87 protein-coding genes, 1 tRNA gene and 2 other RNA genes (1 of these 90 running past the window's edge) are annotated in these 115343 nt (G+C 39.0%); 57 read left to right on the forward strand and 33 right to left on the reverse strand.

Annotated elements, in window-relative coordinates:
- The 9 genes from AC2SLN_RS02585 to AC2SLN_RS02625 form a co-directional block, all read left to right on the forward strand.
- Positions 1–461 carry the 3' portion of an HAD family hydrolase gene (locus AC2SLN_RS02585; RefSeq protein WP_486548724.1) on the forward strand. The gene continues 256 nt to the left of window position 1, outside the view, so the window shows 461 of its 717 coding nt (coding positions 257–717); its start codon lies beyond the left edge, outside the window; its stop codon occupies positions 459–461.
- A 184-nt stretch (positions 462–645) separates the two neighbouring features.
- Positions 646–1741 (forward strand): peptide chain release factor 2 gene (gene prfB / locus AC2SLN_RS02590; RefSeq protein WP_486530044.1). Its coding sequence is split into 2 segments (ribosomal slippage): positions 646–717 and positions 719–1741, totalling 1095 coding nucleotides; the frame shifts between segments, so codons are not numbered across the junction.
- A 289-nt stretch (positions 1742–2030) separates the two neighbouring features.
- Complete coding sequence (locus AC2SLN_RS02595) at positions 2031–2210, forward strand: IS110 family transposase (RefSeq protein WP_486548723.1); 180 nt, start codon at positions 2031–2033, stop codon at positions 2208–2210.
- A gap of 13 nt (positions 2211–2223) precedes the next feature.
- Positions 2224–2577: an IS110 family transposase gene (locus AC2SLN_RS02600; protein WP_486548722.1), complete on the forward strand. Its 354-nt coding sequence runs from the start codon at positions 2224–2226 to the stop codon at positions 2575–2577.
- Complete coding sequence (locus AC2SLN_RS02605; protein WP_495057379.1) at positions 2574–2984, forward strand: transposase; 411 nt, start codon at positions 2574–2576, stop codon at positions 2982–2984. The genes AC2SLN_RS02600 and AC2SLN_RS02605 overlap by 4 nt, the downstream gene beginning before the upstream one ends.
- Positions 2985–3468: 484 nt before the next feature.
- The gene (gene scpC / locus AC2SLN_RS02610) at positions 3469–4995 is read left to right on the forward strand and encodes a succinyl-CoA:acetate CoA-transferase ScpC (RefSeq protein ID WP_486548721.1); all 1527 of its coding nucleotides are present in this window, start codon (positions 3469–3471) and stop codon (positions 4993–4995) included.
- Between the two features lie 242 nt (positions 4996–5237).
- A complete protein-coding gene (arfB, locus tag AC2SLN_RS02615; protein ID WP_486548720.1) occupies positions 5238–5651 on the forward strand; it encodes an alternative ribosome rescue aminoacyl-tRNA hydrolase ArfB in 414 nt (137 codons plus the stop codon).
- A gap of 318 nt (positions 5652–5969) precedes the next feature.
- Positions 5970–6392: a tetratricopeptide repeat protein gene (locus tag AC2SLN_RS02620; RefSeq protein WP_486548719.1), complete on the forward strand. Its 423-nt coding sequence runs from the start codon at positions 5970–5972 to the stop codon at positions 6390–6392.
- Between the two features lie 284 nt (positions 6393–6676).
- Positions 6677–7264: a YhgN family NAAT transporter gene (locus tag AC2SLN_RS02625; RefSeq protein ID WP_486530039.1), complete on the forward strand. Its 588-nt coding sequence runs from the start codon at positions 6677–6679 to the stop codon at positions 7262–7264.
- Positions 7265–7522: 258 nt separating this feature from the next.
- On the opposite strand, the gene hutI is transcribed toward AC2SLN_RS02625, so the two are convergent.
- The 4 genes from hutI to hutU form a co-directional block, all read right to left on the reverse strand.
- Positions 7523–8893 carry an imidazolonepropionase gene (gene hutI / locus AC2SLN_RS02630; protein ID WP_486548718.1) on the reverse strand — a complete coding sequence of 457 codons (1371 nt, stop codon included), beginning with the start codon at positions 8891–8893 and terminating at the stop codon, positions 7523–7525.
- 286 nt (positions 8894–9179) lie between these two features.
- Positions 9180–10316, reverse strand: coding sequence for a formimidoylglutamase (hutG, locus tag AC2SLN_RS02635; protein ID WP_486548717.1), 1137 nt, complete (start codon positions 10314–10316; stop codon positions 9180–9182).
- 27 nt (positions 10317–10343) lie between these two features.
- On the reverse strand, positions 10344–11912 hold the full coding sequence (gene hutH, locus AC2SLN_RS02640) for a histidine ammonia-lyase (RefSeq protein WP_486548782.1): 1569 nt from the start codon (positions 11910–11912) through the stop codon (positions 10344–10346).
- 224 nt (positions 11913–12136) lie between these two features.
- A complete protein-coding gene (gene hutU / locus AC2SLN_RS02645) occupies positions 12137–13858 on the reverse strand; it encodes a urocanate hydratase (RefSeq protein WP_486548716.1) in 1722 nt (573 codons plus the stop codon).
- Between the two features lie 321 nt (positions 13859–14179).
- Here hutU and AC2SLN_RS02650 point away from each other — a divergent pair, with 321 nt between their 5' ends.
- Positions 14180–14980 (forward strand): UTRA domain-containing protein, encoded by an 801-nt coding sequence (locus tag AC2SLN_RS02650; protein WP_486548715.1) that lies wholly within the window; start codon positions 14180–14182, stop codon positions 14978–14980.
- A gap of 288 nt (positions 14981–15268) precedes the next feature.
- Positions 15269–15706, forward strand: a complete 438-nt coding sequence (locus AC2SLN_RS02655) for an ArsR/SmtB family transcription factor (protein WP_486548714.1) — start codon at positions 15269–15271, stop codon at positions 15704–15706.
- Positions 15707–16364: 658 nt separating this feature from the next.
- Here AC2SLN_RS02655 and AC2SLN_RS02660 read toward each other — a convergent pair.
- Together AC2SLN_RS02660 and AC2SLN_RS02665 are read right to left on the reverse strand one after the other, a co-directional pair.
- Positions 16365–17153 carry an MBL fold metallo-hydrolase gene (locus AC2SLN_RS02660; RefSeq protein ID WP_486548713.1) on the reverse strand — a complete coding sequence of 263 codons (789 nt, stop codon included), beginning with the start codon at positions 17151–17153 and terminating at the stop codon, positions 16365–16367.
- A gap of 27 nt (positions 17154–17180) precedes the next feature.
- Complete coding sequence (locus tag AC2SLN_RS02665; RefSeq protein WP_486548712.1) at positions 17181–17675, reverse strand: arsenate reductase ArsC; 495 nt, start codon at positions 17673–17675, stop codon at positions 17181–17183.
- Between the two features lie 142 nt (positions 17676–17817).
- Here AC2SLN_RS02665 and ppnP point away from each other — a divergent pair, with 142 nt between their 5' ends.
- From ppnP to AC2SLN_RS02720, 11 genes are all read left to right on the forward strand, one after another.
- Positions 17818–18102: a pyrimidine/purine nucleoside phosphorylase gene (ppnP, locus tag AC2SLN_RS02670; protein WP_486530031.1), complete on the forward strand. Its 285-nt coding sequence runs from the start codon at positions 17818–17820 to the stop codon at positions 18100–18102.
- Positions 18103–18572: 470 nt separating this feature from the next.
- The gene (locus AC2SLN_RS02675; RefSeq protein ID WP_486548711.1) at positions 18573–20252 is read left to right on the forward strand and encodes an AMP-binding protein; all 1680 of its coding nucleotides are present in this window, start codon (positions 18573–18575) and stop codon (positions 20250–20252) included.
- A gap of 131 nt (positions 20253–20383) precedes the next feature.
- Positions 20384–21160, forward strand: a complete 777-nt coding sequence (locus AC2SLN_RS02680; RefSeq protein ID WP_486530029.1) for an SDR family NAD(P)-dependent oxidoreductase — start codon at positions 20384–20386, stop codon at positions 21158–21160.
- Between the two features lie 457 nt (positions 21161–21617).
- Complete coding sequence (locus tag AC2SLN_RS02685; RefSeq protein ID WP_486548710.1) at positions 21618–23510, forward strand: phospholipase D-like domain-containing protein; 1893 nt, start codon at positions 21618–21620, stop codon at positions 23508–23510.
- Positions 23511–23638: 128 nt separating this feature from the next.
- Positions 23639–25450, forward strand: coding sequence for a tetratricopeptide repeat protein (locus AC2SLN_RS02690; RefSeq protein ID WP_486548709.1), 1812 nt, complete (start codon positions 23639–23641; stop codon positions 25448–25450).
- 196 nt (positions 25451–25646) lie between these two features.
- Positions 25647–27401, forward strand: a complete 1755-nt coding sequence (locus AC2SLN_RS02695; RefSeq protein WP_486548708.1) for a 3-deoxy-D-manno-octulosonic acid transferase — start codon at positions 25647–25649, stop codon at positions 27399–27401.
- A complete protein-coding gene (locus AC2SLN_RS02700) occupies positions 27401–28153 on the forward strand; it encodes a 16S rRNA (uracil(1498)-N(3))-methyltransferase (RefSeq protein WP_486548707.1) in 753 nt (250 codons plus the stop codon). Before AC2SLN_RS02695 ends, AC2SLN_RS02700 begins: the two co-directional genes overlap by 1 nt.
- A 162-nt stretch (positions 28154–28315) precedes the next feature.
- Positions 28316–29629 carry an ABC transporter substrate-binding protein gene (locus AC2SLN_RS02705; protein ID WP_486548706.1) on the forward strand — a complete coding sequence of 438 codons (1314 nt, stop codon included), beginning with the start codon at positions 28316–28318 and terminating at the stop codon, positions 29627–29629.
- A 257-nt stretch (positions 29630–29886) separates the two neighbouring features.
- A complete protein-coding gene (locus AC2SLN_RS02710; protein ID WP_486548705.1) occupies positions 29887–31041 on the forward strand; it encodes an extracellular solute-binding protein in 1155 nt (384 codons plus the stop codon).
- 231 nt (positions 31042–31272) lie between these two features.
- The gene (locus AC2SLN_RS02715; RefSeq protein WP_486548704.1) at positions 31273–32760 is read left to right on the forward strand and encodes an ABC transporter permease; all 1488 of its coding nucleotides are present in this window, start codon (positions 31273–31275) and stop codon (positions 32758–32760) included.
- 274 nt (positions 32761–33034) lie between these two features.
- Positions 33035–34249, forward strand: a complete 1215-nt coding sequence (locus tag AC2SLN_RS02720; protein WP_486548703.1) for an ABC transporter ATP-binding protein — start codon at positions 33035–33037, stop codon at positions 34247–34249.
- A gap of 322 nt (positions 34250–34571) precedes the next feature.
- Here AC2SLN_RS02720 and AC2SLN_RS02725 read toward each other — a convergent pair whose 3' ends face one another.
- The gene (locus tag AC2SLN_RS02725; protein WP_486548702.1) at positions 34572–35384 is read right to left on the reverse strand and encodes a methyltransferase domain-containing protein; all 813 of its coding nucleotides are present in this window, start codon (positions 35382–35384) and stop codon (positions 34572–34574) included.
- A 356-nt stretch (positions 35385–35740) separates the two neighbouring features.
- On the opposite strand from AC2SLN_RS02725, the gene gyrA reads away from it, so the two are divergent.
- The 5 genes from gyrA (at position 35741) to AC2SLN_RS02750 (ending at position 44792) form a co-directional block, all read left to right on the forward strand.
- On the forward strand, positions 35741–38518 hold the full coding sequence (gyrA, locus tag AC2SLN_RS02730) for a DNA gyrase subunit A (protein WP_486548701.1): 2778 nt from the start codon (positions 35741–35743) through the stop codon (positions 38516–38518).
- Positions 38519–38662: 144 nt separating this feature from the next.
- The gene (locus AC2SLN_RS02735) at positions 38663–39361 is read left to right on the forward strand and encodes a glutathione S-transferase (protein ID WP_486548700.1); all 699 of its coding nucleotides are present in this window, start codon (positions 38663–38665) and stop codon (positions 39359–39361) included.
- Entirely contained in the window at positions 39351–39572 is a 222-nt protein-coding gene (locus AC2SLN_RS02740; RefSeq protein WP_486548699.1) for a hypothetical protein, read from the forward strand. The genes AC2SLN_RS02735 and AC2SLN_RS02740 overlap by 11 nt, the downstream gene beginning before the upstream one ends.
- Positions 39573–40229: 657 nt before the next feature.
- On the forward strand, positions 40230–42818 hold the full coding sequence (gene clpB / locus AC2SLN_RS02745) for an ATP-dependent chaperone ClpB (RefSeq protein WP_486548698.1): 2589 nt from the start codon (positions 40230–40232) through the stop codon (positions 42816–42818).
- A 345-nt stretch (positions 42819–43163) separates the two neighbouring features.
- On the forward strand, positions 43164–44792 hold the full coding sequence (locus tag AC2SLN_RS02750; protein WP_486548697.1) for a BCCT family transporter: 1629 nt from the start codon (positions 43164–43166) through the stop codon (positions 44790–44792).
- A 228-nt stretch (positions 44793–45020) separates the two neighbouring features.
- Here the strand turns inward: AC2SLN_RS02750 and AC2SLN_RS02755 are convergent, their stop codons facing one another.
- The 6 genes from AC2SLN_RS02755 to AC2SLN_RS02780 form a co-directional block, all read right to left on the reverse strand.
- Positions 45021–45800 (reverse strand): hypothetical protein, encoded by a 780-nt coding sequence (locus tag AC2SLN_RS02755; protein ID WP_486548696.1) that lies wholly within the window; start codon positions 45798–45800, stop codon positions 45021–45023.
- Positions 45801–46072: 272 nt separating this feature from the next.
- A complete protein-coding gene (locus AC2SLN_RS02760) occupies positions 46073–46912 on the reverse strand; it encodes a MipA/OmpV family protein (RefSeq protein ID WP_486548695.1) in 840 nt (279 codons plus the stop codon).
- Between the two features lie 130 nt (positions 46913–47042).
- A complete protein-coding gene (locus AC2SLN_RS02765) occupies positions 47043–47789 on the reverse strand; it encodes a rhomboid family intramembrane serine protease (protein ID WP_486548694.1) in 747 nt (248 codons plus the stop codon).
- 550 nt (positions 47790–48339) lie between these two features.
- Positions 48340–49551, reverse strand: a complete 1212-nt coding sequence (locus AC2SLN_RS02770) for an alpha-hydroxy acid oxidase (protein WP_486548693.1) — start codon at positions 49549–49551, stop codon at positions 48340–48342.
- Positions 49552–50127: 576 nt separating this feature from the next.
- Positions 50128–51897 (reverse strand): L-lactate permease, encoded by a 1770-nt coding sequence (locus AC2SLN_RS02775; RefSeq protein ID WP_486548692.1) that lies wholly within the window; start codon positions 51895–51897, stop codon positions 50128–50130.
- Positions 51898–52197: 300 nt separating this feature from the next.
- Positions 52198–52521 carry a glutaredoxin family protein gene (locus AC2SLN_RS02780; protein ID WP_486548691.1) on the reverse strand — a complete coding sequence of 108 codons (324 nt, stop codon included), beginning with the start codon at positions 52519–52521 and terminating at the stop codon, positions 52198–52200.
- A 366-nt stretch (positions 52522–52887) separates the two neighbouring features.
- Here AC2SLN_RS02780 and mtgA point away from each other — a divergent pair, with 366 nt between their 5' ends.
- The 4 genes from mtgA (at position 52888) to AC2SLN_RS02800 (ending at position 57389) form a co-directional block, all read left to right on the forward strand.
- Positions 52888–53565: a monofunctional biosynthetic peptidoglycan transglycosylase gene (mtgA, locus tag AC2SLN_RS02785; protein ID WP_486548690.1), complete on the forward strand. Its 678-nt coding sequence runs from the start codon at positions 52888–52890 to the stop codon at positions 53563–53565.
- Positions 53566–54099: 534 nt separating this feature from the next.
- Positions 54100–56214: a polyphosphate kinase 1 gene (gene ppk1 / locus AC2SLN_RS02790; protein ID WP_486548781.1), complete on the forward strand. Its 2115-nt coding sequence runs from the start codon at positions 54100–54102 to the stop codon at positions 56212–56214.
- Between the two features lie 412 nt (positions 56215–56626).
- Positions 56627–56851 (forward strand): hypothetical protein, encoded by a 225-nt coding sequence (locus AC2SLN_RS02795; protein ID WP_486548689.1) that lies wholly within the window; start codon positions 56627–56629, stop codon positions 56849–56851.
- Positions 56852–57032: 181 nt separating this feature from the next.
- Complete coding sequence (locus AC2SLN_RS02800) at positions 57033–57389, forward strand: hypothetical protein (protein WP_486548688.1); 357 nt, start codon at positions 57033–57035, stop codon at positions 57387–57389.
- 152 nt (positions 57390–57541) lie between these two features.
- Here AC2SLN_RS02800 and AC2SLN_RS02805 read toward each other — a convergent pair whose 3' ends face one another.
- The gene (locus AC2SLN_RS02805; protein ID WP_486548780.1) at positions 57542–58297 is read right to left on the reverse strand and encodes a MiaE family protein; all 756 of its coding nucleotides are present in this window, start codon (positions 58295–58297) and stop codon (positions 57542–57544) included.
- Between the two features lie 588 nt (positions 58298–58885).
- Here AC2SLN_RS02805 and AC2SLN_RS02810 point away from each other — a divergent pair.
- The 12 genes from AC2SLN_RS02810 (at position 58886) to ispD (ending at position 75003) form a co-directional block, all read left to right on the forward strand.
- Positions 58886–61072, forward strand: a complete 2187-nt coding sequence (locus tag AC2SLN_RS02810; RefSeq protein ID WP_486548687.1) for a malate synthase G — start codon at positions 58886–58888, stop codon at positions 61070–61072.
- Positions 61073–61503: 431 nt separating this feature from the next.
- Positions 61504–62478: a porin gene (locus AC2SLN_RS02815; RefSeq protein ID WP_486548686.1), complete on the forward strand. Its 975-nt coding sequence runs from the start codon at positions 61504–61506 to the stop codon at positions 62476–62478.
- Positions 62479–62922: 444 nt separating this feature from the next.
- Positions 62923–63936 (forward strand): porin, encoded by a 1014-nt coding sequence (locus tag AC2SLN_RS02820; RefSeq protein WP_486548685.1) that lies wholly within the window; start codon positions 62923–62925, stop codon positions 63934–63936.
- A gap of 177 nt (positions 63937–64113) precedes the next feature.
- Positions 64114–65745, forward strand: a complete 1632-nt coding sequence (gene pyrG, locus AC2SLN_RS02825) for a CTP synthase (RefSeq protein WP_486548684.1) — start codon at positions 64114–64116, stop codon at positions 65743–65745.
- A 293-nt stretch (positions 65746–66038) separates the two neighbouring features.
- Entirely contained in the window at positions 66039–66899 is an 861-nt protein-coding gene (kdsA, locus tag AC2SLN_RS02830; RefSeq protein ID WP_486548683.1) for a 3-deoxy-8-phosphooctulonate synthase, read from the forward strand.
- A gap of 125 nt (positions 66900–67024) precedes the next feature.
- Entirely contained in the window at positions 67025–67276 is a 252-nt protein-coding gene (locus AC2SLN_RS02835; protein WP_486548682.1) for a heavy-metal-associated domain-containing protein, read from the forward strand.
- A 129-nt stretch (positions 67277–67405) separates the two neighbouring features.
- Complete coding sequence (locus AC2SLN_RS02840) at positions 67406–67630, forward strand: heavy-metal-associated domain-containing protein (protein ID WP_486548681.1); 225 nt, start codon at positions 67406–67408, stop codon at positions 67628–67630.
- 345 nt (positions 67631–67975) lie between these two features.
- A complete protein-coding gene (locus AC2SLN_RS02845) occupies positions 67976–70285 on the forward strand; it encodes a heavy metal translocating P-type ATPase (protein ID WP_486548680.1) in 2310 nt (769 codons plus the stop codon).
- A gap of 285 nt (positions 70286–70570) precedes the next feature.
- Positions 70571–71887 carry a phosphopyruvate hydratase gene (gene eno, locus AC2SLN_RS02850; protein WP_486548679.1) on the forward strand — a complete coding sequence of 439 codons (1317 nt, stop codon included), beginning with the start codon at positions 70571–70573 and terminating at the stop codon, positions 71885–71887.
- 358 nt (positions 71888–72245) lie between these two features.
- Entirely contained in the window at positions 72246–72599 is a 354-nt protein-coding gene (locus AC2SLN_RS02855; RefSeq protein ID WP_486548678.1) for an FtsB family cell division protein, read from the forward strand.
- 303 nt (positions 72600–72902) lie between these two features.
- Positions 72903–74018, forward strand: a complete 1116-nt coding sequence (locus AC2SLN_RS02860) for an ISAs1 family transposase (protein WP_486548677.1) — start codon at positions 72903–72905, stop codon at positions 74016–74018.
- A 199-nt stretch (positions 74019–74217) separates the two neighbouring features.
- On the forward strand, positions 74218–75003 hold the full coding sequence (gene ispD, locus AC2SLN_RS02865; protein ID WP_486548676.1) for a 2-C-methyl-D-erythritol 4-phosphate cytidylyltransferase: 786 nt from the start codon (positions 74218–74220) through the stop codon (positions 75001–75003).
- A gap of 299 nt (positions 75004–75302) precedes the next feature.
- Here ispD and AC2SLN_RS02870 read toward each other — a convergent pair.
- The 3 genes from AC2SLN_RS02870 to pyrC all read right to left on the reverse strand — a co-directional run bounded on the left by AC2SLN_RS02870 (position 75303) and on the right by pyrC (position 78026).
- Positions 75303–75378 (reverse strand) — tRNA-Glu (locus tag AC2SLN_RS02870).
- Positions 75379–75955: 577 nt separating this feature from the next.
- Positions 75956–76594 carry a ribonuclease T gene (gene rnt / locus AC2SLN_RS02875; RefSeq protein WP_486548779.1) on the reverse strand — a complete coding sequence of 213 codons (639 nt, stop codon included), beginning with the start codon at positions 76592–76594 and terminating at the stop codon, positions 75956–75958.
- Between the two features lie 322 nt (positions 76595–76916).
- Positions 76917–78026: a dihydroorotase gene (pyrC, locus tag AC2SLN_RS02880; RefSeq protein WP_486548675.1), complete on the reverse strand. Its 1110-nt coding sequence runs from the start codon at positions 78024–78026 to the stop codon at positions 76917–76919.
- A 420-nt stretch (positions 78027–78446) separates the two neighbouring features.
- Here pyrC and AC2SLN_RS02885 point away from each other — a divergent pair, with 420 nt between their 5' ends.
- The gene (locus tag AC2SLN_RS02885) at positions 78447–79685 is read left to right on the forward strand and encodes an argininosuccinate synthase (protein ID WP_486548674.1); all 1239 of its coding nucleotides are present in this window, start codon (positions 78447–78449) and stop codon (positions 79683–79685) included.
- Positions 79686–79778: 93 nt separating this feature from the next.
- On the opposite strand, the gene accC is transcribed toward AC2SLN_RS02885, so the two are convergent.
- The 4 genes from accC to AC2SLN_RS02905 all read right to left on the reverse strand — a co-directional run bounded on the left by accC (position 79779) and on the right by AC2SLN_RS02905 (position 84371).
- The gene (gene accC, locus AC2SLN_RS02890; RefSeq protein ID WP_486548673.1) at positions 79779–81128 is read right to left on the reverse strand and encodes an acetyl-CoA carboxylase biotin carboxylase subunit; all 1350 of its coding nucleotides are present in this window, start codon (positions 81126–81128) and stop codon (positions 79779–79781) included.
- Positions 81129–81143: 15 nt separating this feature from the next.
- Positions 81144–81563 carry an acetyl-CoA carboxylase biotin carboxyl carrier protein gene (accB, locus tag AC2SLN_RS02895; RefSeq protein WP_486548672.1) on the reverse strand — a complete coding sequence of 140 codons (420 nt, stop codon included), beginning with the start codon at positions 81561–81563 and terminating at the stop codon, positions 81144–81146.
- A gap of 171 nt (positions 81564–81734) precedes the next feature.
- A complete protein-coding gene (locus tag AC2SLN_RS02900; protein WP_486548671.1) occupies positions 81735–83096 on the reverse strand; it encodes an MATE family efflux transporter in 1362 nt (453 codons plus the stop codon).
- 240 nt (positions 83097–83336) lie between these two features.
- Positions 83337–84371 carry a hypothetical protein gene (locus AC2SLN_RS02905; protein ID WP_486548670.1) on the reverse strand — a complete coding sequence of 345 codons (1035 nt, stop codon included), beginning with the start codon at positions 84369–84371 and terminating at the stop codon, positions 83337–83339.
- A gap of 412 nt (positions 84372–84783) precedes the next feature.
- Between AC2SLN_RS02905 and hemW the strand changes: the two genes are divergently transcribed.
- From hemW to AC2SLN_RS02925, 4 genes are all read left to right on the forward strand, one after another.
- Positions 84784–86043, forward strand: a complete 1260-nt coding sequence (gene hemW / locus AC2SLN_RS02910; protein WP_486548669.1) for a radical SAM family heme chaperone HemW — start codon at positions 84784–84786, stop codon at positions 86041–86043.
- A gap of 32 nt (positions 86044–86075) precedes the next feature.
- Positions 86076–87668, forward strand: coding sequence for a glycerol kinase GlpK (gene glpK, locus AC2SLN_RS02915; RefSeq protein ID WP_486548668.1), 1593 nt, complete (start codon positions 86076–86078; stop codon positions 87666–87668).
- Between the two features lie 187 nt (positions 87669–87855).
- Positions 87856–88875, forward strand: a complete 1020-nt coding sequence (locus AC2SLN_RS02920) for an endonuclease/exonuclease/phosphatase family protein (RefSeq protein ID WP_486548667.1) — start codon at positions 87856–87858, stop codon at positions 88873–88875.
- Positions 88876–89041: 166 nt separating this feature from the next.
- The gene (locus tag AC2SLN_RS02925; protein WP_486548666.1) at positions 89042–89737 is read left to right on the forward strand and encodes a TetR/AcrR family transcriptional regulator; all 696 of its coding nucleotides are present in this window, start codon (positions 89042–89044) and stop codon (positions 89735–89737) included.
- Positions 89738–89830: 93 nt separating this feature from the next.
- On the opposite strand, the gene AC2SLN_RS02930 is transcribed toward AC2SLN_RS02925, so the two are convergent.
- Positions 89831–91822 (reverse strand): TonB-dependent receptor plug domain-containing protein, encoded by a 1992-nt coding sequence (locus tag AC2SLN_RS02930; RefSeq protein WP_486548665.1) that lies wholly within the window; start codon positions 91820–91822, stop codon positions 89831–89833.
- Between the two features lie 464 nt (positions 91823–92286).
- On the opposite strand from AC2SLN_RS02930, the gene AC2SLN_RS02935 reads away from it, so the two are divergent.
- Positions 92287–94032 (forward strand): mechanosensitive ion channel family protein, encoded by a 1746-nt coding sequence (locus AC2SLN_RS02935; RefSeq protein ID WP_486548664.1) that lies wholly within the window; start codon positions 92287–92289, stop codon positions 94030–94032.
- Positions 94033–94275: 243 nt separating this feature from the next.
- Here the strand turns inward: AC2SLN_RS02935 and AC2SLN_RS02940 are convergent, their stop codons facing one another.
- From AC2SLN_RS02940 to AC2SLN_RS02955, 4 genes are all read right to left on the reverse strand, one after another.
- Positions 94276–95004 carry a Smr/MutS family protein gene (locus AC2SLN_RS02940; protein WP_486548663.1) on the reverse strand — a complete coding sequence of 243 codons (729 nt, stop codon included), beginning with the start codon at positions 95002–95004 and terminating at the stop codon, positions 94276–94278.
- Between the two features lie 313 nt (positions 95005–95317).
- Positions 95318–96190, reverse strand: coding sequence for an indole-3-glycerol phosphate synthase TrpC (gene trpC / locus AC2SLN_RS02945; RefSeq protein ID WP_486548662.1), 873 nt, complete (start codon positions 96188–96190; stop codon positions 95318–95320).
- Between the two features lie 70 nt (positions 96191–96260).
- On the reverse strand, positions 96261–97391 hold the full coding sequence (trpD, locus tag AC2SLN_RS02950) for an anthranilate phosphoribosyltransferase (protein WP_486548661.1): 1131 nt from the start codon (positions 97389–97391) through the stop codon (positions 96261–96263).
- A 291-nt stretch (positions 97392–97682) separates the two neighbouring features.
- Positions 97683–98294, reverse strand: a complete 612-nt coding sequence (locus AC2SLN_RS02955; protein WP_486548660.1) for an anthranilate synthase component II — start codon at positions 98292–98294, stop codon at positions 97683–97685.
- 643 nt (positions 98295–98937) lie between these two features.
- Here AC2SLN_RS02955 and glnA point away from each other — a divergent pair.
- On the forward strand, positions 98938–100347 hold the full coding sequence (gene glnA, locus AC2SLN_RS02960) for a type I glutamate--ammonia ligase (RefSeq protein ID WP_486529976.1): 1410 nt from the start codon (positions 98938–98940) through the stop codon (positions 100345–100347).
- A 284-nt stretch (positions 100348–100631) separates the two neighbouring features.
- The gene (locus AC2SLN_RS02965) at positions 100632–101297 is read left to right on the forward strand and encodes a hypothetical protein (RefSeq protein ID WP_486548659.1); all 666 of its coding nucleotides are present in this window, start codon (positions 100632–100634) and stop codon (positions 101295–101297) included.
- Positions 101298–101632: 335 nt separating this feature from the next.
- On the opposite strand, the gene AC2SLN_RS02970 is transcribed toward AC2SLN_RS02965, so the two are convergent.
- Entirely contained in the window at positions 101633–102358 is a 726-nt protein-coding gene (locus AC2SLN_RS02970) for an SIMPL domain-containing protein (RefSeq protein WP_486548658.1), read from the reverse strand.
- 299 nt (positions 102359–102657) lie between these two features.
- On the opposite strand from AC2SLN_RS02970, the gene ffs reads away from it, so the two are divergent.
- Positions 102658–102754: signal recognition particle sRNA small type (ffs, locus tag AC2SLN_RS02975), an RNA gene on the forward strand.
- A 474-nt stretch (positions 102755–103228) separates the two neighbouring features.
- Entirely contained in the window at positions 103229–103678 is a 450-nt protein-coding gene (locus AC2SLN_RS02980; protein ID WP_486548657.1) for a hypothetical protein, read from the forward strand.
- 191 nt (positions 103679–103869) lie between these two features.
- Here the strand turns inward: AC2SLN_RS02980 and ssrA are convergent.
- The 4 genes from ssrA to rpsF form a co-directional block, all read right to left on the reverse strand.
- Positions 103870–104228, reverse strand: a transfer-messenger RNA (tmRNA) gene (gene ssrA / locus AC2SLN_RS02985).
- Positions 104229–104461: 233 nt separating this feature from the next.
- A complete protein-coding gene (gene rplI, locus AC2SLN_RS02990) occupies positions 104462–104968 on the reverse strand; it encodes a 50S ribosomal protein L9 (protein WP_486548656.1) in 507 nt (168 codons plus the stop codon).
- Between the two features lie 19 nt (positions 104969–104987).
- Complete coding sequence (gene rpsR, locus AC2SLN_RS02995) at positions 104988–105215, reverse strand: 30S ribosomal protein S18 (protein WP_486529971.1); 228 nt, start codon at positions 105213–105215, stop codon at positions 104988–104990.
- A 26-nt stretch (positions 105216–105241) separates the two neighbouring features.
- Complete coding sequence (gene rpsF / locus AC2SLN_RS03000; RefSeq protein WP_486529970.1) at positions 105242–105643, reverse strand: 30S ribosomal protein S6; 402 nt, start codon at positions 105641–105643, stop codon at positions 105242–105244.
- A 406-nt stretch (positions 105644–106049) separates the two neighbouring features.
- Here rpsF and AC2SLN_RS03005 point away from each other — a divergent pair, with 406 nt between their 5' ends.
- The 4 genes from AC2SLN_RS03005 (at position 106050) to AC2SLN_RS03020 (ending at position 112748) form a co-directional block, all read left to right on the forward strand.
- Complete coding sequence (locus AC2SLN_RS03005; RefSeq protein ID WP_486548655.1) at positions 106050–106748, forward strand: Rossmann-fold NAD(P)-binding domain-containing protein; 699 nt, start codon at positions 106050–106052, stop codon at positions 106746–106748.
- Positions 106749–106884: 136 nt separating this feature from the next.
- Entirely contained in the window at positions 106885–107400 is a 516-nt protein-coding gene (gene rraA / locus AC2SLN_RS03010; protein WP_486530173.1) for a ribonuclease E activity regulator RraA, read from the forward strand.
- Between the two features lie 408 nt (positions 107401–107808).
- Complete coding sequence (mfd, locus tag AC2SLN_RS03015; RefSeq protein WP_486548654.1) at positions 107809–111567, forward strand: transcription-repair coupling factor; 3759 nt, start codon at positions 107809–107811, stop codon at positions 111565–111567.
- A 746-nt stretch (positions 111568–112313) separates the two neighbouring features.
- Positions 112314–112748 carry an HIT domain-containing protein gene (locus AC2SLN_RS03020; RefSeq protein ID WP_486548653.1) on the forward strand — a complete coding sequence of 145 codons (435 nt, stop codon included), beginning with the start codon at positions 112314–112316 and terminating at the stop codon, positions 112746–112748.
- Between the two features lie 162 nt (positions 112749–112910).
- Here the strand turns inward: AC2SLN_RS03020 and fdx are convergent, their stop codons facing one another.
- Together fdx and hscA are read right to left on the reverse strand one after the other, a co-directional pair.
- On the reverse strand, positions 112911–113249 hold the full coding sequence (gene fdx / locus AC2SLN_RS03025; RefSeq protein ID WP_486548652.1) for an ISC system 2Fe-2S type ferredoxin: 339 nt from the start codon (positions 113247–113249) through the stop codon (positions 112911–112913).
- A gap of 83 nt (positions 113250–113332) precedes the next feature.
- The gene (hscA, locus tag AC2SLN_RS03030; protein ID WP_486548651.1) at positions 113333–115282 is read right to left on the reverse strand and encodes a Fe-S protein assembly chaperone HscA; all 1950 of its coding nucleotides are present in this window, start codon (positions 115280–115282) and stop codon (positions 113333–113335) included.
- Positions 115283–115343: the final 61 nt, after the last annotated feature.

Raw genomic sequence — 115343 nt, forward strand, 5'->3', positions numbered from 1 at the left:
AGATACGTGAGGCATATATTAAAAGCGAGATTGAACCGCATATTCGTCCAAAAGCCATAGAGGCCATTCAGCTGCATATTAAAGCCGGCCATGATGTGGTCATTATATCTGCGACAAACAACTTTGTGGTTAATGCCATAGCAGAACATTTCGGTATTCACGAGACCAACGTTTTAGCCACACCGCTTGAAATAAAAGACAATCGTTATACAGGAAAGCTAACTGATAAGCCAAACTTTCAAGAGGGTAAATTATATCATCTTAAAAAATGGCTTGATGGCCAACAACAGAAGGGTATTACCTACAGTAAAACCTATGCGTATTCAGATTCAAAAAATGACTTGCCACTATTAGAGTGGGCTGACAGACCAGTTGCTGTGACCCCAGATGATGTGTTACATGCTCATGCATTGGCGCATCGTTGGGCAGTGGAAGACTGGTCAATTGAAACCAGTAGCTAATAGCTAATAAACCTATCGTCGATTCGTTAATGGTAGTGTATTAGCGTTAGCTTGTTAGTAGCACTAGCCTGTTGGCATGATAAGTTTAGTTGAGTTATACATAGTGCTCGTTTTTTCTTAAGTGCTTATTATTACTATCTAATGAATCATCCTTTTAACCTTCTCTTAACCTTTTGGAAAATATATGGAAATTAACCAGTATCAAGAAACCATTAAAGACTTAATGAACCGCTCAAATGACTTAAGGGGGTATCTTTGACTTTGACTCTAAAGTTGAGCGCTTAGAAGAAGTTAACCTTGAAATGGAAAGTCCAGAGCTTTGGAATGACCCTGAACGAGCGACCAAAATTAGTAAAGAAAAGAGTCAGCTAGACGGGGTAATTACCACTATTACCAGCTTAGAGGCAACGCTCGAAGATGCAAAAGCCATGTTAGAGTTGGCTGTAGAAGCGGATGACGAGAGTTTGCTAGGTGACGTACACCATGAACTAGAGACTGCACAAAGTCAGGTAGACGACTTAGAGTTCAAACGTATGTTTAATGGCGAGATGGATGGTAATAATTGCTATGTCGATATTCAATCAGGCAGCGGCGGTACAGAGGCGCAAGATTGGGCAGAAATGCTACTGCGCATGTACACCCGCTGGTGTGACTCACATGGCTTTAAGGTAGACATCATCGAAGTGTCAGCAGGTAGTGTCGCGGGCGTTAAATCCGCTTCATTTAAAGTAAGTGGAGATTATGCATTCGGTTGGCTACGCACTGAGACAGGGGTGCATCGTCTGGTGCGAAAATCCCCTTTCGATAGTAACAATGGGCGTCATACCTCGTTTGCATCAGTGTTTGTGTCGCCTGAAATTGATGATGATATTGACATTGATATCAACCCAGCTGATCTGCGTATTGATACCTATCGATCTAGTGGTGCTGGTGGTCAGCACGTCAACACCACTGACTCTGCGGTAAGGATAACCCATGAGCCAACCAATACTGTAGTGACTTGCCAGAATGAGCGCAGTCAGCACGGTAACAAAGCCACAGCGATGAAGATGCTGCGGGCCAAGCTGTATGAGCTTGAGATGCAAAAACGTATGGAGAAACAGCAAGCGGTTGAGGACAATAAGTCCGACGTGGGTTGGGGTAGTCAGATTCGCTCCTATGTACTCGACGACTCACGCATTAAAGATTTGCGTACCGGCGTTGAGACCTTTAATACGGGCGCAGTACTAGATGGTGATTTAGACCAGTTTATTGAGGCAAGCTTGAAAGCTGGGCTTTAATTAAGCTTATAAGACGACCAGTCTGGAGGGATAATTTCACTCATAGCCTATCAATCTATAAATTAACTTTAAAGTGTATAGCCAAACCCGCTTGTATGTTAAAAAAACCATAGATAAGAGTTAACCATAGCTATGGTAGCAGGTAGAGTGAGCTAGTGATCCCGCTATAGCCAAAGAGCTCGACGCAAAGATAAAGCCCTCTACCTGTATTTCTTTAGATTGAATGGTATCAAAGTGCCTTAGAAATTAAAACTAAGAGACACTGTATTCACAAGGGAAATGCAAAGAAATGACCTATCAAGTATACGTTGGAATTGACATATCCAAAGCTAAATTTGACGCAACATGGCTAAACAGAGACGGTAAAAAGGTTAAAAACAAAGCCCACAGCAAAACCTTTACTAATGACGAAAAAGGCTTTGCAATCTTTACCAAATGGCTAGCAAAGCACAAACAAGAAACCGGATGAGTATCTTATCGTCATGGAAGCCACAGGCATATACTATGAGAACCTAGCCTATGATTTACATAGTAAAGGCTACACAGTAGCCGTTATTAATCCGGCATATGCCAAACAATTTGCAGGTGCCATTGGCAGTCATCATAAAACCGACAAACAAGACGCGTACGTACTCGCGCAATACGCCTATACAAGACACCCTAAAGCATGGGAGCCAGAACCTGAGCACGTCAGAAAGCTCAAGTATCTGCTAGACCGTTTAGACACGCTCAAGGCGGATAAAAAGCGAGAAAGCAACCGTCTAGAAAAAGTTGAATCTAGAAAAAGCTATGACAACGATATCGCCCAATCTATAAAACAAGTGATAAACACATAGATAATCATCCTGACTTAAAGTCAGTCTATGACAACCTAGTTAGCATTCCAAGCATAGGTAAGACAGTCGCACCGAATGTATTGTCGTTACTCCTATCTAAAGACTTTAAGGATGCTTCGCAATGTGCCTCATTTGTTGGATTAACCCCTATACATATACAGTCAGGAATCTTTAAAGGAAGAAGCCGTATTAGTAAAAAAGGGGATGGCAACCTACGGTCGAAGTTGTTTATGTGTGCTTTATCTGCAATTAGTTGCAATCCTGATGTTAAGCAACTATACGAGCGACTGCTGAAGAGAGGAAAATGCAAAAAAGTGGCTTTGATAGCAGGTATGAGAAAGTTATTACAGATTTGCTATGGTGTGATAAAGCACCAAAGCAAATACAAACCTCAAGTTGCTATTTAATAGTAATTTGAGTTGACATATAAGATGGTATCTTTACGCTACTATCTTGGTTGGTACTGCGGCGTGCGCTAATGATACGTGTCGTTCCTGCTTCACGATAACGCCACTTATCAAGCGCACGCACCGCAGTACTGCACCAAGTATATCCGCTTCAATCTGGGCTAAACCGCTCTACCTTACAAATTAAGCTATCATGCAGGCGATAGTTCAAGCAATAATAGTTCAAGCAATTGTTTGCGATCAGCTTTAGAGTAAAGAAACGTTTACAAGGAGATATAAATTGTAGAATAAAGGATGTAGTCAACTCTTATAAAGTGAATGGCTTATAACTATCCCACAAGTGATTAATTGGCTTAGTTTGCTTGTATTTTATAAGAAAATTGTTCATCATAATATATTGAAACTTTGATCTCGGTTCGTTTCAACATTCCTTCATTTTGTTGAAGGCAAATCTTAATATGGAAGTTACTAGGGAAAATACTGTATGAATTCAATTAACCATGAAGAGCGTGTACAACACGAAGGCTTGCGTTCGAAGATCATGACCGCAGAGCAAGCAGCAGAATTTGTCCAAAACGGCATGACCTTGGGTGTGGCAGGCTTTACCGGTGCAGGCTACCCAAAATTCGTTCCTAATGCCATTGCTGAACGTGCTAAAGCTGCACACTCTCGTGGCGAAGAGTTCGGAATTGGCATGTTAACTGGCGCATCAACCGCTCATGACTGTGATGGTGTTTTAGCTGAGGCTAACTGTGTCACTTTCCGTGCGCCATTCCAATCTGACCCAGTGATGCGTAATAACATCAACTCAGGTAACACCCATTACGTTGATATGCATTTATCGCATTTTGAGCAGCAAGTTCGATTTGGCTTTTATGGTGATATGGATATCGCCTTAATTGAAGCGACTGCAATCACGCCTGAAGGTAAAATAGTTCCCTCAATGGGTATTGGCACCAACAATCAGTGGATAAAATCGGCCAAAAAAGTAATTATTGAAGTCAATGTGCGCCAAAGTATGATGCTTGAAGGTATGCACGATATTTACTCAGACATTGGCGAACCACCCCATCGTAAACCAATTCCTATTGTCCACCCAGATGATCGCATTGGTACGCCTTATTTAGAATGTGACCTTGATAAAATTGTTGGGATTGTTATTACTGACGCTCCTGATCGTAATAGCAAATTCGCTGATCCAGACGAAAACTCAAAGCGTATTGCAGCACAAATCATTGACTTCTTAGATCATGAAGTCAAACAAGGTCGCCTACCCAAAAATCTACTGCCTCTACAATCTGGCGTTGGTAACGTTGCAAATGCAGTATTAATGGGTCTGCAAGATAGCCCATTTGAAGATTTAGCTGGCTATACCGAAGTATTGCAAGATGGCATGCTTGATCTTGTACTAAGCGGCAAAATGAAGTCAGCTTCTGCAACGGCTTTGTCATTTAGCCCAGATGCATTGCAACGCTTTAATGACAATATTGAACTTTTGCGTGAAAAAATCATGTTGCGCCCCCAAGAGTATACCAATCACCCAGAGGTCATTCGTCGCCTTGGTATTATCGCTATGAATGCAATGATAGAAGCGGATATCTACGGTAATGTGAACTCAACTCACATTATGGGTACCAAAATGATGAATGGTATCGGTGGTTCAGGCGACTTTACTCGCAACTCGCATTTTTCATTCTTTGTCAGCCCATCAACCGCTAAAAACGGAGCTATCTCTGCAATTGTGCCAATGGTATCTCACCATGACCATACCGAGCATGACGTTATGTTCTTGGTTACTGAGCAAGGGTTTGCTGATCTGCGTGGTAAGTCGCCACGTCAACGTGCAAAACTCATTATCGATAACTGCGCCCACCCAGATTATCGCCCAATGTTACAAGACTACTATGCACGCGCTGAAAAAGCAGGCTCACTGCATACACCGCACTTGTTAACCGAAGCGTTATCATGGCATCAACGTTTTGTTGAAACCGGCGATATGCGTGTTAAGTAAGACTGATTATTGATCTAAATTGTAGATTCATTAAAATTCGCTCAATAACGTTAAAGCCCTTTATCAGCATTTTGATAAGGGGCTTTTTATTGGGCGCGTATCTTAGTGCGTATCTAATGGCTTTTCTTTATTATTACTTTAAAGTAGCCGGCTAAACATTAAATATTTCTCAGAGTTTCGAAGATCAGGTAATAAGCGTACAATCAGTTTTAATTTAAAATGCAAAAAAGTTAATAATCTCTATGATTTTCATCAGTAATACAGTCAGTCTCAAAGATAGTGATGTTGAGATTAGTGCTATACGTGCTCAAGGGGCAGGCGGGCAGAATGTTAATAAAGTAGCTTCTGCTATTCATCTACGTTTTGATATCAATGCGTCAAGCTTGAGCGATACCCAAAAGCAGCAACTATTAAACACTAAAGATAATCGTATCAATAAACATGGCGTACTCATTATCAAAGCGCAGCAGTTTCGTACTCAGGAGCGTAACAAAATTGATGCCATGGAGCGCTTAAGACAATTTATTGTGACTGCTACCCATATCAATAAAACCAGACGTCCTACCAAACCCAGTAGAAATGCAAAACGTAAACGGGTAGATAAAAAAGTACAGCGAGGTAGCACAAAGGCTTTAAGGGGCAAGATTGATTATTAGGTGGTTTTAATACCAGGCCACGACCTAGTGTATAATTGTTTATTAAAGTTTTCTCATGAAAGTTTTCTCATGAAAGCGATAGCGCTTTTAACACATGAGCCAACATGAGTTTGAACGAATTAACACTATACGTCATGCACCTAATATTCAAACATATTCAAACTTCTGTCGATCCTTCAAACTTGTCGTAAACACAATTTAAACCACCCTTTAACAGACTAATAAATAAAATCTTAAAACTGTACTTATTTAACCACCATAATCTTTAATGTCTATAATCTTTAACCACTACAATCCTGCACGTCATAAGGCGAACAAATGATAAATACCAAACTATACAGATCTATCTATGTATTGGCAGAAAAGCTATTAGAAGCGGATAGCAAAGGCAATCAAGCAGAGTTTGATGCGTTATATTCTCAGCTTCAAGCTGTTTGTGCTGACAATGAATCTAATGGCAAAGATCATCCTGAACAATGGGAAACACTGGCGGATTTTACTGCAGATTTAGAGGAAGCTTTGGTCATCTATGCTAAGGCAATGGAAAAAGCGAAGGCGATTAATTCTAAAGACCATATGGCATCCATTGCATTTTCAATGGCTGAATTACAACTTGAGCTGGGCCAGAAAGACGCTGCTATCGAAAGCTTGAAGTTTGCAAAAGTAAGCGCCAATAAAATTGAAGATAAAGAATTTAAAGTTGAGATTGATCAATTGCTTGAAAAGCTATTGGTGAACTAGATATAGCCGGCGAACTTATAAAGAGTTACGGTGTTAATCTCGTTAAGCCTACGCCAGTAGTACTTGCACTCGATTGCCTTGTAACTACTTTAAAGTTCTTTGACTATAGACAAACAAAGTAAAATAAATGCCGTTATTAGAAAGATTTGAGACCTTAAGTAAATTATATAAGCGAGGTACGCATAACGCTGTTAAAATAAGTCCTTTTGTTTACCAATAGAGCAGCTATAGGGCATAAGCTACATCTATTTGCTTAAACGCTATTGATTTGAGGCCAAGAACGTATGGAGATTTTTGCAGCAGCACTTACCCTATTTCTAATTATGGATCCACTGGGTAATATTCCTATCTTTTTGACTGTTTTAGAAAAAGTCCCTGAAAATAGACGCAAGCCTATTATTATCAGAGAGCTACTGATTGCGCTTGGATTAATGGTTTTATTTTTATTTGCGGGTGGCAGCATACTGCATACGTTAGGGCTAAGTACTGAGGCGGTCGCTATAGGCGGTGGTTTGGTAATGATGATTATTGCCATTCGCATGATTTTTCCTCAGCCTGGTGGTATTATGAGTGATGATAATATCGATGGAGAACCCTTTATTGTGCCCCTCGCCATACCTTTGATTGCTGGGCCATCTATATTAGCTACGCTGATTTTATTAACCGAAAAAAATCCTGAAAGTATTTTTAAGTCACTGCTAGCGTTGCTGCTTGCTTGGGGTGTTTCAGCTGTAATTTTGTTTTTCTCTACGAAACTTTATAAAATTCTGGGTCATCGTGGTCTAAAAGCAATTGAGCGTTTAATGGGTATGATACTTATCTCTATTGCTGTACAAATGCTGTTAAATGGATTTACCTCCTATTTGGCTTAACTTTTAAATGAGTCGCTTAGCTCTTGCTATTATCACTTAGCCCTTCCTACTATCATAAGTTGAGAAGCCTCCTAGTTTAGGTCTTTCTTATGTTCTAACTGTTGTAAATACAGGTTCTTAATTAGCCCTTACGCTATGCTGTATTCATTTAACACGCATAAGTATTTACATTTTATATTTGTTAGATATTATATAAGCCTGATAATAGTATTGCTAACTAAGCCTCTTTAATCCATAACATGTCAATGAGGTTGCGCCCTAATCCTTCCATTGACCATTAACCATAACTCGGTTAATGGGATTCAGTCCCATCTGATATGCTAAGTCTGCTGGGCGGGCAATATCCCATAAGCTTAGATCAGCATCCATACCTACTTCAATACGTCCTTTATTAACCAAACCTAACGCTTTAGCGGCATGAATGGTTATACCTGCTAACGCTTGCTCTGGGGTCAAACCGAACAGTGTACAACCCATGTTCAGAACCATTAAGATTGATGTGAGTGGCGAGGTGCCGGGATTGCAGTCAGTTGATAAGGCGATGGCAACATTATGCTGATATAAGGCTTCCATTGGGGGTAACTTGGTTTCTTTCAGCGTGTAAAATGCGCCAGGTAACAAGACAGCGACAACATCATGCTGTGCCATTAGTTGTACATTTTTCTCTGATAAAAATTCAAGGTGGTCTGAGGACAGCCCATTGTATTGTGCCACCAAACCACTGCCATCCATGTCGCTTAGTTGCTCAGCATGAAGCTTAACCGGTAGTCCTAGTGCTTTAGCAGTATCAAATACTTTGGCCATTTGTACTTTACTAAACCCAATATTTTCACAAAAGCCATCCACCGCATCAATTAATCCTTCATCCTTTAATATTGCCATCCATGCGCAGACCTCATCGATATAGGCATCGGCACCGCTAGGCTGATTTTTGTACTCGTTAGGTACAGCATGCGCCGCAAGATAGGTGGTTTTTACCGTAATCCCATAGTCTTGGCCAAGTTTACGAGCCACTTGTAACATTTTACGTTCCGTCTCTAAGTTGAGACCATAACCGGATTTAATCTCAATGCAAGTCACGCCCTCAGCAAGCAATGCTTGCAGGCGACGCTCAGTCTGTGCATACAGCTCGTCAAAACTGGCCGCTCGGGTTGCCGTCACAGTAGATACGATACCGCCACCATTATCAGCAATCTCTTTATAGCTGATACCCTGCAAGCGGGCTTCAAACTCGTTACTACGATTACCTGCATAGACTAAATGAGTGTGGCAATCAATGAGTCCGGGGGTAATCCAGTAACCATTAGCATTAACAATTTTATTTTCAAGAGTCTTGTTATTAATAGCCGTGTCGTTATCAACCTTGTTAATCGCTTGCTGGTATGAACGGCTGTCAAGAGCGACCTGATTGTTACCTATCCAACTAATTTTACCGTCTTTAATAGCGATGGCAGCATTAAGGATTTGACCATAGGGGCGGTGGTGTTTAGCGTTTTTATTGTCTAATACCCCAGCTCCTGACAAAGCTCTATCAAACCCATACTGTTTAGAGAACGTCGCTATATTGGCATGTAGGATAAGGGTGTCAAATTCTTCAGGAAAGGGCAGGGTGGTTGCAGTAGCTGTCATGGAATACTCCAGTATTTAAGATGAACGCCTTACTCTTACTTCGTTATAAATCTTTGTAAACTGCGGCCTTAGCCTACGCCAAAAGGTAAGAGCGGCGTATGGATGCAGATTTTCTTATACCAAATCTGAAAATTAAGATAACGGAACAAATAAGTGCAAACACGACAAGTCGTACGTTAAGCGAATTTGACAAAGGGAATTTGACAAATCTAGTTTCTGTTTCAGAAAAGGTATTACTTTTAACGTATCACTAACTTACCAATAGTGAACATGATTAACATGATACCTAATCTAACAATAAATAATGTTCAACCATCAGTGCCAGCAGACGGGCAGCAACTTTACTGCTAAGTCCATCAATATCATAGGTGGGGTTAATTTCAGCGATATCTGCCACCTTAACTTTGCCACTAGCAAAGATATGCCCGAGACAGCGCTCAACAAAATCTACACTCATCCCCTTAGCCGCAGGGGCACTAACGCCGGGTACACAACTGGCAGAGAAGCCATCCATATCGATTGTCAGATAGAGTATATCTATATTGCTGATAAACTTGTCTAACTGTTGTTCAATGGCAGTCCAAGGCTGGCGAGAGCAGTCATCATCACTAATAATCATTACCCCAAGCTCACTCGCTCTGTCAAAAAGGGCAGCCGTATTAGAAAACTGACTGATACCAATGGCACAGTAATGAAAAGTTCGATGGTGGGTGTGATTGTAAGGTTGGATGTGTTCTGCTATTTGTCGAAACGGGGTACCAGAAGTTCCGCTAGGAGCTTGGCGCAAGTCTAAATGGGCATCAAAATTAATAATACCAATTTTAGGTGGACTAGATGGACGACGTACTTGTGAAGTAGACTCTGGTATCGTTTTATTTACAGCATGCCAAAGTCCTAGATAGCTCGCATAGGCAATGGCATGACCACCGCCTAATCCAATGACAAAACCACCTTCGCCAATAACTTTGGTAACTTGTTCGCTGTATTTTGCTTGAGTTTGTTCTAAAATTTCAGGCACTAAGGTGTCATTGTCATGACAAACGATATCGCCAACATCAGCTAATAATGATTTGCGAGTGTCAGTATCATATTTATCTTGTAGTGCACGGCTAATTGGTAGCTTGGCAAATGCGTGACGAATGGCCTGAGGGGCATCCTTGGCACCCACTCGGCCGAGATTACGCCGTACCCCTTGGTCACACGCAAAGCCAATAATGGAGATTCTTGCGGGGGCAGTGTTTACAGTAGCGTCTTGAACAACCTGATACCAATAACAGGCACGCTCTGACTCATACGGCTCATTACGCCCTGTCCATAGAGTGGCATTAAATGGAGTATGGTCTACGCCTATGCCTTTTATTAAGTTTAAGTCTATGCACTTTTGCTTGCCGTGTAATAGACTATCAGATGATTTAAGCGACATTACTGATTCCTCTCAAACGGTATCAAATTAATCATGTAAAAACCAGTCAGCACGTAAGTCGGCCCAATGCGTATTCAACTCACCGGATAATACCAGCTGTTTTGCTGCTTCAATATCAGGTGCAAGGTAGCGATCCTTATCATAAAACGTTACTTTATTTCGTAAGCGTTGATGCACCACGGACAACGCTTTAGAGGTGTGCATCCCTTTCTGAAAATCAATACCTTGACCTGCGCATAATAGCTCAATACCTACGATGGTAGCGGTGTTTTGTATCATGTCATACAGTCGGCGCCCAGCAAAAGTGGCCATAGAGACATGGTCTTCTTGGTTGGCTGAGGTAGGAATACTGTCTACACTGGCAGGATGGGCAATGGATTTATTTTCAGAGGCTAACGCGGCAGCGGTAACATGCGCAATCATAAAGCCCGAATTCACACCGGGGTTTTCTACTAAGAAAGGGGGTAGTCCACCATTTAAAGTCGCATCAATGAGTAAGGCCACACGCCGCTCAGACATCGAACCAATCTCGCTAATAGCTAGCGCTAATGTATCGGCTGCAAAGGCAACGGGCTCAGCATGAAAGTTACCGCCCGAGATGGCGACTGGATCATTATGACCATTATCGTTATTTTGAAAAATGAGTGGATTGTCAGTGACAGCATTGGCTTCAATCAATAACGTATTACCGGCGTGATTGATGATATCTAAGCAAGCTCCGACAACCTGTGGCTGACAGCGTAGGCAATAAGGGTCCTGAACCCGATCATCATCTTCGGCATGCGAGGCTCGAATTTTACTACCCTCAATAAGTCTGCGGTGTGCTTTTGCAATTTGAATTTGACCATGATGCCCTCGAACGTCATGAATACGGGCATCAAATGGTGCGTCAGAACCACGAGCTGCATCGACTGATAGAGCGCCTACTGCGGTTGCAGAAGCCACTAAATCACGAGCATGGAAGTAGCCGCGCAGGGTAAGTGCAGTGGATACTTGAGTACCGTTTATCAGTGCCAAACCTTCTTTTGCAGCTAAGGTTAATGGCTCAAGGCCAGCTTGTTGCAAAGCCTCGCTGGCTGGCATTTCTTGACCATTAACATACGCTGTACCTTGTCCCAGCATGGTTAAGGTCATGTGTGATAATGGTGCTAGGTCTCCTGATGCACCCACTGAGCCTTTGGCAGGAATATGCGGAATAATATTATGGTTAATTAAGCCAATTAAGCCATCCACAACGTCACGGCGCACGCCAGAAAACCCTTGTGCAAGACTGGCAACTTTCATAACCATAATAAGACGAACCACGCCGTCATCAAGACGCTCACCAGTACCTACTGAATGTGACACAATGAGATTGTATTGCAGCAGCCCCAATTGATCATCGCTAATTCGGGTTTTTGCTAATAGGCCGAAGCCTGTATTGATACCGTATGCACTTTTATCTTCGGCGATAATTTGCTGCACTAATGCCTGCGATGCGTCAATGTCATTATAAGCTTCGGGAACTAGGCTAACGTTGACGGGCATGTCATGAATTTGGCGCAACTGTTTGAATGTCAGTAGGCGGGGCTGAATCACTATATTAGTGTTTGTCATATTATTCATAGTATCGCTCATTTTACTATCCTAGTTATAGTGTTGTTTTATAAACTTAACTTAGACATGGTTAGTTATTGTCTTATTGTCGCAACGGGTCATTATTTACCAATCGTCTGAATGATTGTGCAAAATGATTTTTAAATGATGGTCAATCACCGCCCATCTAAATTTTGCCTAAGTTCTAATATATTTAAATTCTGTGATAGCGCATAAAATAGCCGTTATTTAACCATCGGCAAATTAAGTCCATATTCTTTAGCCGTTTTAATGGCTAGCTCGTAGCCTGCATCGGCATGACGCATCACTCCTGAGCCGCAGTCATTGACCAACACTCGGGTAAGACGTTTGGCAGCTGCCTCGGTACCATCGGCCACAATTACCATGCCAGAATGCTGCGAATAACCCATACCGACACCGCCGCCATGATGTAGCGATACCCACGTCGCACCGCCCGCTACATTGAGCATGGCGTTGAGTAGTGCCCAGTCCGATACCGCATCAGTGCCATCTTTCATACTTTCAGTTTCACGGTTAGGGCTGGCGACAGAGCCAGTGTCCAAATGGTCACGTCCTATCACAATAGGTCCTTTTAACTCGCCATTTTTGACCATTTCATTAAAGGCAAGCCCTGCTTTATCCCGCTCACCTAGTCCAAGCCAACATATACGGGCAGGCAAGCCTTGGAACTTAATACGCTCATTTGCCATATCTAGCCAACGATGCACATGCTCATTTTCTGGAAACAACTCTTTGATTTTGGCATCAGTTTTATAAATATCTTCAGGGTCACCTGATAACGTAACCCAGCGAAAAGGGCCTTTCCCTTGACAAAATAGCGGACGAATATAGGCGGGTACAAAGCCGGGGAAATTAAAGGCATCTGTAACGCCTGTGTCATAGGCTACTTGACGGATATTATTACCATAATCGGTTGCTGGTACGCCCATGTCTTGAAAATCTAAAATAGCTTGCACGTGGACGGCACAGGAGTGAGCGGCGTCTTTAACCAGTTTTTCGTGTTTGCTTGAATCTTCTTGCGCTACTTTCCATTCATCAACCGTCCAGCGAATAGGCAGGTAACCGTTAATGAGGTCATGCGCTGAGGTTTGATCGGTCACGAAGTCTGGCTTAATGTCACCTGCTTTCGCCCGCTTCACAATTTCAGGTAGTATCTCGGCAGCATTACCGAGTAGGGCAATCGAGATGGCATCACCTGCTACTGTATGCTGTTTAATCAGCGCATACGCTTCATCTAAGTCCTTGGCCTGAACATCGACATAGCCGGTGCGCAATCGAAAGTCGATACTGCTTTGCTGGCATTCGATATTAAGAGAAACTGCACCAGCAAAGGTCGCTGCTAAAGGTTGAGCGCCGCCCATGCCACCAAGGCCTGCGGTTAATATCCAGCGACCCTTCCAATTATCGGTACTGGCGGGGGCATCTCCGCTGCCATAATGCTGACGACCTGCTTCTACAAATGTCTCATATGTGCCTTGTACGATGCCTTGAGTACCAATATAGATCCAGCTACCTGCCGTCATTTGTCCATACATAAATAAGTCTTTACGATCCAGCTCGTTAAAGTGCTCCCACGTTGCCCATTTTGGCACTAAGTTTGAGTTGGCAATTAATACGCGCGGCGCATCTTCATGCGTTTGGAATACACCGACCGGTTTGCCTGATTGCACCAATAACGTTTGGTCATCCTCAAGCTGCTTTAGCGATTCCAAAATTTGGTCATAACTTTCCCAATTACGAGCGGCTCGGCCAATACCCCCGTACACCACTAAGCTTTTGGGGTTTTCGGCCACATCAGGATGCAAGTTGTTTTGCAACATTCTAAAAGGTGCTTCAGTTAACCAGCTTTTACACGATAAGGTAGAACCAGTGGGTGAAGCGATTTCACGGCTTTCGTCTCGACGGGTAAATTTAGAATTAGTCATCAATAATCCTTTATAGGCGGGGTGTGTTTAGAGAGAAAAATAGTTAATTTAAGTTGTATATACAAATTATCAAGAATAAAAAAATCATGCAAGCATTTTCTAGTTTTTTAATTACCCTTTATAATAAAATGCAAGAATATGCCGCATTAAAGATGGCAGTTTAATGACAGAGTTTCGATTAATACTATACAATAGTGCGATATAGGACATTTTGATTCTAAATTCATAAACCTTGTTTTAATCTGGGTAATAAATTAATTCATTAGTGGTAAAGCGTTTAATGTGCAACAGAGCCTAACCACAAATAATAAGCTTTAACTCATGTCGACGAATAAAAAAATATCTAAGCGTAGTAAACCTGCTTATCAGCGTATTAAAGAGAGTATTTTAAAAAATATTCATTCCGGTAAATGGCAAGCTGGGGCAGTGATACCAACTGAAAATGCTTTAGCACTTCAGTTTGGTGTGTCACGCATGACGGTAAACCGAGCCCTTAAAGAGCTGAGTGAAGATCAAGTATTGCAACGTCGGCAGGGCTCAGGGACTTTTGTTGCCCAACAGCAATATAATAATACGATAGTTGAGGTAAGAAATATTGCTGCTGATATAAAAGCAGATAAGAAACAGTACAAAGCAAAAGTTATCGTTCATCGGAGTTTATTACCCACTGATATATCGCCAAATGTGTTATCTCGATTTATTAAACCCATGCTTGATGATAATAATCAAAATAAAGTCGGGCGCCGAGCGCAGGCCTCTAAACTAAGTACTAAACATGAGCCTAAAAATATTGTTGAAGTAAAAATTATACATTTTGCCGATGGCGCTCCTATCCAGTTCGAAGAGCGATGGGTAGATGCTGATTTAGTACCAGAATTTATTCATCAAGACTTTACTGTGACAAATACTAGTGATTATCTTATTGCAAAAGCGCCCCTTGAAGGCGGCAGTTATAGTATTAGAGCGGTTGCAGCACCCAAAGAGGTGGCCGAGGCATTACAGATTAATGATGGGGAGTGTGCTTTATTGATTAGCCGCCAAACCTATTCTTCAGGAAAAGTGGTTACGTTCGTTAAAATGTGGCATGCAGGGAGCCGCTATCAGTTCTCAGGGACTCTGTGAGGCAGGGTTTTAGGGTTTGGTTACTGACAATAAATTTTATTGATGCGTCATTAAGTTTTACTAGTTTAATTTTGTCTGCTGATGTTAATTAAGCCAATCAGTAAGAACATCGGATTAAGTAAACATATATAAAAATACTATGTAAATAAATATAATAAAAATATCTATACTAACTCAGTAAACTACTGAGTCGTGGTTAAAGAGTACTAAGGATGGTTAAGACTAAATCTTAGCAAAGCTAAGCGTCAGATAAACGAAAAAGAAAAAAGGTAAGTTGGAGAGTTATACATGATTAGGGATAGAGTTTTAGATGCGACAGAGTGTGAAGACCTTAATAGTCTTATGAGTATACAAGACAATGCTCAAGACAATGCTCAAGAGAATGTCCAAGACAAAGTCAGAGAGCATATTGAATTCATGGATAAAGATACTATTAGGGAGTCCGCTACTCAAGCATCCTTATTGCTTAAGTCATTATCTCATCCAGATCGACTATTACTGCTATGTCAGCTGGTACAAGGGGAAGCCTGCGTTCAAGATATAGAAAAAATGACAGGCATCAAGCAGCCAAGCTTATCACAGCAGTTAGGTGTACTGCGTGAAAATGAGCTGGTTTCTACGCGGCGTGTTGGCAGACAAATTTATTACCGTATTGCCAGTGATGATGCAATGGCAGTAATGCAGGTTCTGTTTGAACGTTTTTGTGATCAACACAATAAAATTTAGCCCCTGTAATTTCTTAGCTGATATTTGATGAGTTAAATTGATTCCAGACATTTAACTTGTTGGTTTTAGAACCTGTATTCACAGCCTAAAATTGGTTATTTTCGCCTAAAAAAAGCCACTACTTCGTTATAAGTAGGATTAAATAGAATGACTATTCAACCCGAGTTTTTAACTTAATAGTGCCTCGTATTGACTCATTTTATTGTAAAACATCCTAACTTTAGCTTATGAATATAGGTTCTTATAACGTTTCTCGACTGCTTATAGTGTTTCATTTTGAGCTTATAGCGCTTTCGTTACATGACTTTGGCTCGTTAACGGGTCTGTCTATTAATAGACCTTTGAGCCAGCAGCAGGTTAAATACTTTTACCAACCCTGAGTCTCTATCTTATCTCCCAAATATCTAATGAAGATGACCCTGCACCAGCGGTGGTAAATGCCTTTTCAAGATAGCTGGATTCGGTTATATTCATCATCACTATGTTGGTAGGCTAAGTTATCGATGCTAATAAGTGACCCATACTAAGATAATGGACAGATAGCGTTAGAAACGTTGTTAAATAGCCATGAAATTATTTGACAGATGAGGGATGAGGTAAGTGGTCGTAATTAACACTCAGTAGTATTTATGATCATGACCCTGTTAACGTTATTAAATTAAGTGGGCTCGCTATGGTCATCAACGCTTTGTTTTGTCTGAAACCACCAAAACAACTTGTGATTGATTGAACTTTTAAAAGTTTTGGGCACCTTAGGCGTCCGCTTTATCAGATCATCAAAAACCTCAGGCTCAATATAATGAGCCCCACCATGTGCCATCATGACCTGTTTAGGATTAAGGGCTTTAACCTTAGCAAGCGAGGACTGATAAACGCGTGGAATATAAATGGGAATCGGCGTTACGTATTTGTGACGCAGCTTAATAATCAAATCTGCAGTATAAATTTGACCAGTATCAGGATGGTAGATAGATAAATCCCTATCGGTATGTCCTGGCGTTTCAAACACCTGCCAATCATCAAAGTACGGCAGAGTATCACCATCGATAACTGTCACATCAGGGGTTAGATAACGAGGATAACCCAGATATTTAATTTGTTTGTTTAAACGTGTGGCTACATAGTGAGCCATTAATATATCGACACCCTGCATGATGCGCCCATTCACTCCTCTATACCACTGGGTATTTTTTCTCGAAGACACTATCAGACATCGCGTGGCTTTTTTAAAAGCTATCGCACCGCCAGCATGATCAGGGTGCATATGGGTAACGACGACGACTTTAAGATCAGTTATTGGGCGTTTTAACGTCTGTTTTATATAACCGAGTACCATGGGTACATCTGATCGGCAGCAGCCATCAAGCAGTAGCAATTTATCATCGTAAACTGCCAGATATATGGTTTGAATATGCCCTTCAAGCTGTACGATATCTTGCAAAATCATAAGCACTTATATCCTTAGAGTGTGTATCTAGTTATGAGGATCATGAAAATGTGCAAGACGTTCAAGTTTCTCATCTGGTAACATCATAAACATTCTGATGCGCTGAGATATTTCCAGTTGCACACGCATCAGCGCTTCACGCTCAGTTTCTTCATTGATGCCTAGAGTACTTGGATCGTTAAAGTGCCAATGGGCGGTAATAGTATCACTACTAAATTCATCCCAAATATTTAACTTGGCTTCTTGTTCACTACTGGTACATAAGGTAAACACAAAATCTAAACTTGGCGCATCATCCTCTAAAAATACCCTGTAATGCTTTGGTATTAAATAATCAGTGGCAAACCCTTCTTGTTGTAATAGCTTTATGGCAATAGGATTTGGTTCAGCAGCAGGGCTTATACCTGCACTATATGACTGAAAACGGCCTTTACCATATTTATTTAGCATAGCTTCAGCCATCAAGCTACGGGCAGAGTTTTCTTGGCAAAGAAATAATACAGTATAAGTGGGCGCGTTCAATTTAGACTCCAAGTGAGGAATATAAGGTAAGGGAATTAGCAATTAACTTATTATAAAGGCTATCTAGTATAATGGATTACTGAAGCGGTTAATATTGCAATTAACATGGCTCGACTATAATTTACTATCTTAAGGATTTTTCATGCCGACGATTAACCAATATTTTGATAATAAAGTGACCTCAATTGCCTTTCAAACTGCGACTTTGCCTGCTACTGTAGGGGTTATGGAGGTTGGAGAGTACGAGTTTAGTACTAGCAAATTTGAAACCATGACTGTTGTGAGCGGGGCGTTAATCGTAAAACTGCCAAATTCTGATGAATGGCGAACTTTTGATGAAAATCAGAGCTTTACCATTGAGGCTAATCAAAAATTTAAGGTTAAGGTCGAGGTTGAGACGGCTTATCTATGCACTTATGGTAAATAGCTTAACTGTGTCTGTCTTTAAATTTTTACTTCTATAAAGTGTCAGCAAACTCAAATTTTGCTGTTTACAATCATTTTAATTGTTTTAGTGATACGTTATGTATTGAAATAAGTATAAAAATGCGGTATTAATATAGGGCTATGCTGTATAGAAAACATTTATAGCAAATATTTATAGACACTGCTGAGAGCTAAATACTGCTGAGCGGCAAATGGCAAATATAGTAAAGCAAAGTACTACTTTGTCTGTCCGCAAGGTAGAGCGGTAACCGAGTGTAGGGTCAGGACTATTTTATAACGCTACTGCGTTGAGTAATGTCTATTTAGCGTGGCTAAACCAGACACTCTTCGGCTCAGGTTTACCAAAGCGCCGTCTAAAAAATAAGCACTGTCAGTGTCATATATGTTTTCTATACAGCCCCTAGACTCTCATAAATCTAATGATCCAAACAAGCTAAAGGAATAGCTAATATGACTAACCCTGTTTTATCCACTGAGCCAGTTCTGCCTTACGCTCAGTATTACAATGATTTTAATCAGCAGTCTTTATTAAAAGAGATATTTAATGACCACCTTGATGATATGAGTAATGCTTATGTTGCCTGTTGTGGTCGTCATGTACGTCATGGTCTTGGCGATAAAACTGCTTTAGTACATGAAGATACTAAGGGCGTTCAAACGCGTCTAACCTTCAAAGAGCTGGCAGAAAAAAGTGGTCAAGTTGCCAATCAGCTTAAGGCATATGGCGTTGGTCGTGGTGATAGAGTAGCGACAATGCTGCCACGCACCCCTGAGTTGTTAATTGTCGTGCTCGCTACATGGCGTATTGGCGCGATTTATCAGCCTTTATTTACCGCATTTGGTGTGGAGTCCATTGAATATCGTTTAGAGAAAGCCCATACCAAAGTTGTGTTCACTAACCCAGATAATCGTCATAAATTCGAAGAAATTGCCAATTTACCAAAAATGGTATTGGTTACCAAAGAGAGTGATGCTGTCACAGAATCTGATACAGGACATCGTTATAATGACGATGATTTTAATGCTGCATTTAGTCAGCCGACTGACTTTGACCCTGTTAAATTAACCCCGGATGACGCCTTTTTGCAAATGTTCACCTCTGGGACAGTAGGTAAGTCCAAAGGCGTTAGCGTCCCCTTATCTGCATTGCCTGCTTTCTATTTATATATGCGTTATGCCATTGATTTACGTGATTCTGATAACTATTGGAACATGGCAGATCCTGGCTGGGCTTATGGGCTATATTACGGAGTGACTGGCCCGTTGTTGATGGGTATGACAACTTATTTTAATGAGGCAGGTTTCGATGCTCAAAATACGCTAGATTTTATGCTGCGTCATAACATTACTAACCTAGCGTCATCGCCAACAGCGTTTAGAATGATGAAGTCCAGTGGTGTGTTTGAAGGCGTGGCGGATAAGCTGTCCTTACGAGTGGCTAACTCTGCTGGGGAAACTTTGAATACAGAGGTCGTTGGCTGGGTCACAGATCATCTGGGTTGTAAAGTTTGTGATCAATATGGACAAACCGAAACAGGCATGACGTGCTGTGCGCATCATGCGTTAAAACACGAAGTGCCGACAGGGTCTATGGGTAAACCTTTACCGGGCCACACTTTAGTTGTACTTAATGATGATATGAAAGAAGTCGATGATGGTATTCAAGGTCAACTTGCCATTGTGGTCAGTCAATCACCCGCTTTTTATTTTAAAGGCTATAGCTGGAATGAAAAAAATGCCTTCCATGAGGATTACTATTTAACGGGCGATATCGTAGAGAGACACGAGGATGGTACATTCTGGTTCTCAGGACGTGATGATGATATTATTATTACTGCAGGTTATCGTGTTGGACCAACCGATGTTGAAAATTGCGTTATGGAACATGAGGCAGTTGCAGAATCCGCAGCTATTGGCATACCGGATGAAGAACGTGGCAATATTATCAAGTCATTTGTCGTGCTAAAAGCAGGGTATGACGGTACGGATGAACTTGCGAAAGAAATAAAAACGCTGGTTCATCAACGCCTGTCAGCACATGCATTTCCACGCCAAATTGAGTTTGTTGAGTCCCTACCCAAAACCCCAAGTGGTAAAACCCAACGCTTTTTGTTACGTCGACATCATTAGTACTTTGATAAGATAGCGCTAATAAACCGTGATAATCATACTTTAGCTACTTTTTGTTAAATTAATGAATGTAACTTATAGACTGATATCTAACCAGACCAATCAAAAACTTTAAAATATAAGGACTTACCATGCAAATCAAATCAAAAACTTTTTTAGTAACGGGTGGCGCATCAGGCTTGGGTGAAGCAACGACACGCCATTTAGTGGAAAATGGTGCCAATGTTATTATTGCGGATTTAAATAATGAGGCAGGAGAGGCACTGGTTGAAGAGTTAGGCAGTAGCGCCCGATTTGTACGTTGTGATGTGACCAGTGGAGATGACGTTCAGTCAGCCGTAGCGTTAGCAGAGACTGAGTTTGAAAGTCTGGATGGTTGTGTTAATTGTGCAGGTATTGCTTTGGTACAGAAGCTATTAGACCGTGACAACAATCCTGCGGATCTTGATGACTTTAATAAAGGTATTCAAGTTAACTTGGTAGGCAGTTTTAATGTGGCACGTTTGGTTGCCGCTAGTATTGCAAAGCGTGTTGCTGCGGCTGGCGGCCCAAACAATGAAGATCAAGGTATTATCATTAATACAGCTTCAATTGCTGCCTATGATGGTCAGGTTGGGCAAGGCAGCTATGCGTCCTCTAAAGCAGGCGTGGTTGGGTTAACGCTACCACTTGCCAGAGAGCTAACCCGTCATGGTATTCGGGTTATGACCATCGCCCCAGGGGTGTTTGGTACGCCAATGATGAAAAGTATTCCTGAAAAAGCGCGTGTCGAGCTTGAGGCCAGCGTACCGTATCCCAAACGTTTGGGTCAACCTAAAGAGTACGCTAAGCTAGTTGGTCATATTATTGAGAATGCCTATTTAAATGGTGAAGTTATTCGCATCGATGGTGCCATCAGAATGATTTAAAGATTGAGTATTTTGCTTAAATATTTAGCAAGAAAAACTAATTTTAAAAGCGTTGTACTTAATGTGTATAACGCTTTTTTATTGAAGCCAAAATTATTTGAGTTCAGTGCTTTAGTCAAAGAATTTTAACATCGATACAAGGCAATCAACGGATAGTACGATAGGCTAAGCGAGGTTAAGGCCGTAGTGAGTGATAAGTTTGCCGACTCGATAACCCTTTCAATTACTTACTCTAACATCATGATATATTTTAAAGTCTATGTGATCCATAAGTGGTAAGTTACTGTAAATAAGGACATATTCTAATATATTTTTAATATCTTTCTAATATTTTTCTAATATCTTCGATGCAAGGTCTTAGGATATCCATCCTATTAATACATTTATACAGTCAGTAATAGTATTTTGGCTGACAAACAAGTAACCTAGCATTGAATGTCACGATTTGAATGAGCATATGTTATTTACTCAAAACAATCCTCCATATCTATCTGTAAGCTTGTTAAATGATATAGACGTCATCCACTATGCAGAGAGTGCTGGGCACTGGATACAGGACATCTCATTGCAAGACTGGGCATGGGTAGGCGTATTGATTCACTTTACCCTGACCCTCTTTATTATCGTGCGTATTATAAGTACGCAGCGCAATACGGGTGTGGCTATTGCGTGGATTGTATTGCTGTTTGTTATCCCAGTTGCCAGTATCATTGCTTATTTGTTGGTGGGCGAGCCCTACCTAGGTAGAAGTTATAAAGCACGTAATATACAAGCGCAACATCTGCTCAGTAAAATGAACAATCCAGATGAGTCGCAAGCCAATAAAATTAGCGAAATGTTACCAGAAAGATATCAAGGTGTTAGCCGGATTGGCATTCTAGATACGGGCTTCAAAGTATATAATAACCATACAATGCAGCTGTTAACCTCTGCTGAATGTACCTTTGATTATTTAATTCAAGATATTAATAATGCGCAGTCATTAATCTTGATGGAGTTTTATATCATCTTTCCTAAAGGGAGAGTTCAAGACGTCTTTACGGCTTTATTAAATGCCGCTAATCGTGGCGTTGAATGTCAAATATTAGCGGATAGTGTGGGTAGCTTCAGTTTTTTTACAGATGATTGGTTTGAAGTGCTAACCGAAGCAGGTGTGGTCATTCATCAATCGCTACCTGTAGGGCTTTTTAAAACATTATTTAAACGTAGTGATTTACGTAATCATCGAAAAATCGTGGTTATTGATGAATATATTGGTTATACCGGAAGTTTTAATTTAGTGGATTCGCAATTTTTTAAGCAGGATCAAGGTGTAGGGCAATGGATTGATCTTGTTATACGTATAAAAACCGATCAACCTTTTAGCGTGGTAAGTGCGTTAACGGCAGTTTGTGTGACCGATATCAGTGCTGAAAGCAGCAGTAATCTCATTGTACTGGGCCAACGTATTGATGAGCGCATTAATAATTACACCCGTAAGTTATTGTCCCGTTCAAAACCGACCATTAACGATCTAAACGATAGAGCACCTGTTGCTTTGAAGCAAAAAATATCGAATGTTTATATTAGCGATGAATATGGTCGAAAGTTACGCCAGCATGAGTCTTTAGAAAGCTCTGAACATAGCAATACGCTTATGGGTGAGGTAAGTCAAGACGCGTTTAAATCGGCACTCCAGACAAGTATAAAAAGTACCCAATCTATAGAATCTATAGATTATCCTATTACTAATCCAGATAATCACATACGTTGTGCATCGGCAACACATACTTTTGAGATAGATAACTTGCCAAAAGTGAATGACGTTATCGCACAGTTGATTCCGTCAGCACCGCGCCTAACTGGACACGTTATATATAATACCTTGCTCACGGTATTGCACCGTGCCAATTGGCGAATTCAAATTACCACGCCTTATTTTGTTCCTGATGAGGCATTACTATCTGCCTTGACCACAGCAGCTAAGCGAGGGGTTGAAGTCACACTTATTATCCCTAAAAAAGTGGACTCTTTTCTCGTGCAGCATGCCTCACAGGCCTCTTATTCGATATTGATGGAATCTGGGGTCAAAATCGGATTATTTACCGGTGGTTTGTTGCATGCTAAAACGGTCGTAATAGATGAAGACTATTGTTTATTTGGCACCGTCAATATGGATATGCGCAGTTTTTATCTTAATATGGAAATTAGTTTGGCGATTTACACCCCTGAGGTAGTGGCGCAAGTTTTGGCTTGTCATGATGCCTATATCGCCGAATGTGAATGGATTGATGCTGAAGAATGGAGTAAGCGATCAGGATATTTAAAACTTTTTGATAATAGTATTCGACTCTTTAGTCCATTATTATAACTAAGCCATTGGGCTATATCGTACGCGCATTATATTGTTTATAGATGGTTATTATTTATAGACAATTATTGTTTATAGACGATTATTATTTATAGTAATTACTAATACCAGATATTCAAGAGTTGATTATGCATAACAAATCTACCGATGGCTCAAAGACAGGCGTTTCCAACTCATTCGACAATGAGTTTGGGGAAGGCGTCTTAGTGCAAGACCAATCAAGGCAAAGAGAGTCAGGGCAAAGAGAGCCAGGGCAAAGAGAGTCAGGGCAAAGAGAGTCAGGGCAAAGCTTGCAAAAAAGTCCACTGGATTATATCGCTGACGCTTATTGGCAAGATTTCATCAATCAGCATCCGATAGATAGTGGCGTGGCATTTGAATATGAATTGAGGTCATGTAACCTTGATGGCAGTATGGACAGTCTAAAGCGTATTGACGCTTTACTAGAAGAGATTCAGTTTCATAATAAAAAACGTCCTGACTTTTTTATGCAAGACTCACGCAGCCACAATTTGGTTCTATTTATTGGTTTTTACATGGGTAGAATACTCACAGAAGCTTGGCAGACAACGGGCAGGTGGGTAGGTCAAGCAGAGTTGCTGAGTCGATATCCATCACTTAATATCCATCCCAATAATCCATTTCATTTCATGGCACTCAGTTATAGCACTGACACGAATCTTGAACAGCTGTTTTTTGTATTGGAACCTATAGCGGTTAAACTGTTTGGTAAAAAATTAAAAATGCCCCCTGTGCTAGGCCAATCCATTGCTTTGAGTCTTTATGAGGCGGTAAATACACGGCTGCCAGCTTCACTTCAAGAAATCAGTAAAGAGAAAAATAATAATAACATTTCTGCTGAAGTATTAACGACAACAGAGCATGGCATCATTTCTGAGTCAGCAATGCAAACTTCAACTCAACAAGACAATATTGTAAACCTTCAAGTAAACGAATCGTTAACCAATGACACTATTAATCAGACTACTAATCACACGACTAATCACAAGACTAATCAGACTACTAATCACACGACGCATCAGTCTGTCACCCAATCATCACAACTAACTATAAAGAACAGTTTAGAAGGCAGTATACAAAGCCAGAATATAAGGGGTCAGCATCCCAAATTTGTAACTGGCAAGCCACATTATTCTAATGAGCAAACGCTCAAGTCTGAAGGGCATAATGCACAGCTACTTAGCGAGACTTTAACGTTAAAACAAGACGGTGCTGTTGCTGCTGATCAGACAGAGGCAGCTTATGAGGCTTTAGGTAGCGATAGCTTGAATAAAATTGCTAAGAAACGCCATACTGCTGATTTGCGACCATCAACTACCACACGCTCCATACCTCCTGCACATGCTACGCAAGATGATTTTAAAGCACTAAAATACGAGCTTGAGGTAATCGAAGCTTCGCAAAATAATGTCGAGGCAAAATACACGGCCATGTACTGCGAGGCGATAAGGGCTTTAGCTGCGGTTACGACTCAAGGTAATACAAGCAAAACAAACGTTATGCCGGCGCTGCAAGATGCAGTTGCGGCATTACAAAGTGCGGCTAACGCTGGGCATACCAGTGCCATGCTTAGTTTGGCTATCCAGTATTTTCAAGGCGAGGGGGTAGATAAAGATGAGCAAAAAGGATTTGAATTGGTACAACGGGCAGCAAATGCTGGAGACATACGTGCTCAGAGACAGTTAAGCCGTCTTTATTATCAAGGTTTAGGTTGTATGCAAAATATTGCAATGGGCAAGCAGTGGTTAGAGCTGGCGGCAGAAAATGGACATCCTGAGGCTACTAAGCTGTTGGAAGATTTGCAGACAACACAACTGTTGATTGCAGAGAAAAACAATACCGAAAAAATGGATAAACGTTACCTTATAATGGTTGTGGGTGCGGTTATAGTATGTTTGGTTATTGCTTTGCTGCTGTAGGTTTGGCTATCAGCAGACGCTAAATATAATCCGATAAGCTGTCTGTTTATTTAAACTTAATTTAAGCAGTTTGTTGACTTATAACCAATGAAAGTACGAATAGCTTGCTACTTTAAACAGGGTTAATAGGTTAAAATAGCCAATCACAATTTTCTTTTAACGTTTCATTCTCTACACCTATCTATTTGGGTCATATATGCCTGACCAACCTAATAATAACCGATTAAAGCCTACTGAAGCCCCAGTGACAGGAGCACTAACAAACGTACTTGATGCGAATCAGGTGTTTGAATTAGGGTTTGAGCACGTTAAGCCTGTGCCTTGGTATTATAAGGTGCTGATTAAACTGCTAAAGCCTGTTTATCATGTTGCTTTATGGCGTCGTTATAAAAATGCAGCTAAGCAAGGTTTACCTATGGCAAACTATGCCGAAGAGATAGATGCTCGCTTTGGTCATGATTATCCAAATCCTCCAAAAAACTTGCCCTACAACCCGGTTACACCGTCTACATATGACACAAGCACTAGGCTTGAGACGACGCTTGACACAAGCCCTTATGGTATTCATATAGGTAATATGGGATCTGAGAAAACGAGTTTGGAGGATGCAATCTATGCAAATGCCCCTTGCATTTGGTGTCATGCGGTATCACTTGGCGAAACAAATACCATTGCACCCATGCTTAAAGTATTTTTACAAAAAGGGGCGGCTGTTTGGTTAACCAATACCACCCAAACAGGCTTTAAACGTGCTCAAACGTTATTTTCTGAGGCTATAGCATCGAAACAGTTGGTACATACTTTTGTACCAGTTGATGACGTCACTGTGGTTAACAAGTTTTTGAAAGTTGCTCAGCCCGATCTAGCGATGTTTGTGGAAACAGAGCTGTGGGCGACGACTTTAGAGTTATTAACTCGATCGTCTATTCCTTCTGTATTAGTGAATGGTAGATTATCGCAGAAGTCATTTGAACGTTATCAGAAGTTTGCGGCAGTGAGTCATAGTATGATGCAAAATCTTAGCATGATTATCGCACAAGACATGCTGTCTGCTAAGCGCTTTATAGAACTTGGTGCTGACGCTAAGAAAGTTAAAATTGCTGATTCGTTAAAGTGGTCGACAGGGGCTCCTATACCTCATGAACTACTTGGACAAACTGAACCGTCTGAAAATGACAGTCTGACACATATGGACTCGTTATTGGCTAAATTTGTTGATAATAAGCACATATTTTCCAGACCTATATGGGTAGCTGGGAGTACACATGAGGGCGAAGAAGATAGAGTGATCAAAGCGCATCAACAGTTATTACAACAAGGTAAACTAAACAATGCGTTATTAATTATAGTGCCACGTCATCCAGAACGCTTTGACGCTGTGGCAGAGCTAATTAAAAGCTCAGGTTTAACCTATCATAGACGCAGCTATCATGAGCAGATCAGCGATGAAACCCAAGTATATTTAGCGGACACAATGGGGGAGCTTAAGTCATGTTATGCATTATCTGATGTGGCTTTTATTGGGGGTTCTTTGGTCAATATCGGGGGGCATAACCCTGTTGAAGCAGCAAGCTTAGCCAAACCAATTATTATGGGTGAATACACCCAGTCTTGTGATGAGGTTGTAGAGGCGTTAAGTGATGTTGGCGCCTTAAGAGTGGTCGGATCAGGAAACAATGTTGATACGGTTATTTCTGAATTAGCCGCATTGGTAATTGATTGGCTGTTAAATCCCGAAAAAGCTTATCAAGCAGGCGAAAAAGGCCAAGCGTTGGTGTTTCATAAAAGCACAGCAATGCAAAAGCAACTCCAGCTCGTTGAAAGTGTACTTTTAGCCAAATTGTCACAGTCATCAAACTCGTCTAGCTTATTAGACTCATCAAACCGATCAAGTGCATCGAGCCCTACTCAGGTATTTAACAATAAAGATAATCAGGCAGAAAAAAGTTAATGAACTGTATTCTACTGCCTTCACTAGCCACTCATTGTACTGAGTATATTTTAGATAATCAAAATCAAATTGAGCACATAACCCAGGTTTTGAATCTAACCATTGGCGACACGTTAAAAGTCGGGATTATGTCAGGTAATATCGGCACAGCACGTATTGCTAATATGATTACCAATGTTTCTTCATGCCCGCAAAAGCATAAAAATAAAATAGATCAGATTGCATTGGTTGATATTCAGTGTGATAGGGCGCCACCGGCAAAGCTTGATTTGACAATTGTGCTTGCACTGCCCAGACCAAAAGTACTGCGCCGTCTTATTATGGACATGACAGCTGTTGGTGTGGCCCATATTATATTGGTCAACAGCTATCGGACTGACAAAAGCTACTGGCAAAGCCCGTTACTTGCTAGGCTTGATGAGTTTGTAGTTGAAGGGCTGCAACAAGGGGTGGATACTATCCCTCCTAAACTCTCTCTACGAAAGCGATTTAGGCCATTTGTGGAAGATGAGTTGAGAGTGTTAACTCAGCACAAACGAGCGGTTGTTGCACACCCCTATGCGCAAAATACTTTTAATGCTTATCAGACCGAAAATGGCTTACCACAAATACTTTGTATTGGTGCTGAGGGAGGGTGGATAAACTTTGAGGTCGATTTACTTTGCAGAAATAGTTGCGAGGCCGTTAATATGGGCAATCGTATCTTGCGCACCGAAGCAGTAGTTAATGCCTTATGTGGCCGTTATTTGTAACCGTTTCATTTACTAGTATACAGGTACAAAATATACAGGTGCAAGCAACGGTATAAATATACTGACAGCGATAGAAATATATAAACAACTCAATGGATCATTTATAGTGTCTCTTAATCCCGTTTTCTTTACGTATAAAACTCATTATCTCTAGGTTTTCTCATGGGTCACTCTCTTAATACTTTCATAAAGCCAATCGCCTATGCCACTATCATCAGTGTTTTTGTAGTGGGATGTGATAGCGTAGAGCGTCGCTCCCATGAAGATGTGGTGGATACTGCTGATTTGGTAAGCCCTAAGGTGCAACCTGATGTAAAAATTGGTACTGATATGGATGTGACATTATTAAGCCCTGTTAGTAAGGCCTACACGGAGCTTACTGGTGTTAATATAGAGTGGGTACCGATTAATGCATCAGATATTACTCAAACTAACCTCTTTCAAACTGACGTGTCTGGCAGGCAACCGCCTAATAACTCTAACAGACCAGATGCTTCTGTAATAGGGGGTACCGAGAGTCGTTTACCTGAAAATACGGATAATAGCCCCTTAAATAACGATAACGCTACCCCTATTAAAGACAATATTAACGCCAGCACTAAAAGCCCAACCCCAGTTAATACAAAGGATAGCACCAACCATAATCTTGATAACCGACCCGCCGATTTGCCTAAAGATATTGATATGCTGCTGATGCACAGTGCTTATAGCATGGGTGCAGCGAGTAAATCGAAGCGGCTACAGCCTATTGGTTCGGAGGTTTTAATTCAGTCTGTTCCAAGTCAATATCAGGATCCAAATGGACAGTGGTTTGGGTTAACTAAGTATGCACGCACTTTAGTGTTTAATAAAAATAAGGTTAATGAACCTGAGCTTCATAACTATGCAGGACTTGGCGCATCTAAATGGGCAGGTAGATTGTGTATGACCGCACTAGAGAATCCAGAGAATCAGGCTATTGCAAAAATGATGATGTTATTTAGAGGCAGAGAGAATGCCGAAAAATTTGTTACTGCATGGCAGTTGAACATGGGTAAACCAATAGCAAATGATGAACAGATTATCCATGAAATTGAGCAAGGGAGGTGTGATGTGGGTGTCATTGATAGTGATGTATTTTGGCGGCATGCAAAAACAAATCCATCTACACCGATAAGATTGATGTGGACGAATCAAATTAATCGTGGTGCGATGACAAATACAATAACGGCAGGCTTAACAAAAGAAGGGACTGATGTAGGCTTGGCACTTAAGTTTATCGAGTGGTTAATGAGTGATAAAGGCCAAGCACTTCTCGCATTTCACACCAGCACATTCCCAATAGTGGCTATAAAAGATGCCACAGTCAATATGGATGCGATACGTCCCGATTGGACTACGTTTGATGAAGATACTCGAAGCCTTGCAGATATTATGGCAGATAATAATATTGTGCTACCTCAAGCTGAAATAGATTTAGAGGGATTAGTGGATTAGATAGGAAACATTTTTTAAAGAAGCATAAATTGAGCTGAACCAGTTGCTTAATTGAATCATATTTAGCCTGTATCACATATCATTTATTATCAATAACGCTTAGGTATTTTACTGACTCATATAAGGGAGGTATTAAGTTTGTTATCAATTGTTATTGATAATTATTACTATTTGTATTAATATCCTCCTATCATATCAATATTAGTATTTAAACCATCTAATTTTATTAATTAAGTCGACAGTTTTAAGAGGGATTTATGGGTATTTTGCAACGTTCAGTAAGCCGATCAACACACATTTTGAGTGCACGCACCTTATTAAGTGTTGGTATTTTAAGTAGCTTTACCGTTTTAAGTGGTTGTAGCAAAACAGAAGACCCAGTGGAACATTCAGAGATTACCACTGAAGAACAAAGCGCCCATGAAGCTAAAGCGCATTCACCCGATCATGATACTACTGCCTCAACTGACGTAGTAACAATCTATTCATCTCGTAATGAGCAGTTAATACAGCCGTTACTGGATAAGTTTACCGCAGAAACTGGCACACCAGTTGAATTAGTTACAGATAAAACTGGCCCATTAATGGCACGTTTAGAAGCGGAAAGTAAAAATACACCTGCTGATATACTGTTAACTGTTGATGCAGGTAACTTATGGCAAGCTGGCGAGCAAGGTTTGCTTCAGCCACTAAAGTCAGAATTAGTCAATAAAAACGTACCTAATAAATACCGCTCATCTGATGATTTGTGGACGGGCTTATCGCTGCGTGCACGTACTATTTTTTATGACCCAGCTAAAGTAAATGAAAGTGATTTATCAACTTATGCAGATTTGGCCGATCCAAAGTGGAAAGGTAAGCTTTGCCTTCGCACTTCTAAAAAAGTTTATAATCAATCATTAGTTGCTAGTATGATTGAGCACTACGGTGCAGAGAAGACAGAAGAGATCGTTAAAGGTTGGGTTGCTAACCTAGCGGCACCTGTATTTAGTAATGATACAAAAATGCTAGAAGCTATTGCTTCTGGTCAGTGCGAAGTAGGGGTTGCAAACAGCTATTATTATGGACGTATTTTGGAAGAAAATCCTGATTTCCCAGTTAAAATTTTCTGGGCCAACCAAGGTACAGGCAGTGAAGCAACGGGTACTCATGTAAACGTATCAGGTGCTGGTATTGTTAAAAACTCTGATAATGTCAAAGGGGCCCGTCAGTTAATCGAGTGGTTATCTTCGGATACTGCTCAGGGCGAATATGCAAGTAGTGATAAAGAATTCCCTGTAAAACAAGGTGTTGATAAGTCTGAAATGCTTAACTCATGGGGCGAATTTAAACAAGATGACATTAATGTGACTGTATTTGGTAAACGTCAATCCGAAGCGGTTCAATTAATGGATCGTGCTGGTTATGAGTAAATAATATATGAGTAAGTAATATTATTTATATAGTCACTTTGATTTAGATAAAACAAGCGGTTTACCGCTTGTTTTATCATTATGTATTATTTGATTACTCCCTAAACTGCAAGCGCATTTATGAGATTAAACGTATCTAATCGTGAATTAGTAGCGAAATCGGTCCTTGGACTTATTTCGCTTTTTATGTTGATACCAATTTTTATTGTAATGCGCTCATGGTTTGAGCCCATGGCAGATATATGGGATCACTTGTTAAGTTATGTATTACCACAGGTATTAAAGAACACCGCATTAATATTAGGCTTAGTTACTGTTATTGCAGGTAGCCTGGGGACTTATTTAGCATGGCTAACAAGCATGTACCGTTTCACGGGGCAAAAGTTTTTTGTGTGGGCGCTCATGCTGCCATTTGCTATCCCAGCTTATGTATTAGCATTTGTTAGCATGGGTATGTTTGATTACAGTGGCATTGTTCAGACGACCCTAAGAGATATGGGGGTTAGTGGGTCATTCACACACATTAGAAGTGTGTGGGGAGCAGGAGTTATTTTATCTCTGGTATTTTATCCTTACGTCTACTTACTGGCGCGGCAGGCATTCTTATCACAAGGTCAGAGAGCGTTAGAGGCAGGGCAAATGCTTGGACTATCGCGCCGCGGTGCTTTTTTTAAGGTAGCTTTGCCGCAAGCTATGCCATGGATAGTTGGTGGATTACTCTTAACTTGGATGGAAACCCTTGCAGACTTTGGGGCAGTGTCAGTTTTCAACTTGGATACCTTTACAACAGTAATTTACAAAGCTTGGTTTGGCTTCTTTAGCTTAACTACTGCCGCTCAACTTGCTGCTTTATTGATTACCACTGTTTTTATTGTTTTATTGTTAGAACGGTATTGGCAAAAAAGACGCAGCTATTTACCCAGTAATGGACAACGTCAACGTGAAACTTTGACAGGTTTCAGAAATATTTGGGCGTTGGTTTTCTGTGGCTGTGTATTTTTTGTAGCATTTGCTTTGCCCATGATTCAGCTCATAATATGGGTGATAAAAAACTATCATATTGATTTGAATGCACGATATTTTGGTTTCGTCGTTAATACGGTGTTGATTGCTATATCTACGGCCACTGTAATTGCTACCTTAGCCTTGTTGGTTGCTTGGTTGCTTAGACAATTTCCCGGCCGTAGCAATCAACTCTTGGTGTCTTTGGCAAATCTAGGTTATGCCGTACCGGGTACAGTATTGGCAGTAGGTGTGTTTATCCCAATCGCTTGGTTAGATAATACGCTGATTGCGAATGGCGTGGTTAAATCGCAAGTGCTAAGTGGCAGTATTATTGTAATGCTATTGGCACTGGCAACACGTTTTATGGCTGTTGGCTTCCAGCCAATTGATCGTCAACTTAACCGTTTGACCCCTTCTCAGGAACAAGCCGCTCGTCTACTAACCCCAAACCGTTGGCAGCGCTGGCGACATGTTTACTTACCTGTTATTAGTCCAGGTGCCTTTACGGCTCTAATAATGGTATTTGTTGAAGTAACAAAAGAGATGCCCATTACTTTAATGACTAGGCGCCAAGGGTGGGATACTCTAGCCGTACGAATATTTGAAATGACCTCGGAAGGTATGTATGAAAGGGCAGCACTTCCCAGTTTAACCATTGTATTGGTGGGGTTGCTTCCGGTTATATTGCTTATTCGGCAATCTGATAAAATCTAATTTATTTAATGATTTACCGCTATCATGTTGCATAAGAGGATCATTAATTTAATTTTTCTACTCAGGTTTTTGAAAAATATGTCAGTATAGGGTATTTAACATTTTTTAAAACGCACTCTTTAAAACGCACTCTTTAATGCATTTAGTTATTTTAATGTACTTAGTTATTAGATGCATATAATCCTTAATACGATTGCCAATAGACTCATCAAGTCAATGTTGCTGTCACAAAACGTTTCATAATAGCTAAAAAAAGATGAATGGTGAAATCTCTATGCAAGTAAGCTCAACTTTAAATAGTGATAACGCAAGTGGCATGGCGAACTCCCCGACTAGCCAGCCCTATTTTAGTTTAGAGGATATAAGCGTAAGCTTTGGCTCTACGGATGTTGTGAAATCGCTGTCTATGACATTGCAAAAGGGAGAGATTGGCTGCTTACTTGGGTTTAGTGGCTGCGGAAAAACCACAGCACTTAGGGCGATTGCTGGGCTTGAAACTCCTACACAAGGTGTTGTTGAGCTAAATAGTAAAACCTTGACAAAGGTTCAAAATAATAAAGTGCTTACGCAAATTGTGCCTGCTAAACGTGGGATGGGTATGGTATTTCAAGACTATGCACTATTTAGCCATCTAAACGTTAGTGAAAATATTGGGTTTGGATTGCATCGTTGGCGTAAGTCGGATCGGCAAGATCGAATCAGTGAAATGCTTGAACTAGTTGAATTGAAAGAACATGCCAATAAGCGTATTAATGAGCTATCAGGGGGGCAACAGCAGCGTATTGCATTGGCACGGGCGCTTGCCCCCAAGCCTGAGTTGTTACTCTTAGATGAGCCATTCTCAAACCTAGATATGATGCTAAGAGAATCTTTAGCGGCTAAGGTACGAGAGATTTTAAAGCAAACCCATACCACTGCTATTTTGGTTACTCATGATCAGCAAGAGGCTTTTGCAATCGCTGATAAAGTCGGGGTAATGCATCAGGGAAAAATGGCGCAATGGGCAACACCAGATGAGTTATATCATGAGCCAAATAGTCCTTTTATTGCTGAGTTTGTAGGCGAAGGTGCGATGATTGATGGCATTATTGAACAAGGGGTAATCAAAACTGCGCTTGGAGATATAAAGCGCTATCCTGAGCCTATTCATGCCAACAATCAGGCGCTGGATTATGATACCTATTTTCATCAAGGCGAGGTGTGCGAATACGATTATCCCAATGGCACTAGAATTAAAGTATTGATACGACCCGATGATATCGTGCATGATGATGATAGTGATAATAGAGCCATAGTGACAGGTCGTGTATTCCGTGGGGCCAACTTTCTGTATCGTTTACAGTTAGATAATGGTGAAGAGGTGCTCTCACTTGTTTCAAGCCATCATGACCATCCGGTTGGCTCCTCAATTGGTTTTCAGCCACTTTTAGCGCATGTGGTGTTATTTCAAGGCGATGGTGTGGATATAACAACTTGGAATCGTATTTAAACCAGTTAATGATAAAAGTAAGCTTGGGTGTCAATAAAACGGATAAAAAAAGGGTTTAGTTGATGGCTAAGCTAAATTTCTGGTTTTTTTAACCTGTATTCACAACCTATAGTTGCTTTTTGCGCCTAAAATAAGCTAACTACTTGGTTAGAGTTAAGATTAAATAGAATACTATTCAACCCGAGCTTTTCACTTAATCTTGCCTTGTATTGACTCATTTTATTCTAAAAACCTCCTAACTTTAGCTTATGACTTTAGTTTATGACTACAGGTTCTTAGATGTTTATTTGCTATTAGATTAATTCTAGGAAAAAGTATCAGATCAGCTCGGATTACTTGCTGCTAATATATGTAAATAGCGTCCTAGCCATTTATAAGGGGCTTGTGTTGAATATTTAAGCTCCATCTCAATGACTGCTTCTGGATTGGTGTGACCCCCTCGTTTGAGTGTGGCATAGTCATGAAACACGCGAAGCCCAGTGACCTGATTTATCTCAAATCCTTCATCTATGAGCCACTCCCGAGCATCTTCATAACTGACGGGATTATTAGGCGTTAAGCTCTTTATATTATCAGACTTAAATTCAGGATTATTTAGCAGGTTAAAATTGCCCATAATCAAGTTGCGATAGACAAAGCTGGCAGGGTTATAAAAACATAAAGACAGCACCCCGTGCTGAGCCAACCATTGGCTAAAAAAAGACATGATATCTTTAGGGTGTCCTAGCCATTCTAATAAGGCATGGCATAAAATGAGATCATATTTACTATCCTTATTATCACTACTAACGAGTGTGCTATCTAGTGTTTGATAAGGGCCGCTTATCCAATGTATTCTATCTTTAATACTTAATCTATCGGCTGTCATTTTGGCTTGGGCGAGCATATTTATTGAGATGTCATTGATTGTAACGTCATGACCTTGTTTCGCTAGGCTCAGCGATATCTGTGCCAATCCAGCACCAATATCTAATATTCTAAGTGGTCGATCAAGCTTTTGAGATAAGTCATCCACTACCTGTTTAAGATCTCTTCTTAGAACAGCTAATCGTATCTCTCCTTTGAACCCGCCATATACCTTCTTGGCAAAGTGTTCGGTAATGGGGTCAAAATTCCGATCTTCATTAAAATCCATGGCGTTTCACTCATAAAGGCTAAGATAAGTCGCATCTTATGTTGACTATGAATAGCCAGAGCTGACTATAAATAGCGCTGATGCTAAAGTTATAAACTCTGAGTATAGACCACTTGCTATTAATTTGAAGATAACGATGGATATTTTTTAGATTGTCTTATTTGGCTTTTCAGCAATACCCTATAAGTAAACCCCAGTCAAAGTCCCGCAAAAGATGAAATTATGGTAAAATGTCCTTCTTAATAATCGTGTTAATTCTGCTATAAAAATTTAAAAAATCGTTTGCAGTTAGCCGCTCTATAATCTTGAAGTGTTTCAAGTTTTTTTGGCTAACCTGTTCACATGGAGAGATATGTATGAGTGATTCGGTCAGTCCTATTGCCATCGTAGATGAGATGAAGCAATCCTACCTTGATTATGCGATGAGCGTTATTGTATCTCGAGCGCTACCTGATGTACGAGACGGGCTGAAACCAGTGCATCGCCGTATTATGTATGCCATGCACCAACTGTCAAACGACTACAATAAACCCTATAAAAAGTCTGCTCGTGTGGTCGGTGACGTCATTGGTAAATACCACCCACATGGCGATACTGCCGTTTATGATGCTATTGTCCGTATGGCTCAGGACTTTAGTTTACGTTATCCAATGGTAGATGGACAAGGTAACTTTGGTTCTATTGATGATGATCCAGCCGCTGCCATGCGTTATACCGAAGTTCGTATGACTAAGCTGACCCATCAAATGCTGGCTGATCTAGATAAAGACACGGTAGATTGGGAAGATAACTATGATGGCTCTGAGCGTATGCCAAGCGTATTGCCAGCCCGCGTGCCCAATTTATTAGTCAACGGGGCAACAGGTATTGCTGTTGGTATGGCAACAAACATGGCACCACACAATTTAACAGAAGTTGTGAATGCCTGTTTAGCCTATGCTGAAAATCCAAATATTTCTGGCGAAGAGTTAACGAATTTTATATCAGGTCCTGACTTTCCTACGGGCGGCATCATCTATGGCCGTGCGGGTATTGTTGATGCGTATCGTACCGGTAAAGGTCGTCTTCATATTCGTGGGCGCTATCACATCGAACCTATGTCGGATACGGGTGTTAACCGTGAACGTGAACGCATTGTGTTTACCGAAATTCCTTACCAGTCAAATAAAGCCAAATTGATTGAGCGTATTGCTGAACTGGTACGTGACAAAAAGATTGAAGGAATCTCTGAGATTCGTGATGAGTCTGATAAAGATGGTATGCGTATTGCTATTGACTTACGCCGTGGCGAAGTTGCTGAAGTCATTGTTAATAACTTATTTTTACAGACCCCACTAGAGTCAAGTTTTAGTATTAATATGGTGGCGTTAGATAATGGTCAGCCAAAGCTTATGACCTTACGTCAGCTTATTGCTGCCTTTGTGCGCCATCGTCAAGAAGTGGTTACTCGCCGAACTATTTATGATTTAAATAAAGCCAAGGCACGGGGTCATTTATTAGAAGGTCTGACAGTTGCCCTAGCTAATATTGATGACATTATTCAAACCATCAAAGAGTCTGCGAACCGCGGTGAAGCCCGTGAAAAGCTATTGGCTGAGATATGGGATTCAGGCACAGTAGTAGCTATGTTATCAGCAGCTGGTCGAGGTACTTTAGAGTCTGGAGACATTCGTTCTGTCCGCCCTGATTTCATTGAAGGTGAGGATTTACGTAATCCTTTTGGCTTAATTGATAATGGTAATAACTACCGCCTATCACTCGAGCAAGTTAACGCCATTTTAGAGATGCAATTGCATCGTTTAACAGGTCTTGAACAGGATAAATTGACCGAAGAGTATCAAGATATTTTACGCCAGATTGCAGAGCTTGAATCCATCCTTGCAGATTTTGATAAGTTGATGACGGTTATCAAAAATGAAATGATTGAGATTCGTGATAATTTTGGTGATGAGCGTCGTACTGATATTGTTGATTCACGTACCGATTTTAGCCGTGAAGATTTAATTCCTGAGCAAACAGTCGTATTAACGGTATCTCGTACAGGTTATGCTAAAACTCAGCCAGTTGATGAATACGTCGCGCAAAAACGTGGTGGTAAAGGTAAGTCTGCTACTGCTATGAAAGAAGATGATGTGATTGATCATCTGGTGGTAACTTCTACGCATGCAACGGTTCTATGTTTTACCGATAATGGTCGGGTATTTAGCCTGCGTGGTTTTGAAGTACCTATTGCAAGCCGTGGCGCTCGAGGTCGCCCTCTAGTCAATATTATTGGCTTAGATGCTGATGAAGTCGTTACAACTATTTTACCAATTCCAAAAGTGGTTGAAGAATTACCAAAAGATAGCGAACCGTTATCAGATGATATTGATGAAGAAGAAGGAAAAGTAGCAAAAGGTCCTTTTGTTTTCTTTGCTACAGCTAACGGTACAGTAAAACGAGTTGAATTAAAGCATTTTGCTAATATACGCTCAAATGGCCTAATTGCAATTGGGCTTGAAGATGGTGATAAGTTAGTGTCTGCTCGCATTACTGATGGCACTCAACAAGTGATGTTATTTGCCTCAAGCGGTAAGGCCATTCGTTTTGATGAAAATGATGCTAGGGTAATGGGACGTACTGCTAAAGGTGTTCGCGGTATGCGCATCATCAAACAAGATATTATTAAATCGTTAGTGGTTATTGAGGACGATGTTAAAGAGATCCTTATCGCCTGCGAAAAAGGTTATGGTAAACGTACACCAATTGAGGAATTTAATGCTCAAAATCGTGGTGGTGGTGGTGTTATCGCCATTAAAACCAGTGAGCGCAATGGATGTTTAGTACGGGCAACTAAGGTAGATCCAGAAGACGATGTTATTCTCATCTCTAATAAAGGTACTTTGGTTCGTACACCGGTTGCGCAAGTGGCGATGTCAGGACGAAATACGCAAGGTGTTACCCTTATTCGTTTAGCAAATGATGAAGTGTTGGTTGCGATGGCTCGTGTAGAAGATACTGGTCAAGAAAGTGAGCTAATTGAAGCCTTAGCTGAAGATGGTTTACTGCAAAGTGCTGATCAAAAAATAGAAGTTAATATTAACGAGAAGATCGAAGATGAGCTCTCTGATGATAGCGATAGTAGCTCCCATTAATAGACGCTTGTTAATCTGCGCTTGTTAAGATTTGAGAGCTAACAGGTTGTTATTAGAGTGCTAATATGTCTCTGCTATGTTCGTGATTGCATTCTAACTGGATGTATAGCACTTTATTTTCAAACTTAAAGTTGAGGTATGCAAATGTCAAAGCTACACTTTCATCATTTAGAAAACTCACGGTCTTTCCGAATTCTATGGCTGTTAGAAGAGTTGGGACTCGATTATAAGTTGACCACTTACCAGCGCACTAAGTCTGGTTTTGCTCCGAGATGCCTCGAACAAGTTCATCTAAACGGTAAAGCACCTATTCTACAAGTTGATGGGTTAGGGGATGATGGGGAAGTGCAATCATTGGTTGAGTCAGGGCATATTATTGATTATTTGATGGCTGCCTACGACACAGACTATAAACTTCATCCTAAAACGGATCCGAATAGTAAGACATGGCGTGACTATGATTTTTGGATGCACTATGCCGAAGGTTCCATCATGCCTTCTTTGGTTATGCGATTGGTTTTTTCAAAAATTGTTGAACGTTCGCCGACCTTAGCAAAGCCAGTTACCAAAAGTATTCGCAAACAAATTGAAGCGTCCATGATCTCTAAAAATTTAGATAAGTCCATGACGTTGGTAGAGCAACAATTGAGTGATACTAAGTGGTTTGCTGGCAGTGAGTTCAGTGCTGCTGATATTCAGATGGCTATTGTGGTCAAAGCAGCAAATGCGGGTCATAGCCTAGACAGGGTAACCTATACCAATACGCTAAACTGGTTAAAGCTTATTGAAGCACGGCCAGCCTATCAAGCGGCTGTAACAAAAGGGGGCGGGCTTGAGTTCTAAAAATTCTAATGCCACACCTTTATCTTCTAAGCCAGAGGAAAGGCCTGAGATACTTAAGTCTTGGAAACCTAAGCTATTGGTACTACTGCTTTGTGCGGTTAGTTTCTATGCAGGATGGCAGGCCAGTCGTTCCTATTTGGTTAAAGAATGTTATGGTGCTGGTGGACAAGCAAGTGTCAAAAACTCTTTAGTTATTTGTCAGTTGCCGTAAAGCTTAGACTGAGTTGGTTATAAAGTTTTATAAAGTGAACCCCATGGGGTTCATTTTTTTTGAATAATAATTAGACAGCGCCACGTCATATTTACTATGCCTTACCTTAAAAGTAAGGCGCTGCTTATTATAGTCATTGAAGTTATTGAAAGTTGATAGGCTATAAATGGCTGCATGACGGTCAAAGCCTGCTAAATGTTTGATTCATATTTTACTATTCTCTCTCCATTATTGGCTAGAGTGGTTTTGGTATAAAAAATGAGGTCTCTAGTTTTCATCTAATAGGAGTAATCTTGAAATTGAACAATAGATAACCATTATTAAACTATCAACCATTTAGGCTAAGGTATCAAAATTCTGGATATTTAAATAGCTTCAAATAGTAATTAGGCGAATGACTATATAGTTATATTAAATGATTGACAAAATAAATAAATTTTGAATAGCACTTGAAATTTTAAGGGTTAAGCCACATATATATGACAGAACAGAGCAACTTATTGCATAAGCAGGTAGCAAACTAATGAGTATGTTTTTGTAAAAGTTTACCTAGAAAGTTAAGCAATATTTTACGTTAGATGATTGCGCCTAATCACTACTCACTAGATAAGTTGTCTCATATTTGAACATGATACTAATTATTAAAAGGATAAATCCATGAGATTTGACAAATTTACCCAAAAGCTTCAAGCCGCAATACAGCAAGCCCAAAGTTTAGCGATTGGACGAGACCACACAGGTATTAGCCCAGTACATTTAATGGCAGCGCTTCTTGAAGATGAATCAAATATATCGATTTGTCAACAAGCGGGCGCTAGTGTACCTGCTCTCAAAAATGGTGTGGCTAAAGCACTCGATAGCCAAGCAACACTCAATAACCCTACCGGTGAAGTTAACCTTAATGCAGATGCAGTTAAGGTTTTGAACTTAGCAGATCGTCAAGCGCAAAAAGCGGGTGATGACTTTATTGCCACTGAATGGGTGTTATTGGTATTGTCTGAGCAGGGCGAAACTAAAAAGATATTCGCTGAGGCAGGTGTCACACCTGAAAAATTAAAAGCGGTTATTGAGCAGCTTAGAGGTAGCCAAACAGTGAATGATCAAAATGCAGAAGAGCAGCGTGATGCTTTAAATAAATACACGATCAATCTGACTGAACGTGCTGAGATGGGTAAGCTTGATCCGGTAATTGGCCGTGATGAAGAGATTCGCCGTACCATACAAGTTTTATCGCGTCGTACCAAAAATAACCCCGTGTTAATTGGTGAGCCAGGTGTCGGTAAAACAGCCATTGTTGAAGGTTTGGCGCAAAAAATTATTAATGGCGATGTGCCAGAAGGTCTGCGTAATAAAGAAGTATTGTCACTTGACTTAGGGGCGTTAATTGCAGGTGCTAAGTTCCGAGGCGAGTTCGAGGAGCGTCTGAAAGGGGTGTTAAACGACCTCGCTAAGCAAGAAGGCAATGTCATTTTATTTATCGATGAGCTGCATACTATGGTAGGTGCAGGTAAAACTGATGGGGCGATGGATGCAGGTAATATGCTGAAACCTGCACTGGCTCGTGGCGAGCTACACTGTGTGGGGGCAACGACCCTTGATGAATATCGTAAGTATATTGAAAAAGATGCTGCACTTGAACGTCGTTTCCAAAAAGTGTTGGTGGATGAGCCGTCCGTGGAAGATACCATTGCTATTTTACGGGGATTAAAAGAACGTTATGAGCTGCATCATGGGGTAGATATTCAAGACAGTGCCATCATTGCAGCAGCTCGTATGAGTCATCGCTATATTACAGACCGTAAACTGCCAGATAAAGCGATTGATTTAATCGATGAAGCGGCTAGCCGTTTACGCATGGAGATGGATAGTAAGCCTGAAGCTTTAGGTAAATTAGATAGTCGTCTTATTCAGTTAAAAATGCAGCGTGAGGTGCTTAAAAATGAAGAAGACGCTGGTGCTCAAGCAGAACGCAAAGTTTTAGATGAACAAATCGAAGAGCTTGAAAAAGAGTATGCTGACTTAAACGAAATCTGGCAAGCTGAAAAAGCACTTGTTAAGGGCAGTCAACAGCTAAAAGATGAGCTCGATAAAGCTCGTATTGCTTATGAGAAGGCGAGCCGTGAAAGCGACTATGAGACCATGAGTAAGCTACAGTATGAAACTATACCGCAGTTAGAGAAGCGTATTACTGAGTCTGACCTTGCAGAACAAAAAGAACAATCAGGCGAGGGCAGTGGCATTAAGCTGTTACGCAATAAAGTAACCGATAATGAAATTGCCGAAGTAGTGGCGGCTGCCACAGGTATACCTGTAAGCAAAATGCTACAAGGTGAACGCGATAAGATGCTAGCTATGGAGGAAAAGCTTCATGAGCGAGTTATCGGTCAAGATGAAGCGGTGCAGTCAGTAGCTAATGCTGTGCGTCGTAGCCGTGCAGGGTTATCGGATCCAAACCGTCCCTCTGGTTCGTTCCTATTTTTAGGGCCAACTGGTGTTGGTAAAACTGAGCTTACTAAATCATTGGCAAACTTTTTATTCGACTCAGAAGATATGATGGTGCGTATCGATATGAGTGAGTTTATGGAGAAGCATAGCGTCAGTCGCTTAGTAGGCGCGCCTCCAGGTTATGTTGGCTATGAAGAAGGCGGGGTGCTTACAGAAGCGGTTCGTCGTAAGCCATATAGTGTGATCTTATTTGACGAGGTTGAAAAAGCGCATCCAGATGTGTTTAATATACTACTTCAAGTGCTTGATGATGGTCGTTTGACAGATTCGCAAGGTCGGGTAGTGGACTTTAAGAATACCGTGATTATTATGACAAGTAACTTAGGTTCGCACAAAATCCAAGAGATGGCAGGCGATGAATACGAAGAGATTAAAGCGGCGGTAATGGAGTCTGTCGGTCAGCACTTCAGGCCAGAGTTTGTCAATCGTATTGATGAGATTGTCGTGTTCCATCCATTAGGTATGTCACAAATGGCGGGTATTGCTGATATTCAAATTGATCGCCTTCGTAAGCGTTTGCAAGAGCGTGAAATGAGTATTAAATTGTCTCCAGATGCTATGCATAAGCTTGTTGCAGTGGGTTATGACCCAGTGTATGGTGCGCGTCCACTTAAACGGGCAATTCAGCAGAAAATTGAAAACCCGTTGTCATTAAAGCTGTTAGCAGGCGATTTTGTAGCGGGCGACACAATTTTTATTGATGTAGATGATAATGACGATTTGACATTTAGCAAAGCTTAATAGTTCACTTTTAATTTAATCCCTTTACATGCCAATGCATGTAAGGGGATTTTTTATGAGTATCAATTTAAAATGATTCTACTAAAGCAACCACGCCACAACTTTGACCAAAGAGTAATTATTAAGTTTTAGTGTATAACTCATAGGAAGATTTATATATTAAATCCGAGCCGGATATCAATACAGATTCTTGGCCTAGCTCAATTAAAATATGGTCTATCTAGATAGATTTTAGCTAATATTATAATTAATATTGTTTAATAAATTTAACTAATTCCATATATTTATTTGATAATTTAGTGACAAATTGTTAAGGTCATGCTTCCAAAATTAATAGGAGTATTTATGAATCACGTCAAAGTCGGCCGCTTAGGGCCATTTCCACGGGTTAGTAAGCCTGTTTTCATTATTTCAAGTATTCTTATTATTGGTTTTATCATCTTTGGTTCCCTCTTTACTGAACAAGCTGGTGCCTTATTTAGTTCCTTGCAAAACTTTATCACAACGACATTTGGCTGGTTTTTTATTATTTTAGTCAATCTAGCCTTGGTCGTGTGCATTTATTTGGCGATGAGTCGCTATGGTGATATTCGCTTGGGTCACCAAACTGAAACACCTCAATATAGTCTTTTATCCTGGATTGGGATGCTGTTTTCCGCAGGTATCGGTATTGGATTAGTGTACTGGGGTACAGCGGAGCCCTTGTATCATTTCATGGCACCTCCACTGGGCGAGCCGGAAACTATAGAAGCAGCCAAGCAAGCTATGAATATCTCATTTTTGCATTGGGGCCTTCATGCTTGGGCTATCTATACAATCGTCGCATTGTCATTGGCTTATTTCCATTTTAGGCGTGGTCTACCCTTATCTATTCGTTCAACGTTATACCCTCTTTTAGGTCAAAAAATTTACGGCCCGTGGGGGCATTTTGTCGATATTTTAGCGGTATTTGGCACTATGTTTGGCGTTGTTACCTCTCTAGGCTTAGGGGTAATGCAAATTAACTCAGGTTTAGAACAATTATTTGGTGTACCAAATTCTTTACCAATTCAGTTCGCTATTATTGCTTTTATTACCGTTTTAGCTGCTGGCTCTGTGATGATGGGTCTTGATAAAGGGATTAAGCGTTTAAGTAATGTGAATATGAGTTTGACGGTTATTCTCTTGGCCTTTATGGTAATACTGGGGCCAACGCTATTTATTTTTGACAGCTTTATCGAGAATATCGGTAATTATATATCAGTGATTATTCCGTTAGGCTTTTGGGGTGAGTCATATAGTGGTACGGATTGGCAAAGTAGTTGGACTATCTTCTATTGGGCTTGGTGGGTTAGTTGGTCGCCATTTGTTGGTGTGTTCATTGCTCGTATCAGCCGTGGCCGTACCATTCGCGAGTTTATTTGGGGTGTCCTATTAATCCCGATGACAATCTTATTCTTTTGGTTTACCACATTTGGTGGTGTGGCTATAAACATGGAGCTTTTAGGCGATCCTGGTTTAGTTGCTGCTGTTCAAGCAGACTCAGGTAGTGCAATTTTCCGTTTAGTTGAGAGCTATCCATTAGCAAAGCCTATAACTTTTCTAATCGTTATCATGATTATGCTGTGGTTTGTTACTTCATCAGATTCAGCCAGTTTTGTGATAGACATGCTTACTGCGGGTGGCGATATCAATCCCCCAAAAATTCAGCGTTTATTTTGGGCAACTACTGAAGGATTGATTGCCGCTATCTTATTGGCAGCTGGGGGCTTATCAGCGCTTCAAGCCGCTGCGATTGTGGCTGGTTTTCCCTTTGCCATGGTCATACTGGTAATGATGTATGCGTTAGTGCGAGGCTTAGGTCGGGATAAATTGATTTTATATAGGAATCAAATACGTTTTATTACTGATGAGTCTGTTGAACATAATTCAGCCAATGAGTTTGTGGATGAAGATCTTCTAAAAGGCCCTCCAAAAATTGTCAAAGGGGACTAGGTTTAATTATGAATAAACTATTCATTGAATAGATAGTAAAATTAATCTATGAGTTGAACCTATTAAAAATAGAAGTTAATAAATAGAATCCGATCAATAAAAAGCCCTCATAAATTAATTATGGGGGCTTTTTTTGAGTTCTATTTATAATCGCCAATTAACTATTCATAAACTTATATACTATTCACAACTAGTGATAACTAATGAAGTTTTACCCTTCTTGACTATTTAGCCTTCTTGACTAGGGGTTACTGCATCACTAATAGGATTTAACGGCCCTTTCATAAGTTCAGGCTCATCATCTGGAGTAATGATTTCTTCTCCGCTCTTATTCATGAGCAAATTACGAACATTGATTTGCGTTTTTAAAGTCAATTGCTGCTCTTCAGTGACTCCATAGTTAACCTGTACTTTATGCAGCGTGCTCATGATTTTTTTATTCTTTTTTAGCCATCGGCTTATATCTAAATACAATATGTTATCTTTAGAGCGGGTAATATTTATTTTATTTAATATCATAGCCAGTGGGTCTTTATGCAAGACACTGTGATAGAACCAAATAAATAGTTTGATACCAGTAAGCTTTATAAATGATTCACAGCGTAATTTTATAACATCCGTATTGGTTTGTTGAGCAAAGACAAAACGTTGTACCTCTTTATCAATCTGGGCATGCACCAGTCCAAAATTTGCCGCTACTTCTGCATATATACCGGCAGCATCGACAGTGCAATATAGTCTAAACCAATCATCGTGAAGTTCAATACGTAGCTCAAGGATTTGTTTAACGTTTTGCGTTACAAACTTGTCTAGTGCAGCATTTAACTGTTCTTGGCTAACAGGAATGGGGAACTCATCATCAACCGCATTTGTTGCTTTATCATACACTGAGGTTAGCTTGCTACTAACAAATGACCAAACATCCGTGAGACTAAATTTCATATTATCATCGTCGTCGTTATATGCTTGGTTAGGCATGACGTTATTAGATTGCTGGCTGTGTGGCACGAATCACCTTCTTAAGTATTAAAGATTTAATAGCAGTGGACTCATTATAATATAGAATGACTCTTATTTTTAAATAAAGATAGAGTTTACCTTTCCAAGAAATAAATTAGCAATGACAACCCGTTAAGCCCGCATAGGTTCTTAAAGTACAAAGTGAGACCATTAATACAAATTTAGAGCATAAATAGGCCAAGCCAGACTTAGAGTCTGGCTTGGCAAAATTAGATGATGTAAAGAGGTGTCATTGGATTAAATCAAGCGTACATTATTGTTTAAAACTTATACAACACACCTATTGTAGTACGATAGGTCGTACGGTTATCTACCATAGGGCTATCGGCTTGTTCATCCGCAAGGTAACCAACTCTTTGACCCAAAGATAACATCCAATCTTTGTTAATATCATAAGTGGCATTCAGATTTATATATGGGCTGATGCTTGAATCCGCATCATATTGCTTAATTCCCGTTTTGACAGACTCTTTTTCAGAAACTCCGAAATAATAGTCATTGTAAGTGTCATTCGCCCATTCTACCCCTACGCTAGGATATAACGTTAAATCCCCAGTCTTATACCTTGTGGCTAAAGACAATTTCGCAAGCGTTCCCTCGCTATTTCCAAGAATATCGGTCTCAATTTGCCCTTTAATCGCACCATAGGGAATACGGCGCTGATAGCTAATGCCAGCCATACCAGACCATTCACGTTCGTCTAAACCTCTAAAGGCACCTTTTGCATCGTCTGGATCAAATTCATAGCCATTAGGTTGAAAATAGGCAGCAACTTCATTTTCAGAGTTATTGATCAAGTAGCCGCCCAATTGGCTACCTCGTGCATACACTTTATCGTTATCATAAATTAGACTGGGTAGGACTTTGACAGCTGTATCATCAAGGTCGTAAGGGCTACCAAGTGCCATGACACTGAGACCTGCATTCAGGCCTATTTTATCATTAGACGAAGATTCCTGTGTATTTGCTTGAGCAGCTCCTACAGATAATAAGGCTATACTGGTAGTAAGCAACGTATGGCGAATAGACTTGCGAATCGGCATTTTCGCTAATATAGATGACGGTATATCAGTGATACTCGAATTGTTTAATTTGTTCATAATATTGCTCATTCCAATTGAAAATAAATAACTAGGGTCGTTAATTTAAAGGTTAGTTTTAACCAGTTGTTTTAAAACGAAGGTTATTACTACTAGTGTGCATATATTAAGTTGATGAGATATATTTAAACTATATCCCTAACTGTAGATGCAAGTCCAGCCATAACCAATAAAAAATTAAAGTTACTAATAAAAAGGCAAACCAAGGCATCGCTTTGAGTAAAGGATGTGCTTTAGTAACAGAAAATCGGTAACCCAATAGAATAAAAATAGTTAAAATAGCACCGGTCAAAGCGCCCCCAATATGACCTGCGTTATCAATGCCAGGAACAGCAAAGCCGTATAAAAGATTTATACTCATAATAAATGCTAAGCTTTTCAACTGGCTTCGGTCCCCAGTCTTAGGTAATTTAAGTAACGTGTGTTTGAGAAGCTCGACTATGAGTAACGCCATGCCAATGCCCATAATCCCACCGGATGCACCAGCTGAAATACCCGGAATACCGTCCGTATTAATGATTTTCCACCAAGTGACATAACTATTTAGTATATTGCCACCAACAGCAGATAATATAAATAATAGAAAAAATTTTATTGAACCAAAGGTAACTTCAGCAACCTGACCAAAGTAATACATGGCAAAAGTGTTGAATAATAAATGCATAAAGCCGATGTGCAAAAACGCACTGGTTACCAAGCGCCATGGCTCGTATCCCAATGTATAGGGTAGGGCGTTGGCTCCCCATGTGATAAGAGACAGACTGCTAGGGCTATTTATATCAACCCCTGTAGCTACTTGGAGTATAAATAGAGCAACAAAGATTATAAGTAGAAGGGTTGTTATCGGAGCTCGGCGGAATAGTATTTGTAAATTCATAAGTTATGTTTGTGGCACATAAAGTACTCATTTTAGCATAGGATCATCCAACATAATGAACAGTTGTAGAGGGTATTAAGCTTGGAAATATAGAATTGATAGGGCGGCGATAGAAGTTTTAATATAAAACTGCAATAATGCAATACAAGTAACAACTGCAAAAAACCACATTAGACTAGGGTGTGCCCATTTACAGGAAATTACGTTTTATAGGTTAAAAAAGGCTAAATTTGCATCAAACATAGGGTAATTTCTAGCTAATATGATACTGTTTTATCGAAATCATTCTTGTTTGATGCTAACGTATATCATTGTATCCTATTCCTATAATCCTATAAATGAGGATACGCCCTAGTGATTAGCATGATTCGTCTGTCTCACTACTCTAGTTTTGGGTAGTGTAGCAGTTAGCAAACGTAGTAAGTGTAGACACTTAATATAAGTAAAGACACTTAATATAAGTAAAGACACTTATACAATATAACTAGACCGAGAAGTTAGAAGTTATGTGTAGAAGTTACCCATCTTTCAAACCTCTTTTTTAGATACATTAACCCCACCGAATCGTGTCAATCTTAGGCGGTGCAGACTTAAGCCCTTCGTAGGATCCTCTCACTAAGATATCGGATGTGACATTTTGTATGTTTGTATGGCCACAGAATGCCATAGTGACATCGCACTCTTTGTAAATTATTTCAAGAGCACGGCGAACACCATCCTCTCCGTAAGCACCTAGACCGTATAAAAATGATCGTCCAATTAATGTACCTTTAGCACCTAAGGCTATTGCTTTGAGCACATCTTGACCTGAGCGAATACCACTGTCTAACCAAATTTCGATATCACTATTTTCAGCTTGCACAGCTTGTACAATATCAGCTAAAGCTGAAATAGAGGAAGGAGCACCGTCTAATTGTCGGCCACCGTGGTTGGAGACTACCATAGCATCAGCACCACTGCGAGCGGCCATGATAGCATCCTCCGGCTCCATAATGCCTTTGATGATAAGCTTACCACCCCACATCTCTTTAATTTCTGCTACTTGATTCCAGTTTAAACCGGGATCAAATTGTTCTGCCGTCCAAGCAGATAGGGAAGAAACATCCGTGACCCCTTTTGCGTGACCAACAATATTACCAAAAGTACGACTTTTAGCGCCTAACATGTTGTAGCACCATTCAGGCTTTGTCATCAGGTTTATAATATTCTTAATGGTGGGTTTTGGCGGTGCGGTTAATCCGTTCTTAATATCCTTATGGCGCTGCCCCAACACTTGTAAATCGACTGTTAGAATAAGGGCCGAACAGTTTGCATCCTTAGCACGCTTGATAAGGTTTGCCATATATTCTTTGTCACGAGTCACATATAACTGAAACCAAAAAGGATTATTAGTATATTCAGCTACCTGCTCGATTGAACAAATACTCATTGTAGAAAGTGAAAATGGCACACCAAATTTTTCAGCAGCACGAGCAGCATGCATCTCACCATTTGCCCACATCATGCCTGTAAACCCAGTTGGTGCTATAGCCACAGGCATTTTTACATCGTGACCAATCATAGTGGTTGCTAAGCTTCTGTTCTCCATATCAACTAATACACGCTGACGCAGTTTAATACGGTCAAAATCAGTCTCATTATTACGATACGTCGTTTGAGTCCATGATCCAGAATCCACATAGTCATAGAACATACGGGGAACTTTACGCTCAGCAACAACGCGTAAGTCTTCAATTTCCGTCATTTTAGATAAGTCTTTCATGATTTTCTCTCACTTTAACCTTATTTAATGGGTTCGAATTATATAATAAACCTTTGGTAGAGTTAGGGCGTGTCTTAATTTACAAGAACTAGCATTTTACGGTTTAAAACGGGTTATCTTCCCGTCAAACAGGGTCTGATTTTTTAGTCAATATGCTTATGCTTGCTTCTAAACCATTCGTGTTTAATGACAATCTATCATCTATCTTATTTTTACACTTCTAATCTAAATGAGGATATCCCTTAATCATAATTTTATATGCACTATGGCTATAGCTATATTAGCAATAGAGCCAGTTAAACTATAATGAGAGGTAGTCAAAATAAAAATGTACTTCCATGATGCCTATGCAGCTAAGTTACTTAAAATGTTTTATAGCTAGAGGTTATTAATTATAGATACATATGTATTTATTCTAGATAATGTATTGAACTCTTTTAAAATGAATATATATGTAAAATAAGGCGAAGGATGATGATGCAGTTTCATAGATTAATAAATAAATTTAGATGTTTATTAATAAAATACGTAATAGAAACTGCATCAGGTTTACTCATTAAGCTTCAGTTATGAGCTTCAGTTATGAGCTTTAGCTTTTGTAAACTTGCCAGATAATGACATGATTAATAAGAAGGATAATGGCCATGCAATAGCCAGAGTCCACCAAACTATACTACCAAATATCACAGCCATGCCTAAGAAACCAGCTTGAACGACATAATAAATCATAGCAACTAGGGTTTTACGTATAACGTAGCCCTCTTTGTTAATGAGACCTACTACAGCACAGGCTGCAACCACATTATGCACTGAGATCATATTACCGGCAGCACCACCAATGGCTTGTAAGGCAACTACTTGTGCAGCAAGATCAGAACCTAAGCCAATTTGACTCGCAGTTGACCACTGGAAGTATGAGAACATCATGTTACTTACCGTGTTTGAACCGGCAATAAATGCACCCATAGCCCCAATCCAAGGAGATACCAATGGCCAAGTGTTTGCAAATGCATTACTTGCACTTTCAGCCAACATTAGCGGCATTGCAGGGAGTGCAGTTGACAGCTCAGATGTGGCACCTGAGTTGATAAATACTTGTACCATAGGAACAGATAGCAGTAAGGCAGGCGCTGCTGCAATCATAGTTTTGCCAGAGTTTGACCAGCTACGCTTGATAGACTGCTTGTCCATCTTATAAATCCAGATGCACAACAATGAGGTAATCAGCAGGATACTGCCTGGCGAATATAAAAGTTGAATCTTACTTGAGATAGTGGTGCCAAATAAGTTTGCAAATTTAATGGTTGCCATATCGCCAACTAAAAAGGCTTTTAATGGTGCAACGACACGGGTAATGATAAGTAACAATATAACAATGATATAAGGAGCAAAGGCTCTTACAACAGAAAATCTAGGGGCAACAGTGTCATCATACTTCTCTTCTTGTAATGATCCTAACCACTCTTTATCCCAATGTGCTCTTGGACCAAAGTCAAAAATCTCTTTAGGCATTAAGAACCCACGTTTTGCAGCCGGAACAACGATCAATAGACCGATAAAACCACCCACCAAAGAAGGGAATTCAGGCCCTAAATATTTAGCGACTAAGAAATAAGGTACGGTAAAACAAATACCTGCAAATAAGGCAAACGGCCAAATTTTTAACCCTTTAACAAATGACCTTTTCTCTCCGAAGAAACGAGTTAAAAAAGCACTTAAAATTAGGGGGATTAAGACACCAATCAGTGCATGGAATAAACCAACATTACCAGTAATTAAAAGTAGGTAATCAGCAACAGTAGAGGGCTCAATAGCTTGAGCTAAATCTTCTTTGTTATCAATACCAGACCATACGCCAACTAATAAAGGCGTTCCAACAGCCCCAAAAGATACTGGTGTAGACTGGATGATAAGAACTGTCATTACAGAAGCCATAGCCGGGAAGCCAAGGGCTAATAATAAAGGTGCACCAACTGCGGAAGGTGTACCAAATCCAGATGAGCCTTCAACTAGAGAACAAAACAACCAAGCGACTATGATTGCTTGAACACGCCTGTCAGGGGATATATCCATAAACCCCCTGCGTATAGCGATAACAGCGCCACTTTCTTTTAAGGTATTGAGTAGTAAAATAGCCGTAAATACAATAAATAAGATAGTTAGAGCAACAATAATTCCGTTGGTTGTTGCTGCTGCAACTTGAGCACCACTCACATTCCATACAAATAGAGATAATGCCGCAGTAACTATATACGCAGCACCCATAGAATATTTGGCGGGAAGCCTCATTACAACAAGTAGTAAAAAAACAATTAAGATAGGCATTAATGCCAAAAATGTATACATATAACTTCCTTGTTTAATTCTTTAAACAATTTTTAAAATCGTTGAAAAAAAATTTATTAAGTTTCAATACTTACCTATTACCTAGCTATTCAAAAAAATGACTAATAAATTGCTAAAATTTTTAGCAACTTATTAGTAAAAGAACCTAGCGACATGAGTCGAGTATTAGAAATAAAAAGGTTAAGTAGAAACTGGGAGTTTAGGACAACTTGATCTAAAAAATTTGGATAGATTCTTTAAATTACATAGCGTCATGAAACAAGTTTATTTCATAAATATAGTGTAAGTAAATATTTAATTTCATTTTTTTGTAATGTAGCTAATGTAATGACTTAAGTCAGCCACTGAAAATGGATAACCAACAATACAATTTGGGAGGAGTAATACTGGAATAATGTCGGTAAACTCGCTCATTAAATCTTCATGCAAATCAGTAATATCCACTTTAATAAATTGAATAGGATATACGGTAGAAAATTGGTTCAACGTCTCTTCTGCAGTATCACATAAGTGGCAGCCTAAAGTGCCGAGTAATACCCATGTGTTTTTATCAAAATGGGGTAAATTAAGTTGCTGTGCAACGAGCTGTCGTGTTTTTTCTAAATTGTTAACTATACTTTTCAAAATATTCATCCTTTAATTCACACGGTGTTAAGAGTATAAATAGTCTCAACTTTTGAGTTTTGTAGGTTTAACATTAGAATTTTTAGGTGCGAAATTTGCTCGTCTTGAAGCTCTATAGTGTCTTTGACTTAATAACTGATGTCGTAAAACTCTTGGTCAAAACTCAATAAGTATTACTATTTAACATAATATGCTTTAAGTTATGTAGCTTGTACTAGTTCACCAAATTATTATAGGCTAAGCGAATAAGTGATGGTTGGTCTTCATTATTTTTCGCTTGCATTAAATATCTAGATCGTACTACCAGTTATTGCTGTGTTAGTTTATCATTGATTAATTTTTAACCGCTAGCTGAGTCAAAAATTTATGACGGTCATATTTACTTTTTTCAGACGTATATTTTGGGCACTACTATTATTGATACTGGCTTTTTATTTATTAGTAGGTAGCCTTCTTGTTGTGTGGAAAACGCAGCCTATTAACAATAGCATGTTTATGATTTCTCATCGTTTAAGTGGCGGCAATGTATCGCAAACATGGGTTGATTATGAAGGCATTGCAAAATCTGCCAAGCAGGCAGCAGTCGCCAGTGAAGATGCTAAGTTTCTCAATCATGATGGCTTTGATATAGAAGGCATAGAGGCCGCAATGACAAAGAATGAACGTTCAGGTAAGTTATCGGCTGGTGGCTCTACCATTAGTCAACAACTTGCCAAAAACCTTTTTTTAACATCGCACCGTTCTTATGTGCGCAAAGGGGTTGAGGCGAGTATTACTTTATTGATAGAGATGATGTGGGATAAGCGGCGTATTTTAGAAGCTTATCTTAATGTTGCAGAGTTTGGCGAGGGTATATATGGTATAGAAGCCGCCGCAGAACATTACTTTAATAAGCCAGCTAGTAAGTTGAATCGCAATGAGTCTGCTTTACTGATTAGTATGTTGACTAATCCAAAATACTATCAACAACATATGAATGCTAAGCGATTACGAAACAAGCAGCGTATCATAATGCGGCGTATGAGTGCAGCAAGTATTCCATAACACCTTTAATGAATATAAGCAGGCTACGGTAAAGATAGAGTTTAGGATGGGAAGGGGCCTCTTAACAGTTTAGCATCAACGAGCGAGTTGGCTCTAAATTTAGATATTAGAGTGTGAAGGTTGTGACTTTTATAAGAGTACTGTTTGTATTGCCATTTTATTGGATTTTGATGAGCGTTATTAAATCGTCATATGTCGATGTTAAACTGAAACTATGTCAATAATGACCATGCGTCTTAATATATTTTATATTAGCTGAGTAGATATCATCAAAAAGTAGATACTATAAAAGTTGCTATGAAATTTTTTATATATTTTGGCTTAATTCATTTAATGACGCTGTAATTCTCATATATGAAAGTCATCATACCGCCCTTAATTAGCGTTATAGAAAGCCTTACAGCCTAGATTTTTAAATAAAAAACCGTAAATAAATTTTATAAGAATACTGAGGAAGTTATGACAAATACATCATCATCTAAGTCTGCATCGAATTCTAATAAATTGTTACCTATCAAAGCCGAAGAGCAAGCAATGACTAATCTAACCACAATAGATTGGCAGAAATTTGAAGATGGATCGTACTCGCCAAACAGTTATATTAATCGTGAATTATCTTGGTTAGAGTTCCATAAACGGGTCTTATCTCAAGCTATGAATCCGCGCCATCCTTTACTTGAACGTCTATTTTTTTTAATCATTTTTTCATCGAATATGGATGAGTTTTTTGAAATTCGCGTTGCGGGCTTATTGCAAAATTTAAATCACGATAATATAGGTTTAGGGTCAGATGGCATGCGCCCTAGCGAGGTGCTACGAGAGATTGCTGAACAAGCCCATACCGCCATTGAAGAGCAGTACCGTATTTTAAATGAAGATATTCTACCTGCACTGGCTCAAGAAGATATTCGTTATTTGAAGCGAGACGAATTAAATGCCAAACAATCTGCGTGGATGAAAGAGTATTTTCTTGAACAAGTGATGCCCGTACTTACCCCTATTAGTATTGATCCCGCCCATCCGTTTCCACGTTTAGTGAATAAAAGCTTAAATTTTATTGTTAGTCTTGAGGGTAAAGATGGCTTTGGTCGAGATATTAATTTAGCTGTTGTTCCCGCACCCCGCAGCTTGCCGCGTGTTATTCGGCTGCCTGATGAGCTAACTGGTGGCAAAGAGCATCACATCATGCTTTCGGCTGTGATTCATGAACATGTAGGTAAATTATTCCCAGGATTATCAGTAACAGGTTGTCATCAATTCCGCTTAACACGCAATGCCGACCTTGAGTTGTCTGATGATGTAGAAGATATTGCTAAAGCACTTGAAGGGGAGCTGGACAATCGCCGGTTTGGTGAAGAGGTGCGTCTAGAGGTGACTACTAATTGCCCTAAACATATTAGTGACTATTTACTTGCAGAATTCGACTTACATGATAATCAGCTGTATAGAGTCAATGGTCCAGTTAATTTAACCCGCTTATTATTTGATTTTGATGTACCAGGACTTCGCTACCAGCCCTTCTCACATGCTATACCCAAACCATTTAGACGTGAGTCATTTGAAAAAGGCGAGAGCATGTTCTCAGTGGTTCGCAAGACGGATGTTTTGTTACATCATCCTTTTGAATCGTTTAACCCAGTGGTTAATATGGTGCGTGAAGCGGCTAGAGATCCTAAAGTATTGGCAATTAAACAGACGCTCTATCGCTCAGCAAATAATTCTGAATTGGTTAAAGCGTTAACGTATGCCGCCAGAAATGGTAAAGAAGTAACTGCCGTTATTGAGTTGCGTGCTCGATTTGATGAAGCGTCAAATATTGAGGTAGCCAATGTACTGCAAGATGCAGGAGCCGTGGTTGTTTACGGTATCGTCGGTTATAAAACGCATGCGAAACTGTTGCTAATTGTGCGTCGTGAGGATAATAAGATCCGCCGTTATGTGCATCTAGGTACGGGAAATTATCACGAAGGCAATGCTAAAGCTTATACAGACTATGGTCTGTTTACTGCTGAGCCAAACATTACTGAAGATGTGCATAAAATATTCCAAGAGTTAACCGGCATGGGTAAACCCGCTAAAGTTAATAAATTATTGCACTCTCCGTTTACCATGCATGATAAATTCATGGCATTTATTGATGACGAAATTGCTCATGCAAAAGCAGGTAAAAAAGCCCACATTATTGTTAAATGTAATGCCCTAACAGAGAGAAAGTTAATAGATAAACTTTATGATGCATCGCAAGCGGGTGTTAAAATCGAACTGATTATGCGTTCTATGTGTTGTTTGCGTCCACAGGTAAAAGGTCTGTCTGAAAATATCACGGTTCGATCGGTAGTTGATCGCTTCTTAGAACATACTCGTGTTTATTACTTTTATAATGATGGTAATGAGCGTTTGTACTGTGGTAGCGCAGATTGGATGAGCCGTAACTTATTTCATCGTGTGGAAGTTGCATTTCCTGTTGAAGATAAAAAGTTATTTAAAAGAGTATATGAAGATGGTTTATTGAGTTATCTAAAGGATAATGTCCAAGCATGGGAGTTAAATGGTGATGGCTCTTGGAATCAAATAAAGCCTGCCAAAAATGAAACGCCTTTTATTGCTCAAAGTTATTTACTGCATAAAATCAATGGCGTATCTCAGTGAAACTTTCGTTAGGATAAATGTTCCAATTTTAGTTATTAAAAAGCAACTTTTTTACAAAGTTGCTTTTTTTTGAACATAAATTCACACAATGCTACGTCAAACCAATAGTTGAAAACGCAGTTGGAATGTAATCTATCAATAATAAGTACAAAGCTTATAAAGGTAATGCCAATAAAGTTAATTCATTATCCAATATAAGATTGTCTACCTATCTACTCTTTGACGTTTATTGACGATACTAAAGCTGGTTAATTGTTATAGGTTGTCTATAGATGCTCATTGAGAATATTTAATGCTTTGATGATTTAATTAAAAGTGAGATGTCATACCTTAAAAAAGGCCATCATTTGATTTTCCTCAAATAACTGAGGCCGACATGATAGAGTCTGAAATAATAAAGGAGCGAATTAAAATGAACAATGATATAAATAATAAACAAGTTGCCACTAAAAACCAATCAAGCGAATCAGATATAAAGTCAGATATTAAGAAAGCAATTAATGATATTGAACCTAGTAAAATTGAGAAGAATTTAAATAAAGATTTAAATGATAGTGATTCGAAGGTTAAGCCTGAGTCTTTATCTAAAGAAGAGAAAACACAATTTATAGATGAATCACTGCGTACCGATAAGTAATGCCTTATGTAATATAAACTTGTTATTCAACTAATTTGTAAGGGTAATGACTCTTACAAATTTTAACACTCAATCACGTATATATAGCCATAAGCCTATTCAAATAATTCTCTGGATAGGAAAAATTACAAAGACAAAACTTAATAGTTATTTTAGTAGATTAATTCAAAAGGATATTATTATGGATACCAAAGATCCCCACCTTACTAAAACCTTAAAAGATAGCTCTATGAGTCACTCCGATAATTTATTAGATAACGACAGCACGCATTTGAATACTGACTCAAATGTTAAAGGCAATGAAACCGTGGATGCGGATACTATCAATAGTGAACATGTCAATGATGGCGATAATCCAGCACGCCAGCCTGACCGACGAGACCAACAAGGTAATGCCTTCGATGAGGGTGTAAATGAATCTTCATCACAGGTAGAAAGCATCGCAAGTGCGAAAATTAATGATAAAAATAAATACAGTTCAATTAAAAATGCTCAGACCAATGCGCTATCTACTGAAAATACTCAGGTTGATAAATAATTTAATGTATAGACGGTCAAGAATGATACTGTCTTATTTTTAAAAATAGCATCTATCTCATTAGTATCTATCTTAAAGGCGTTACAGCACTGGCTTTAAAATATTCTATCTTTTATAACGTTATAAGGTTCAAATATCTATAAAGATAAGACTTAATTTACTGGTACGCCACTATGAAATCTGAATTCATTATCAGGGCTGGTTATAAGCTCTGCTTCAACTGTCCGAAAAAATTTAATACGTTCATCGACATTTAACGTTTCATTAGAGGTGTTTATACTTCCGTTAGTAGTTTGCTTTAAGTTGTGATAATTTATTAAAGCTTTATGGCCAGTACCTTGATTACCATTATTGGCAGAACTAGTAGGTATATTTCTGGATGCATTATTTACTGTCAGTGATTTAGCCAGTGAGATGTAATCCTCAAAATGACGACTCTCCGATTTCAACAGATATCGATAATATTTTGCTAGGCGTTCGTCCTCAATGACTTCGCTTAACACAGAAAATCTTTCACATGACCGAGCTTCAATAAAGGCACCAATAATCAGAACGTCAATCATCGCAGCGGGCTCATAGGTACGCTTATGCTTTAACATGCCCTTTGCATAGCGACCAGCTGGTAGGTGCTTCCAAGGTTGACCCCGTTCTTCCATAATGCCGATGACCTGTTCATAGTGCAACATTTCTTCTCTTATAAGTTGTGCTAATTTTAATTGTAAATTACGATCGAACTCATATTTAAATACTAAGTTCATAGCAGTACCTGCTGCTTTTTTCTCACAGTTAGCATGGTCTTGGATAAGCGTAGGGATGTTTTCCAGCGCCTTATCTACCCAAGCTGTAGGAGTTTGCACACCCAAAAAATCGTAAATGTGAGAAATGTCTGTTTGAGTTGATTGACTCATCGTATTTATGGGGCTTAGATTATCAGGTGGACTATGCTCAATATTTTTAGGCATATGAGGCTTATTGAATATGTCATCTGGTAATTGAGTAGATTCTAACGGTTGACCGATTGGGGGAGATGGTTTTGACATTTAGAGCCCTGACTAATAGTAAATTGAGGATGAAAAACGAGAATAAATAAAAGCTATAGCCGCAGTTTATTCTAACAAATCTGAACTTACTGTTCTGGACTTATTGCTGGATAGCGAATTTAGGCTTATATCTCTATGAATATTTTATATATACCTATTTTATGTGTTTAGTATTTATATTTACCAATTTAATTTAACCTCTATCAAATCGATCAAAAACAGTAAACATCAATTGAATAAACGACTAACATTTTCTTAAAAAATACCATATTCTTGTATATTTAATTCATTGATAGTACTATTAAAATAACCATTTAGAACTACCATACCTATCTTTGATAAGACTGAAAAGTCATCAGTTTTACCACTATTACTACGGGCATCTCTTGTCAATATAACAGTCATTATTCAATTTGTTTATTAACAAATTTATTCACTAACCAAAGGTCATATAGTATGAATAACAACCGTATTCAAAAAGGCATTCTAGCCATTGATAACCAATTATATAACTTCATCGAAAATGAAGTATTGCCACGTGTTAGTGTGGATTCAGAAACGTACTGGTCAAATTTTGCAGATATCGTTAAGAAATTTACCCCACGTAATAAAGAGTTATTGGCTAAACGTGATGAACTACAGGCTAAAATTGACCAATGGCATTTAGACAATCCTGCTAAAAACGGTGAAATCGATTATCCAAAATATAAGCAGTTTTTAAAAGACATCGGTTATTTATTGCCTGAAGGTGAAGATTTTGAAGTATCTACTGAAAATGTAGATGCTGAAATTGCTACAACGCCAGGTCCACAGTTGGTAGTACCTGTCCGTAATGCACGTTATGCGTTAAATGCGGCTAATGCACGTTGGGGTAGTTTGTATGACGCCCTTTACGGTACAGATATGATTGATACCGCTGATGGTAAAGATAAAGGCAGTAGCTATAATCCTAAACGTGGCGCTGAAGTAGTGGCTTATGCCAAAGGGTTTTTAGACGAGCATTTTGGTTTAGAGAAGGGTAGTTATACCGATGTATCCGGTTTTAGTGTTGAAGATGGTGCCCTTAAGGTGGCACAAGGCGATAGTGCAACCACTTTGAAGAAGAGTTCACAATTTGCAGGATATGTTGGTGAAGCGTCAAATCCAACGGGTATCCTGCTTAAAAATAACAACCTGCATGTTGAAATTCAAATTGATGCCAGTCATCCAGTCGGTCAGGATGATCCGGCCCATATCAAAGATGTGTTAATGGAATCAGCGATTACGGCTATTCAAGACAATGAAGATTCGGTAGCTGCTGTAGACGCAGAAGAAAAAGTAGAAGCCTATCGTAACTGGTTCGGTCTAATGAATGGTGACCTAACCGAGACTTTCTATAAAGGCGACAAAAAATTAACCCGTCAGCTGAACCCGGATCGTGAATATACCAAGCCTGATGGCGGCAAACTTATATTGCCAGGTCGTGCCTTGTTATTGACCCGTAACGTGGGTCATTTGATGCAGAATCCAGCTATATTAGTGGACTTGGGTAATGGTCAAGAGCAAATCTTTGAAGGCATAATGGATGCGCTTATCACACCTTTATTGACCCTTAACGATATCAAGGGTAATAATGAACGTTCAAACTCACGTACGGGTTCCATGTATATCGTGAAGCCTAAGATGCATGGTCCTGAAGAAGTGAAGTTTGCAGATGATTTATTTGCAGCCGTGGAAGATGCACTAAGCTTACCACGAAACACGCTTAAAATCGGTATTATGGATGAAGAGCGTCGTACTACTATTAACCTAAAAGAATCTATTCGTCAGGCTAAAGAGCGCGTTATCTTTATTAATACGGGCTTCTTAGATCGTACAGGGGATGAAATTCATACCAGTATGAATGCGGGGCCATTTGTACGTAAAGGCGATATGAAATCACAACCCTGGCAGCCTGCTTACGAGCAATGGAACGTAGATATTGGTATTGAAACGGGGCTTATTGGTCGTGCTCAAATTGGTAAGGGCATGTGGGCAAAACCTGATGAGATGAAGGAAATGGTAGAAACAAAAGCTAACCATCCGAAGGCGGGTGCTACCACAGCATGGGTACCTTCACCCACTGGCGCAACCTTACATAGTATTCATTATCATCAAGTGAATGTACAAGAGGTGCAAGAAGGTTTTAAAAGCCGCGAACGTGCAAGCCTCGATGATATTCTAACGATTCCGTTAGCGAAAGACACTAACTGGACGGATGAAGAGAAGCGTCAAGAGCTTGAGAACAATGCACAAGGTATCTTAGGTTATGTAGTCCGCTGGGTTGATCAAGGGGTAGGCTGTTCTAAAGTGCCAGATATTAATAACGTAGGCCTAATGGAAGATAGGGCGACACTGCGTATCTCAAGTCAACATATTGCCAACTGGTTGCATCACGGTGTGGTAACTGAAGAGCAAGTTATACAAGCCTTGGAAAAAATGGCTAAAGTGGTTGATGAGCAAAATAAAGGCGATTCAAACTATATTCCAATGGCAGGTAACTTTGACAACTCTATTGCCTTCCAAGCGGCTAAAGATCTAATCTTTAAAGGTCGTCAACAGCCAAGTGGTTATACTGAACCTTTACTTCATGAAGCCCGTTTGAAGTTAAAGTCACAACACTAACAATAAGTTATTCGCTTAACTAGATAATAACTTTCCTATTGTATGATAAATCCTGCTAAATATTTAATTTAGCAGGATTTTTTTTGTATATTGATTATTTGTCAACATATGTTTATTTAAAACTTATAATTATTTGTTGCAAAATATTTCAAATTTGTTATTCTAATTCTAGAGTATGGTTCTAATGACTATGTTTCGTATAGTTTTGGTACTCTATTAATATAATATGTAAGATTAAAGCTATTGATAGGTTTTTGGTTTCAATAGAATAATTCCGAGCATTTGTAGATTATTTCCATACTAACTATTCAACCCATCAATCCGGTTTCTCTAGCAGAAACATTTTAAGTATGTTTCTTAGAAGAAATTAAAATCAGGCTGCTAGTTACCAAATTAGCCACCATTCAAATTGTAAAATGGAGATTTACACAATGAAAAAATTACTTTTAGCATCTACAATTGCTGCTTTATCAGTTTCAGCTGCACACGCTGCTCCAACTGTATACGGTAAAGCATTTATCACTGCAGACTATGAAGATATTGAAAATGACACTTCGAATACTGATAAAAACTCTTTAGGTATTAACTCTAACTACTCTCGTATTGGTTTCAAAGGTTCTGAAGCCATGACTGAAAATACAGACGTAATCTATCAATTAGAGTATCAAACTGATATTGATAATGATGATAACTTTACTTTTAAAAACCGTGATACTTATCTAGGTTTGAAAAATGATAGTTTCGGTCAAGTACGTTTTGGTCATCAACACTCTACATTACAATGGGTTAACAACGTTTTAGTGGGTAAAGGGTATTGGGATAGAGCGCATAAAGTATTAGCAGACAGTAGTCGTATTAAAAACTCGGTTCATTGGATTGCACCAAAATATCAAGGTGTTCAGTTTACCGCTATGTATGGTGCTGACGAAGAGAACGGTAATGACGGTGACGGCTTTGGCGCCTCATTAATGTTTGATCAAGGGAGTGGTTTTACAGCTGGTGTTGCATATGAAAGTGACTTAAATTTAAGCAACTATTATGAAGGTGGTGAGATTATTCGCGGAACCGCTAAAGTAGATTTGGCTAAAATGTCTGGCTTACCTTTAGCAATTGGAGGCTTATATCAGGTAGCTGATTTTGACAACTCCACTGAAGATGAAACTGCATTTGCTATTAGTGCAGAAATGGGTCTGGCTAACATGGGTAAACCAACCTCAGTATATGCGCAATATATTAGTGTTTCTGATAGAAAAGGCTTCAAAGATGTCGATGCAGATCAAGTTCTGATTGGTGCTACATATAAGTACCAGCCAAACATGATTATACATGCTTATGCTGGTAATGAAGATATTGATGGTCTTAATGAAACGACGACAATTGGTGGTGGTTTAGAATATTTATTCTAGTCAAAACTAATAAATTAACCATAAAAAACTCACTCCTTTGGAGTGAGTTTTTTATGGTTATTAGCATGGTTTTAAAGTAGTTTGGCTATTATGCAAAGAGCCAGTAGACCTTTGGTAGTTAATTAATGTTGGTGTAAAGAAATGAATTGAAAAGTATTCTTAGATATTTGTAAGTTGATATTTATATAATAATCGATTAAGATGAGCGGGTTAGAAAAATGATGTTACAAATTAACAGGCTAATAATTAAACATAGGACTTTTATTTATAAAGTTTCTAGCTTTTCACAAGTCTGTAATAATTTATTGTCAAACTAACATCAAATCTGGTATCTAAATGAATTAAGTGTTTCGTAATGAAGTTCTTGATATTTAGATAATTAAAAATGGGCGTTAGCTTGCTAGGGCAGCCCATAACTAAAATTGTAAAGTGGAGATATACCCCATGAAAAAACTACTTTTAGCATCAGCCATTGCTGCTCTATCTGTATCTGCTGCTAACGCTGCACCAACTGTGTATGGTAAAGCGTTTGTAACTGCTGATTATGTTGACGCCGAAGATTATAATGATGATGATAAAAAGGTTGATTCTGATTCAGTTCAGATTAACTCTAACTCATCACGTATTGGTTTCAAAGGCTCTGAGGCAATGACCGCTAATACTGATGTTATTTATCAATTAGAATATGGCATTGACATCGATAATGACAGTGGCAAAGCATTTAAAAATCGTGATACATATCTTGGTTTAAGAAATAACAGTTTTGGTGAGTTACGTGTGGGTCATAACCAATCAACAACTGATTACGTTAATAACGTAATTGTTGCTGATGGTTTTTGGGATAATCTTGGTGATGACGGTAACATGATTGATAGTGGTCGTATCAAAAACTCAGTTATATGGAAAGCGCCTAAAATCAATAATATGCCTTTAGAATTTGCTGCTATGTATGCTGCAGATGAAGGTTTTTATGAGGACAGCGATGACCGCAATAACGGATTTGGTGCCTCTTTAATGTTTGATCAAGGTACAGGCTTCACTGCAGGTGTTGCGTACGACAAAGACGTAAATATCGCGCAAGGTGGTGATCTAATTCGTGGTACAGTATCAGTTGACTTTGATAAGTTAGCCAACACTGGTTTACCATTAACATTGGGTGCTCTATACCAAGAAGCAGATATTGATGATACTGATGAGAAAGAAAAAGGTTTTGTTATCAGTGCCGAAATGGGCCTACAAAACTTTGCTAGACCAGCCTCAATCTATGCTCAATATAACAACACTTCTGACGTACTAGGCGAGAAAGGTCTTGACTCAGAGCAAATCGTTGTTGGCGGTAAATACTACTACAAGAAAAACATGATTGTACATGCGTATGCTGGTCAAAACACTCTTGAGCAAGGCTCAAGCGACCGTGATTTATTAGCAGTTGGTGGTGGTCTAGAATACAAATTCTAAATTAAACACTAGAATTTGATTCCAAAAAACCCACTCTTCGGAGTGGGTTTTTTTTGTGTGAACTAAAGTTTTAAAATTTTGAACAAGCTATAAAACTTTTACTTATTATCACTCAACCCTATAAATTTTGTCCTAAATTTAGTAAAATCTTTATTTACCAATTGCCGACGGATTCTTATGACTAAATTTATATTTGTGACCGGTGGGGTTGTTTCCTCATTAGGTAAAGGCATTACTGCTGCATCCCTTGCAGCTATTTTAGAAGCACGTGGTCTTAAAATAACCATGACAAAAATGGATCCATATATTAATGTTGATCCTGGTACCATGAGTCCTTTCCAGCATGGTGAAGTCTTTGTTACTGAAGATGGGGCAGAAACAGATTTAGATTTAGGCTATTATGAGCGGTTTTTACGCCATTCTAAAATGAGCAAAACTAATAACTTTACCAGTGGTCGTATCTATCAAACAGTTCTCAATAAAGAGCGGCGTGGTGATTATTTAGGGGGTACCGTTCAGGTAATTCCGCATATTACAGATGAAATTAAGCATCGAATCCGTGCCAGTGGTATAGGCTACGATATTGCTATTATTGAAATTGGTGGTACGGTTGGTGATATCGAGTCACTCCCTTTTATGGAAGCGGTTCGTCAGATGCAGGTAGAACTTGGGCGGAATAAAGCCATGCTAATGCATTTAACTCTGGTACCCTATATCTCCAGCGCTGGTGAAACTAAGACAAAACCAACCCAGCATTCTGTTAAAGAATTACGTTCCATTGGCTTGCAGCCAGATGTATTAATTTTGCGATCTGAGCATACTATTAGTCAAGATAACCGTCGTAAAATTGCCTTGTTTACTAACGTAGAAGAGCGTGCGGTCATTATGTGTCAGGATGCTGATACCATCTATCAGATACCACGCGCACTTTATGAACAAGATTTGGATGACATTATTTGTGAACGGTTTGCTATACAAGCGCCAGAGGCTGATCTATCTGACTGGGATGAAGTTGTTGAGTCTTTATTGAATAGCGAAGGCGAAGTGTCCATTGCAATAGTTGGCAAATATGTTGAGTTGCCTGATGCCTATAAATCCATCAATGAGGCATTACTTCATGCCGGTATTGCTCATAAGACGGACGTTAAAATTGATTATGTCGATGCTGAGATGTTAGAGAGTGATGATACTTTGCTTGAGCAACTCAAAAAAGCGGATGGTATTCTTGTTCCTGGTGGGTTTGGCGAACGTGGTAAGCTTGGAAAAATGAAGGCGATTACCTATGCTCGTCTTAACAAAGTACCGTACCTTGGTATTTGTTTGGGTATGCAGTTGGCCGTTATTGAGTTTGCAAAAAATGTTATTGGTTTAGAGGCTGATTCAACGGAATTTAATCGCAAAGTTGCTCATCCAATCGTTGGTTTAATTACTGAATGGTTAGATGAGCGTGGCGAATTGCAAATACGCAGCGATGAGTCAGATTTAGGGGGGACCATGCGCTTAGGGAGTCAAAAAGCCGAATTAGTTGAAGGCTCTAAGCTAAATCACATCTACGGATCAAAAACCATTTCTGAGCGTCATCGTCATCGCTATGAAGTCAATAATCGTTTTATTGATGATTTAGAGTCAGGTGGCATGTTAATATCAGGGTACTCTGCTAAACAACACTTAGTAGAAGCCGTTGAAATTCCAGAGCATCCATGGTTTATTGCGGTTCAGTTCCATCCAGAATTTACCAGTTCGCCTCGTGAGGGGCATCCGCTATTTTCAAGCTTTGTTAAGGCAGCGATTGATAATTCAAAAGCCTGAGTAGCTAAAATAACTTTAATGCATCAATACCTAAATTAAGATGTATTAAGTAGGAGGAGGTTGGGATTATTTCCAATCTCTTTTTTATTTTATGTCTATGCCCATAAAATATAGGGTATATAGTTGAGATTCATTTAAAAGCCTTATTTGCAACTTATTCAACTATCTTATTCTATAAGTTAGGTTTCTGTTTATTAGCTTAGATGTTAAGATCAATATCTAATATATTACTACTGCAAACCTTAAAACATATCGTGTTTTCCCTGTATTTAAACTCATAAAAAGAGTGATTTATGACCGAATTAACTAAAGCACAGTCTCATCTCGAATTAAACGGTATCCAAATTGGTAATGATAAACCATTCGTATTATTTGGTGGAATGAACGTTCTTGAATCAAAAGAGATGGCATTTGATATTGCCGAAAGCTATATCGATATTTGCGATCGTTTAGGTATCGGCTATGTATTTAAAGCCAGTTTTGATAAGGCAAACCGCTCAAGTTTAAAGTCATACCGTGGCCCTGGGCTTGAGAAGGGCGTAGATTGGCTTGGACAAATAAAAGAGAAGTTTAATGTCCCCATTATTACTGACGTACATGAACCTTATCAAGCTGAACCTGTCGCAGAGGTTGCCGATATTATTCAGCTACCTGCTTTCTTAAGTCGTCAAACTGACTTAGTAAATGCAATGGCTAAAACTGGCGCTATCATTAATATAAAAAAAGCACAATTTCTGGCGCCGCATGAGATGCGTCATATTATCAATAAGTGTTTAGAGGCTGGTAACGATAAGCTTATTTTGTGTGAGCGCGGGACATCTTTTGGTTACAATAACCTAATAGTAGATATGCTTGGGTTTGATACCATGAAAAGTATGGATGTCCCTGTATTTTTTGACGTTACTCATAGTTTGCAGCAACCAGGTGCACGTAGTGATAGTGCTGGTGGGCGCCGTGAGCAAATAAGTACTTTGGCTCGAGCAGGTATGGCAACGGGCATCGCTGGACTGTTTTTAGAAGCGCACCCAGATCCTGATAAGGCAAAATGCGATGGACCCTGTGCATTAAGATTATCTCAACTCGAACCATTTCTATCACAGTTAAAACAAATTGATGAATTAGTTAAAGGGTTCAAAGCTCTTGACACACATTAGCTTTGTATCTACATCAAGGGCTTGTCTGCATATTAGAAGCTGTATTAAATAGGGTGTAAATCAGGCATACTGTAACAACTTAATTTAAATGGTTGAGTAATAAACTAAGTCAAGGGGCGGGGAGTATGTCAATTCAAATTGCTAAATTTGGCATAAATAATATAGATGATACTAACGGTCTGGATAGCTTAACAAAGGCTTTAAAAAATATCGATGGTGTGACTTCGATAGAGTTAAATTCAGCAAGTCATTTTGGTGTGGTGCATTATGATGACACAAAAACATCATTTTATGCCATCAAGGCGGCTTTGAATACAGTCGATTATATTACTCAGCCATTTCCTGAAGATGCACCTCAAAACCCAAATAACCTGTAAAGTTTGTTAGGGCTAATATTTCTTTTTTATATTTGATCCAATTGCAATTAAGGCTCAAAATGGTTAAGCAAAGTGCAAACAGAATGACTAACATATTATATAGACAACATATATACCAAGGAGATAAATATGGCTCTTGAAACTCGTATAATTAACATATCTGGTATGACTTGCGGTGGCTGTGTCAAAAGTGTACACAGTGCAGTGACTCCTTTAGAGGGGGTGCAGAGTATCGATGTAAATCTTGATGATAATCTTGCTACGGTAACTTTTGACAAAGATAGAGTTAGTTTAGAAACTATTACGCAAGCAATTGAAGATGCTGGATTTGATGCGAGTGCGCCAAACAACTAAGCAGCTCATTTAACCGATGCATTAAATACGATATTTAGTTAGGTATTCACTTAAGTATTCAGTAATAGAGATATGTTCTGGTAATATGATGGGTTTTGGTTAGTCGTCTCAATAATTCTTATTCTCATCTTTGCCTTAGGGTGTATACTTCAAGGTTGATCTATGAAAACCAGCTCTATGCTGGTTTTCTCGTTAATTGACTTATTTTTTAGCCAGCTTTTTAGTTTAGTTAGTTAAATAGTTGTCGAATGACATCAATTGTCCTATGGAAAACCCCGTCTCCCGTCCCCATAACATTTCTATCACTGCTATTCTTTTCACTTTATCGTAAAAACTGGTAATCCTATGTCCGATCTAGAGTCTACTCATCGTAGTATAAATACTGACGCTAAACCTCCGGTTAAATTGGAGAAAACGCAATTCCAAGTTGAAGGTATGTCTTGTCAAGCCTGCGCAACTCGAATCGAAAAGGTATTGAGCAAAAAGCCGGCAATTGAATCGGCAAGTGTGAGCTTTGCAGGCGAAACATTAAATGTATCTTATGATCCAGTACAAACTAATATAGACCAGATTAGTGAATGGGTAGATAAAACAGGTTTTAAAGTCCTACCTATACTCAATAATGATGTGCCAAAAGCACAGTCGATGACTAGAGATTGGCGTTTAATTCTAATTTGGATATGTTTAATACCTTTTTTGATTGGCATGATAGGTATGCTAGTAGGTCAAGGTATGAACTGGATGCCACCTATTTGGTTACAGTTTGTTTTGGCAACCATAGTGCAGTTTGGTTTGGCTGGACCCTTTTATAGTAGTGCATGGGCTTCTATAAAAGGCGGGCTAGCCAATATGGATGTACTGGTAGTAATCGGTACGTTTACTATTTGGGCCTACTCAACTTTTATCTGGCTGCAAAGTTTAGGTGTAAATTTAGCAGATTCTAGTACATTTGTGCTGAGCATATCGGATATTGTTAATCAACACGGCTTACATACACCAGTATATTTTGAAGCCGGAGTAATGATTATTGCGTTTGTTAAGCTGGGCAAGTTTTTAGAGCATCGCACCAAGAAGCACAGTTTGAACAGCATTAATATGTTGCTTGAATTAACTCCGACCATTGTTGAAAGGGTCGTGACTAATAATGACACATCTGACCCAAGTAACGTTAAACATGAGCAAAATAGGGTTGAGACTGTAGACTTAGCTGAGGTCAAAAAAGGCGATATTTTACGTGCCAAACAAGGGTCACGGATTGCTACTGATGGCGTTGTCATTTCAGGGGAAGGCTGGTGTGATGAAAGTCATTTAACTGGGGAGTCGATTGCCGTTAGCAAAAACCTTGGTAAGGCAGTTTTAGCAGGTGCTATGGTAGAAAATGGAAGCCTTAATTATCGTGTGACTGCAACTGGTAGTGAAACCCAGCTAAGCGATATGGTTAAAGCCTTAAGTGAGGCTCAAGGGAGTAAAGCGGACTTAGCTAGACTGGCCGATAAAGTAGCCGCAGTGTTTGTGCCAGTGGTCGTAACTATTGCTTTAATGACCTTTGGCTTAACGTGGTGGCTAACAGGTGGTATTGATAGAGCCATATTACATGCAGTTTCGGTATTGGTTATTGCTTGTCCTTGCGCACTCGGTTTAGCGACACCAGCCGCCATTATGGCTGGCATGGGGGTGGCCGCTCGTCATGGAGTGTGGTTTAAAGATGCTCAAAGCTTAGAGGTTGCTGGTAGTGTTGATACTGTGGTTTTTGACAAAACTGGAACTTTAACCAAAGGTAAACCACATATCGTGGATAAGATGATGGTTAATAAGTCCATTAAAAGTGATGATGTATTACAACTAGCAGCTAGCGTTGAAGCTCATGTAAGCCACCCCCTAGCTACAGCAATTGTGAATGCATCACAAGCTAAAGGTATTAAACTGCTGCAGGCAAATTATGTTGATGTCGTCGCAGGTATGGGGGTAAAAGCTAATATTGTTGGCTTTGGAGAGGTCAAAGTTGGTACTGCCGAGTTTGTCGGTTTGACTCTACCGAAGCAGTTATCAAAAGTATGGCAAGTTGCTAGCACTATTGCAGTAAGCGTTGATGGGTTACCACTGGGTATGTTTGCGCTTGCAGATGAGTTGAAAGAAGAAAGTCCACAGGTAGTTGAAGCATTGAAAAAAAAGGGCTTAGAAGTCGTACTTCTCAGTGGTGACAAATCTTCTGTTGTGGCTCATGTGGCTGATGAATTAAATCTTTCGACTGCACAGGGTCATTTGAAACCGCGTGATAAAGCGCAGTGGATTGAAGCGTATCAAGCAGTAGGTCATAAAGTTGCTATGGTGGGTGATGGGGTTAATGATGCACCTGCTATGGCAACTGCGTATGCAAGCTTCGCCATGTTAGATGGTACGGAGGTGGCCAAGCATAGCGCCTCTGCTCGATTAATGGGTCATTCAATCATGCAGGTAAATTCGGGGATTGATATTGCCCAAGCTACCGTTCGTAACATTAAACAAAACCTTTTTTTCGCCTTTATTTATAATTGCCTCGGTATTCCTTTAGCAGCATTTGGTTTTTTAAACCCAATGATTGCAGCAGCGGCAATGGCATTAAGTTCAATTTCAGTATTAATGAATGCGTTACGTTTAACGCGATATAAAGTATAATAACTTAGGTTTTAACCCTTAGAGTTCAGTGACAATTGCTTGTTGACCAGCTTAGCAATCCAAGAGTTTGCAATTTTGTGCTATGATTATCCCATTTATTCAATTCAAAAAGGTATGTCAAAAATACTGACATACTTATATCCGTTCCTGAGACTCAGTTTTTATGGTACTTGCTTATTATAATTGCTAATTTCGCACAAAGGTGTGTGATTGATATTAAACAGTCGGCTTAACACTTAAACTGTATTTTACATAATTATTTATATAAAGAGGCTTGTAGACGCTATGTACGCAGAAGAAACCAATAACGCAACTGAAATTAAAGATATTCGTGCCCGAGAGATTCTAGACTCTCGGGGTAACCCAACTATTGAAGCGGATGTTCTTCTGGCTGATGGTTCAATGGGTCGTGCCGCAGCTCCTAGTGGTGCTTCTACGGGTTCTCGTGAGGCTTTAGAATTACGTGATGGCGATAAGTCACGTTATATGGGTAAAGGAGTAAAGAAAGCAGTTGCTAATGTTAATAGTCAAATCAGATCTGCTTTAATTGAAAAAGATGCTACCGATCAACAAGCGATTGATGATGCGTTAATCCAATTAGATGGTACCCAAAACAAAGATAAATTAGGCGCCAATGCCATGTTGGCTGTTTCTTTAGCAACTGCAAAAGCAGCCGCTATGTCACAAGATACCTTATTACATCAATATATTGCTAAGCTTCGCAACCAAACCTCATTGACGATGCCTGTCCCTATGATGAATATCTTAAACGGCGGCGAGCATGCTGACAATACTGTTGATATTCAAGAGTTTATGATTGAGCCTACCGGTTTTAGTAGCTTTTCTGAAGCGCTACGTGCAGGTGTTGAAATTTTCCATAGCTTAAAATCAGTATTAAAGTCGCAAGGCTTTAATACCGCCGTTGGTGATGAAGGTGGTTTTGCACCCAACCTGCGCAGTAATGAAGAAGCCATTACCGTTATTTTGCAAGCTATTGAGCAGACTGGCTATCAAGCTGGTAAAGATATCCATTTAGCCTTAGACTGCGCGGCTAGTGAGTTCTACAAAAATGGTCAATACATTTTAGCTGGTGAAGGTAACAAGTCGTTTGATAGCCAAGGCTTCTCTGACTATCTGGTTAAACTAACCGAACAGTATCCAATTATCTCAATTGAAGATGGCTTAGATGAGTCAGACTGGGATGGATGGGCGTATCTAACCGGTAAAATAGGCGATAAAGTTCAGCTAGTAGGTGATGATTTATTTGTGACTAACCCTGCTATTCTGCAAGAAGGTATCGATAAGAAAATTGCAAATGCAATTTTGATTAAGTTTAATCAGATTGGCACTTTATCTGAAACGTTAGATGCCATTTATCTTGCTAAGAAAAACGGCTATGCGACAGTTATCTCACACCGCTCTGGTGAGACAGAAGATAGCACCATTGCTGATTTAGCGGTTGGTACAGCTGCAGGTCAAATTAAGACGGGTTCACTTTGTCGTTCTGACCGTGTGGCTAAATATAATCAGTTGCTTCGTATCGAACAGCAGGTTCGTGCGAGCTATCGTGGTAGTGAAGAGTTTATCGGTTTACGCGGTTAATTCATTACTATTAGTATAAATGATGTTGAAGCTTGTACGCGATAACTTCATAGCTCAATTAAGGGCAATGTATGAGTTATTTAATTTCAGTATCACTGAATTAATACCATACCCAACATTAAATTAGCCACAAAAACGGGTAGAAATACTACAAATATTAGGTGCGGCAAGTTTAATTTTGGGTAAAGGTATATATAACATCACTTAGTGCTCTAGTATAGTCAGCGAAATACTAAACGGTTACGGCGTTAACCTCGTTAAGCCTACTCCAGTAGTACTTGCACTCGGTTGCCTTGTAACCATTTTAGACTTCTTTAACTATATCATTAGAGTGAAGCGAACCTTAACAAGTAATCTTATGAAATATTTTAGTCAGTTCATGTTGTTTTTGATTGCCGTTTCAGTTTTACTGGGCCTACAATATCAGTATTGGCTTGGTAATAATGGGCGCTCTAGCCTTGAGAGATTAGATGCTGAAATACAGGCTCAACGTCAAAAAAATGAGCAACAAGTAGACTATAATAAAATTTTACGTGCAGATGTACATGATTTAAAAACTGGACTAGAAGCAGTTGAAGAGCATGCTCGTTTAGACTTAGGTTTGATAAAACCTAATGAGACCTTTGTACAGCTTTCCACTGCGCCTGTTACGCACACTTCGCTGAATAGCACACCTATTAATCTTGAAGATGCTGTCGAGAGTGTGCCATAGATAAGTGCGCCATAAATAGTAGACAATATAGATTTTGAAAAATATTTGTTTAACAGCTACTTGGTAGCTTTTATTCCCTTAGGATATGAGATGCTAAACTTTTATTTCATGCTACTTTGCCTCAACCAAGCTTCAAATAGTCAAAGAAATGTAATCTCGATATAAGGTAACCGAGTGAAAATACAATAATTTTAGGCTAAACAAGGTTTACACAGCAGGGCAAACGCACACTTTTTCAAAAAGAAGTGATAAAAAGGAGCAAATCGAATAAAGTTATAGGATACCAGAGACAAGGACTATCCTATGACATTTGAAGCCACTTTTAGCATCATTACTGATCCAAGAAAAGATATTAACCTAAAACACAACCTACTCGACATCTTATTTTTAGTTGTCACAGCCATACTTTCAAATGCAGAAGGCTGGGTAGACATAGAAGAGTTTGGTAAAACCAAAGAAGATTGGTTAAAGAAATATCGACCGTTTGAAAATGGTATACCCTCGCATGACACCATAGCTCGGGTCATATCGATACTAGAGCCTGAAACCTTAAACCAATGCTTTATAAGCTGGGTAAACCAAATAAGACAACATCAAGACTTACAAATAATAGCCATAGACGGTAAAACCCTAAAACATTCCTATCAAAGCAGTACAGACAAACTAAGTGCCCTACACAGTGTCAGTGCTTATGCAACAGAGCAAGGAATCAGTTTAATACAAAAAAAGTCACAGGCTAAAAAAAATGAAGTTAAAGCCGTACTTGATATCATAGATGAGCTACAAATAAAGAAAACAGTTATTACTGCTGACGCTATGAGTTGTTTAGACAAAGTCACGGATAAAATCATTAAAAAAGGGGCTGACTATGTGTTACAACTAAAAGACAATCAAGCCATACTACTAAGAGAAACAAGGGCTTACTTTCATAAAGTAAGACGAGACAACCCAGAGTTAATCGAAAAGGGTCAGTATACTGAAACAACATCCGACCACGGGCGCGTTGAAACCAGACAGTGTACGCAACTGCTTGTGACAGATTGGTTTGACCATACAGATAATTGGAACAAGCTTACCAGTGTGATTGAGATACAGCATACTCGGTATAATAAAACGACTGACAAAGAAACAAGTGAGACAGCTTATTATATCAGTTCATTAAAGGTTGACCCTAAACTGGCTAATACAGCTGTAAGACAACATTGGGGAATAGAAAATAGTTTGCATTATGTATTAGATGTCACCTTTAAAGAAGATGATTCTAGGATACGGTTAAAGAATGCGACTGAGAACATGGCCATACTACGTCGTTTAGCGTTAAATTTAATCAAGATCTCTGATAAAAAAGGCAGCGTTAAGTCTATCCTTAAGCAGTGTGCTTGGAATGATGAGGTGCGTGATTTGATTGTTATGGGTTAAAAGTGTGCGTTTGCCCTGGTTTACACAGTAGCGTAGTGATTTATAAGTTTGCCGACTATAGCTATACTCTTATACTATGACTATATACATGCTCCCTAAATGACCTTTCTAACTATACCTCCTAACTACTTCTTTTAATGACCTTCAATAAGTGTGTTTATCGCCTGACTAAAACCTAACTAATAAGTGATTGCTTAAGATGTCCTATAAATCAAAAGACTCTCAGCTCAAGAATGCTTATACTGATATCAATGATTTATCCATTAAGAGTCAGCCATCTATTCATGCCCTGATTGTTGCTGCGGGCAAGGGCAGTCGTTTTGGTTCTAAGATAGCCAAGCAGTACACCTCTATTAATGGTAAGACAGTTCTTCAGCATAGTGTACATGCCTTATCTCTAAGCGCTCATATTAACAACGTGGTTATTGTGATTGCTGACGGGGATAAGGTTGCCCCAAAGTTAATGTTTAGTTTGCCAACTCAGTATGCTGTGGGAGGTAATGAGCGGTGGGAATCGGTTCAATCTGGAGTGGATGCTATAGTTGCTGGTGGGGGGCAACCCGATGATTTAGTATTGATTCATGATGCTGCTAGACCTTGCGTAGTTAAAGAGCATATTGATGCCGTAATAGAGGCGGCCAGCCGGACACAGTATGGTGCGATTTTAGGTGTACCAGTTTCTGATACGCTTAAGCGGGTAGATTCTGATAAGCCTGAAAGTGGATCTAGTGAGCTACCAACGATAATCAATACGGTTGATCGTAGTAATTTATGGCAGGCTCAAACCCCACAAGTTTTCAGGTTAGGTGTTTTAAACAAAGTTTTATCTGAAGTGGCTGCAAAAGGCATAACTATTACAGATGAAGCTAACGCATTTGAAGAAATGGGTTATGCCATCAAAATAGTAAAAGGCAGCCATCAAAATATCAAGCTAACATACGCTGAAGATTTAGCCTTGATTAAAATGATTCTGGCATCGAAATAATATCTTACCCTAAAAATAAATCAGCGTCTTTATACTGAGTAGATAGCTATTGCCGGATTTACAGCCTTTATATACTCTATTTAACTTGTTAAATTTGTTTGCTATTAATTCTTCTCTTCTATAAATGTTTTTAAGTCCCTCGTTAGTAATAGCTTAAATTTCTAAACTTAATGTGATATATGACTTAATAATCAATAAAAAACCCAAGTTCAATAAAGAACTTGGGTTTCTATATATTTTAAAAACATATGATAACGATATAGAACTGCTATATAGTTACTCAGATAACACAGAATATGTGGTATCCCGTAGGGGATTCGAACCCCTGTTACCGCCGTGAAAGGGCAGTGTCCTAGGCCTCTAGACGAACGGGACACAGACTACCTCGACTGCTTTCACCATTAATGCCGAAGTGGTGCGTATTCTAAAGGTAAGCGGTAGGTCTGTCAAGAAGTTTTATAAAATATTTTATAAACCAACTGCTTGTTTAAATACAAACAATGTCGGAACTCTAACTCTTTGAATAGGCTGAGAGTATATATAGAGTTTTTTAGCTCACATTGTGGGTATTGTTTGGGTTTTTTTAAGTGATGACGAATCCAAAGAGTCGTTATACTACTAAGTGTCAAAACAAGCAGTATATATCCACCAATAGTTGCCCATATAGCGTATTGTGTTTGCATAGAACCTCCCTTTTCTAATTTATTTCTTAAAATACCAAGCCGTATTACACATGTTTAATATAATGGCTTTATAGGCTTGGACATTAAAAGAATGAACTTTATAAGAATAAATCTTAGAAAAACGTATCCATTTAAACGAATATAGATAACACTATCAAAGTCTTATATTTATAGGCGGTGGGGACATACATGCTAAGGGTTATATGATTAAATTTAATGCCTAGTGTTAGTGTTTAGTTTTAATGTCGATTAAAGATTATAATAAGATATTAGTCGCCAGTATTACTTAACAATACATCAGTTTGCTCTGGCTGTAAAGAGTTGGTCAGCATAGGGTAATTATTAAGGATGAAACAAAATAACTCTGCTGTTTTCTTTGTATCATAAAGCGCTGAATGGGCTTCACTGCCATCAAACTCAATACCAGCAGCCTTGCATGCTCGAGCTAGGACTGTCTGGCCAAAAGCTAATGCAGAAAAGCTTACCGTATCGAGGACTGAAAATTTGTGAAATGCGGTATGGTTTTTACTATTTGTGCGCTCAATAGCAGCATTTAGAAAGGCCAAATCGAAGTGGGCATTATGACCCACTAAAATGCATTGGCGACATCCATGTTCTTTTCTTACCGTTTTGAGCTCTTTAAAGATACGGCGTAACGCTGGCTTTTCCTGCTCAGCAATGGCTTTACGCATTGGGTTACTTGGATCAATGCCGGTAAAATCAAGTGCTCTTTGCTCTAGATTAGCCCCTTCAAAAGGTTCAATATGGGCATTCAAAGCTTCCCCTTGAATAAATTTTCCATTTTCATCCATAATAATGGGGATACATGCTATCTCTAGCAGTGCATCTGTAGCGGCATTAAAACCGGCCGTCTCGACATCTACTACAACAGGCAAAAACTTACGCATTCTATCTGCAAGTCTCAAGCTGTTATTGTTGGTTTCAACATTAGTGGAACTACTAGATTTACTATCCAGAATTTCGCGTCCGACATCCAGTATCAGTGAATCTTCTTCAACTGAACTCGCTCGAGAGGATGCATTAATGCAGCGTCTTGGGTCATTCAAAGCGTTAGTAGAATCTGTTACCGACTTAGAGTTTTCGTTGCTTGCTTGATCTTCAGTCATAAAACAATAATCGCAAATTATGGTGTATATATTTTATAGTTCAACAAAGTGACCGAGTGGTTTGCTATATAAATAGTTCGGTCACGAAGAGTAATACTATTCGTTAAGCGTGTTTAATGGACCACGCTAAGCTCTCACCTGCTAACAATGGTGTTAAAGAGCTTCCATCAAAGTAAGGATAGCTTTTCGGAACGTCTATAGGTTGATTAACGAGAGTAATGAACGTTTCATTCAAGGGTAAACCATAGAATTGTGCGCCAAAACGACTCGCGAAACCTTCAAGCTTATCTATTTTACCAACACTATCGAACGCTGTAGCATAGAGCGGTAGTGCAATAGACGCAGAATAACATCCTGCACATCCACAAGCATTTTCCTTGGCATGAGTAGCATGGGGTGCAGAATCAGTTCCTAAAAAGAATTTAGGATTGCCACTGGTGGCTACGTCTAAAAGTACTTCTTGGTGTTTTTGGCGCTTTAAAATAGGCAAACAGTAAAAGTGAGGCTTGATGCCTCCCACAAGTAGCTGATTGCGGTTAAATAATAGATGCTGAGGTGTGATTGTTGCAGCAACAAATTCATTTTGATCTATAACAAAATCAGCGGCATCACTGGTCGTAATATGTTCTAAAACAATTTTTAGTTCAGGGAACTTGTTCACTAAGTTAGTCAATACCTGATCAATAAACTGTTTTTCACGATCAAAAATATCGATGTGTGCATCAGTTGCCTCACCATGTATGAGCAGGGGTAAACCATGCTTTTGTAATGCATCTAAAACATCTGTACGGCTAGAAATATCAGTGACACCATCGGCTGAATTAGTAGTAGCGCCGGCTGGGTAGAGCTTCACTGCTTGAACAATGCCAGAGTTTGCTGCAATTTTAATATCTTCAGGCGTTGTTTGATCTGTCATGTATAAGGTCATACGCGGGTCAAATGCCGATTTACGGCTTTCTACAATATTTGATGATTGCACTGCCTCTAAAATGCGAGATCTATACTGCACCGCGTCTGCTGTATTTTTTACTGGAGGGACAAGGTTTGGCATGCAGATAACGCGATTAAAACTTATAGCTGCATGAGGAGCAGTTGTTAAAAGTGCCTCGCCATCACGTAAGTGGATATGCCAATCATCAGGCTGAATAATTGTAATTTCTTTGGCATCATTCTTATTGGCGTTTGATATACTTTCTGCTGTATCCGTAGTCATAATCATCATTCATATATAGTAAGGTAAATATAGTTATCAATATCTTTTTAATTGATCATTCAAACAAATTATTAAAACTTGATAAGATATGTCTATGATAACAGGTTTTACGTTTTTATTTGATGAACAGAAGGTATCAAATGACATATAAGTTTGAATAAAAGAATCGTACGATCAGACGTATAATGATAAATGACCTGTATGATAAAAAAATAATGGCGCTAATATAGACGTTGTCTTTAGATAGTATGTTAACGTTGTCTTTAGATAGTATGTTAAATAGTGTAATATAAAGGGTTAGGTCAAATATTTTACTAAGATTAAATGATTGATGAATCAGTTATAACTTATTTACAAGCAGGATCTGCTAGTTTATAAAAATTTATCAGTTGTCAGTGTTGCTCACTAAGGTAGGAAATTATGTCGATAGAAAATAAAGATAATATTAATAAAATTGTTTTAGCTTATTCAGGGGGGTTAGACACCTCAATTATTGCCCAGTGGCTGCAAGATACTTATGAAGCTGAGGTAATTACTTTTACTGCTGATATTGGTCAAGGTGAGGAAGTTGAACCTGCTCGTGCTAAAGCAAAAGCTATGGGTATTAAGCACATTCATATCGAGGATTTACGTGCAGAGTTTGCCCGTGATTATGTATTCCCAATGTTCCGTGCCAATGCAATATATGAAGGCGAATATTTATTGGGCACTTCGATAGCTCGTCCGCTCATTGCCAAACGGTTGGTTGAGATCGCAAAAGAGCATGATGCGGATGCCATCAGTCATGGTGCGACGGGTAAGGGTAATGACCAAGTGCGTTTTGAGCTGGGTGCAATTGCACTAGCGCCGGACATCAAAACCATAGCACCTTGGCGCGAGTGGGATCTCTCTAGCCGTGAAAGCTTAATGCAATATGCTAAAGAGCGTAATATCCCTATTGATTTCTCTAGCAATAAAAAGAAGTCTCCCTATTCCATGGATGCCAATTTATTGCACATCTCTTATGAGGGCGATATTTTAGAAGATCCTTATGTAGAAGCCGAGGATGACATGTGGCGTTGGTCGGTTAGCCCTGAGCAAGCTCCAGACCAGCCTGAATATATTGAGGTTGAGTATGAAAAGGGTGATATCGTAGCGGTTAACGGTGAGGCGCTAGAGCCATATGAGGTCATGATTAAGCTAAATGAATTGGGTGGCAAACATGGCATTGGCCGATTAGATATCGTTGAAAACCGTTACGTAGGTATGAAGTCTCGTGGTTGTTATGAAACACCAGCGGGCACAATTATGATGAAAGCACATCGTGCCATTGAGTCTTTAACTTTGGATCGTGAAGCGGCGCATCTTAAAGATGAATTGATGCCACGCTATGCAAAAATTATTTATAATGGTTACTGGTTTAGTCCAGAACGCGAAATGCTTCAAGCTTTGATTGATAAATCTCAAGAGTATGTGAGTGGTACAGTACGTTTGAAACTTTATAAAGGCAGTGTTAGTGTGGTAGGACGTAAATCTCCTAACTCATTATTTGATGAAAAAATTGCCACTTTTGAAGATGATGCAGGAGCTTATGACCAAAAAGATGCTGAAGGATTTATTCGTCTTAATGGTTTGCGTCTTGCTATCGAAGCCAGCAAAGGTCGTGACTTATCTAAATGAAATAATTAAATATTGAGACTCATAAAAAGCAGAAACCTTGGTTTCTGCTTTTTTATTATTAGCCTAATCATAGTGGTTAATAGAATAAAACCCTTATTTTTCTGTTGGTGCCAATAAGCACTTCTCAAGATAATGAATATTTTGCGGTTTTTCGACAAAAGCTTTATCTTGCAAGATGACATCACGATGTAGTGGAATGTTAGATTTTATACCACTAATAATAAGTTCATCTAAAGCATGCACGCTTTTAGCAATGGCTTGTTGGCGGGTTTGACCATGACAAATCATCTTACCGATTAGTGAATCGTAGTAAGAAGGAATTTCATATCCAGGATATAAATGTGAATCAAATCGCATACCCGCACCACTAGGGGCAAAATACTGAGTTACCACGCCAGGTGAAGGCATAAACGTTTTAGGATCTTCTGCATTAATACGGCATTCAATAGCATGTCCGTGTACATCAATTTCATCTTGACGATAGGATAAGCCATATCCAGAAGCAATCTTCAGTTGTTCGACGACAATATCAATACCCGTTACCATCTCAGTTACCGGATGTTCAACTTGAACCCGAGTATTCATTTCAATAAAAAAATACTCATCATTTTCAAACAAGAATTCAAATGTTCCGGCACCTCGATAGCCAATTTTTTCGCATGCAGTCACACAGGCTTGCAGGATTGGCTCACGCACATCGTCAGAAATATCGGCGGCTGGAGCTTCTTCTAGTACTTTTTGGTGGCGGCGCTGAATTGAGCAATCACGATCATATAAGTGAATAGCGTTTCCATTACCGTCACCTAATACCTGAACTTCAATATGGCGCGGATTCTGTAAATAGCGCTCCATGTATACATTATCATCCCCAAACCACAGCTCTGCTTCCTGCTTAGCTGCCTGCACTTGTTGATTCAGCTGTTCAAAGTGTTCGACAATGCGCATGCCACGACCACCGCCACCAGCAGCAGCTTTGATGAGTAATGGGAAACCAATATTTTTCGCTTGTTCTTCGGCATTATCCAAGTTAACTGTTCCTACAGAGCCAGGAACTGTTGGAACACCTGCTTGTTTCATAGCATGAATGGCAGAAATCTTATTGCCCATCAAACGAATATGGTCAGGATGAGGTCCGACAAAGGTTAAACCGGCTTCCTCAACCTGCTCAGCAAATTCAGCATTTTCAGATAGAAAACCATATCCGGGATGAATAGCATCGGCACCACAAATTTCAGCAGCCGTCAAAATAGCATTGGTATTCAAATAGCTTTGGTTGGCATTTGGTTTGCCAATACAAACCGCTTCATCAACAAAGCGCAAGTGCATGAGTTCTTTATCAGCAGTAGAGTATACCCCGACGGTTTGGATGCCTAATTGTTTACAGGCACGAACGATGCGTAGGGCAATCTCTCCACGATTCGCAATTAGGAGTTTTTTTATCATTATGATGCCTGTTTATTAATTTTTATAGCGAACAATAGGTTGACCAAATTGAACAACATCACCGTTTTCGACCAAAATCTCATCGATGATGCCACTTTGTGTGGCTTCAAGTGGGTTCATGATCTTCATGGCTTCAATAATACCTAAAGTGTCTCCAGCTTTTACCTTTTGACCTGGTTTAACAAAAGGGGCATCATTAGGACTAGGTGCAACATAAAACACACCAACCATTGGGGAGGGCTCTACTGCACCCATGTTAACAGGTTTAGTGGGTGCAGATGGGGCAGTGGGTTGAGGGGCTGCCACCATTGAGTGCACTGGAGTTTCATAATGTCGGGTTAAACTAATGCTATCGTCGTCATTTTTTAACTCAAGTTTAACAAGGTCTTTTTCTTCCATTAGCTCAATGAGCTTGCGAATTTTATCAATTTCCATTTATATAATTTCCCATCTAAATAAGTGTCGCTAGAGATGTTTGTGTGAACAAGTGTACATATTATAGATATTGTAACAAACTTTATCGTAACTGATAACTGTAAAATGTAATTTTTATAGGTAAATTCAAACAATTATCATTTTTTAAATAAACAAAGTGTCAGTGTGATGCTAAATTTCTAGAACTTTTCGTTGTCGATGGTTCAACCGTAAGGTTAGTAACACTGATGATAAAAACAAACCGGTTACCAGCGCTATCCAAAACCCTTTTGCGCCCGTTTCGGTATAGCGAACGAGATAAGTTCCCAGTGGTAGAGCGACGCCCCAGTAACAAAATAAAGTAATCCACATAGGTACTTGAGTGTCCTGCATGCCCCGCAAAATACCTGCGATATTAACTTGCCAGCCATCAAACAACTGATAACCTATCGCAAACAATAAGAGTCCCATTGCTTGAATTTTTACCTCAGAATTTACAGTAAATGCGCTTGCCAGTTGCGAGCGGAATAACGCAATACCGATCATACAAACGAGCGCAATGAGTACTGTCCAAATTAGGCCTGTACGTTGAACTTGCTGTAGTGCAAGCCAGTTTTTTTCTCCATATCGATTGGATACCATGATAGTAAGCCCCATGGAAATAGACAGCGGAATCATGAAAAGTTGAGAGGTTACTGCTAATGCAACTTGATGTGAGGCTACGGCAATCTCTCCCAATGGACTTATGACCAATGACGCCAAGCTAAATAAGCTGGCTTCAAAAAAGATGGCAATGCCAATGGGTAGACCCAATCTAAAAATTTTCTTAATTTGTTGTCGATTAGGGCGTGCGAAATTATAAAAGAACCGCGTTTTTTCAAATGAGCTATCTTTAGAGAAATAGAGATAGGCACCGAGCAAAATGACATTTATCCATAGCACGCCAGCGGTTGCATACCCACATCCTGCACCGCCCATAGCAGGCATACCAAACTTGCCGAAAATAAAAATATAATTCATCGGAATGTTTGCTAAAAGACCAATGAGGCTAATAATAGTAACGGGTATTGGTCTCTGTAGGGCCTCACAGTAGCTGCGTAGAACAGCGTAACAGGCCATAGCAGGAAAGCCCCAAGCGATACCATGCAGGTAGGCGGTTGCTTTGGGTTGGATGTTTTCAGGCACACCCAAAGCCCCTAATATATTAGGACTTAAATTAACCAGTATAAAACCGACAATGCCAATGGCGAAAGATGCCCATAAAGATTGCTGAGTAATATGGGGTACGTGATGGTGATTGTCTTGACCAACTTTTTCGCCAATTAATGGGGTTGTGGCTATTAATATCCCTGTTGCTAGTAAAAACAGAGGCATCCATACGCCAGACCCAATAGAGACGGCGGCAAGGTCTAGTGCGGAAACTTTACCGGCCATAACGGCATCAACTACGCCCAGTGCCGCTTGGCAAAACTGAGTAATTAAAATGGGAAGTACAAGGACTGTTAAGCGTTTACTGTGTTGCTTAAAGTCAGAAAAAGTTAAATTAGGGAGCATATGTCAACTTTTAAAAAGCGCTTTAATGTAATAAGTGCTTTAATTTAATGAGCTATAGTTAGGCTTTAAAAAACTGCCGCTTAATGCTGGCACATTTTAAGACGCTCAATTATCAGAGTTTCAAATGACTCTACCGTTTGGTGTCATTTTTGAAGCGATTAAAAAATAAAACAACCCGCCCATACGGCAGGCCATGTTTACACTCAATTTACTTCACTCATTACTGTGTTTGTGTATCCATCATTTAGCATCTGGTAAATCAGCAATGGTAGACTCAAAACCGATTAAACGATTACTACTATCAAATACTTGGACGACAAATGCATAGTTAGTAGGGTCAGTAGTCATCATTGGATTAAACACGTTAGTGTCACTTCCTTGGATGACCTGGTTAACCACATAACCATTCGCACCAGTTTCAGCTTTGTTCACATTGATTTGGCTGATTAGAGTTAAGTGGGCATTTAAAGGTGCGGACCAGTTTAACTGTTTTGTTGTTCCAATACCGCTTAGTTTTACATCTAAATCGCCACGGTTAAAATCAAGTGGGTATGCTGCGAAATTTGAGCGCTGAGATAAAGTGTAAGTAACCTTACAGTTATCTTTACCAGAAGACAGCTCTTTACCTCCTAACCCATCTTGGTACTCAAATGATCCTGTCCAAGGCTTACCCTCAATTTTATCATTAAATTTACCGCTGAAGGTTGATAAGATATTCGGTGTAGCAATATCTAAGTCTCTAATATATTTAATATCTAAAAACTCTGGTGTGTCTAGACTGCCAGACAGTTTTCCTGTAAAAAAGTTATCTACTTTAATTGCTGAGTCAGTAGACAAAGTTGTGTTGTTTTGACATTTGGCTTGTTGATAGCTGATATGCCCATTAACACTGCCTGCTGCATGCTCACTTATGTCAAAATAAACAGCGCCAATATCTATGTCACTGTTATTGCCATCCTCTAGTTCGACAAAATGTCCTGCGTATAATCCACCCTTACCACCTTCTGGGGTAATTTTATCGAGAAATTTATCTAAAGTTTCATCTGTATTTTCAGGTAAAAAAATCGACTCTAAAATGGTTGCCATATCTTTCTCAGCAGGGCTCAGTTTATCTTCGACTCTCGCGTATTCGTCTTTGACATCATCTTCAATACGATCATATTCTTCTTTGACTTTACTAATAACCTCATCAGAATCGCTACCGCCACAGGCTGTTATACCAATAGCTGTGACTAAAATAGTCGTTAATGCACCCAGTTTTTTTATGTGTTTCATTGCGTTAAGTCCCCTTGAATTTTTGACAAAGATAAGCAAGTGTACTGTTAATTAAGTGTATTGGTTATCAAAAACCACATTCAAATAGCTCATCAGTTATATGTACGCGTATATTGCTTGTTACCTACGTTTCTCTATTTTAGAGCGTTATATTTTTATAAGATGTAGTGAGGTTAAATGACATTAAATATATTTCGACTTTAATGAACCAACAAAGCTTTAATACAGCATCTAATACTGCGTTGAGCAAATATTAAACACGCCCTAGCCACAGGTCGTAGTATGATACTAACAACAGAGCACAGTATAATAAGTCACGTGCTACTTTTAAATGAAACTATTACCTTAACAATGAGCGTAAAAACGCCATGACTATAACATCATCTGCCTTTTAGCATAAGACCTTAAGTATATGTCCTCTTTGATTAATATTACCAAAATGCCTCTTACCTTATACATTCACATACCTTGGTGCATTAAAAAATGCCCTTACTGTGACTTTAACTCACATACGTTGCCGGAAAATGACGGCAATAAAACAAAAGTTTTTGGTCGAGCTGATCCTAATACTGATTATTTTTCAGATTATGTGACGGCTCTTATCGCTGATGTTGACTCGCAATTACCCTTTATTCAAAATCGTCAAATATCTTCTATCTTCATTGGTGGCGGCACACCCTCTTTGCTACCCATCGTTCAGTACAAGCGACTTTTTAAACATTTACGTGAGGTTTTACCATTTGCTGATGATATGGAAGTCACTATGGAGGCCAATCCAGGCACACTAGAACACGCCCCTTTTTCAGAATATTTGGAGGTTGGTATCAACAGGCTGTCACTTGGTGTGCAAAGTTTTGCTGATAGCAAACTTAAAGCTTTAGGACGAATCCATGATGCCAATCAAGCGATTGTGGCAGCAAGGTCAGCGCGAGAAGCAGGATTCAAGCGAATTAATATAGATTTGATGCATGGTTTACCACAACAGACAGTAGAAGATGCATTAAAGGATATTAAACTAGCAAGCCATGCTGGAGCAACGCATATATCATGGTATCAGCTCACAATCGAACCCAATACTGTGTTTTATCGAAAGAAACCAATATTACCAGACGATGAAAAACTAGGCGAAATTGAAGAGCAGGGGAGCGCGCTTCTTAAAAGTCTGGGATACAATAACTATGAAGTTTCAGCATGGGTTAATGAAAGTTTTGAGCACAAAGACCAGCCTTGTCATCACAATGTGAACTATTGGCGGTTTGGCGATTATATGGCCATCGGCGCGGGCGCACATGGCAAAATTACCATAGGTAACAACTGGCAAGTGAATGCAAAGTTTGACTCAGAAACACAGCTAAGAGAAGGGATATACCGTTTTAGTAAATCAAGATTACCCAAAGATTATATGAGCTATGACAATTATCCCAAATATGTCAGCTTGACCACTGTGGCTGATGAAGCGCTCACTGGGGAATTTATGCTAAATGCGCTACGCTTAACTCAAGGCGTACCCGTTGGATTGTTCAGCGAGCGAACTGGCCTTCACGAAGATACAATTTTACCGATACTTGATAAGCTACGTGATAGAGGGTTATTAGTTAATAACCTCGAGATCATACAACCGACAGAATTAGGACGTCGATATTTAAACACAGTATTAGGATATTTTATTTAACGCGTTAACTATTAGTATATTAGGAGAATGGTGTGGCTGGCTACGTTTTAGCATTGGATCAAGGGACAACCTCAAGCCGAGCAATCATATATGATGATAAAGCTCAGCCCATTCAAATTTCACAACGAGCTATTACGTTAAGCACACCTAAAGCTAATTACGTTGAACAAGATGCCTTGCAAATTTGGCACACTCAAATAGGATGCGCACATGATGCAATCAACGAGGCAGGGCTTTTGGCAACAGATATTTCCAGCCTCGCCATAACCAATCAGCGTGAAACAATAGTTGTTTGGGATAAACAGTCTGGAGAACCATTGGCTCCAGCTATCGTGTGGCAAGATAGACGCACTGAAAGTTGGTGCCAAGCATTAAAAAAACAGGCACTTGATCAGTCCAAGATTGATATGCAGTCTTATATTCACTCTATTACCGGTCTGCGTATTGATCCCTATTTTAGTGCTAGCAAGATAGTTTGGCTTTTAGATAACTTTTTAAATAATGACCCAAAGCTAAAAGGGAAGACACAGCGTAATGAGATATGCTTTGGCACTATAGATAGTTGGCTTATTTATAACCTGACTGGTGGGGAGCACGTTATTGACGTTACCAATGCCTCACGTACCTTGCTGTATGATATTAATAGCTTGAGTTGGTCGCAGAGTTTGCTCGATCAATTTAATATATCTGAGCAGACCCTACCAAGAGTCGTGCCTTCTGATGGAGAGTTTGGCAAAACTAAAAAAGGATTGTTTGCAAAACAAATACCTATCAATGCTGTATTAGGCGACCAACAAGCTGCTTTGTTTGGACAGGGGTGTTTAAAAGCAGGTATGGCAAAAAACACCTATGGCACTGGCTGTTTTATGCTGATGAATATTGGCGATACCCCTAAATTAAGCCAGCATAAATTATTAACCACAGTGGCTTGGCAGCGCCGTCTATATAGTCTTCAAAGTGATCATGAGTCGCCTAGGCTGACCCGACTTGTGGAATCTGGAAGACGTATTTTAAATCCGAGTAAACGTGAGACAACTTATGCATTAGAGGGTAGTGTGTTTATGGCTGGCGCTATTGTGCAGTGGCTACGAGATAATATAGGTTTGTTTACGAAGTCGCATGATATTGAACGACTTGCTAGCAGCGTTGATGACAGTGAAGGTGTTGTATTAGTTCCTGCGTTTACTGGGTTAGGTGCGCCATATTGGCGCTCAGACATTACAGCGAGTATCTCTGGAATGACGCGTGGCACTACCAAATCACACATTGCAAGAGCAGCGCTAGAATCGATCGCCTTTCAAACTTATGATGTGCTAGATGCGATGCAAAAGGATAGCCCGAATCCATTGACTGAACTAAGAGTAGATGGCGGTGCCGCTAAAAATGACTTATTAATGCAATTTCAAGCCGACTTACTTGGGGTACCAGTCAGTCGGCCAAAAGATACGGAAATAACTGCTAAAGGTGCAGCGCTTATGGCTGGCATAAAAAGTGGTTTGTATGATGACACTACTATAAATGAATCTTGGATACTGGATAAATATTTTGAGCAAATAATTTCAGAAGATGAGCGCCAGTCACATTTATCTAAATGGCATAGCGCCATAGATAAGATTCTTCAGTAATTGTGAGCACGCGTACTATTTGATGATGGGATTTGATGATAAGTTAGTAAATTTGTACCAGAATAAGTATTCTATAGTCATATCTTGTATTATGCTTGTACCGTTGACACTATTAAAAATAGACACTTAAAGCTTAAAAATAGACACTTAAAGCTTAAAAATGGCATCGAGTTGGATATACAGATAAATGAAAAATGACCCTATTCACGATAAAGAGTTTTATATTGCTACCAGTAATTTACTTAATTTGGCTCTGCCTAATCGGGTATTCTATAAAAATATGGATGTATATACTGAGCCGCAATACCAACATAAAGTAAATGGTCTCTCTGATTTATTAAAAAACGCCAGATCGGATATCTATGCCTTTCAAGAGGTTTGGGATGAAAAGGCGCTACAAGATCTTGCAGTGAAGCTTGGCTTCGAACCGTCACAAGCTCTAGCACCTTTGGCAAGTAATGATAGTACCAATCTGCTTACTTTAGGTGGCGGTGCACAGCATACACCTGCTTTAGGGTTAATATCTCGCTTTAAAGTTAGCCATTGGGATATATTAACTGACTTAAATCCATTAGCGGTCATAGATATTCCCGATCAGGGGCTTTATGAGAAATTTAACCGTCCTCCGTTAGTAGCTACATTAGATGTGTTTGGTCAGTCGATAACGGTAATGACTGCCCATCTAAAAAGTAAACGTCCTCACTATTTGCGTGATGAAGAGGGAAGGCGCTTGGAAGATTATGACGATCCGTTGTTAAGAGTGCGTGCTAAGCTTAGAAGCTTGTGTATGAGAGCGGCTGAAGCAGCCTCAATAAGACTATATATTATAGATAAACTTTACCGCACCGATCATCCTCTCATTCTACTGGGAGATATGAATGATGTAACGGATAGTGTCACAACACAGCTCTTGGCTGAAACAAGTGAAGTTACTTACGATAAGTCAATGCGTGATGTTGCATTGTTTGATGCGGCTCGAGTACAAACAAGCTATGGGTGGATGAGAGATGTTGCTTATACCCATCTTTACCAAGGTATGCCAGAAGTGATAGATCAGTTGTTTGTTTCCGAAGAATTCTTAGTAGATAGTAAGTATTCCCTTGGAGAAGTAGAACGTGTCGATTATTTCAACGACCATTTAAAAAGTGACTATGCAGACAGATTTTCTGATCATGGTATAGTACGAGCGAAAATCAAGTTACAATAAAGTGTGGCTTATAACTCTCGATATTGTTTTTACTCGATATTGTTTTTAAATGTACCTTTACTAGTCTAGGCACAGTATCGTTGGTAAATTTGCATACACTATTATAGGCCTTATGTGACTATAGACCTTATGAGCTAGTTTTTAATTATATTTAAAGAGTTTTATTATGTTTGACGTTCGTGAAGATATCATTGAAGATATTTTGGTAGATTCTGATTTAGCAAAGAAGTTAGTACCGAATAAATTCAAATTTACCAGTAAGCAAGGCAGAGTACGACGCCAAAAACTTTTGATGGCAGCTAAGGAGCTATGTGAGACTCAGCCGGTGCATGCTGTTACTCTAGCAGATGTTTGTGAAAAGGCGGATATTCCTCGGGCTTCTGCGTATCATTTTTTCCCAAATATTGAAGCGATTTTCTTAGCGCTGCGTTTTCTAAATGCTATTGAAATACTGGACACTCTCGAAACAGTAGAGGTTGCTGAATGCGGATCATGGCAGGGGTATGTTGAAGCCGTTATGCAAAAAGGGGTGGATATTTTTGCTGAAGACATTACTAAGGCTAAATTAATTTACGAGACCAATACGCCTGATTTTGAGGGCGATGATTATGGGGTTGAAATTGATGGACAAATTACTGATCTAATCTTAAAGAAACTAACGGAATACTATGATATTCCCAAGCTTGATAACATTAATAATTTATTTTTAGTGGCCTACAACATTGTTAATAGTGTATTTACCATGTCATATAGACGAAATGGTAGAATTACTAAAGAGCTGGTTGATGAAGCGATAATTGCAGCGATAGCTTATTTGCGTAGTTATTTTCCAGAGAATTTGCCTCTTAAAGTAGCTGAGTAGATGATTATCGATGACGCTATTATTAATCTGTAAGTAAGAAAAAGCCACTCAATATTGAACTGAGTAGCTTTTATTATATTTTGATAGTTAACGTTATCTTGCGGTGTAAGTTAAAGAAACTAAATAGTTGGTTCCATCATGATTGTAACGAGAGGCATATTTACCAAAAGTCTCATTGGTTGAATAATCTTCGTTCAACACGTTATTAATTCTGGTAGATACTGTTAGATTGGGATTTAAATCATAACTAGCTGCAATATTAACCAATTGATAGTCTGGTAGCTTAGAACTATTAGTTGCATTGTTAAAACGGCTTCCAATGTATTGTAGCTCGCTACGCACGTCAAAGTTATTGGCTTTATACCCCATGTACACTAGACCAGAGTTTTTTGGTCTGTAAACCAGTTGGTTGCCTTTATTTACCTCAGATTTTACTTCAGTATCTAAATAATCATATTGACCACCTAAAACATAATTATTGATACTCCAGTCAGTGGTTAGACTAATGCCTTGTAAGCGTACATTATCTACATTTGTTGCTTTGTATTTACCGGTATCTGTATCATATTGGTTATCAATAAGATTTTCGACATCAGATTGATACGCAGTTAAACGAATATTGTTAATAGTATCATCATATTCTACAAACACTTCCGTATTGTCAGTGGTTTCAACTTTTAAATCAGGGTTGGGCGTGTAATAATTACTTTTTACATATAGGTCGTTTAAAGAGGGCGCACGAAAGCCAGTCGCATAATTAGCACCAACACGTAGGTTATCCGCTAAATTGAAAGAAGTACCAACGCCATAGGTAGTCTCATTGTCAAATTGGGAGTTATCATCATGGCGTATATTGGCTTGAAAATCATACTTATCCGAATTTAGCTGATAGCCTAAAAAGCCACTCTTAACCTTTCTTTCATTTTTTAAAAACCCTTGATAGTTTGGAGATACCTTATTCGGCGTCACATTGACATCTTGCTCTAACCATTCCAGGCCCGTAATAGCATTACCTATAGGAAGTGCATAAGTACCTATTAGAGTAGCTTGAGTTTGTTTGGTTTGAAAGGCATCCCCTAGATTATTATCCAGATCGTCTACGCTTTGACCCGCCGTTACTTTTAATCCGATTTTATTATCTTTGAAATCAGCAAATACAGAGTAAGAACCATTTTTTTGATCTATATAAGCGCCTTCTTCGTTCGAATAGTCATCAAAATCTGAAGTAGAATCGCTATATAAAGCATTCGCACCTAGGGTCAAATTTTCTGACACAGCAGAGTTGATTGAAATAGCACCATTTTTACTGGTAAAACCATCTGCGTCTTTATTGTGACCAGTTTGGTTATCAAGCGCACTAATACCATCGGTTTCATTGAGACTTGCAGATATGCTTACTGTGGTAGGAGTTTGACCATTTTGCGTATTTGATACCCATTGTCCAGTAGCTCCAACTATATAATGATCATTTGAGCCATAACCAGCAGTGGCCGATATATTTGAGACATTAGCCTCTCTTCCTTTAGTAAATATTTGAATCACGCCACCCATCGCATCAGATCCGTAAACACTTGACCCAAATGCCCCATATAAAATCTCAATACGATCAATTTGATCAGCAGGTAACAGCCCCAAGTTCGGTTGTCCGGTAGTCATTGAGCCATAACGAATGCCATCAATGAGTACCAATACACGTTTACTGTCATGACCCCGCACATAAAAGTTACTGCTTTGCCCCATGCTACCATCTTGTTTAAATGAAAAACCTGGTTGATGTTTGATCACATCTAAAACAGTTTGGCCTTGATAGCGCTTTAAGGCTTCGCTATCAATCACTCGTGTTTGCGCAATCGTATTATTCATCGCAGTCGGGGTCCGCGTTGCGGTAACTATGATTGTCGGTAATGTAACTTTAGGCGTCTGTGAATTTAGTTCATCTTGTGCCAATGCTGGCAAGGTCACTATTGCGGATGCAGTAATAGCTAATGCAGAATTTGTTAACAGTGCTTGAGAGTTAAGAGTAATCGTGCTTTTATTTAGATGTTTATATATGCTTTTATATAACGAAGTGTGAAGAATTTTCATTGAGTGGCCTACAATCTAGTTAGCTATATTAAGAAAAAGTTACAAATCAGTAACACATATTATGAGGGAATTCTAATTGAAATAAATGCTAATATGACGAGTTTTTTTCATGTTTAGATTAATCGCTTTCATGATGCGACTATTTATTTTAAAGCTTTACAATATTAGTCAATGACCTATTAACTTTAAAAGTTTAGCAGCTTCTACTAATGAGCTTCCTTAGTAATTGCAGCAATATACATGAACTTAAATGCCCTTGCTAAGATGAGCATAGAATGTAGAACAATACTCTAAAATCCTCCTCTGCAATAAAGATAAATTATTATTTGACTGCATTAATGAGATAATATTGGAGTATAAACCCTTTTATTTTCTAAAAAATTAACATAGAAACTAACACTAGAACTTTAAATGTCATTAAACGGATACTTCAGACTAAACCCCATCAAAGAGTTGATATTTATATGCAAAAAACATCGAAAATATCGTTGGATAAGTCTACCGATATGGAAGAAAAGAAGCTATATATTAACCTCCTAAGCATAAGTCCTAAAAATAGCTCTATTTCGTCTTTACTTATATGGATAAAGACCTTTTTGGTTAGGACTTTTGTTGTACTGGGAGTGCTATTTTCATTTAATGCTTATGCAGAAGAAGCCGTTCAAGATACAGCAGTAGCATCTTCTGCCGATATAATAGATCCTTTTGGGCGTCAGACGCCACGCAGTACAATGCAAGGATTCATCAATTCATTATCGCAAAATGACGAATCATTAGCATCGAATTACTTAGAGTTGCAGTCAAGTGATAATTCAGTGGAGCTAGTGCGTCAAATTAAGTTGGCTTTGGATACAGGAGGGCGACTGAATAATGAGTTAAAAATTAGCAATGACCCAGCAGGTAACTTGGCAGATAAGCTTCCTCCAAATAGAGAAAAAATAGGCACCATAACTGTAGATGATCAGCTCATTGATTTAATGATGGTGCGAAAAACTGCTGAGCATGGTAATAAATATTGGCAAATATCTTCAGAGACAGTTAATGCTATTAAAAATGCTGATTTATCGCAGCAAAGTTCTATTATTGATAGATATACTTTAGAGCCATTAAAAGGTAAGGCAATTGCTGGCTATAACTTCGCTGACATTATGGCCGTCATTTTTTTGGCTTTATTTTGTGTGGCCGTCTCATACCTAATTGTTGGGCTACTATATTTGGTATTAAAGAGTTATTATCCATCGGTACGTAAAAAGCCATTACCTTTCGATGCAAAATTCATCTTACCTTTATCTTTAGTGATTACATCAATCATACTTTATGAGGTTATGGTTTACACTGGTGTCTCAGTGATAGTAAGAGAGCCTGTCAACCGAATTAAAGATATTGTTGGTTGGTTTGCGCTAACGTGGTTATTACTGCGTGTGGTAGATGCTGTTTTTAATCGAGCTGAACGCGAAAGTTATAAGCGAAATCACACTGAGCGAGTGTCTATATTAAGTTTACTAAGAAAGTTGGTAAAAGCATTATTTTTGATTTTAGCGGCAATTTTTATTTTTGGTAACTTAGGCTTTGATTTAACTACAGGGATAGCTGCTCTTGGTGTTGGTGGTTTAGCATTGGCACTTGGTGCACAAAAAATGATTGAAAATTTGGTGGGTAGCGTCGTTGTCGTTGCAGATCAGCCAGTGCGAGTGGGGGACTACTGTAAGTTTGGAGAATTAGAAGGAACGGTTATTGATATCGGGATACGTTCCACCCGTATCAGAACAATGAACCGTACGGTTGTGACTGTGCCCAATGGCGATTTTTCATCAATGTCTATCGAAAACTTTACTTCTAGAGACATGCATCATTTCTTGCATAATATTTATATTAAAAGAAATGTTGATGCGGAGACTATAGAACATTTTTTGCAAGGGATGAATGAATTTATTATAAATCATGAGTTTACAAACTCTGAATGGAATCAAGTGAGGATTGCTGAGCTACGACAAGACTCAATGATGATTGAGATTCGTGCTTATGTTTATGCCAGTGATGGACTGATGCAGTTTTATGAAATGCAATCGCAGCTCATAATTGACATACTAAAAGAGGTTGAAAACTACGCTGTAGAACATGCACTCCCTGCACAACAAATTACTATCGAATCAAAGCAGTCATATGCATCAAAGCAGCCAAATCTCATGAGTGAGGCCGGAAATGATTAACCATCAAGCTTCATTATCGTAAAAGTACTTATTGCAAAAGTAATTTTCTTGAAAGTACTTATTGTAAAATTACCTTGTCCTTTCTCATATCAGATTAAAGTTGGTAAAAGCCCCTCTGCAATGAGGGGCTTTTAAGTCATAAGTGGGTAAATGAAAAACCTATAATTTGCTATTAGCTACCTAATAGCTTTCTGACGGGTCTATAACAGCGTGCTAAAATTTCTTTCAAATCAATGTGGTTAGTCATTTATCAGACTTATCTTTTTTCAACAGTACAAGCACAGCACCATTGCCCCCATCTTTAGGCGGCGCAGAACAGAAGCCCAATACTTCAGGTAATTGGCGTAACCAACCATTGACGCAAGTTTTTAGAACGGCATCAACCCCTTTACCGTGGACAATTTTTACCACAGTTTCGTTATTAGATTTTGCTTGAGCAATAAGCTTCGTCATTGCTACACGTGCTTCATCAATGGTACAACCATGGATATCTACGGCATCATACCAGCGTAGCTTCCCTTGTTTAAGCTGATTAAACACCTTGTTTTGTAGGGTGGTTTTTTTATACATTAAATAGGCATCGCCGCTAACAGGGTTTAGCAAGGCCTGCATATCAGATAATCCTGAATCTAATAGCTCAGCATCCTCCCCTTGTGCAGCGGCACGTTTTGATAAGGTGGTTGCGTCTGGCTTAGTGACTTTCGGTTTTGCCACATCTGAAATGGTGTTATTGTCTGCAATAGGTTTAACCCCAGCCATTGCTTGCATAAATAAAACCTTATCATCGTCAATATGTTCACTGTCAAGCTGCCTAACTGTTTTATTAACCTGCTTTTGAGTTGGCAGTGAAACAGGTTCAGTGGGTTTTTCATTTTGAGGATCAGTTGAGGCGGTTGCTCGCCCTTTACTTAGTTCACTTTTAAGGTCTTTTAGTTGTTCTTGAACTTCTTTAGAAAATAGAGAATTTGACATAATAATACGTATCGCTTTAAATAATTGATATCTCTTGCAAAAATTGCCCTACGTTATCAAATTTACAGGACTTGGTTTGCAATCAAAGGTTGTGGTCGTTTCATATCCTACGGATTTTAATTCAGTATCTGGTAAAAATAAGTCATCATAAATTAATGTAGTGTATTTAGCTCGAAATCTTAGTATATACGCTTTAACCCGTAACTATCAAAGTAAGCTAACAAAGCAACCTAAAATAGTGTTAGAAAGAGAGTGCGAGGTGACTGACACACTGACTGCATTAAATTATTAACTACATTTATTGAGTGGTCATTTAATCAATTTGGTTTAATAAGTCTTTAAGTGTATCGCCAGGGCGTTCTGTTTTCATAAACTGTTCACCTATTAAGAAGCAGTTGATATGGTTGTTTTGCATGAGAGCAATATCATTTGCATTATGAATGCCACTCTCAGTAACGAGTAAATAGTCATTAGAGAGAGGGTGTTCAATCTTCTCATGATTATGCTCATCAATAAATGCTTTTAATTTTATAGAGGTGTTAAGGTTTGTATCAAAAGTGTTCAAGTCTCTATTGTTGATGCCATATATATTATGCTTTGATTCTGGTAGTTTTAATGCCCGCTGCATCTCAAGTTGCGTATGTACCTCAATTAATACATCCATACCAAGTTGACAAGCAATGCGGTGCAGATCATACAATTTTTCATCATTTAAACAGGCCACAATCAATAATATACAATCAGCACCCATTAGGTAAGACTCATAAATCTGATAAGCATCAATCATGAAGTCTTTGCGTAGTACAGGTAAATTGCAGGCTTGTTTTACCTCAGTCAGATATTGCGAATGGCCTTGGAAGTACTGTTCATCAGTCAGTACAGATAAGCAAGCAGCACCAGCTTTCTCATATTGCTTAGCAATTTTGGTAGGATTAAAGTTCTGAGAAATAACCCCTTTTGATGGCGATGCTTTTTTAATTTCAGCGATGATAGCAACTAAACCATCAGCTTGTTTTAGCCTTAAAGCCATAGCAAATCCGCGTCTCGGCACTTTTTGGCTTTCATAAAGTGCCAAGGCTTCTTCTTTTATCGAGGGTAGGTCTTTAGTTTGTTTTGCCGCTGCAACCTCCCTCTCTTTGGTTAGAACGATTTTTTCTAAGATAGAGGGAATGGCTTGGTTTGTCATAATTAGCTCAGGTCTTTAATGGATTTACTGAATATAGGTTTAAGAATTATTTGTTCTAACAATGAGTACCTTACTGGTTATTTGTAGGTGCATTGTTAAAAGACTGGGTAAATTTTGCAAAATCATTTAATTTTTTTAGGGCAGCGCCACTTTGGATGATCGTTTGTGCCTGATTGACACCATTAGCAAAGTTACTTGCTAGTCCTGCCACATAAATCGCAGCACCTGCATTTAATGCAATCATATCACGCGCCTTCGATACCTTATTGGGATGAATGCCATAGTCATTATCCTCTTTGCCTGAAAGAGCGGAGATAATAAGTTCGAGGCTTTGGCGAGAAGAATCAACACTTAAACCCACTAAGGTTTGTGAATCTATACCAGCGTCCTCAGGGAAAATATCATAAACGGTGACCTCGCCATCTTTTAGTTCAGCGACCTTGGTACTGGTGGCGAGACTAATCTCATCCAGACCATCTTTTGAGCCTACGACCATCACATGATTGGCACCTAGATTCTTTAAGACGTAAGCAAGCGGTTCGCATAATGTATCAGTAAAGACACCAACGACCGAGTTTTTAACCCCAGCGGGATTAGTTAGGGGCCCTAAAATATTAAAGATAGTACGCACCTTAAGTTGACGACGAATTGGAATGGCATGTTTCATAGCTTGATGATGGTTTGGCGCAAAGAGAAAACCAATATGTTGTGATTCAATACACTGGCGGGTCTGATCTGTCGTAACATTTAAGTTAATCCCAGCTTGGTCGAGCAAATCTGAGCTACCCGATTTAGAAGAAACCCCGCGGTTTCCATGTTTAGCCACGTGGGCACCTGCTGCTGCTGCAACGAAAGCTGACGCTGTTGATACATTAAATAAGTTACTGCCATCTCCGCCTGTACCGACAATATCAACAAGATGACTACAACCCTCTAAATCAACTTTTTTAGCAAAATCTAGCATGACACTGGCAGAAGCAGTAATCTCATCAATGGACTCACTCTTCATATTCAAACCCACTAATAAGGCACCCATCATGGCATCAGGACAGCGACCTTCCATGATGATAGACATAACTTCTCGCATCTCTTTTTGGGTAAGGTCAATACGTTTTAGTATGCGTTCTAGTGCAGTGGTTAGAAGGTTATGTATTTGTTCATCTGTCATATTTACGGTTGTAGATACGGGTAAGGCTATCATAATATTTAACTCTAGAATGTTGGAGTAATAAGGCTGTGGTGGAACCAAAGCTGGGTAAGTTAGGCTATTTATGTCGTGTTATCAACAGTATCGCTATTGAGGTCTTTTACTCATATCTATTATGTTAACTAAATAGCATATTCTTTTAAGCGTATTTTTTAAAGCACGTCTTTGGCTGCATAATATAGATGATTGATAGAATATGCGTGATGGTTAAGGGTATTTGCTCATAATGTATAGGCATAAGCTGATTTTAGTTTAATAGTAGCCTGATAAATCACAAAATCTTGTTTATATCAAATTATTTACTATTAAAAAATTCTTAAATAGATGCAGTCCAGATTCACTTAAAATAGATTCAGGATGAAACTGCACACCCTCAATAGCAAACTCTTTATGGCGTATTGCCATTATCTCATCGACAACGGTATCATTTTTTTGGCTGTTTGAAGTTGCTAAGGGTGTCCAAGCGGTCACTTCAAGGGCGTCAGGCAAGGTTGCTTTGTCAATAATTAGTGAATGATAGCGCGTCACATTAGTGGGATTAGATAATCCTTTAAAAACACCAGCTTGATGATGATACACGCTTGATGTTCGTCCATGCATCACTCGCTGAGCCCTTACAATTCTTGCACCAAAAGCCTGAGCTATAGCTTGGTGTCCAAGACACACCCCGAACATGGGTAGTTTTCCAGTAAAATAACATATACAAGCTAACGTTAAGCCTGCCTCATCAGGAGTCCCCGGACCTGGGCCAAGCACAATACCTTGTGGCTGCATCTTTATAATATCATGAATATCGATAGCATCATTCCTGCATACAACAACCTCGACGCCTAATATTTCAAGATATTGAACTATGTTGTATGTAAAGCTGTCGTAATTATCTAATAGCAAAACCATACTGATGAGATACCAGATTCAATTTAAAAGGTAATATCTTATCATTTTTAATAGTTGTTACATATTATCTAAATATATTTTTCTGTCCTCTGATATAAACTTAATGGTTACCTTTATTGGAAAAATTAGTCGCAAATATAGGGTTATCTATGCCCATATTTAATGCAAATGCACTATAAGTGTGCAGATAGACCTTTTGACCATGCACTATTTTGGTTTTATATAAAAATGTTGCATTCGAATCTGTGCTTAAACTGCGTTTTTAACATCGCATACTTCATGATAAATCATATTTATCGATAAGATCTAATATGGCATATGAGTTGCATATATCAATTTCATAAAGGTGTATTACACTGTCAAAAGCCGACAATAAGGCATCGTGCCTGTGGACGTTATCAGTTGCCAATAGCGTGTTTTTAATTGCTACTATGATTTTTGTGCGCTGTAACCTATACTTAATAAGGTTTAAGATAATAGCAAATGATTAGGCTTTACACTAAGCCGTTATGAGTCAACCTCTTATACCCAAAAATCATGATGTGACATGACAATACTGGTAAGGAATCTTAAAGTAAATGAGGTTTAAAACAGTATAAAAATACAATCACTTTCAATGTGACATAACTAATGGAGATATAGAATGTCGAACAAATTATTTGATTTAATCAAAGAGTCTCAAGCCAAATGGGTGGACTTTCGTTTTACGGATACCCGTGGTAAAGAACAGCATATCAGTTATCCAGCTTCTACCATCGATGAAGACGTACTAGAAGATGGTAAAATGTTTGACGGTTCTTCAGTCGCAGGCTGGAAAGGTATTGAGGCCTCTGACATGATTTTGCGTCCTGATCCAGAAACGGCATTTGTCGATCCATTTTTTGATGCAACCACAGTGGTTGTAACTTGTGACATCATTGAACCAACCACGATGCAAGGATATGAGCGTGACCCCCGTTCAATTGCACGTCGTGCTGAAGAATACCTAAAATCAACGGGTATTGGTGATACTGCGTATTTTGGTCCAGAGCCAGAATTCTTCGTATTTGATGATGTAAAATGGTCTGTCGATATGTCTGGCGCCCGTCATCGTATCACTGCTGAGGAAGCAGCGTGGTCGACTGATAATGAATACGAGTGGGGCAATATGGCGCATCGTCCACGCGTAAAAGGTGGTTATTTCCCAGTGCCCCCAGTAGATAGCTCACAAGATTTACGTTCTGTCATGTGTCAGCGTTTAGAGGATATCATGGGCCCAGATCGTGTAGAAGTACATCATCACGAAGTGGCTTCCTGTCAGTCTGAAATTGGTGTGTCGTTTAACACTATGGTTCGTAAAGCGGATGAAGTGCAACAATTTAAATATGTTGTGCATAACGTAGCCCATCAGTTTGGTAAGACAGCAACCTTTATGCCTAAGCCAATCGTTGGCGACAATGGTTCTGGTATGCACGTTCACATGTCTATCTCTAAAGATGGCGTCAATACCTTTGCAGGTGATGAGTATGCTGGGCTATCAGAAACTGCTCTTTTCTTCATTGGCGGCATTATTAAACATGCACGCGCGCTAAATGCAATTGTTAACCCATCAACGAACAGTTATAAGCGTTTAGTACCTCATTATGAGGCGCCTATTATGCTTGCTTATTCAGCGCGTAACCGTTCAGCTTCTATTCGTATTCCATACGTAAACTCTCCAAAAGGCGTGCGTGTTGAAGCGCGCTTCCCTGATCCAACTGCTAACCCTTACTTAGCGTTTGCTGCACTACTAATGGCTGGCCTTGACGGTATTCAGAATAAAATGCACCCTGGCGATGCTGCTGATAAAAACTTATATGACTTGCCTCCAGAAGAGGAAGGCTCAATCCCAACAGTTGCTGAAAGCTTGGAGGTGGCATTACAAGCGCTTAAAGATGACCATGATTTCCTACTTAAAGGTGATGTATTCACTAAGAGTATGCTAGAAGGGTTTATTGAATTGAAAGAAGAAGAGGTGCGCCGTTTGAATACGACCGTACACCCTGTTGAATTCGATATGTATTACAGCTGCTAATCCTTTTGGATACTCAAGAGTATTTGTGACTTAAAAAACTCATTACATTTTGTTTATCACTAAAATCCAGTTACCGTTGTCGGCAGCTGGATTTTTTATTGAATTTATCTTGAGATATTCTATGGTTTATTAGAATATAGTAGAGATCGACATTAACGTCTAGAAAAGTAGTCTAAAAGTTTCCAAAGAAACCAAGTGCAGAACGTAGGTATTTGTTAAAATCGCTTACAGTGCTAATATGTGAGTTCTATATAACCCTTAAATACCTTTAAATGAGTAACTCAATGAAGTCAAACTTATTTTACCCAATTATTTTTTCTCTATCGATAGGGTTAACCAGCACTCAGGGGTTTGCAGATATATACAAAATAACTAAACCTGATGGTAGTGTGAAGTATACAGATAAGCTATTAACCAATGAGCGTGACATGGTTGACAAAAGTATTCAGAAAAATAAGGTTGAAAGAATTACCCTTCCTAAAGAAGTTGAGTTATCAAATCTAATGCAGGCTGCCAACTCAGCGATTGGTTTGCAAGATTTTCAATCTCATTATGAGCCTGACACAAGATTAGATAGCAATGACCATTTTATCGATGACATATTTGTTGAAAATGAGTCTAATAAACTAAAAGCAGCAAATTACAAGATAAAAATACTCACTCCCGAAAAAGTTAGAGCTTACCATAAACCAGTAGAGGCTATCGATGTTCAAGTTAATATAATCCCAGCATTGGTAGGTGGCGATAAGGTAATTATATTAGTTGATGGTAGGCAGGTAGGTTTAGGACAGACCACAAATATAGCCACGAGTGAGATTAACCCTGGCGGCCATATTCTAGAAGTCAATATAGTTTCAAATAATGGTAAGGTAATAAAGTCTGCAACAATGCCATTTTACGTTATTCAAAATAGAAATATCATGCGAAATAAACGTCATCAAGTACAATAAACGTTTGCAAGCGTTTGCAAACATAGAAATTTATGACGTATGCTCAGCAACCTTAGTATAGAAAAGCAATATTAATATTAACAGGCATTAACTAATTGCTTCCTTAAAACATAGAAAATATATAGAAAAATACTTAGCTAGCTCTGACTAGAGCGCCTCCCAATTGATGTCAATTTGTGGTTTTCTGCTCATATTGTATTTTCTGCTCATACTGTAAATCAGAATACACATTCGTACAGTATTTTAAGTTAATAAATAATGTTACCTAAAAGGTTTTGTCTCGTCCTAAAATAGATTGATGATATTTTAGGACGAGACAGCGATTAATTAATCACTTATTTAAAAGGTATTAATTCAATTGAGCCATTAGCAATCACGGTTACTTTGCTATTACCCCCAGCAAAATCCTGAGAAGGTATAGATTCACTTCGCATAGTGCTTGATGCCATGGCTGGGATAGGATTATATTGATAATCACCATTAGTATTTAATGCTACTTCTAATACTTGATACCCACTCGCATTCCAAGCTTTAGCCATCGATTTAGCTTGTTCTTGAAAGGCTTTAGAAGCCTTGATCATAAGCTCTTTTTCTATTTTATCTTGCTTAGCTTCTGATACGCCAAATTGAATATTTTGCACCACATATGCGGACTGTAAGTCTGATACTAAATTACTCGTAGCCGCAAAATCATTACTTTTAAGATGAACACTTACAGACCCATCCCAACCCGTTATTTTTCCATTTTTATCATATTTTGGATAGGTGTTCTGTGCACCAGTAGTGGCAATAACTGTTGGGTATTTTTTAGCAGTTTTAATTGCCAAATTTATAGCGGTGTTTAGCTCAGTAGCTAGGCGCTTAGGGGTTGTCGCTTGAGCTTTTTTATATAAAGTCGCCGTTACTTCGTCATTTTCAACTTCTTGACTCGCTTGAGCGTTAAAACTAATTTTATTGTAACCTGTAGATTCGGCCTGTGCGGCTTGAACGAAAGCCCCAACAAAAGTTGCAAGAGTTATTAAACCAACTTTAGGTAGTAATTTGCTGATAAGAATAGACATGACTCTCAATCCTTTTAAATAATGTTAATTAGAAGTTATTTCACTTTAGGCTATAAATAAGCGTATTCAAGGTTTCTTCATAGTATTGAGAGTAGCAAGCTTAGGGATAAATTTAAACCTAATTAGTGTGAAAATTTTTATCACACCGGTTTGGTTGTTAAATATGTATATTGAATAAGCTCTTATTTGTTTTAAATAACGAAATATAGTTTAGAACATACAGATATTAAAGCCATATCTTAAAATCTAAATTATATTGAAATTTTAATAGGCTTGTGTATAATACATGCTGGTGGCTCCATTGGTAGCCTCGCAATATTATTCTATGAACCCCGCCAGGACCGGAAGGTAGCAACGGTAGTAGAAATAATATGTGCCGAGGATGTGCTGATGGAGTCGCTTTTTTATGCCTGATAATCCATTTTAAAAAATATCTTTAGGGCAATTTAATAAGAGAAACCTGAGTTAATCAATACTATTAGGTCCTTTTGCTGTATGTATCACACGCACTGAATGTCATAAAGAGTGAGTCAAACAATGAAGACTAAATAATCCTAACTTATATTGAGTCGAGCGTTATTGATGACACACTTCTCAATAAGTAATGCTTATAATCAAAGTATTTAAAGTAACATCGGTAAATTATAATAAATAAAAATACAATTAGCGATAATGGTGCACCTTTACGAACCTCAGCTATATTTATATTGGCCTTTTTCAGAATTTAATGAAGTATATAGAGTTGGTATATCAAGATAAGCGACTGGTTTATTTCAAATTTTATCATTTTAAATCTATCAGCAAAAAAAATGTAAATTCTATTTATAATAATTAGCGATATCAAATGTTTAATAATAAAACAATCGACTTATGAAAAAAATAACTAAGAATCTTATGTGGCTATGCATAGTCGTACTTATCTTAGTAGCAAGCATACCTAGATTCTATAACGCTAAGCCTGGTAAGCATGTCAATAGCGCAGAGGTAAGCCAAGATCCAGTTGTTGAAGCTAAGACTAGTGCTTTAGATAAAGAGCTTTATCGCAGTTTAGATGTCACAGCTAACATCATAAAAGACAGAGAAGAAAGAGCTCGCTTCAATAAGTGTAAATTAGCAGTGAGAGAGGTGCTAAAAGAACCACTATCATTCGATTATGATGCTGGAACTACCTATCATAGCGTGGAACCCGATACAAAATACAATATTGTTTGTTTTAAATTTTATGCAAGAAATGGGTTCAATAGATATATTTATAGTAAAGCAATATGTTCATTCGATGAGAATGACAAGCTAGTTGATTTTGGTACATTTAATTTATAAAGAGTTGTTCATAGTAAGGTTTACAAGTTAATCCTAAGCTAGTAATGTCATCTATTGAAAACTCTAGAGATAATAGTCTCAATTATTAATAAACAAGAATCTTATTAAACCAACCTTTTAAATAAAAGATAATATTAAAAAAAAGACATTAAAAAGCTCGCCGTATTTATACGACGAGCTTTTTAAGTGTTTGGTGGAGATGGCGGGAGTTGAACCCGCGTCCGCCAGCATTACGCCTGTGGGTCTACATGCTTAGTTTCTGTCTATAGTTTTAACCCGCACCGAACCGACAGTCAGGTTGGATTAGGCGATCCTTTAGGTTTGAACTTAAGTAACTAAGGCAGTCACTTAAGCGAACCCATATGCGTGCGCTTCAACTCGACTGACCTACTATGGGTAAAAGGCAGTTGAGTAAGCAGGGGTTTAGGCTGCTAGAGCGTAACTTTCGTCGTTTGCAATTATAACAATATATGTGAGATTTACGAGAGGACATATACTCTCGGCATGCACCATCAGGTTTCATCACCAGCGTCGAAGCCAGAACATCCCCAATAGAACGAGGTATTATATATGCTTGTATAGCATAAATGCAAGTATGGAATTGCTTTAATTACAATGCATTACATTTTTAAGTTGGGCTGGAAATTATACATACAATAAAAAAGCCAGCCGAAGCTGACTTTATTATTTATTGTTAATAAGATGGTTTATGGATAACAGTCATTGCTCAATAATATTTTTACTTAAAAAATAGCATAATTAGCTAATATAAAGTAAGTATTATTACTCGGATTCAGATTCTGACGTTTCGTCTTCAGCTTGTGCAGCTTTCAGAAGATCACCATCTTCGGATAAAATAGTGACTAAAATGTTCGCAAATACATCGTGATGTAGTTGAATATCGACATTGTATTCACCAACTTGACGAAGCGTACCTTCAGGTAACTTAACTTCTGAACGATCAACTTCGATACCAGATTTGGTTAAGGCATCAGCGATATCACGAGTACCAATAGAACCAAACAGTTTGCCATCTTCACCCGACTTAGAGCGCATAATAACATTAACGTCTGTTAGTGCTTCAGCACGCTTTTGAGCAGCGGCTAATTCTTCAGCTTCAATCGCTTCCAGTTCGGCACGACGAGCTTCAAATTTTTCTAGGTTTGCAGGTGTTGCAGGTAAAGCTTTACCTTGAGGAATAAGGTAGTTACGGCCATAGCCTGATTTAACATCTACAGTTTCGCCAAGCTTACCAAGGTTGACGATACGCTGTAATAAAATAACTTGCATGAGTCACTCCTAGTTTGGCTTACTGATGGTTGTCAGTATAGGGAAGCAATGCCAAAAAGCGTGCTTGTTTAATAGCAGTTGCTAGTTGACGTTGGTATTTATTAGATGTGCCTGTGATACGGCTAGGAACAATCTTACCGTTATCACTGATGTACTGTTTTAATAATTCAACATCTTTATAATCGATGTGCGTGATACCTTCTGCGGTAAAACGACAAAATTTACGACGGCGAAAAAAACGTGCCATGGAAGTTCTCCTTAATTAAGCTTGTGTTAGTCGTTAGAATCATCTTCATCAATATCAGAGCTATCAGAGTCATCATCACTGCGTGGCGTTTTACGGGCACGCTTTTCATCAGCACTTTTGGCTAATTGTGAAGGCTCAGTAATTGCTTCGTCACGACGAACAACTAAATTACGGATAATGGCATCGTTATAACGGAATAACTCTTCTAGTTCAGATAGAGTTTCGCCATTACACTCGATGTTGAATAAAACATAATGAGCTTTGTGGATTTTGTTAATTGGGTAAGCCAATTGACGACGGCCCCAATCTTCAAGACGATGAACCATACCACCATTGTCTTGAACCAATTTGATATATCGCTCGACCATACCGACAACTTGGTCGCTTTGGTCAGGGTGTACGATAAGCACCACTTCGTAATGTCGCATTTAAGACTCCTTACGGATTAATAGCCATTGACCCCATGTCAATAGCAAGGAGATTTATAACAAATATATTATGTTGACAATATAAAGCCAGTTTAACTAACGCTTTCAAAACCGAACTATAAAACCCAATTTTAAGAAACAATATTATACTGACGAATTGCTATAAAGCGGCGTATTATAGCAATAACTATGTATTGTATCAAATGGTTTCAATATCTAATTATTGATTGAGCATTACCCGAAAAATGTTTAGAGTAGAAAGTTAATGCGATGTAAAGATTGATTATGAAAATAAGAAGTAAAATGATACAGCATTGTATAAAAAAGAGATGATTTGGAGTTTAGTTTCCAACTATTTTAAATAGCATCTCTTATAGGTAGTGCTAGATGACAGGTTGAGAGGTATATGAAACGGAAAGCCATTATAATTGGGGCAACTGGGTTAGTGGGCAAACAATTGGTTCGTCAACTAAGCTTGATATATGATAGTTTAATAATTATCGCTAGAAAGCCGCCAGAGCTCATGTGTGCAAAGATGCAATATTATCAGCTGGGAGATTTTAGTAATTTAAAAGAAGTGATGGGTAATATTTCTTTGGGGGAGGATACGGATGCGTTTACCTGCTTTGGTACAACAAAAAAGTTGGCTGGGAGTGAGGAAGCGTTTAGGCGTGTCGATTTTGATTACAATTTAGAGTTCGCAAAACAATGTCACGCAAAAGGTGTGGAGCGGTTTTTTTTGCTTTCAGCCCTAGGTGCAGATATTAATAGCCGTTTTTTTTATAGCAGAGTGAAAGCAGAGCTTGAAAGTGCCATTATTGAGCTGGGATTTGACGAGTTACTTATTTTTAGACCTTCATTGTTGCTCGGTAAACATAAAAGAAGACCAATAGAAGCAATAGCACAAAAAGCGCTTACAATTATATCCCCCATTGTGCCAAAATCACTAGGGGTAACCCCTATTTCTGCTAAGTCTGTTGCGGCAGCTATGGTTATGACAGCTCAAAATTTGTATGAACGGAATAAGTTCTTGGACGCAAAGCGCAGTACCCCTAATGTAACGATCATTGACAATAGACAACTGCTTGCGATGACACAGCTATAGTTTTAATCTAGAGGTAAGAGTAACTCAAATTGTTCGTTTCTTTATATGCCATTAAGCATTTTTGGCCAACTAATTTTTGGCCAACTAAGTAAAAGAGAAGATCTAAATCATTTAAAAGGGAATGACTATGACCGACATGACGAAAACTAACTTTGTTACCTGTGATTTATTAGATGCCAATCCTGAAAGCCAAGTCTGCTTGTCAAATATTGACGGCAAGGCATTTTATAGTTTTGGCGGTAAGGATAAATTTTGTGGTGAAGTTGTGACCGTTAAATGTTTTGAAGATAATAGCCGAGTGAAAGAGCTTCTGAATAGCAATGGTATAGATGCGAATGGCAAAGGCAAAGTACTGGTCGTTGACGGTGGTGGCTCCATGCGCTGTGCCTTATTAGGCGATATGATTGCCTTATCTGCCATTAAAAATGGATGGGCTGGTGTGGTGGTTTATGGCTGTGTGCGAGATGTTGATGATTTGGCACAAATGGACATAGGGGTTAGGGCTTTGGGATGTATTCCTCGTAAATCAACGCGCAGAGGAGAAGGGCAAACGGATATCGAAATTAGTTTTGGCGGCTTCACTCTACATTCTGGAATGTATATTTATGCAGATAATAACGGCATGATTGCAAGCGAAAAGCCTTTACTTTAATTATTTAAATCGTATGCGTTTCAAAGACCAGTTTTTCAAAGACCGGTATAGTTATGAATAGGCTATACTGACTCATGATTATTTGTTTTAAATAATGCTCAATTTATAGATGTATTTTAGCGATCAGAAGTCCTGATTTTGGATGTTCAACAGACACTAATACATCCTAAGAGTATAGCTAATCAATGTTTGGATTTACTAGTACTATTAAGCATTACTCGTATAATAGATTTTTGATAAGTTTAGGTTATAATTTGAATGCTTATAATTAATGCTATCACTTACCTATTTATTACCTGTTACTTACCTATTAATACCGAGAACCTAATAATAGTGTCCTAGCTTAAGTCTATTTTTGAAAAGCTGACGCTAAAATTTTTGACACCTAAAGGATTATCCCGCGTTTTTATGTCTATATTATCTGTCTCTTCGCTTAATGATATTTTTGATCCTATTAATCATAATTTGTTTCCCATTCCAGAGTCGCAGCGGCGCTGGTTATCGCAAGCTTATGGAGCAACGGGCAGTTTATGGTTAGCTAGCTTGGCTGACTGTCCTATAGCGGATGTTCAAAATCGGCTAAAGGTGGTGGTTACCAAAAATCAAAATCAGCTGAATCAAATTGAAACTGAGCTCGCATTTTGCGGGGTGGATGCCTATGTTTTTCCAGATTGGGAAACATTAACTTATGACGAGTTATCGCCGCATCAAGATATCGTTAGTGAAAGAATAAATTTGTTAACAGAGATGCCTAAAAGTGGCATCTTACTAATTAGTATCCATACCCTTATGCAACGGGTAGCGCCGCCAAGTTGGCTGATTGGTCAGCATTTTGATTTGAGTGTGGGAGATACTTTTGATATTGAGTCGCAAAGGACACAATTGGCTGCTGCGGGTTATCGTGCTGTTGATAATGTATTTGAACCTGGCGAATTTGCGATTCGAGGTAGTGTGATAGATATTTTTGCAATGGGTCAGCCGTTTCCTTTACGCTTAGATTTATTTGATGATGAAATTGAGTCCATTCGTTTTTTTAATCCACAAACCCAGCGTACGTTGTCTAGTCAAACTTTAGATGAACTGGTCAGCGGCAAATCAACAAATGATATTTCTATTGAGTCGCTATCTTTATTGCATAAGCTGCCTGATGTTTCAAAACCTATTACTGAGTTTCAAATCTTACCTGCTAAAGAGTTTCCGCTTGACGAAGGTAAAGAGACGTTCCGCACTAATTTCGCCTCCATGTTCCCGACGGCAAGCAGCCGTAAATTTGAGCTACATAAAGATGTTCTGGCAGGTATCGCCAGTAGTGGTATTGAATATTATCAACCGTTGTTTTTCGATATAGATGACTGGACTTCAACAGGTCATCTATTCTCGTATTTTCCACGAGACTCTCTTTTTATTATTGACGAAAGTATAACCGAGTCGCAAGCAGACTATTGGTCACAAATTCAAAGACGTTATGAAGAACGACGTCATGACATTGATAAACCCATTTTGGAACCGACACTTCTGTATTTGCCGAGCAATACGTTAAACGAAAAGCTTAATAGCTACCCCCGCGTTATATTAACGGGTCATAAACTTGATGATAGCATTGATGCTGGAGATAAATCGAGTAAAGCAGGCCGAATAGCACTGCCAACGCTACCGCCAACTGAGCTTACTGTGAGCCATCAGAAAGCTGAGCCACTAGCCGAATTGCTTAAATATGCCAATGGGAGTTGGCAAACAGACAAAGAGTTATATAACTTTAGCGATAAGGTAAGCAATAACAACCGGGCTATTTTAGTCGTTGCTGAGACAGCTGGTCGCCGTGAAATTATATTAGAACTATTTAAAAATAAGCTAAATGTACAAACTTTTGACAACTTAACACAATTTTTAAATAGTGAGCTATATCAGAATCCTAGACCGGTAAGCTCGACAGATAGCATAACAACTAAGCCAACTGTGGGCTTGACTGTTGCTCCAATTGAGCGGGGCTCGATAATTATCGGGCATTTCTCTATCGTCAGTGAAACCCAGCTATTTGGCCGGCAAGTGTTACAAACTCGGCGCCGCCGCCAAAGTGATGTATCTGAAGAGTTTTTGATTAAAAGTGTGACAGAGTTGACAGAAGGTAGTCCTGTCGTACATATAGATCAAGGTATAGGGCGGTATCATGGATTACTAACCCTTGATGTGGGTGAGGGAGAGCAGGAATTCATCCATCTTAAATATGCAGAAGGTGCAAGTATTTATGTACCGGTGGCCAATTTACAGCTGATTAGTCGATACAGTGGTGGCGACCCAGCGCTAGCGCCATTACATAAAATTGGCAGTGGTAAATGGGATAAAGCAAAGCAAAAAGCATTACTACAAATTCATGATGTGGCTGCCGAACTGTTAAACATTCAGGCACGCCGAGCTGCTAAAGAGGGTATCCATTTTAAAGTAGATGTTGCCCAGTATGAGCTGTTTGCCAGTCAATTTGCTTTTGAAGAAACGCCTGATCAGGCGAATGCTATTGACGCCGTTATTCATGATATGAAACAAAATAAACCTATGGATAGGCTCATTTGTGGTGATGTTGGCTTTGGTAAAACAGAAGTCGCTATGCGCGCTGCTTTTATAGCGGTAAATAGCGGTTATCAAGTAGCGGTATTGGTGCCAACGACCTTGCTAGCAGGGCAGCACGAAGACAACTTTCAAGATCGCTTTGCTGATTGGCCGATTCGTATTGAGTCACTCTCAAGGTTTGGTGGCAAAAAATATCAGCAAAAAGTCTTAGAGGATTTGCAAAATGGCAAGGTGGATATTGTCATTGGCACACATAAGCTGCTACAAAAAGATGTCAAATTTGCTAATTTAGGTCTGATGATTGTGGATGAAGAGCATCGCTTTGGAGTACGTCATAAAGAACGTATTAAGGCGATGCAGAGTGATATTGATAGTCTCTCGATGACGGCAACCCCAATTCCTCGTACGCTTAATATGGCGCTTACCGGCATGCGTGATATGTCTATCATTGCCACACCGCCAGCGCGGCGACTCGCTATTAAAACGTTTGTGATGCAAAAAACAGATCAAGTTATGAAAGAGGCGATTCTACGTGAGCTATTGCGTGGTGGACAAGTGTTCATTTTACATAATGATGTTGCCAGTATTGAGCGGATGGCTGAAAATATTCGAGATCTTGTTCCTGAAGCACGAGTAGGGGTGGCACATGGTCAGATGAATGAACGTGGACTTGAACAAGTGATGCGTCAGTTTTATCACAAAAGTTTTAACGTGTTGGTATGTACCACCATTATTGAAACCGGTATTGACATTCCTAATGCCAATACCATCATTATTGAGCGTGCTGATAAATTCGGTCTGGCCCAATTGCATCAATTGCGTGGACGAGTTGGGCGCAGTCATCACCAAGCTTATTGTTATTTGTTAGTGCCTTCTGTTAAAGGATTAAAAGGCGATGCTAAAAAGCGTCTGACCGCTATCGAGCGTGCTAACACGTTGGGTGCAGGTTTCATGCTAGCTAGTGAAGATTTAGAGATTCGCGGGGCAGGGGAGATATTAGGTAAGCAACAGAGCGGTAATATGCAGTCCATTGGCTTTAGTCTGTATATGGACATGCTGGATAGGGCCACAAAGGCCATAAAGCTTGGTAAAGAGCCTGATTTGAATTCGCCTTTGTCACTAACTAGTGAAATTAACCTGCATTGCTCGGCTTTGATACCAGAGGATTACGTAAACGATGTGCCGCAACGTTTATTGTTCTACAAACGTATTAGTAATGCTGATGATAAAGAGGTTCTTATAGACATTCGCACCGAAATGATTGATCGTTTTGGTAGTCTGCCAGATCAAACTAAACAACTATTTGCCATCCACCAGCTGAGATTACAAGCAGACCTTTTGGCTATTCATAAAATAGATGCTACCTCAAGTAGTGTGACACTCGAATTTGCACCAGATACTCCAGTCGATGCCATAGCAATCATACAACTTATACAGTCCGATGGTAATCGATATCGTATGAATGGTGCCTCCGGTATTCGCTATACCAATCCTGAAAAGTTGGATAACCCACAAAAGCGGGTGGTGGCAGTGCGAGAGCTATTAAACCATTTTGCTAAGCATGTAAAAAAAGATGCAAATGCAGGGAATAAAATAGGCTAGTCTGATTAACTAGCATATGACTGTTTTACCATAATCTGAATACGGACATAACTAAATATAGTCTAGTTGGCTTGGCTTTCAGGTTGCAGTTAATTTAGACTACAGTAGCTTTAAATAGGCCTTGGATAGGCGATATGAGCCGTAATCAAATTGTCACTGCGAGTTCACTAATTTGTCATATGGTGTCTGTATTCTTGTAAACACCAAATAAAAGGGAATGAAGGAAAACGAAGTAAACAACAGTAGTTAGAAAAGACTAGACAGGAAAAGTACAATGAAAAATCGACTTTTAAATATTTCTTTAGCAGTGGAACTTGAAGATTTACAACTACCAGACTGGTTTGATGATGAAGTAGATGATGCAATGGAAATGTAAAATCTTTAATTTAATTATTGCGATAATTATAATAAAAAGATGCAAATTCAAACTAAGTTAAGATTTTTTAGGAGAATCAAATAATAATAATAACAATAAAAATAACAATAAAAATTAGATAATTATAATAATAACTTGCTCCTTTGACTGATACAGTGTTTCATGAATTTTTTAGACAGCCTTGAGAAATCAAGGCTTTTTTTTATGGGTAAGATAAGCTATTTTAAATAGTTAGCTATTTAGTATTACCTTCATATTCGTTTGCATAACTAAGTATAAATAACTAAACATTGCTAAGCATCTATAATATAAATGCAATACCTGATAAAATGACGGTTTGCTGAATGATTAAAAAAATAAGAGAGCCAATATGTTTCAACTTCATCCAAAACTTGCAAAAGACTCTTTTTTAGTGGGTGACTTTCCTTTATCAACTTGCCGTCTCATTAACGACTGTCAGTTTCCCTGGTTGATTTTAGTGCCTAGAGTTGCTGGTGTACAAGAAATTTATGAGTTATCTGCAGCAGATCAGGCACAATTTTTACGTGAGTCTAGTTGGCTTTCTAGCCAGATGGCAAAGACTTTTAATGCTGATAAAATGAATGTGGCTGCATTGGGTAACCAAGTACCTCAGTTACATTTCCATCATATTGTTCGTTATAGCAATGACTTAGCTTGGCCTAATCCTGTTTGGGGTACACCAGCAGTGCCGTATACTGAGGAGGTATATCTTGCTATGCAACAAACCTTGATGATGGCATTGCGTGGTCACAACCAAATGCCATTTGATTGGCAAATGCAGTAAAATAGAAATTGACTAATGAACATTAAATCATAAGATATCCATGTTTAATTGCTTTATTGCTGATGTTCAAGTGTTTGATAATTTAAGTGGTTTATGAATAAAAGAAAGCACCCAGTTGGGTGCTTTTTTAAATGCTTAGGTAATGTGTGATAGTAGATGGGTTTAATGATTTTCTTTAGCATGATTAAGCGTGTATTTTGGAATTTCCACCACTAAATCCGTATCATCAACTTGCACCTGACAGGATAAGCGTGAATCAGGTTCTAACCCCCATGCTCTATCTAATAAGTCTGCTTCAATATCATCCATTTCTTCGAGGCTATTGAACCCTTTACGAACAATGACGTGGCAAGTGGTACACGCCTTCGACATCTCACAGGCGTGCTCAATTTTAAAGCCTTTGTTTAATAAGCCCTTACAAAGGTTGTCGCCACTTTCAAGCTCAACCTCTGCACCTTCTGGGCAAATTTCGTGATGAGGGAGTAATGTGATCTTTGGCATACAATTTTCCAGTTTTATTGCAAATTAATTTAACAAGCTACCCGTATAATGCTTAGGAGAGTTATAGATGGCTTATAATAAGTCTATTTAGACCAATCCTCGGTACGAGTACCTGCTAGCGACTGCTTGACACTTTGATTCATAATGCGAGCTGCAAAATCATCACTTAGTGGTTTTAGCATGGCTTGCTTCGATTCAATTTCTGATTTGACTTGTTGTAAGTCCGAAGCGTTAGAAGACTCAACTTTATCCAACGACTCTTGCAGTTGCCCCATAGCGTATTCAAGTTTTTGTAGATTATCATGGGAAATCAAGTCTTTAAACTCTACTAAAGCAGAGTGTAAGGCTAATATTTCACGTTCGGCCTCTACTTTTGTTTCGATTAAACTTCGCGCTTGCTTATCGTGTTCTGCATTTTCAAAGCCTGCCCGTAATAGTTGTTCTTGTTGCTCATCACTTAAACCATAAGAGGGAGTGATTTTAATGTCACTTTTTACCCCGGTAGTTGTTTCTAGAGCACTTACAGAAAGCTGACCATTCGCATCAATATCAAAAGTAACCTCAATACGGGCAAGTCCAGCTTTCATAGGCGGAATACCGTAAAGCTCAAATTGACCTAATGAACGGCAATTTTCAACGGTATCTCGTTCACCTTGAACAACATGAATTACCATTCCCGTCTGCCCATCTTGATAAGTGGTAAAGGTTTGGCGCTTTGCAACCGGGATGGGTGTATTACGTGGAATAAGTACCTCTACCAAACCACCCATCGTCTCTAATCCTAAAGATAAAGGCGTCACATCCAATAGTAAGACATTATCAGTTTTGTCTTTTTTAATAAGTTGTTCAGCGACTTGAGCTGCTCCTAAAGCAACGACTTCATCAGGATTGAGATGGGCTAAAGGCTGCTTATTGAAATACTGTTTTACAGCATCTTGAATGACGGGCATACGAGTAGAACCACCCACCATGATAATCTCGTTGAGATCAGATATAGCCACATTGGCATCACGCATTACTTGTTCACATGCTGACAAAGTGCGTTTAATAATAGGGTTAATAATTTTAGTTAATGTTTCGTTATTAAGCTGACCTTTGAAGCTCTTATCCGAGATATCTATTGAAATATCCACGCTATTGTCAAGGCTAAGTGCTTGTTTGAAGGTTTCTGCTTGGCGAGCGATTTGCGTTTTTTGTTGGGCGGTAACGTCTTTGGGTGTAAGATGGACTTGTTTTAATAACCATCCCATAATAAGCCGATCAATATCATCGCCGCCCAATGCACTATTACCACCTGTTGCTAAAACCTCAAATACACCCTCATTCATTCTCAAAAGTGAGACATCAAAAGTCCCACCGCCTAAATCATAAATGAGGTATAACTGTTCTTTGGTTGATACAATATTGTTCGATTTGTTTTCAGTCTGTTTATCTAATCCATAAGCCACGGCAGCAGCGGTAGGCTCATTAAGTAAGCGTAATACATTAAGACCTGCTAATTGTGCGGCATCTTTTGTAGCTTGACGTTGTGCTTCATCAAAATAAGCAGGTACGGTTATAACGGCACCCTTAATACTGTCATCTGGCAAAGCGGCAATAGCGCGCTGCTTTAGAGTAAGTAAAATATCAGCAGACACTTGGACTGGAGAAGTGTCTCCACGGGCGGTTACGAACGAGGGCATCGCATCTTGGCTGGTTGTGCTAGTTTTTAAATCATATGGGTGTGAAAATTTAATATCCTGTATGCTTCTCCCCATAAAACGCTTTGCTGAAATAATCGTATTGACCGGGTCTGATTCAAAAAATGATAAGGCTCGTTTACCAACAATGGGTGTTGAGCTTGATTTATTACCGTAATAGACTACAGAGGGTAATAAAGTGTCGCCGCTCTCATCAGCTTCAATCAAAGCAGGTCTCCCTGAACGAACAACTGCAACCATAGAACGTGTTGTACCTAAGTCTATACCTAAAGCATACGTATGCTCATGGGGTTTTGTGCTTTGGTTTGGTTCTGCAATTTGTAATAGGGACATGACACACTCAATGTAAGAAAGATTTAAATGGTTTTATTTAATTATACAATCTACAACACAG

This window comes from Psychrobacter sp. CX90 (genome assembly GCF_057396305.2).

Excerpts from the sequence above, each read along its gene's own strand:
- AC2SLN_RS02595 (WP_486548723.1), top strand. The coding sequence starts at position 2,031 with ATGACCTATCAAGTATACGTTGGAATTGACATATCCAAAGCTAAATTT.
- AC2SLN_RS02600 (WP_486548722.1), top strand. The coding sequence starts at position 2,224 with ATGGAAGCCACAGGCATATACTATGAGAACCTAGCCTATGATTTACAT.
- scpC (WP_486548721.1), top strand. The coding sequence starts at position 3,469 with ATGAATTCAATTAACCATGAAGAGCGTGTACAACACGAAGGCTTGCGT.
- arfB (WP_486548720.1), top strand. The coding sequence starts at position 5,238 with ATGATTTTCATCAGTAATACAGTCAGTCTCAAAGATAGTGATGTTGAG.
- AC2SLN_RS02620 (WP_486548719.1), top strand. The coding sequence starts at position 5,970 with ATGATAAATACCAAACTATACAGATCTATCTATGTATTGGCAGAAAAG.
- AC2SLN_RS02625 (WP_486530039.1), top strand. The coding sequence starts at position 6,677 with ATGGAGATTTTTGCAGCAGCACTTACCCTATTTCTAATTATGGATCCA.
- hutI (WP_486548718.1), bottom strand. The coding sequence starts at position 8,893 with ATGACAGCTACTGCAACCACCCTGCCCTTTCCTGAAGAATTTGACACC.
- hutG (WP_486548717.1), bottom strand. The coding sequence starts at position 10,316 with ATGTCGCTTAAATCATCTGATAGTCTATTACACGGCAAGCAAAAGTGC.
- hutH (WP_486548782.1), bottom strand. The coding sequence starts at position 11,912 with ATGACAAACACTAATATAGTGATTCAGCCCCGCCTACTGACATTCAAA.
- hutU (WP_486548716.1), bottom strand. The coding sequence starts at position 13,858 with ATGACTAATTCTAAATTTACCCGTCGAGACGAAAGCCGTGAAATCGCT.
- AC2SLN_RS02650 (WP_486548715.1), top strand. The coding sequence starts at position 14,180 with ATGTCGACGAATAAAAAAATATCTAAGCGTAGTAAACCTGCTTATCAG.
- AC2SLN_RS02655 (WP_486548714.1), top strand. The coding sequence starts at position 15,269 with ATGATTAGGGATAGAGTTTTAGATGCGACAGAGTGTGAAGACCTTAAT.
- AC2SLN_RS02660 (WP_486548713.1), bottom strand. The coding sequence starts at position 17,153 with ATGATTTTGCAAGATATCGTACAGCTTGAAGGGCATATTCAAACCATA.
- ppnP (WP_486530031.1), top strand. The coding sequence starts at position 17,818 with ATGCCGACGATTAACCAATATTTTGATAATAAAGTGACCTCAATTGCC.
- AC2SLN_RS02675 (WP_486548711.1), top strand. The coding sequence starts at position 18,573 with ATGACTAACCCTGTTTTATCCACTGAGCCAGTTCTGCCTTACGCTCAG.
- AC2SLN_RS02680 (WP_486530029.1), top strand. The coding sequence starts at position 20,384 with ATGCAAATCAAATCAAAAACTTTTTTAGTAACGGGTGGCGCATCAGGC.
- AC2SLN_RS02685 (WP_486548710.1), top strand. The coding sequence starts at position 21,618 with ATGTTATTTACTCAAAACAATCCTCCATATCTATCTGTAAGCTTGTTA.
- AC2SLN_RS02690 (WP_486548709.1), top strand. The coding sequence starts at position 23,639 with ATGCATAACAAATCTACCGATGGCTCAAAGACAGGCGTTTCCAACTCA.
- AC2SLN_RS02695 (WP_486548708.1), top strand. The coding sequence starts at position 25,647 with ATGCCTGACCAACCTAATAATAACCGATTAAAGCCTACTGAAGCCCCA.
- AC2SLN_RS02700 (WP_486548707.1), top strand. The coding sequence starts at position 27,401 with ATGAACTGTATTCTACTGCCTTCACTAGCCACTCATTGTACTGAGTAT.
- AC2SLN_RS02705 (WP_486548706.1), top strand. The coding sequence starts at position 28,316 with ATGGGTCACTCTCTTAATACTTTCATAAAGCCAATCGCCTATGCCACT.
- AC2SLN_RS02710 (WP_486548705.1), top strand. The coding sequence starts at position 29,887 with ATGGGTATTTTGCAACGTTCAGTAAGCCGATCAACACACATTTTGAGT.
- AC2SLN_RS02715 (WP_486548704.1), top strand. The coding sequence starts at position 31,273 with ATGGCAGATATATGGGATCACTTGTTAAGTTATGTATTACCACAGGTA.
- AC2SLN_RS02720 (WP_486548703.1), top strand. The coding sequence starts at position 33,035 with ATGCAAGTAAGCTCAACTTTAAATAGTGATAACGCAAGTGGCATGGCG.
- AC2SLN_RS02725 (WP_486548702.1), bottom strand. The coding sequence starts at position 35,384 with ATGGATTTTAATGAAGATCGGAATTTTGACCCCATTACCGAACACTTT.
- gyrA (WP_486548701.1), top strand. The coding sequence starts at position 35,741 with ATGAGTGATTCGGTCAGTCCTATTGCCATCGTAGATGAGATGAAGCAA.
- AC2SLN_RS02735 (WP_486548700.1), top strand. The coding sequence starts at position 38,663 with ATGTCAAAGCTACACTTTCATCATTTAGAAAACTCACGGTCTTTCCGA.
- clpB (WP_486548698.1), top strand. The coding sequence starts at position 40,230 with ATGAGATTTGACAAATTTACCCAAAAGCTTCAAGCCGCAATACAGCAA.
- AC2SLN_RS02750 (WP_486548697.1), top strand. The coding sequence starts at position 43,164 with ATGAATCACGTCAAAGTCGGCCGCTTAGGGCCATTTCCACGGGTTAGT.
- AC2SLN_RS02760 (WP_486548695.1), bottom strand. The coding sequence starts at position 46,912 with ATGAACAAATTAAACAATTCGAGTATCACTGATATACCGTCATCTATA.
- AC2SLN_RS02765 (WP_486548694.1), bottom strand. The coding sequence starts at position 47,789 with ATGAATTTACAAATACTATTCCGCCGAGCTCCGATAACAACCCTTCTA.
- AC2SLN_RS02770 (WP_486548693.1), bottom strand. The coding sequence starts at position 49,551 with ATGAAAGACTTATCTAAAATGACGGAAATTGAAGACTTACGCGTTGTT.
- AC2SLN_RS02775 (WP_486548692.1), bottom strand. The coding sequence starts at position 51,897 with ATGTATACATTTTTGGCATTAATGCCTATCTTAATTGTTTTTTTACTA.
- mtgA (WP_486548690.1), top strand. The coding sequence starts at position 52,888 with ATGACGGTCATATTTACTTTTTTCAGACGTATATTTTGGGCACTACTA.
- ppk1 (WP_486548781.1), top strand. The coding sequence starts at position 54,100 with ATGACTAATCTAACCACAATAGATTGGCAGAAATTTGAAGATGGATCG.
- AC2SLN_RS02795 (WP_486548689.1), top strand. The coding sequence starts at position 56,627 with ATGAACAATGATATAAATAATAAACAAGTTGCCACTAAAAACCAATCA.
- AC2SLN_RS02800 (WP_486548688.1), top strand. The coding sequence starts at position 57,033 with ATGGATACCAAAGATCCCCACCTTACTAAAACCTTAAAAGATAGCTCT.
- AC2SLN_RS02805 (WP_486548780.1), bottom strand. The coding sequence starts at position 58,297 with ATGAGTCAATCAACTCAAACAGACATTTCTCACATTTACGATTTTTTG.
- AC2SLN_RS02810 (WP_486548687.1), top strand. The coding sequence starts at position 58,886 with ATGAATAACAACCGTATTCAAAAAGGCATTCTAGCCATTGATAACCAA.
- AC2SLN_RS02815 (WP_486548686.1), top strand. The coding sequence starts at position 61,504 with ATGAAAAAATTACTTTTAGCATCTACAATTGCTGCTTTATCAGTTTCA.
- AC2SLN_RS02820 (WP_486548685.1), top strand. The coding sequence starts at position 62,923 with ATGAAAAAACTACTTTTAGCATCAGCCATTGCTGCTCTATCTGTATCT.
- pyrG (WP_486548684.1), top strand. The coding sequence starts at position 64,114 with ATGACTAAATTTATATTTGTGACCGGTGGGGTTGTTTCCTCATTAGGT.
- kdsA (WP_486548683.1), top strand. The coding sequence starts at position 66,039 with ATGACCGAATTAACTAAAGCACAGTCTCATCTCGAATTAAACGGTATC.
- AC2SLN_RS02835 (WP_486548682.1), top strand. The coding sequence starts at position 67,025 with ATGTCAATTCAAATTGCTAAATTTGGCATAAATAATATAGATGATACT.
- AC2SLN_RS02840 (WP_486548681.1), top strand. The coding sequence starts at position 67,406 with ATGGCTCTTGAAACTCGTATAATTAACATATCTGGTATGACTTGCGGT.
- AC2SLN_RS02845 (WP_486548680.1), top strand. The coding sequence starts at position 67,976 with ATGTCCGATCTAGAGTCTACTCATCGTAGTATAAATACTGACGCTAAA.
- eno (WP_486548679.1), top strand. The coding sequence starts at position 70,571 with ATGTACGCAGAAGAAACCAATAACGCAACTGAAATTAAAGATATTCGT.
- AC2SLN_RS02855 (WP_486548678.1), top strand. The coding sequence starts at position 72,246 with ATGAAATATTTTAGTCAGTTCATGTTGTTTTTGATTGCCGTTTCAGTT.
- AC2SLN_RS02860 (WP_486548677.1), top strand. The coding sequence starts at position 72,903 with ATGACATTTGAAGCCACTTTTAGCATCATTACTGATCCAAGAAAAGAT.
- ispD (WP_486548676.1), top strand. The coding sequence starts at position 74,218 with ATGTCCTATAAATCAAAAGACTCTCAGCTCAAGAATGCTTATACTGAT.
- rnt (WP_486548779.1), bottom strand. The coding sequence starts at position 76,594 with ATGCGTAAGTTTTTGCCTGTTGTAGTAGATGTCGAGACGGCCGGTTTT.
- pyrC (WP_486548675.1), bottom strand. The coding sequence starts at position 78,026 with ATGACTACGGATACAGCAGAAAGTATATCAAACGCCAATAAGAATGAT.
- AC2SLN_RS02885 (WP_486548674.1), top strand. The coding sequence starts at position 78,447 with ATGTCGATAGAAAATAAAGATAATATTAATAAAATTGTTTTAGCTTAT.
- accC (WP_486548673.1), bottom strand. The coding sequence starts at position 81,128 with ATGATAAAAAAACTCCTAATTGCGAATCGTGGAGAGATTGCCCTACGC.
- accB (WP_486548672.1), bottom strand. The coding sequence starts at position 81,563 with ATGGAAATTGATAAAATTCGCAAGCTCATTGAGCTAATGGAAGAAAAA.
- AC2SLN_RS02900 (WP_486548671.1), bottom strand. The coding sequence starts at position 83,096 with ATGCTCCCTAATTTAACTTTTTCTGACTTTAAGCAACACAGTAAACGC.
- AC2SLN_RS02905 (WP_486548670.1), bottom strand. The coding sequence starts at position 84,371 with ATGAAACACATAAAAAAACTGGGTGCATTAACGACTATTTTAGTCACA.
- hemW (WP_486548669.1), top strand. The coding sequence starts at position 84,784 with ATGTCCTCTTTGATTAATATTACCAAAATGCCTCTTACCTTATACATT.
- AC2SLN_RS02920 (WP_486548667.1), top strand. The coding sequence starts at position 87,856 with ATGAAAAATGACCCTATTCACGATAAAGAGTTTTATATTGCTACCAGT.
- AC2SLN_RS02925 (WP_486548666.1), top strand. The coding sequence starts at position 89,042 with ATGTTTGACGTTCGTGAAGATATCATTGAAGATATTTTGGTAGATTCT.
- AC2SLN_RS02930 (WP_486548665.1), bottom strand. The coding sequence starts at position 91,822 with ATGAAAATTCTTCACACTTCGTTATATAAAAGCATATATAAACATCTA.
- AC2SLN_RS02935 (WP_486548664.1), top strand. The coding sequence starts at position 92,287 with ATGCAAAAAACATCGAAAATATCGTTGGATAAGTCTACCGATATGGAA.
- AC2SLN_RS02940 (WP_486548663.1), bottom strand. The coding sequence starts at position 95,004 with ATGTCAAATTCTCTATTTTCTAAAGAAGTTCAAGAACAACTAAAAGAC.
- trpC (WP_486548662.1), bottom strand. The coding sequence starts at position 96,190 with ATGACAAACCAAGCCATTCCCTCTATCTTAGAAAAAATCGTTCTAACC.
- trpD (WP_486548661.1), bottom strand. The coding sequence starts at position 97,391 with ATGATAGCCTTACCCGTATCTACAACCGTAAATATGACAGATGAACAA.
- AC2SLN_RS02955 (WP_486548660.1), bottom strand. The coding sequence starts at position 98,294 with ATGGTTTTGCTATTAGATAATTACGACAGCTTTACATACAACATAGTT.
- glnA (WP_486529976.1), top strand. The coding sequence starts at position 98,938 with ATGTCGAACAAATTATTTGATTTAATCAAAGAGTCTCAAGCCAAATGG.
- AC2SLN_RS02965 (WP_486548659.1), top strand. The coding sequence starts at position 100,632 with ATGAAGTCAAACTTATTTTACCCAATTATTTTTTCTCTATCGATAGGG.
- AC2SLN_RS02970 (WP_486548658.1), bottom strand. The coding sequence starts at position 102,358 with ATGTCTATTCTTATCAGCAAATTACTACCTAAAGTTGGTTTAATAACT.
- AC2SLN_RS02980 (WP_486548657.1), top strand. The coding sequence starts at position 103,229 with ATGAAAAAAATAACTAAGAATCTTATGTGGCTATGCATAGTCGTACTT.
- rplI (WP_486548656.1), bottom strand. The coding sequence starts at position 104,968 with ATGCAAGTTATTTTATTACAGCGTATCGTCAACCTTGGTAAGCTTGGC.
- rpsR (WP_486529971.1), bottom strand. The coding sequence starts at position 105,215 with ATGGCACGTTTTTTTCGCCGTCGTAAATTTTGTCGTTTTACCGCAGAA.
- rpsF (WP_486529970.1), bottom strand. The coding sequence starts at position 105,643 with ATGCGACATTACGAAGTGGTGCTTATCGTACACCCTGACCAAAGCGAC.
- AC2SLN_RS03005 (WP_486548655.1), top strand. The coding sequence starts at position 106,050 with ATGAAACGGAAAGCCATTATAATTGGGGCAACTGGGTTAGTGGGCAAA.
- rraA (WP_486530173.1), top strand. The coding sequence starts at position 106,885 with ATGACGAAAACTAACTTTGTTACCTGTGATTTATTAGATGCCAATCCT.
- mfd (WP_486548654.1), top strand. The coding sequence starts at position 107,809 with ATGTCTATATTATCTGTCTCTTCGCTTAATGATATTTTTGATCCTATT.
- AC2SLN_RS03020 (WP_486548653.1), top strand. The coding sequence starts at position 112,314 with ATGTTTCAACTTCATCCAAAACTTGCAAAAGACTCTTTTTTAGTGGGT.
- fdx (WP_486548652.1), bottom strand. The coding sequence starts at position 113,249 with ATGCCAAAGATCACATTACTCCCTCATCACGAAATTTGCCCAGAAGGT.
- hscA (WP_486548651.1), bottom strand. The coding sequence starts at position 115,282 with ATGTCCCTATTACAAATTGCAGAACCAAACCAAAGCACAAAACCCCAT.